The 115,343-nt window shown below is 53.1% G+C and carries 94 protein-coding genes and 2 rRNA genes; 51 read left to right on the forward strand and 45 right to left on the reverse strand.

The window, feature by feature from the left end:
- From K3T82_RS39840 to K3T82_RS39850, 3 genes are all read left to right on the forward strand, one after another.
- Positions 1 to 1,012, forward strand: a 1,012-nt coding sequence (locus K3T82_RS39840) for a cytochrome P450 (protein ID WP_220199052.1), incomplete at its 5' end; no start/stop codon positions are given.
- A gap of 294 nt (positions 1,013 to 1,306) precedes the next feature.
- The gene (locus tag K3T82_RS39845; protein ID WP_220199053.1) at positions 1,307 to 1,960 is read left to right on the forward strand and encodes a GAF domain-containing protein; all 654 of its coding nucleotides are present in this window, start codon (positions 1,307 to 1,309) and stop codon (positions 1,958 to 1,960) included.
- Positions 1,954 to 3,315: a helix-turn-helix domain-containing protein gene (locus K3T82_RS39850; protein WP_220199054.1), complete on the forward strand. Its 1,362-nt coding sequence runs from the start codon at positions 1,954 to 1,956 to the stop codon at positions 3,313 to 3,315. The genes K3T82_RS39845 and K3T82_RS39850 overlap by 7 nt, the downstream gene beginning before the upstream one ends.
- Before the next feature lie 184 nt (positions 3,316 to 3,499).
- Here the strand turns inward: K3T82_RS39850 and K3T82_RS39855 are convergent, their stop codons facing one another.
- Together K3T82_RS39855 and K3T82_RS39860 are read right to left on the reverse strand one after the other, a co-directional pair.
- A complete protein-coding gene (locus K3T82_RS39855; protein ID WP_220199055.1) occupies positions 3,500 to 5,152 on the reverse strand; it encodes an MDR family MFS transporter in 1,653 nt (550 codons plus the stop codon).
- A gap of 17 nt (positions 5,153 to 5,169) precedes the next feature.
- Positions 5,170 to 5,799 (reverse strand): TetR/AcrR family transcriptional regulator, encoded by a 630-nt coding sequence (locus tag K3T82_RS39860; RefSeq protein ID WP_220199056.1) that lies wholly within the window; start codon positions 5,797 to 5,799, stop codon positions 5,170 to 5,172.
- 197 nt (positions 5,800 to 5,996) lie between these two features.
- Here K3T82_RS39860 and K3T82_RS39865 point away from each other — a divergent pair, with 197 nt between their 5' ends.
- Positions 5,997 to 8,066, forward strand: coding sequence for a sensor histidine kinase (locus K3T82_RS39865; protein WP_220199057.1), 2,070 nt, complete (start codon positions 5,997 to 5,999; stop codon positions 8,064 to 8,066).
- A 73-nt stretch (positions 8,067 to 8,139) separates the two neighbouring features.
- The gene (locus K3T82_RS39870) at positions 8,140 to 8,928 is read left to right on the forward strand and encodes a Nif3-like dinuclear metal center hexameric protein (RefSeq protein ID WP_220199058.1); all 789 of its coding nucleotides are present in this window, start codon (positions 8,140 to 8,142) and stop codon (positions 8,926 to 8,928) included.
- Positions 8,929 to 9,026: 98 nt separating this feature from the next.
- On the opposite strand, the gene K3T82_RS39875 is transcribed toward K3T82_RS39870, so the two are convergent.
- Complete coding sequence (locus K3T82_RS39875) at positions 9,027 to 9,809, reverse strand: transcriptional regulator (protein WP_220199059.1); 783 nt, start codon at positions 9,807 to 9,809, stop codon at positions 9,027 to 9,029.
- Between the two features lie 117 nt (positions 9,810 to 9,926).
- Between K3T82_RS39875 and K3T82_RS39880 the strand changes: the two genes are divergently transcribed.
- Positions 9,927 to 10,505: a histidine phosphatase family protein gene (locus K3T82_RS39880; RefSeq protein ID WP_220199060.1), complete on the forward strand. Its 579-nt coding sequence runs from the start codon at positions 9,927 to 9,929 to the stop codon at positions 10,503 to 10,505.
- Positions 10,506 to 10,510: 5 nt separating this feature from the next.
- Here K3T82_RS39880 and K3T82_RS39885 read toward each other — a convergent pair whose 3' ends face one another.
- Both K3T82_RS39885 and K3T82_RS39890 read right to left on the reverse strand, forming a co-directional pair.
- Positions 10,511 to 11,092: a hypothetical protein gene (locus K3T82_RS39885; protein ID WP_220199061.1), complete on the reverse strand. Its 582-nt coding sequence runs from the start codon at positions 11,090 to 11,092 to the stop codon at positions 10,511 to 10,513.
- 165 nt (positions 11,093 to 11,257) lie between these two features.
- A complete protein-coding gene (locus K3T82_RS39890) occupies positions 11,258 to 12,226 on the reverse strand; it encodes an ROK family protein (RefSeq protein ID WP_220199062.1) in 969 nt (322 codons plus the stop codon).
- A 393-nt stretch (positions 12,227 to 12,619) separates the two neighbouring features.
- Between K3T82_RS39890 and K3T82_RS39895 the strand changes: the two genes are divergently transcribed.
- Entirely contained in the window at positions 12,620 to 13,144 is a 525-nt protein-coding gene (locus K3T82_RS39895; protein ID WP_220199063.1) for a hypothetical protein, read from the forward strand.
- Between the two features lie 4 nt (positions 13,145 to 13,148).
- On the forward strand, positions 13,149 to 13,517 hold the full coding sequence (locus K3T82_RS39900) for a hypothetical protein (protein WP_220199064.1): 369 nt from the start codon (positions 13,149 to 13,151) through the stop codon (positions 13,515 to 13,517).
- A gap of 72 nt (positions 13,518 to 13,589) precedes the next feature.
- Here the strand turns inward: K3T82_RS39900 and erpA are convergent, their stop codons facing one another.
- Both erpA and K3T82_RS39910 read right to left on the reverse strand, forming a co-directional pair.
- Positions 13,590 to 13,991 (reverse strand): iron-sulfur cluster insertion protein ErpA, encoded by a 402-nt coding sequence (gene erpA / locus K3T82_RS39905; protein ID WP_268886727.1) that lies wholly within the window; start codon positions 13,989 to 13,991, stop codon positions 13,590 to 13,592.
- A gap of 136 nt (positions 13,992 to 14,127) precedes the next feature.
- Positions 14,128 to 15,762: a S8/S53 family peptidase gene (locus K3T82_RS39910; RefSeq protein WP_220199066.1), complete on the reverse strand. Its 1,635-nt coding sequence runs from the start codon at positions 15,760 to 15,762 to the stop codon at positions 14,128 to 14,130.
- A gap of 463 nt (positions 15,763 to 16,225) precedes the next feature.
- Here K3T82_RS39910 and K3T82_RS39915 point away from each other — a divergent pair, with 463 nt between their 5' ends.
- Positions 16,226 to 17,317 carry a M20/M25/M40 family metallo-hydrolase gene (locus K3T82_RS39915; RefSeq protein WP_220199067.1) on the forward strand — a complete coding sequence of 364 codons (1,092 nt, stop codon included), beginning with the start codon at positions 16,226 to 16,228 and terminating at the stop codon, positions 17,315 to 17,317.
- Positions 17,318 to 17,333: 16 nt separating this feature from the next.
- Positions 17,334 to 17,501, forward strand: coding sequence for a hypothetical protein (locus K3T82_RS39920; RefSeq protein WP_220199068.1), 168 nt, complete (start codon positions 17,334 to 17,336; stop codon positions 17,499 to 17,501).
- Positions 17,502 to 17,546: 45 nt separating this feature from the next.
- Here K3T82_RS39920 and K3T82_RS39925 read toward each other — a convergent pair whose 3' ends face one another.
- Positions 17,547 to 18,047, reverse strand: a complete 501-nt coding sequence (locus K3T82_RS39925; protein ID WP_220199069.1) for a hypothetical protein — start codon at positions 18,045 to 18,047, stop codon at positions 17,547 to 17,549.
- A gap of 426 nt (positions 18,048 to 18,473) precedes the next feature.
- Here K3T82_RS39925 and trxB point away from each other — a divergent pair, with 426 nt between their 5' ends.
- The 3 genes from trxB (at position 18,474) to K3T82_RS39940 (ending at position 22,058) form a co-directional block, all read left to right on the forward strand.
- Entirely contained in the window at positions 18,474 to 19,424 is a 951-nt protein-coding gene (gene trxB, locus K3T82_RS39930; RefSeq protein WP_220199070.1) for a thioredoxin-disulfide reductase, read from the forward strand.
- Positions 19,425 to 19,779: 355 nt separating this feature from the next.
- Complete coding sequence (locus tag K3T82_RS39935) at positions 19,780 to 20,376, forward strand: hypothetical protein (protein ID WP_220199071.1); 597 nt, start codon at positions 19,780 to 19,782, stop codon at positions 20,374 to 20,376.
- A gap of 233 nt (positions 20,377 to 20,609) precedes the next feature.
- A complete protein-coding gene (locus K3T82_RS39940) occupies positions 20,610 to 22,058 on the forward strand; it encodes an AAA family ATPase (RefSeq protein WP_220199072.1) in 1,449 nt (482 codons plus the stop codon).
- Between the two features lie 140 nt (positions 22,059 to 22,198).
- Here K3T82_RS39940 and K3T82_RS39945 read toward each other — a convergent pair whose 3' ends face one another.
- From K3T82_RS39945 to uvrB, 6 genes are all read right to left on the reverse strand, one after another.
- Positions 22,199 to 23,167 (reverse strand): hypothetical protein, encoded by a 969-nt coding sequence (locus K3T82_RS39945; RefSeq protein ID WP_220199073.1) that lies wholly within the window; start codon positions 23,165 to 23,167, stop codon positions 22,199 to 22,201.
- A gap of 75 nt (positions 23,168 to 23,242) precedes the next feature.
- Entirely contained in the window at positions 23,243 to 23,377 is a 135-nt protein-coding gene (locus tag K3T82_RS49455) for a hypothetical protein (protein ID WP_268886728.1), read from the reverse strand.
- Between the two features lie 230 nt (positions 23,378 to 23,607).
- Positions 23,608 to 24,486, reverse strand: a complete 879-nt coding sequence (gene speB, locus K3T82_RS39950; RefSeq protein ID WP_220199074.1) for an agmatinase — start codon at positions 24,484 to 24,486, stop codon at positions 23,608 to 23,610.
- A gap of 423 nt (positions 24,487 to 24,909) precedes the next feature.
- On the reverse strand, positions 24,910 to 25,356 hold the full coding sequence (locus K3T82_RS39955; protein WP_220199075.1) for an S-adenosylmethionine decarboxylase family protein: 447 nt from the start codon (positions 25,354 to 25,356) through the stop codon (positions 24,910 to 24,912).
- Positions 25,357 to 25,693: 337 nt separating this feature from the next.
- On the reverse strand, positions 25,694 to 26,827 hold the full coding sequence (locus K3T82_RS39960) for a homospermidine biosynthesis protein (RefSeq protein ID WP_220199076.1): 1,134 nt from the start codon (positions 26,825 to 26,827) through the stop codon (positions 25,694 to 25,696).
- Positions 26,828 to 26,984: 157 nt separating this feature from the next.
- On the reverse strand, positions 26,985 to 28,982 hold the full coding sequence (uvrB, locus tag K3T82_RS39965) for an excinuclease ABC subunit UvrB (RefSeq protein WP_220199077.1): 1,998 nt from the start codon (positions 28,980 to 28,982) through the stop codon (positions 26,985 to 26,987).
- A 503-nt stretch (positions 28,983 to 29,485) separates the two neighbouring features.
- Between uvrB and K3T82_RS39970 the strand changes: the two genes are divergently transcribed.
- Positions 29,486 to 30,676, forward strand: coding sequence for a zinc ribbon domain-containing protein (locus K3T82_RS39970; protein WP_220199078.1), 1,191 nt, complete (start codon positions 29,486 to 29,488; stop codon positions 30,674 to 30,676).
- A 187-nt stretch (positions 30,677 to 30,863) separates the two neighbouring features.
- Here the strand turns inward: K3T82_RS39970 and K3T82_RS39975 are convergent, their stop codons facing one another.
- Positions 30,864 to 31,370, reverse strand: coding sequence for a hypothetical protein (locus K3T82_RS39975; RefSeq protein WP_220199079.1), 507 nt, complete (start codon positions 31,368 to 31,370; stop codon positions 30,864 to 30,866).
- 683 nt (positions 31,371 to 32,053) lie between these two features.
- Here K3T82_RS39975 and K3T82_RS39980 point away from each other — a divergent pair.
- The 5 genes from K3T82_RS39980 to K3T82_RS40000 all read left to right on the forward strand — a co-directional run bounded on the left by K3T82_RS39980 (position 32,054) and on the right by K3T82_RS40000 (position 40,080).
- Positions 32,054 to 32,977, forward strand: coding sequence for a class I fructose-bisphosphate aldolase (locus tag K3T82_RS39980; protein ID WP_220199080.1), 924 nt, complete (start codon positions 32,054 to 32,056; stop codon positions 32,975 to 32,977).
- 160 nt (positions 32,978 to 33,137) lie between these two features.
- Positions 33,138 to 35,240 carry a S9 family peptidase gene (locus K3T82_RS39985; protein WP_220199081.1) on the forward strand — a complete coding sequence of 701 codons (2,103 nt, stop codon included), beginning with the start codon at positions 33,138 to 33,140 and terminating at the stop codon, positions 35,238 to 35,240.
- Positions 35,241 to 35,269: 29 nt separating this feature from the next.
- A complete protein-coding gene (locus tag K3T82_RS39990; protein WP_220199082.1) occupies positions 35,270 to 37,369 on the forward strand; it encodes a S9 family peptidase in 2,100 nt (699 codons plus the stop codon).
- A gap of 429 nt (positions 37,370 to 37,798) precedes the next feature.
- Positions 37,799 to 38,869, forward strand: a complete 1,071-nt coding sequence (locus K3T82_RS39995; protein WP_220199083.1) for a hypothetical protein — start codon at positions 37,799 to 37,801, stop codon at positions 38,867 to 38,869.
- 266 nt (positions 38,870 to 39,135) lie between these two features.
- Complete coding sequence (locus K3T82_RS40000; protein WP_220199084.1) at positions 39,136 to 40,080, forward strand: radical SAM protein; 945 nt, start codon at positions 39,136 to 39,138, stop codon at positions 40,078 to 40,080.
- Between the two features lie 183 nt (positions 40,081 to 40,263).
- Here K3T82_RS40000 and K3T82_RS40005 read toward each other — a convergent pair whose 3' ends face one another.
- Positions 40,264 to 41,196, reverse strand: a complete 933-nt coding sequence (locus K3T82_RS40005; protein WP_220199085.1) for a LysR family transcriptional regulator — start codon at positions 41,194 to 41,196, stop codon at positions 40,264 to 40,266.
- 231 nt (positions 41,197 to 41,427) lie between these two features.
- Between K3T82_RS40005 and K3T82_RS40010 the strand changes: the two genes are divergently transcribed.
- A complete protein-coding gene (locus K3T82_RS40010) occupies positions 41,428 to 42,120 on the forward strand; it encodes a hypothetical protein (RefSeq protein ID WP_220199086.1) in 693 nt (230 codons plus the stop codon).
- Between the two features lie 86 nt (positions 42,121 to 42,206).
- Here the strand turns inward: K3T82_RS40010 and K3T82_RS40015 are convergent, their stop codons facing one another.
- Positions 42,207 to 44,657 (reverse strand): valine--tRNA ligase, encoded by a 2,451-nt coding sequence (locus K3T82_RS40015; protein WP_220199087.1) that lies wholly within the window; start codon positions 44,655 to 44,657, stop codon positions 42,207 to 42,209.
- 589 nt (positions 44,658 to 45,246) lie between these two features.
- Here K3T82_RS40015 and K3T82_RS40020 point away from each other — a divergent pair.
- The 4 genes from K3T82_RS40020 (at position 45,247) to K3T82_RS40035 (ending at position 51,121) form a co-directional block, all read left to right on the forward strand.
- Positions 45,247 to 45,567, forward strand: coding sequence for a DUF2171 domain-containing protein (locus K3T82_RS40020; RefSeq protein WP_220199088.1), 321 nt, complete (start codon positions 45,247 to 45,249; stop codon positions 45,565 to 45,567).
- Between the two features lie 528 nt (positions 45,568 to 46,095).
- Complete coding sequence (locus K3T82_RS40025; protein ID WP_220199089.1) at positions 46,096 to 47,223, forward strand: sigma-70 family RNA polymerase sigma factor; 1,128 nt, start codon at positions 46,096 to 46,098, stop codon at positions 47,221 to 47,223.
- Positions 47,224 to 47,556: 333 nt separating this feature from the next.
- Positions 47,557 to 49,305: an ArnT family glycosyltransferase gene (locus K3T82_RS40030; RefSeq protein ID WP_220199090.1), complete on the forward strand. Its 1,749-nt coding sequence runs from the start codon at positions 47,557 to 47,559 to the stop codon at positions 49,303 to 49,305.
- Positions 49,306 to 49,369: 64 nt separating this feature from the next.
- Positions 49,370 to 51,121: an MptA/MptB family glycosyltransferase gene (locus K3T82_RS40035; RefSeq protein ID WP_220199091.1), complete on the forward strand. Its 1,752-nt coding sequence runs from the start codon at positions 49,370 to 49,372 to the stop codon at positions 51,119 to 51,121.
- 25 nt (positions 51,122 to 51,146) lie between these two features.
- Here the strand turns inward: K3T82_RS40035 and K3T82_RS40040 are convergent, their stop codons facing one another.
- Positions 51,147 to 52,820, reverse strand: coding sequence for a glycosyltransferase family 87 protein (locus K3T82_RS40040; protein WP_220199092.1), 1,674 nt, complete (start codon positions 52,818 to 52,820; stop codon positions 51,147 to 51,149).
- Positions 52,821 to 53,024: 204 nt separating this feature from the next.
- On the opposite strand from K3T82_RS40040, the gene K3T82_RS40045 reads away from it, so the two are divergent.
- Positions 53,025 to 53,843, forward strand: coding sequence for a serine/threonine-protein kinase (locus K3T82_RS40045; RefSeq protein WP_220199093.1), 819 nt, complete (start codon positions 53,025 to 53,027; stop codon positions 53,841 to 53,843).
- Here K3T82_RS40045 and K3T82_RS40050 read toward each other — a convergent pair.
- On the reverse strand, positions 53,818 to 54,393 hold the full coding sequence (locus K3T82_RS40050) for a hypothetical protein (protein ID WP_220199094.1): 576 nt from the start codon (positions 54,391 to 54,393) through the stop codon (positions 53,818 to 53,820). The two genes, K3T82_RS40045 and K3T82_RS40050, sit on opposite strands and share 26 nt — an antisense overlap.
- Between K3T82_RS40050 and K3T82_RS40055 the strand changes: the two genes are divergently transcribed.
- Complete coding sequence (locus K3T82_RS40055) at positions 54,373 to 54,993, forward strand: FHA domain-containing protein (protein WP_220199095.1); 621 nt, start codon at positions 54,373 to 54,375, stop codon at positions 54,991 to 54,993. The genes K3T82_RS40050 and K3T82_RS40055 overlap by 21 nt on opposite strands.
- 1,122 nt (positions 54,994 to 56,115) lie before the next feature.
- On the opposite strand, the gene K3T82_RS40060 is transcribed toward K3T82_RS40055, so the two are convergent.
- The 4 genes from K3T82_RS40060 to K3T82_RS40075 form a co-directional block, all read right to left on the reverse strand.
- Positions 56,116 to 56,943, reverse strand: coding sequence for a M55 family metallopeptidase (locus tag K3T82_RS40060; protein WP_220199096.1), 828 nt, complete (start codon positions 56,941 to 56,943; stop codon positions 56,116 to 56,118).
- 25 nt (positions 56,944 to 56,968) lie between these two features.
- Positions 56,969 to 58,246, reverse strand: a complete 1,278-nt coding sequence (gene galK / locus K3T82_RS40065; RefSeq protein WP_220199097.1) for a galactokinase — start codon at positions 58,244 to 58,246, stop codon at positions 56,969 to 56,971.
- Between the two features lie 3 nt (positions 58,247 to 58,249).
- Complete coding sequence (gene galT / locus K3T82_RS40070; protein WP_220199098.1) at positions 58,250 to 59,155, reverse strand: galactose-1-phosphate uridylyltransferase; 906 nt, start codon at positions 59,153 to 59,155, stop codon at positions 58,250 to 58,252.
- 158 nt (positions 59,156 to 59,313) lie between these two features.
- Positions 59,314 to 59,871 (reverse strand): hypothetical protein, encoded by a 558-nt coding sequence (locus tag K3T82_RS40075; protein WP_220199099.1) that lies wholly within the window; start codon positions 59,869 to 59,871, stop codon positions 59,314 to 59,316.
- Positions 59,872 to 60,024: 153 nt separating this feature from the next.
- On the opposite strand from K3T82_RS40075, the gene K3T82_RS40080 reads away from it, so the two are divergent.
- From K3T82_RS40080 to K3T82_RS40145, 14 genes are all read left to right on the forward strand, one after another.
- Entirely contained in the window at positions 60,025 to 60,321 is a 297-nt protein-coding gene (locus tag K3T82_RS40080) for a hypothetical protein (protein ID WP_220199100.1), read from the forward strand.
- A gap of 91 nt (positions 60,322 to 60,412) precedes the next feature.
- Positions 60,413 to 61,165, forward strand: coding sequence for a class I SAM-dependent methyltransferase (locus K3T82_RS40085; RefSeq protein WP_220199101.1), 753 nt, complete (start codon positions 60,413 to 60,415; stop codon positions 61,163 to 61,165).
- A 314-nt stretch (positions 61,166 to 61,479) separates the two neighbouring features.
- Complete coding sequence (locus tag K3T82_RS40090; protein WP_220199102.1) at positions 61,480 to 61,752, forward strand: hypothetical protein; 273 nt, start codon at positions 61,480 to 61,482, stop codon at positions 61,750 to 61,752.
- Between the two features lie 11 nt (positions 61,753 to 61,763).
- Complete coding sequence (locus K3T82_RS40095; RefSeq protein ID WP_220199103.1) at positions 61,764 to 62,747, forward strand: A/G-specific adenine glycosylase; 984 nt, start codon at positions 61,764 to 61,766, stop codon at positions 62,745 to 62,747.
- A 133-nt stretch (positions 62,748 to 62,880) separates the two neighbouring features.
- Positions 62,881 to 63,702, forward strand: coding sequence for a PIG-L deacetylase family protein (locus K3T82_RS40100; protein WP_220199104.1), 822 nt, complete (start codon positions 62,881 to 62,883; stop codon positions 63,700 to 63,702).
- Between the two features lie 111 nt (positions 63,703 to 63,813).
- Complete coding sequence (locus K3T82_RS40105) at positions 63,814 to 65,625, forward strand: serine/threonine protein kinase (RefSeq protein WP_220199105.1); 1,812 nt, start codon at positions 63,814 to 63,816, stop codon at positions 65,623 to 65,625.
- Positions 65,626 to 65,689: 64 nt separating this feature from the next.
- Entirely contained in the window at positions 65,690 to 66,238 is a 549-nt protein-coding gene (folK, locus tag K3T82_RS40110) for a 2-amino-4-hydroxy-6-hydroxymethyldihydropteridine diphosphokinase (RefSeq protein WP_220199106.1), read from the forward strand.
- A 253-nt stretch (positions 66,239 to 66,491) separates the two neighbouring features.
- Entirely contained in the window at positions 66,492 to 66,851 is a 360-nt protein-coding gene (gene rsfS, locus K3T82_RS40115) for a ribosome silencing factor (RefSeq protein ID WP_236031851.1), read from the forward strand.
- Positions 66,852 to 66,878: 27 nt separating this feature from the next.
- Entirely contained in the window at positions 66,879 to 67,061 is a 183-nt protein-coding gene (locus K3T82_RS40120; protein ID WP_220199107.1) for a hypothetical protein, read from the forward strand.
- A 365-nt stretch (positions 67,062 to 67,426) separates the two neighbouring features.
- A complete protein-coding gene (locus K3T82_RS40125; protein ID WP_220199108.1) occupies positions 67,427 to 68,359 on the forward strand; it encodes a lamin tail domain-containing protein in 933 nt (310 codons plus the stop codon).
- Positions 68,360 to 68,577: 218 nt separating this feature from the next.
- Positions 68,578 to 70,044, forward strand: coding sequence for an FAD-linked oxidase C-terminal domain-containing protein (locus K3T82_RS40130; protein WP_220199109.1), 1,467 nt, complete (start codon positions 68,578 to 68,580; stop codon positions 70,042 to 70,044).
- Positions 70,045 to 70,122: 78 nt separating this feature from the next.
- A complete protein-coding gene (locus tag K3T82_RS40135; protein WP_220199110.1) occupies positions 70,123 to 71,457 on the forward strand; it encodes an FAD-binding oxidoreductase in 1,335 nt (444 codons plus the stop codon).
- A complete protein-coding gene (locus tag K3T82_RS40140) occupies positions 71,454 to 72,545 on the forward strand; it encodes an SAM-dependent methyltransferase (RefSeq protein WP_220199111.1) in 1,092 nt (363 codons plus the stop codon). The genes K3T82_RS40135 and K3T82_RS40140 overlap by 4 nt, the downstream gene beginning before the upstream one ends.
- A gap of 27 nt (positions 72,546 to 72,572) precedes the next feature.
- Positions 72,573 to 74,138: a (Fe-S)-binding protein gene (locus K3T82_RS40145; protein WP_220199112.1), complete on the forward strand. Its 1,566-nt coding sequence runs from the start codon at positions 72,573 to 72,575 to the stop codon at positions 74,136 to 74,138.
- Between the two features lie 326 nt (positions 74,139 to 74,464).
- Here the strand turns inward: K3T82_RS40145 and K3T82_RS40150 are convergent.
- From K3T82_RS40150 to K3T82_RS40175, 6 genes are all read right to left on the reverse strand, one after another.
- Positions 74,465 to 77,445 (reverse strand): 23S ribosomal RNA (locus K3T82_RS40150).
- Between the two features lie 356 nt (positions 77,446 to 77,801).
- Positions 77,802 to 79,277 (reverse strand): 16S ribosomal RNA (locus K3T82_RS40155).
- Together the 16S and 23S rRNA genes form the textbook arrangement of a ribosomal RNA operon.
- A gap of 978 nt (positions 79,278 to 80,255) precedes the next feature.
- A complete protein-coding gene (locus K3T82_RS40160; RefSeq protein WP_220199113.1) occupies positions 80,256 to 81,248 on the reverse strand; it encodes an NAD(P)/FAD-dependent oxidoreductase in 993 nt (330 codons plus the stop codon).
- Positions 81,245 to 81,514, reverse strand: coding sequence for an FAD-dependent oxidoreductase (locus K3T82_RS40165; protein WP_220199114.1), 270 nt, complete (start codon positions 81,512 to 81,514; stop codon positions 81,245 to 81,247). Before K3T82_RS40165 ends, K3T82_RS40160 begins: the two co-directional genes overlap by 4 nt.
- 383 nt (positions 81,515 to 81,897) lie before the next feature.
- Positions 81,898 to 82,110 carry a hypothetical protein gene (locus tag K3T82_RS40170; protein WP_220199115.1) on the reverse strand — a complete coding sequence of 71 codons (213 nt, stop codon included), beginning with the start codon at positions 82,108 to 82,110 and terminating at the stop codon, positions 81,898 to 81,900.
- A gap of 30 nt (positions 82,111 to 82,140) precedes the next feature.
- Entirely contained in the window at positions 82,141 to 82,416 is a 276-nt protein-coding gene (locus tag K3T82_RS40175; protein ID WP_220199116.1) for a hypothetical protein, read from the reverse strand.
- A gap of 313 nt (positions 82,417 to 82,729) precedes the next feature.
- On the opposite strand from K3T82_RS40175, the gene K3T82_RS40180 reads away from it, so the two are divergent.
- Both K3T82_RS40180 and K3T82_RS40185 read left to right on the forward strand, forming a co-directional pair.
- The gene (locus K3T82_RS40180) at positions 82,730 to 84,037 is read left to right on the forward strand and encodes a general stress protein (RefSeq protein ID WP_220199117.1); all 1,308 of its coding nucleotides are present in this window, start codon (positions 82,730 to 82,732) and stop codon (positions 84,035 to 84,037) included.
- A gap of 307 nt (positions 84,038 to 84,344) precedes the next feature.
- The gene (locus K3T82_RS40185; RefSeq protein ID WP_220199118.1) at positions 84,345 to 84,962 is read left to right on the forward strand and encodes a helix-hairpin-helix domain-containing protein; all 618 of its coding nucleotides are present in this window, start codon (positions 84,345 to 84,347) and stop codon (positions 84,960 to 84,962) included.
- A gap of 52 nt (positions 84,963 to 85,014) precedes the next feature.
- Here the strand turns inward: K3T82_RS40185 and K3T82_RS40190 are convergent, their stop codons facing one another.
- Both K3T82_RS40190 and K3T82_RS40195 read right to left on the reverse strand, forming a co-directional pair.
- The gene (locus K3T82_RS40190) at positions 85,015 to 85,803 is read right to left on the reverse strand and encodes an HAD family hydrolase (RefSeq protein WP_220199119.1); all 789 of its coding nucleotides are present in this window, start codon (positions 85,801 to 85,803) and stop codon (positions 85,015 to 85,017) included.
- Between the two features lie 242 nt (positions 85,804 to 86,045).
- Complete coding sequence (locus K3T82_RS40195) at positions 86,046 to 86,891, reverse strand: aminotransferase class IV (RefSeq protein WP_220199120.1); 846 nt, start codon at positions 86,889 to 86,891, stop codon at positions 86,046 to 86,048.
- A 283-nt stretch (positions 86,892 to 87,174) separates the two neighbouring features.
- Between K3T82_RS40195 and K3T82_RS40200 the strand changes: the two genes are divergently transcribed.
- Positions 87,175 to 87,519: a DUF4342 domain-containing protein gene (locus K3T82_RS40200; protein WP_220199121.1), complete on the forward strand. Its 345-nt coding sequence runs from the start codon at positions 87,175 to 87,177 to the stop codon at positions 87,517 to 87,519.
- A gap of 76 nt (positions 87,520 to 87,595) precedes the next feature.
- Here the strand turns inward: K3T82_RS40200 and K3T82_RS40205 are convergent, their stop codons facing one another.
- Complete coding sequence (locus K3T82_RS40205) at positions 87,596 to 90,121, reverse strand: DNA gyrase/topoisomerase IV subunit A (protein ID WP_220199122.1); 2,526 nt, start codon at positions 90,119 to 90,121, stop codon at positions 87,596 to 87,598.
- A 3-nt stretch (positions 90,122 to 90,124) separates the two neighbouring features.
- A complete protein-coding gene (locus tag K3T82_RS40210; protein ID WP_220199123.1) occupies positions 90,125 to 92,218 on the reverse strand; it encodes a DNA gyrase/topoisomerase IV subunit B in 2,094 nt (697 codons plus the stop codon).
- A 290-nt stretch (positions 92,219 to 92,508) separates the two neighbouring features.
- On the opposite strand from K3T82_RS40210, the gene K3T82_RS40215 reads away from it, so the two are divergent.
- Positions 92,509 to 93,276 (forward strand): zinc ribbon domain-containing protein, encoded by a 768-nt coding sequence (locus K3T82_RS40215; RefSeq protein WP_220199124.1) that lies wholly within the window; start codon positions 92,509 to 92,511, stop codon positions 93,274 to 93,276.
- Positions 93,277 to 93,280: 4 nt separating this feature from the next.
- Here the strand turns inward: K3T82_RS40215 and K3T82_RS40220 are convergent, their stop codons facing one another.
- A complete protein-coding gene (locus K3T82_RS40220) occupies positions 93,281 to 93,568 on the reverse strand; it encodes a J domain-containing protein (protein WP_220199125.1) in 288 nt (95 codons plus the stop codon).
- Between the two features lie 186 nt (positions 93,569 to 93,754).
- Here K3T82_RS40220 and K3T82_RS40225 point away from each other — a divergent pair, with 186 nt between their 5' ends.
- The 3 genes from K3T82_RS40225 to K3T82_RS40235 all read left to right on the forward strand — a co-directional run bounded on the left by K3T82_RS40225 (position 93,755) and on the right by K3T82_RS40235 (position 98,957).
- The gene (locus K3T82_RS40225; RefSeq protein ID WP_220199126.1) at positions 93,755 to 94,996 is read left to right on the forward strand and encodes a YihY/virulence factor BrkB family protein; all 1,242 of its coding nucleotides are present in this window, start codon (positions 93,755 to 93,757) and stop codon (positions 94,994 to 94,996) included.
- Between the two features lie 384 nt (positions 94,997 to 95,380).
- On the forward strand, positions 95,381 to 98,293 hold the full coding sequence (locus tag K3T82_RS40230) for an ATP-binding protein (protein WP_220199127.1): 2,913 nt from the start codon (positions 95,381 to 95,383) through the stop codon (positions 98,291 to 98,293).
- Positions 98,286 to 98,957 (forward strand): HD domain-containing protein, encoded by a 672-nt coding sequence (locus tag K3T82_RS40235; RefSeq protein WP_220199128.1) that lies wholly within the window; start codon positions 98,286 to 98,288, stop codon positions 98,955 to 98,957. Before K3T82_RS40230 ends, K3T82_RS40235 begins: the two co-directional genes overlap by 8 nt.
- A gap of 124 nt (positions 98,958 to 99,081) precedes the next feature.
- On the opposite strand, the gene K3T82_RS40240 is transcribed toward K3T82_RS40235, so the two are convergent.
- Positions 99,082 to 100,287 carry a hypothetical protein gene (locus K3T82_RS40240; RefSeq protein ID WP_220199129.1) on the reverse strand — a complete coding sequence of 402 codons (1,206 nt, stop codon included), beginning with the start codon at positions 100,285 to 100,287 and terminating at the stop codon, positions 99,082 to 99,084.
- Positions 100,288 to 100,752: 465 nt separating this feature from the next.
- Here K3T82_RS40240 and K3T82_RS40245 point away from each other — a divergent pair, with 465 nt between their 5' ends.
- Positions 100,753 to 101,187: an SRPBCC family protein gene (locus K3T82_RS40245; RefSeq protein WP_220199130.1), complete on the forward strand. Its 435-nt coding sequence runs from the start codon at positions 100,753 to 100,755 to the stop codon at positions 101,185 to 101,187.
- A gap of 111 nt (positions 101,188 to 101,298) precedes the next feature.
- On the opposite strand, the gene K3T82_RS40250 is transcribed toward K3T82_RS40245, so the two are convergent.
- Positions 101,299 to 101,763: an SRPBCC family protein gene (locus K3T82_RS40250; protein ID WP_220199131.1), complete on the reverse strand. Its 465-nt coding sequence runs from the start codon at positions 101,761 to 101,763 to the stop codon at positions 101,299 to 101,301.
- 208 nt (positions 101,764 to 101,971) lie between these two features.
- On the opposite strand from K3T82_RS40250, the gene K3T82_RS40255 reads away from it, so the two are divergent.
- Positions 101,972 to 102,691: a histidine phosphatase family protein gene (locus tag K3T82_RS40255; protein WP_220199132.1), complete on the forward strand. Its 720-nt coding sequence runs from the start codon at positions 101,972 to 101,974 to the stop codon at positions 102,689 to 102,691.
- Between the two features lie 54 nt (positions 102,692 to 102,745).
- Here the strand turns inward: K3T82_RS40255 and K3T82_RS40260 are convergent, their stop codons facing one another.
- Both K3T82_RS40260 and K3T82_RS40265 read right to left on the reverse strand, forming a co-directional pair.
- On the reverse strand, positions 102,746 to 103,948 hold the full coding sequence (locus tag K3T82_RS40260) for a class I SAM-dependent rRNA methyltransferase (protein ID WP_220199133.1): 1,203 nt from the start codon (positions 103,946 to 103,948) through the stop codon (positions 102,746 to 102,748).
- A 188-nt stretch (positions 103,949 to 104,136) separates the two neighbouring features.
- Positions 104,137 to 106,119 carry a glycoside hydrolase family 15 protein gene (locus tag K3T82_RS40265; RefSeq protein ID WP_220199134.1) on the reverse strand — a complete coding sequence of 661 codons (1,983 nt, stop codon included), beginning with the start codon at positions 106,117 to 106,119 and terminating at the stop codon, positions 104,137 to 104,139.
- Between the two features lie 451 nt (positions 106,120 to 106,570).
- Between K3T82_RS40265 and K3T82_RS40270 the strand changes: the two genes are divergently transcribed.
- Positions 106,571 to 106,726: a hypothetical protein gene (locus K3T82_RS40270; RefSeq protein ID WP_220199135.1), complete on the forward strand. Its 156-nt coding sequence runs from the start codon at positions 106,571 to 106,573 to the stop codon at positions 106,724 to 106,726.
- A gap of 92 nt (positions 106,727 to 106,818) precedes the next feature.
- On the opposite strand, the gene K3T82_RS40275 is transcribed toward K3T82_RS40270, so the two are convergent.
- The 7 genes from K3T82_RS40275 to hemA all read right to left on the reverse strand — a co-directional run bounded on the left by K3T82_RS40275 (position 106,819) and on the right by hemA (position 114,338).
- Complete coding sequence (locus K3T82_RS40275) at positions 106,819 to 107,967, reverse strand: M20/M25/M40 family metallo-hydrolase (protein ID WP_220199136.1); 1,149 nt, start codon at positions 107,965 to 107,967, stop codon at positions 106,819 to 106,821.
- A 6-nt stretch (positions 107,968 to 107,973) separates the two neighbouring features.
- A complete protein-coding gene (gene hemB / locus K3T82_RS40280) occupies positions 107,974 to 108,954 on the reverse strand; it encodes a porphobilinogen synthase (RefSeq protein ID WP_220199137.1) in 981 nt (326 codons plus the stop codon).
- An 18-nt stretch (positions 108,955 to 108,972) separates the two neighbouring features.
- Entirely contained in the window at positions 108,973 to 110,289 is a 1,317-nt protein-coding gene (gene hemL, locus K3T82_RS40285) for a glutamate-1-semialdehyde 2,1-aminomutase (RefSeq protein ID WP_220199138.1), read from the reverse strand.
- 129 nt (positions 110,290 to 110,418) lie between these two features.
- Entirely contained in the window at positions 110,419 to 111,195 is a 777-nt protein-coding gene (locus tag K3T82_RS40290; protein WP_220199139.1) for a chlorite dismutase family protein, read from the reverse strand.
- A gap of 39 nt (positions 111,196 to 111,234) precedes the next feature.
- Positions 111,235 to 112,086 (reverse strand): uroporphyrinogen-III synthase, encoded by an 852-nt coding sequence (locus tag K3T82_RS40295; RefSeq protein WP_220199140.1) that lies wholly within the window; start codon positions 112,084 to 112,086, stop codon positions 111,235 to 111,237.
- The gene (gene hemC, locus K3T82_RS40300) at positions 112,079 to 113,032 is read right to left on the reverse strand and encodes a hydroxymethylbilane synthase (RefSeq protein ID WP_220199141.1); all 954 of its coding nucleotides are present in this window, start codon (positions 113,030 to 113,032) and stop codon (positions 112,079 to 112,081) included. Before hemC ends, K3T82_RS40295 begins: the two co-directional genes overlap by 8 nt.
- Positions 112,977 to 114,338: a glutamyl-tRNA reductase gene (hemA, locus tag K3T82_RS40305; RefSeq protein ID WP_220199142.1), complete on the reverse strand. Its 1,362-nt coding sequence runs from the start codon at positions 114,336 to 114,338 to the stop codon at positions 112,977 to 112,979. Before hemA ends, hemC begins: the two co-directional genes overlap by 56 nt.
- 369 nt (positions 114,339 to 114,707) lie before the next feature.
- Between hemA and K3T82_RS40310 the strand changes: the two genes are divergently transcribed.
- On the forward strand, positions 114,708 to 115,187 hold the full coding sequence (locus K3T82_RS40310; protein ID WP_220199143.1) for a hypothetical protein: 480 nt from the start codon (positions 114,708 to 114,710) through the stop codon (positions 115,185 to 115,187).
- The last annotated feature ends 156 nt before the right edge of the window (positions 115,188 to 115,343 follow it).

Genomic DNA, 115,343 nt, shown 5'->3' on the forward strand with positions numbered 1-115,343 from the left:
TACGATCCGCTCCTCCCTCAACGACGATAACCCCCTGTTCAGGCAGGCCAATAAGATCATGATGTCACGCGACGATCCCGACCATGCCCGCTTACGGATGCTCGTCAGCCGTGCCTTTACCCCGCGCATGATTGAGCGCCAACGTCCCTTCATTGAGCGCATATCGCATGATCTGCTGGATCAAATGGAGCATCAAGAGCAGCCAGATTTTATCCGAGACTTTGCTATTCCCCTTCCCATTATGGTGATCGCGGCCTTGATCGGCATTCCGTATGAGGCGATGGGACAGCTCAAACAATGGAGTGACGCTGGAGCGGATTTCCTGGGTAAGCCCACGGATACAATGGAAGTCTTTTTCCACATGGCGAGCGCGGCCATCGAGTTTAACGCCTTTATTCGCCCTCACCTGGAGGAGCGCCGTCGCCAACCAAAGGATGATCTCTTAAGCGGGCTTATCAACGCCGAAGCCCGAGGAGATACGCTCACGGAGGATGAACTGATCGCGAACGTCTATCTCCTTCTGGCGGCTGGAAACGAAACCACAACCAATCTGATGAGCAATGGTCTCTGGGCACTCCTTACCCACCCCGATCAGCGAGAACTGCTGTGCCAGCGACCCGAACTCATTACTTCTGCAGTTGAGGAGATCCTGCGCTTTGAAAGCCCTTCGCAGATCACTGGACGCCATACCAAAGAAGCTATTGAGATAGCGGGGCAGTCTATCGGACCAGATCAGAGCATAATGCTGGTCCTTGGCATGGCGAACCGTGACCCACGCCAGTTTACCAATCCCGATCACTTCGATATTCAGCGTCAGGAGAATAAGCATATAGCCTTCGGCTTAGGTGGACACTACTGCCTGGGCGCGCCTCTCGCTCGTCTGGAAACGCAGATTACGCTGCCCATAGTAATCAAACGTTATCCCTATCTAAGCCTCGCCAGCCATAAGGGGCATTGGCGCAAGAATCCAACCTTCCTGGGCTTTGAAACGCTACCCGTCACACTCAAGTAACCAACCACGCACACCTCAGCTCTCTCATCCGATGCCAGGAATCTACTTCGGTAAATTTTCCGGCACCGGATGAACTCCTCACATGCGCTCGATTAAAAAGCATGAGATAATATAACCAGCCGCCACGATGGCTGGACGGTGACACGGAAAAAAGGTACAATACTTCATGCATACGTATGGATATATTCACCATAGGTATTGTTAATGAGTCACAGCACTCGCGCATTGCCCACTAGACGCGAGCACACACTTTCAACCACGATCCACGCACAACCCAGAAATCAGGAGGGAGACATGTCTTCTAAGGCCAATTCGCACCTACAAACAGAGAGCAGCGAGTCGCCGGAGAAAAGCCTTGAGCGCTTACGCCAGGAAAATAGCAGGCTAGAGAAACTCCTTGACATACGCGCTCAGGAGAATGCCCTCCTCAATGAAGTGATTTCAACTATTGGCTCAACCCTCCGCTTGGAAGAGGTTTTGCGTCGCTTGCTTGAGGCCATCAACCGGGCCACGTCCTGCGATATGGGGTCTATCTATCTCTATGATAAAGAGAAGGACCTCCTGGTCCTGGCAAGCGCGACCGGCCCCTTCGAAGCCTATGTTGGTCAAATTCATATGACCCTCGGCGAAGGCATTACCGGTTGGGCGGCGTTGCATCGCAAGCCCATCTTTTTGAAGGAGGCTGCGCTCGCCGACCCGCGCTTCCACTATATCCCTGAATCGCGAGAAGAGAACTTTCAATCTATCTTTAGCGTGCCGATTATTGGCAAGGATGGGAGCCTGACGGGCGTGATTACCCTCCAGGCCGTTGCCCCACATGAATTTAGCAAGCAACAGCGCTCCTTTATCAGCAATATCGCTGCCCTGGTCACAGGGCCATTGAGAACGCGCAGCTCTATGAGAACGCTCAACGCAAGCTTAATATCCTCACCTCGCTCTCGATGCTGAGCCAGACCATTAGTTCCAGCCTCTATCTCGATGATATGCTGCGCACACTGGCGACCCTGACCGTTCAGATTATGGAGGTCGATCTCTGTGTCATTATGCTGATGGATCAGGCTCGCGAGCGCGATAGTGACGCGGCGCGCCAGTTCCGCCGCCTGACGGTGCACGCGACCGCGCCCAATTTGAACGAGCATGCCAACTTCCAGCCCGTTGATGTAGATCAAAATACCCTGGCCCACTTGCGCGATAAGACTGAGCTTCAGGCAATGCGTACCTTCAGCTCGGAAGAATTGGAGGGTGGTGAGGAAAGTGAGACCTTTGAACGCCTGAATCCTCTACGCACCTCTCAATACAAAGCCCTGATCTCCGCGCCTCTGATCGCGGGCACTGAACAGCTTGGCCTCATCAATTGCTATACCAATAAGGCACGGCGCTTCACGGCTGAGAATCAAACGCTTCTTACGACTATCGCCAATCAGGTTGCCATCGCTATCAAAAATAGTCAGCTCGTCAATCAGCTAGCGCAGAAAAATCTGGTCAAAGGCTTCTTTGAGGATCTGATCCAGGGTCTGCCAGAGAACGAAGATTCGCTGCGTCAGCGCGCGCACTTTATTGGCTGCGATCTCTCACGCCCTCACGCAGTGGTACGCATCGAGATCACACGCGTTGACGAGTTAGCAGGCAAAGAGGGAAGCAAAAACGGGGGTGTGCTTCAAAGCGCCTACCGTAGCCTGAACAATCTTGTACGCCGCCGTATGCAGGAAAGCTCGCCCGGAGCGATCTTTTACGAGCATGAAAACCTGCTCAATTGCCTGATTCCGCTGACCAAAGAGGCGGATAGCGCGCGCTTTACCGCGTGGCTACGCGAATTAGCACAGCATGTCTACACGGAATATGATGCACGCCTGGCGGCTGGCATCGGTAATACCTGTACGCAGGTGAGCGATTATCGCCAGGGCTTTGCCGAAGCCACGGAGGCTCTGCAAATGGGACAAACCATGCAGGCTAGCTCGGCACAGCAGCCCGCGATTACGCACTTTAATGATCTGGGCGTCTACCGCTACCTTTATAAGATCGCGCATATGGATGATTTACGCGATATCTATCAGGAGCAGGTCGCCAACATCGATGACTATGATCGGCGCAAGAATACCGAGTTGCTCTCGACGTTGGAGACCTATCTTGAGTGCGCGGGTAATCTGACCCGAACCTCTGAGCGCCTGTACGTCCACCGCAATACGCTCATCCAGCGCCTTGAGCGTATCCAATCCCTGTGCAGCATCGATCTACAGGAGCGTAGCAACTGGCTCACCTTCCAGGTCGCGATCAAGATTTACCGCCTGCGTATGCCCCAGTAGTAGACAAACAATCAGCACACAACGCTAGAGAATCCGCTGTCTGGATGTGGGTACTCACATCACTATAAGAACTCCTTGCCGTTTCGCCTTCTTATTATTAAGAAAGTGAAACGGCAAGGAAAGCTAACCACCCATATGTAGGCGCTCCACTTCAGCGAGCGCCATCCGCTCTCCCCGCGCTATCTCATGCTTCAATAGCAGCGACTGCCGTGGGTCTCGTCTCTCGCAGTGGAATCTCCTTGAGGAAGAGCACAGCCACAAAGCCAGTACACAGCAGGAGCGTACAGAGCAGGAAGACCTGGTGGATTCCCTGTGTCAGTCCAAGCCTGACAGCATGCATAAGCTCCGCATAGAGCACCTGCCCACGCGGTCCCAGAACCGCTAGTTGCCCCTGTACATGGCTTTGCATATCTGGGGAGAGAAGAATCTGGGGATTGTCAAAGGAGTGATAGACGCCCGCCGGAAGCTCTTGCTTAAGTCCAACAGGGAGCACGCGATGGAAGGCGGGAAGGTAAGCCGAGTTCAAGACCGACCCCATCGCTGCCAGGGCAATCGTACCTCCAATTGAGCGGAAGAAGACCAGCGTCGAAGTAGCCTGCCCAATCCGGTGTGGAAAGGCGTTTTGCACGATCAATGTATATAACGACATACTGGTCCCCATACCCAACCCAAGCGCGATCATCGCGAGTAGCACATCATTGCTTGTCGCGTGGACATCCAGGCGCATGAGCAGTCCCGAGCCCACGATGGCGATAAGGATGCCCAGGATGGCGGCCCACTTATAGCGCCCACTACGCCCCACCAGTTGCCCCGAGATGACGCTTCCCACGACGGATGTGAGCATGAGCGGTGTTAGCACCAGTCCGCTATTGGTCGCGCTCTCTCCTACCACTCCTTGCACATACAGCGGGATAAAGAAGGTGCTCCCAAAGAGGGCCATGCTAAAAATGACGGTCACCAGCGTCGAGACGCTAAAGATGCTGTTCTTGAAGAGCGCGGGTTCAATGATAGGTTGTCCACCTTTGCGCTGTAAAAGGCCCTCATACAGAATAAACACCGTCCCGACGCCCAGCGAAAGCGCAAAGAGGCCCAGCGTCATTGGCGAGAGCCAGGCATATTGCGAACCCGCCCAGGAGAAGCCCAGCATCAAGGGGACGGCGCATCCTATCAGTAATGATGCACCTATTGCATCCACCGCTCCACGCTTGCTCTCGGTCTTGAGCGTGGGCATGAGGAAGATGAGTACCAGGAGCGCTAGCAAACCAATGGGGAGGTTGACATAGAAAACCCAGCGCCAGGTAGAATGCTCGGTAATCCCTCCGCCAGCCACCGGACCCACGATAGAAGAGAATCCCCACACAGCGCCAGTCACGCCCTGCCACTTGGCGCGCTCGCGTGGTACAAAGAGATCGCCAACAATGGCGATAGCAATGGGCATTAAAGCCCCTGCGCCAATCCCCTGAAAGGCGCGATAGAGAATGAGCTGATCCATGCTACGCGCTGCGCCGCAGAGGGCCGAGCCCGCGAGAAAGACCACGACGCCAAAGAGGAAGATAGGTTTCCGCCCCAACATATCCGAGAGCTTGCCATAAATGGGAACCGCGACCGTTGAAGCAAGCAAGTACGCGGTCGAAACCCAGGTGTAGCGATCAAATCCCTGTAAGTCGGCGATAATCCTGGGCATGGCGGTTGAGACGATGGTTTGGTCTAGCGAAGCAAGCAGCATAACCATCAGCACGCCAAGCATGGTCAGGAGCGTCTCGCGCCTCGTATAGTGTGGCTGTTCATAGCCATCCGCAAGCTCCTCCTCAGTCACAGATTGGGAGATTGTTGCCATAGGTCAGCACCACCTCTCTATTTCGCATTGGTAACACCATCAAAGTAGATGCGCCCGAGGTAATCAACCAGGGCTTGCACCTCCATATGTTCAGCAATCACCAGGCGCTCATAGCTGGTAGGGGAGAGCAAACAGAAGAATGCGCTCGCCATCACCTTTGTAGGCGTATGTTGATCAAAGTCACCACGCGCCTTCCCCGCCTCCAGAATCGCTATGACACGGCTCACCAGGGCATCCCACGGCGGCGGATGTTGCTGCTTTCGAGCCTGGAAGAGCTTTTTGAGGTCTGCATTATTGTAGAGAAGCTGGATCAGGCGCACATAGTAGCCTTCATACATGCGCGCAAGGATCGTCTCTAGCTGCGCCCGTGGCGTCATTGTCTCAGTAATGACTTCGTCGAGCGCGCGCAGAAAGCGCTCAAAGTTCGCGGTAAAGACGGCTGCGATCAGGTCTTCCTTGCTTGAAAAGTGTAGATACACCGTTCCTTTGGCGACGCCGACGCGTGCCGCGATTTCATCTATAGAGGTATCGTGATACCCATTTTCATAGAGGACCTCCTCAGCGGCGGCAAGGATCAATCGTTCGCGCTCCTGTCGCTGCTTCTCCTTGAGGGTTTGTGTGTGCGTCCGTGTCGTTGAGATTTCCATACGTCACCTCCCATAAAGGGTCGTTTGACCTTGAAGTCACGTTTTCACATCGACGGTCATTGCACAATTTCAGTGTACAAGGGGCACAAACTGTAGCATACGCACGCGGTGACGATGGGATGCCCGCCAGGAATTGACGTTAACCTCTGTAATTCTCGCTTCTTGCACTTTCTCTCGCGGGCGTGCTACACTAAGGCGTGTCAACTTCTTCCCATGATCTCAAAGAGAGCTGGTGGTTACGATGGCGCTTCCGCTTTCGCCTCGCGTACCTGCTCATAGGGGTAGTCCTGCTCGCCATCGGTGGTATCGGCCATGTACGCTTGCTGAACGAAGTGGGAAAAACGTTCGGTGGCTTCTACTGGGCGATTGATACCGATGGACAGGTAGTTGTTGCCTCAACCGTCCCCGAACTTGCCAACTTTGGCGTGAAAGCCGATACGCTCGTCAGCAGTACCCATATCACCGCTGTGAATGGCATCCCCGCGCCCGAAGGTCTGACGCACATCTATGCCAGCGCCCGCCCAGGCATGACCGTGACCTATACCCTTACCACTACCGATCAAAGCGGTGTCCATACAAGTTCTGTCAAAGGGCCACTTATGCCTTTTACGCTGATGATGTGGTGGGAGAATTATGGGCTGGGGCTGCTCGCGGGCTTTATCTGGCTCTTCCTCGGGGGCGTCCTGCTCTTTCGTGCGAGTGACTGGAATGGCGCGGTGGAAGGTATCACCATGCTGCCACCTGCGATGCTCCTGCTGCTCTATAGCCACTGGGGCAATATCCAGGTGGGCTATCCCCCTTCGCCTGTCTTCCAGTTGATGTGGGTGCCCTCCTTCGCGCTGCTGGGAGCCTGCTTTACCCATTTGAGCCTGACCTATCGCCCCACCTCGCTTCATAGTGAACGCGTTCCACGAATTACCACGGATCTTGCTCCCTATCTTCCTCTCCTGGCTCTGCTCGCCTATGAGTGGGGCTCTATGGTACTCACGGGGCGCGTCCCTACGCGCATCAATCTGACCGCGAGTCTAAGCTATGCCGCGCTTGGCGGTCTGATTAGTCTGGTGATTGGTCTGGTCACCCTCGCATACATTCTGCCTGCACGGAAATCTGGTGACCCCATTCCTGCTCGCATTCGTCAGCGTATCTTCGATCTCTTTACCCTCTGGGTCGGCGCGGTAGGTTTAGGCATCTGTTTTGGGGTCGCGCCTATCTTGCTCAGCGGACACACGCTGATACCGTTGACAACCTTCTATATCCTGGTGGCAATCTATTCTCTTGTTCTCTTCTATGCCATCCGCTCGCTACGCTTACGCGACCGCCTGCATATCACGCTTGAGGAGCGCGAGTTAGCGCTGGAGGAGCTTCAGCAAACGTCAGCCGAGCGCGCTCAGGCCCTCTATGAGCAGCAAAAGACGGCACACGAGCTACGCCAGAGCAATGACGAGCTTGAACAGGCGACCTCCCTGCTGTTGCACGCGGACGCGCACCTGCGCTCACTGCTCTCACAGCGTATTCACGATCAGCCCAAGCAGCACGCCCTACGCATTCGCTCTCTACTTGGACACTGGCAGCATAAGCTGAGTGTCGAGACGGACCGCGCGCAAGATGGGCGCGTTGACGCCCGACCTCTCATTGATGCACTGACCAGGGTCCGTAAGATGAGTGAGGAGCTTGAAAGTGATCTGCGTGGGCTGCAGCTGCTGGTTGAGGATGCGTATCAGCGGCGTAGCTTGGGCTTGCGCCTGCACCTGGAAAAGCTGATTCGTGAAGACCTGCCCGCGCTCCACCCAGAGGCCCATGTGCGCATTCAAGCCGACCTCTGGGCCCTGGATACTCTAAGCCTTGATCTGGAAAAGACACCCGAGGGCACACGCATCGCGGAAGCCATCTCATATACGATCACGCAGGCCCTCCTCAACGTCTATAACCATGCGGGAGCACGGTACGCGCGCGTGCTGGCAAACTACACCAACGGCACGCTCACCATCTTCATTGATGATGATGGGCGAGGCTTCGATCCACAGTCGGTCCCTCTGACGCGAACCAGCCTGTTCAAGGCCCGGCTTAAGGCACGCGAGGCCAATGGTATCCTCTCGGTTAATTCTATCCCGCGCCAGGAGAATGCTTTTGACGACATGGCGCACGGTACGACTATCCGTCTCACGCTTCCCCTTCCATCCTCGCTACGGCAATCTCAGGACGAACCAGCCGCCCCGGCGAGCCCAGAACCTGAGCAACCTCTCCATACTCCACCTCCAACCCCATAAGTTCCTGCCGCGATGTGCTATGATAGAGCACATATGAAGCTCAACGTCAGATCGAGAGGAGTCTGCTTCTATCATGAGAACCATCCAGAATGTGATTGACCTGATCATCGCTGAGATACCAGACGCGCCACTTGAAGATACCGTCGATGTATTCAAGTGTGGTGACCCGACGCAAGAAGTGACGGGCATTGTCACAACCTTCACCGCTACGATGGATGTGTTGCGCAAAACGGTGAAGTTAGGGGCCAATCTGATAATTACGCATGAACCAACCTTCTATGAGCATCGCGAGCGGACAGAATGGTTGGCGGATGATCCGGTCTTCCAGGCCAAACGCGCCTTTCTGGAGGAGCACAAACTTACTGTCTGGCGTTTTCACGACTACTGGCATAGACATCAGCCAGATGGTATTATCACGGGGATGCTCAAAGCCTTGGCCTGGGAGAAATATCGGTTGCCGGATACCCGGGCGATGTTAGCCATTCCAGGGATGACACTGGCAAACCTTGTTGCGGCCCTCAAAGAAAAGCTTGCCCTACCTGTGGTTCGCGTAGTAGGTAATCCCCAGCAGAGCAGTGAGCGTATAGCCATGCTCGTCGGCTCACCGGGTGGAGATTTCCAGATCATGGCCTTCCAACAATGGAACGCCGATGTGGTCATTTGCGGCGAAACATCTGAATGGCAGACATGCGAATATGTCCGCGACGCTATTGCCCTGGGTCACAACAAAGCTCTGGTGATTATTGGGCATGCCAAAAGCGAGGAAGAGGGCATGCACTACCTGAGTTCATGGCTTCAGCCCAAAGTGCCAGAGGTTCCCATCACGTATCTCGCCATTGGAGATCCTATCACGACGCTTTAATACATCACGGCTGCTATTTCGTGCCAGAGGTATTTCCTAGTATCTGGCCTCGTCCACCATACTCAATCCACTAAATGGATGTCCATCAACAACAGGAGCTAGTGCTGTATTGTCGATGGCTTCCCACGTAAGCCCGCGTACGCTTCGTAGGCATGGGCCAGGAGCACGCGCCGACCTGGATCACTGGGTGCGCCAAAGATGGTGAAGAAGTTATACAGTTCGCTTACAAGGTTCTCGACGGGGCCAATGTTAGGCAGTCCCTTGGTGTTAAAGAAGCCCATATGCGTCGCGATCTCATCATTACTCAGTCCCCGCGCGATCAGCGAGGCGCACTCCTCCTGTCGGGGCGTCAATCTCTCACCACGCAGGCGCTCCAACAGGAAGCTCAGTACTTCTTCATCAATATAGGTCTCGTTGTGCGTTACGACCTTCTCAGCAATATGCTCAAGGTATTCAGGCAGCATATTGCCGAAGAGAACATACCCATGCAAGCCCCTGGTTTTGCCATGCCGCCTACTACTCCGTGGGACGCCCCGGCGCGTATACTCCTGCCGGAAGACTTCAGCGGCTAGCGCCCAACTCGGGTCCTGGGTATAGATAACGACCCGCAATCCAGGTGCCATCTCAAGCAGGGTGCGTCCAAGTTCCACCCCATTGTCCGCACCCAGGCGCAGATCAGAGAAGACTAGCCAGCCTTCCAGTATCGGGTTATCCACCTGCTCTTTGAGCATCGCCTCGACCAGTTGCAGAGCCTCCCCCGCGTCCGCCCCCTGGCCTTGCAGGTTCAGAGTCTCCGTTTCTTTGACGAATTCACAGACTCCCCGCCGCTTAATGGGCGTATCATCAATGACCAAAACTGGAATACGTTGCTCGTTCGTCATGTCTTCGCCCACCGCTCTCTCTTTCGATACCAGGCTTTCGAAAGCCCCCACAGGCTCGCTTGACAGACACCCAACCTATGCGATAATAGCATCTAATCTCTTCATGGAGGATTCACTATGCCCAATCAGACCCATTCATACATCCCCCTACCACAATTGTATCTCATTCGCCATTGTCAGGCCAGTGGTCAAGCGCCAGAGGCTCCCTTAACCGCGCGAGGCTATCAACAGGCGGAGGCACTCTCCGACCTCCTCTCCTCCTTCCCCATCGAATACATATTGAGCAGCCCCTACCGCCGTGCTCGCGAGACCGCCCTACCTCTGGCACACGCTCGCCAGCTTGAGCTCGCTACTGATGAGCGCCTCGTCGAACGCACGCTCAGCGCGACTCCACGCGAGGACTGGTTGGACTGCCTACGCCAAACCTTCGACGATCCCGATCTCTGTTTTGAAGGGGGCGAGTCAAGCCGTGCGGCCACCACGCGAGCTATCGCGGCTCTCCGGGACCTCCAACAGCGCCAGCACATGACCAGCGCCCTCGTTACCCACGGCAATCTGGCGGCTCTGTTACTCAAGCACTTCGATCCCTCCATCAACTTCGCGAGCTGGCAGGCAATGCGCACACCGGACATCTATCGCCTGACCTTCTCTGAGGATTCCCTCGCCACTATCGAGCACATCGAGCACACAGTATAGGCACCTCAGCGAGCGGGAAGATAGCGCCGCACAGCGGAAAGCAATTCTTTTTCCATCAGGTGCTCAGCGGCAAGTTCTATCATCGCCAGAAAAAATCCCATCTGCTCAGGCTCCATCGAACCTCCGGTCTGGAGATCAAAGCGGTGCACACGCTGCCCATACGCGAGCAGACCGCGCGCGCTCATTCCATCTCTCACTTCCGCGTCCAGCGAAGCGTCCTTCAAGCCCCAGGGATGGATAGCCTTCATCTGCCGCTGAAAACTTACTAGTGCCTCGCGAGGCACATGCTCTATCGCGAGCAGTTGCATCCATCGCGCGGCATCAGGAGGCAAATCATGCTCCAGAGTAGATCCGCGCCGCGTCGCGAGCGCCCACTCCCAGGGAATATCCCCTCGCCCCAACACAATGTCCCCACCATTTTCTGTCAGCAACAACGAAAGTATGACACTCCCATGAAAAGCAGTTGAAAAGAGCGCGTGATAGACCTCTTTCATGTTATCGGAGGGGTCATCTTCTGGCAAAGCGAGATATCCCAATCGCCTCAACGTATGCTCGAATAAATCCTGAAAAAAACGCACTCTCTCCATCACAGTCTCTTCCCTCTCTCAGAGGAATATATCGCGCGACCCATACTCCAACCAATAAAGCCCATCCACCTCTTAGAGCATATACCGATATCTTGAGCTCATTCTATGTAGGCACTCAGCTTCAGCGAGCGCGGAACCCCACCACTCGATCATTCTGCCTATCACCTAGAATAAGGGAACAACGGAGCCCAGAAGCGCGGCGTCTCGTCCTAACAACCCCGGCACGACCTTGACCATACTCTGCACGCGCGCGCCGCTACCCATATCGGCATTGGCGGCACCTCTGACACTCGCCATCAGCGCGGGACTGGTGCAGAGGATGTCCCCGCCTAGAATAAATATGTGTGGATCGAACAGTTCAACATAACGCGTGACGGCATTGCTAAGCCAGCGCCCCATCTCATTATAAATCTGCAATGCCACGCTATCCCCGTTCTCAGCCTCTTCAGCCAGCAAACGCGGGCTAAACGCCTCCCGGTTGAGCAGGCGGGTGATAAGCTTCCCTTCGTCTCCACGCCTAATGGCCCGCTGCACCATCTTCTGCATCGCGTCTAGCGAGACCATCGTATTAATACATCCCCGCTTGCCACAACTACATCGTGGTCCACCGGCGGAGACCGAAATATGGCAGATGTGTCCCATATACTGGCTGCAACCATGCTCCGTGATCTGCCCATCAACAATAAGCGAGGCTCCTACTACCGCGTTCACGCTCAGATACAGCAGGCGTTGCGCATCCCGTCCCGAGCCAAAGCGCTGCTCGCCTAAAAGGGCCGCCTCCATATCATCAAACAGGCACACAGGCATATCATAACGCTGGCGAAAGAGTTCCAGCAAGGGGAAATCATTGAGGGAGGGGAGAGAGGGAATGAGAAGTGGTCGATGCCTTGTGCAGTCAAGCGTACCCGGCAGGCTCACGCCAATGCCCTGCACCACCCAACCTTCTGAGCGAGCATACGTTAACGCCTCCTCTAGCGCACGCTCACAGGGTTCGAGCGTCGCCATCGCCGGGCGTCCGCGCAATGTCTTCGCCTCGCCACGCATACGCACCTTACCACGCTCATCAATAAGCGCGACCGTTGTCCTGCTTCCACGAATCTCAAGTCCGACCGCGACATTCCTGCTTGCGCGCATTGGGCTGGACCGCCATTCTGCATCGTTCCAGCATCCACATATCGCTCATGCTAGAACATATTTACAAACTACAGCAGACCTACAATAACAGATAGGAGATTCAAGACGACATAGTATAGAATCAGTATATACGGTACATAGAACATATGTCAATACAACATAACATATAGAACGAATATTCCAAACTCGCTCCAGGCCTATATGTAGGCGTTGCACTTTAGCCAGCGCGCCTCATCCCCCAAAGCCTATATGTAGGCGCTCAGCTTCAGCGAGCGCTGAGCACACATCTCCCTAACCCCATATACACCTCTCTGGTATTCTCATTACCAACGTGGTACAGTAGACCATAGCAAATGGTCTTCGTACTGCTGAGAAGAGACAAGGAGAGATAGTATGCCCGCTGTGCCCGAACAGTATAACGATAATGAACAGCCCCAGAAGGACCCCATTATCGGGCAGGGACACGGCCTCTCAGAGAATGAGGGGTACATGATTCAGCAAATGATCCGTGAGGAACAACATACACGCCGCCAGCTCCACATTCCAAAGGAGGACCTCTCCACCGAGGCCACCACCAGTATGCGACCCGAGGTCGCGCGTGTCGTTGGGATCAGCAAGGTCCGCAAGGTCCTTGAAATGTTTAATCGCGACTTCCTGTATGGTCAGGGACGCTTTGATGAGTATAAGGATGGCCTGATCTTTAAATGGGGCGATGGCTATTCGCGCAAGCACATCTGGATCACGACGGAGGGTGACAATCTCGTACTGGAGACCAGTCACTTTAAGAAATGTGACAAGCCCTACTGCAATGGCACGCACCATATCCTTACCCCTGAGCTCTACACCAATCTCGATATCGTAAATCAAGAACTGGGTGACCGCTTCCGCCGCCCGGTCTACGAGCGCTCGGAGGACTAAGATCGTGACGACACGTGTTGTAGCACTGGAGAAGGACCTGTTCTTCTCGGTCAAGATTCAGGATACCCTACGCCATCACGCTATGGAGGCAAACATCGCGCGTACGCTCACTGCCTGGGAACAACATTTGCATGCCAGTGGTGAGCAGCGTCCGGCACTGGCAATCGTGAATATCGCCAGTCGCGGCATCGATTGGGAGCAGGCAATTCGCGTCGCTCACGAACAGGGCTATCCCGTTCTGGCCTTCGGCTCACATATGGACCTCGACGCGCGCGCCAAAGCTCTGCAAGCCGGTGCGCAACGCGTCGTCGCGAACTCAAAATTCGCCACCGATATGCCCGGCATCATTCAAAGCATGCTCATTCCAAAGTAAACACAGACAAAACAGAGGCGAGGCGTCAAATTTGACGCCTCGCCTCTGTTTTGTCTGTGTTTCTATAAATTCTTAGTGGCCGCAACCGCAGCTACGGGCTTCGCCACCGCCATCGGCGGTTTTGAAGGAATGACCGCAGCCACATGACGACACGGCATTAGGATTGTTTACCGCGAAGCCGGCACCCATCAGGCTGTCAACATAGTCGACTTCACTGCCAGTGATGTAGCTAATGCTCATCTCGTCAACGAAGACACTGAAGTCGCCCAGCGTAATCACGGTGTCGCCTTCCTGCTCTTCGTCCAGGGTCATACCATACTGGAGACCAGAACAACCGCCACCAGCGACGAAGATGCGCAGACCAAGACTAGGATCATTCTCCTGCTTCAACAGTTCGCGAACCTTCTCGGTTGCAGTCGGGGTCATGTTGATGACCTGTGTCTCTGTCGCTGCTTGCTGGTTCTGCTCAATCATATGTTCACCTCTTCAAGGGGGCCTTCCCGGCCCCTGGCAATTCCTTATAGATAAACTAAAACATGTTTTCCGGCTTCGTTCGTGCGTATTATATACTACACAAATTGAAGCGTCAAGGCAGCTTTGCCACCCTGTCCTATAAGCCAAAACGCTGTTGGACCCTGATCATATTCCCTAATAAGCTAGGAATTTCCGGCTCATTGCTCAGCGCAGCCTCCCCACGTCGCTCCCTCCTGGCTGCCAGTCGGATCATCGAGTTGGATGCGGACCAGCCCTGTGCCATAAGATGAGCCCCTAGCCCACTTACAATCGCCGTTGAGAATGATGTACCACTCCAATCAGCCCAGCCCGAATCGTTTGGTTCGCCATTGGAAAAGGTGGGTGCGATATAGACCCCACGTACCGCGTCCGGTAGCGTGTTAGCATCGGTCGCCCCATAGCCATCCCCTCCAAATGTCACAACGCCCGTGTCGGCGGGGGCAATGTTCGCCGCATTGGCGAATGCCGATGCCTGATACCTGCTGTTGACCGATGAGACACTCAACACAGAGTCATAGCGCGCAGGGGAGCGTGGTGGACGCGGCGCGAAGTTCTGCGAGGTCGCTGCCGCCGAGTCGTTACCCGCCGCTGCAACTATCAGCGCTCCATGCGCATGCAGCCCCTCAAAGAGCAGTTTCAGGCCAGCCTCGATATGCTCCATGATACGCATGACACCATACAACTGCGACGTAGGCCACTGCCTCTGGTCCAACCAGACATAAGGCAAGCGCCGCACGTCAGGCATAATCGTCAGGCTCAGGTTAATCACCAGGCGACGGATTGAGCCCGCTACCATTTCGCGCTCCAGGTCACATAAAGCCGCGAAGAGCGCGTAGAGATCTCCACCACCATAGTCATTGAGCACGCGTACCAGGCGCATACGCGCGCGCGGCGCGATATCGCGAATCAACCCCGCGACCGCCAATCCATGATCCGCCATGGCATAGTAGCGCGCTTCGTTGTAATAATCACGCCCGGTTCGTACCTCGTTCGTCAGTGGATAACGATCATACTCAATGGAGAATGATCCATCCTCGTTGCGAACATCGTTCGCGAGCTTCTGCAAGAGCCAGTTACGACGTAGCTCTAGACGTGTAGCGGCGCTCAAGATGCGGTCAGGATGCGGCGAGGTATCCAAAACAGCCACCAACACATCTTCGGCATCTCTGGTATCCAGCGGTATATCCTGCTCCAACAGGCGCGTGCGCCAACCAACCAGGGCATTTGTGGGCGCGGGTGAAGCCAATATCGGCGCGGGACGCGGTGGGAGAGCAGGCCCCCCCTCACCAAAATAGAGCGGAGCCGCCATAACCAGCCAGTTCGGCATCGCGGAGACGATTGGCAATCCCTGCTGTGTCAGGTAATCCAGCCGCGCTTGCAGATAGGAAAGCACCATAGGCGTTGCATCCGCCACGCTCGGGTCCATATGACGCGCATGAAAGCAAAGAGCAATTAGCGGCTGCTTCCGATGCAGGCCAAAAATAAATGAGCGACGACGCACCGGCGGCATCGTCGGGCTCCCCTTCCATCTTCCCCCCGTTCCATAGGGCTCTAGCGCCAGTTGATATTGAGCCAGGAACGCGTTAAGTCGCTCCCTCACCTGCTCATAGAAGATATCCAGGGTATCCTCCGCAGGCAATCTCGGCAAGCGCATAACAATGATCAGTTCACCAGGGATCCAGTGATACAGCTCATTTGGCGCTCCCATAACCTCCGAATAACTACGAGACATGCACGATTGCTCCCCCTTAGTATGGTGTGAGCTTGAACGCGTGCCCTCTCGGGCAAAATGCGAGTATGAATATCGTTCAATCAACATCAACGCATGTTAGCTATAACCATGCGCAAAAAAAATCAACCCCCTCTACTGGGTACAGACCTCTCTATGTAAGCGCAACGCTTTCACCTGCGCTTTTGCTCCCCCCCCGCGCCATCCCCACAACCCATATGTAGCCGCGTCGCTTCAGCAGCGGCAATCTATATTCGTTAGCGTCAATTATAGCGGAACCAGCATAAGGACACAATGAGCAACTACCAAATTCCCCCTACAACGTGGCATAATAGAGGTGCATACGCCTTGCGAAATCTAGAGCACGCTTGCCGTGATAGCGGCGCCGTGCCCTCGTATGAGGGTTGGTTTTCGCATAAGACCATAAGGCCATATTGTTGTACATACATCGTGAAAGGCTCGCTCCATGTACGCGGATCAACTCTACCAGACGCTTCGCTCGCTTATACGCATCCCTAGCACTTCTGGACATGAGGAACAGGTGCGCGCCTACCTCACCCAGGCCCTCGCGGACCTCGGACTCGAAAGCAATGTAGACGCGCAGGGCAACCTGATCGCCCTTCTGCCCGGCACAGGTCGTCCACTTTTGCTCAACGCGCATATGGACCGCGTGCCGCCCGGTCTGGGTCATGAGCCCATCCTACGCGATGGCGTCCTGTACAGCGATGGCACAACCAACCTTGGCGCGGACGACTGCGCGGGCCTGACTGTCATCTTAGAGGTGCTATGCCGCACGCTTGAGCAGAACCTACCTCACCCTCCCCTGGTATTAGTCTTCACAGTTATGGAGGAGACGGGGCTTTGTGGTGCCTCGCGCTTCGACGCGAGCCCCTGGCAGGTTACAGAGGGCCTGGTTTTCGATAACGCCTTCGAGGCAGGGGTCGTCGTTTCACATGGCGCAGCCTATGAAGCCTTTGACGTGCAAATTCAAGGTCGCACAGGCCATCCCGGCAAGGATCTCGATGCCACGATCAACGCGCTCGACATCTTCCGGGCCGCGCGCTATCCCCACGGATCACTCAATAACGATCAGACACGCGTCAATATTGGTCGTCTCGAAGCCGGCACCGCGCGCAACGCGGTCCCCGCCGCGCTCACTCTTCAAGGCGAGCTACGTAGCTTCGAAAGCGTGGAGGCCATTCGCGATTACCAGCAAGCCATCGAGGAGGCCTTTGTTAAGGCGGCACGCGAGGCGGGCGGAGCCGCGAATCTCCATTTCGAGACCCACTCGCACAGCTATCGTGTCGATCCCGCCGAACCCTTGCTTCAGGTCTACCATGAGGCATTACGTCAGCGTGGAGCGCCCCTTGTCGCGCGCCCAACTTTCATTGGCAGTGATACCAGCGGCTTCCGCGCCTCTGGCATTCGTGCCATCACCATCTCAACCGGGGTTGTGAACGAGCATTCCTTCGCGGAATGCGTTCCCCTGGAGCCACTAGAACAGCTCGTTCAGGACACACTTACGCTCCTGAAGCTCTGGCAAGAACAGGAACAATGAAATTGGAATCGCGCTCGTGCTCAAGATGCTCCCTCCCGAAGTCATGAAAAACGCACGCGAGCAGGTCCGCCAGGCGGCACCAGGTACACACAATCTGGGCCGCTATGCGGCCCTTTTCATCGTCTGCACCTGGCTACTCCTGACGCTTCTGCTCGCGCTCTTCGCCTACCGTCTTTTCTTCTAGCTCCAAAACCTTCCCCTCTTCACACAGCCTCACTCGCAGAGAGTTCTACGACTCCATATCACGGTCGCGCCGTTGGTGATGGGCTGTATGTCTGCCTCTCTCTACCTGCTGCGCATCCTTCTGCCGCGAGCCATAAATGTGCCTGCTCATTTCAATGCTCGCCCAGTTAAAGTACGCATTCACGGCAAAAAGCACCGCGCAGGCTGCGACAAAACCCCAGCCCAGACCCATCGCGGCACCCGGATTATCTCCCAGCGACAGAGTTACCGCCAGCGTGATAAACATAGGAATCAACGCGATCACGGAGATAATTCCCACCCACATGCGCATAACGTTCGTCTTCGCCACCTCCGCCCGCATCTGAGCATCGTTCGCTTGTCCTTCCTGGCGTATTCGCTTCATAAGCATGTCAGCAAACATTTCGTCGCCATCAACATCCAGCTTCTGTCCTCGTCCTCTCTCCGCGTACTCATCGTTACTTCGGTAGCCTCCATACCCTTCGTTCCAGGAGTCCTCTACGCTCTCTTGTTCCTGCATGCCAGACATCGTATCTCTCCTTGCGCAACATCTCTTATTTGCAATGCTTACACTCAATAGGCGTGTTTTCTCCTACATGTACGCTTACACGCGCCCGAAGTTTCATCCCTGCATGGGAATACGTCCGTGTTATAATAAGTGGCGGATTATTGAAAGGAGCCTTTTCGTATGCCCCCTCGCCGCTGTTCACTCATCAGAGGAGTAAGGTCTTACAAGAGGTACGAATGTGCCCCCGCGCGACCCTTCCCACTCCTCTGCGAAGCGCCCACGGCAGAAAGAAGCTATCGGCAAGTATAGCTGGGCATAAAACGGGCTCACGCGCTGTTCTCATATGCGAAAGCAAAATATATAAGCGCATCTCAACAATGATTCCTTATTAAGCAAACCTGAGCTCGCTCAGGTTTCACATAAGATTTAAAGTGAGGATATAGATCTATGGCGAAGGTTTACGGCACTATCATTATCGGCTCGGGTCCTTCCGGCTACACAGCGGCAATCTATGCCGCGCGCTCCAATCTCTCCGTCCTGGTACTCCAGGGCTATCAGACCGGCGGTCAGCTCATGCAGACCAGCGAGGTCGAGAACTATCCCGGCTTTGAAGACGGTATCATGGGTCCGGATATGATGGAGAAATTTGAGAAGCAGGCTCAGCGCTTCGGAGCGGAACTGATCCCTGAAGACGTTATCGAGATCGATACCAGCAAGCGCCCCTTTACGGTCAAGACCGATACAGCCGAATACCAGGGCCAAAGTATTATTATCGCGACTGGTGCTAGCGCGCGCTGGCTGGGCTTGCCCCATGAGCAGCAATTGCAGGGTCGGGGCGTCTCCGCCTGCGCGACCTGTGACGGCTTCTTCTTCCGGGGTAAGGATGTGGTCGTTGTAGGTGGTGGCGATACAGCGATGGAGGAGGCGACCTTCCTGACACGCTACGCGAACCATGTGACTCTGGTTCACCGCCGCGATTCCTTCCGCGCCAGCAAGATCATGCAGGAGCGCGCGCGCAAAAACCCGAAGATCAGCATTGTGCTCGACTCCGAAGTCGCCGACGTCCTGGGCGACGAAAAGGTCACAGGCGTACGCCTGCGCAACCTCAAGACCAACGAGGAGAGCACGCTCAAGACGGATGGCCTCTTTATCGCCATCGGTCATAAGCCAAATACCGATCTCTTTAAGGGCCACATCGATATGGACGAGGTAGGCTACATTACCCCTGTCAAGCATACGATGACCAACATCCCTGGCATCTTCGCCGCTGGCGATGTCACTGACCATCGCTATCGCCAGGCAGTAACCGCCGCTGGTGATGGCTGCCGCGCCGCCATCGACGTTGAGCGCTGGCTCGAAGAGCAGGGTATCGAGGTAGGTGTCGAGAACTGGGAATAAAATACCTTCCCTGCCGAGATATCCTCACCCCATCGCCGTACCGCGTTCTCCATCTCTGTAGAGAGCGCGGTACGGTTTTTCATTCCAATTTGCCCCCAGGGATATAATAAAAAGAGAGATCTATTGAGACATATCCTCCTCAGAATGAGTATACACATACAAGTACATTGTTAATCACGTCTTGACACGGGAAGGCTTACCAGGCTTGCTCAAACACCTCGGTAAGCCTTCCTTTTGCCCTCCCATACCTCACCTCCTCATCTTGCTTAGGCCAGAATAGATGGGTATAATTGCACGTGGAAATCCTCTCAGCCCTTCAAGATAGAATTTAAACAAAGAAAGCTGGAATCCCCCCATGCACACCGATGCCTCTCCCGACCAGCGAATATTCCGCATAACACCTGGCTGGCGGCGCTTCTTCTGGCTCTTTCCATTCGTCTTATCCGCCAGCTCTCTCATGCTAGCAGTACTTGCTATCCTCCTCGCGTTTAGCATAGGCAAACCATTTCGTTCGTTTTTGAGCTCTATCTTCTCTTTCTCCACAGCTCTTGCTTTTACATTTCTTCTTCAAATCCCGATAAACTACCCAAGAACAAAATATATCTATCATATCGTCTCGCAAGCTGGCATTGAATACCACTCCCGCGACTTCCACCTCTTCACTCCCTGGCACAATATCACTGGCATCGAACGGCGATGGTTCGGCATTCGCAAGCCACCGTCCCTACTCCTCAAAGAGCCTGCCATCCGAGGCGATCTCAAAGAAGGCAAACGATACGGCATCGCCACGGCTCAATATGGCAAGTACGCTTTAATAGACAAACAGACGCTCAGCGCGCTTCCGCTCATCTTTACCGTACCACGCCGTGACTGGCGCTCTTCCGAACTTGCCGCCGCCATCAAGCACTACGCCCCCACCTCATCAAGAACACCAATTAAAGCAAGGCTATAGAGCATTGGGGTGTTGTCCCCTCAACAATACGCCAATGCACTCTTGCACTACATACCATACATCTCTATTCATGATTTGTTCTATATAACCTCAAATACTTGACAAATTACATCGATATCATTTATACTTTACACATATACCTTATGCCATTTCACATGTATAGTGTTTGATCTACTTCTCTGATCGTTTCGACGCTCGCTATTGTGGTCTTGATCTACGTTGAGGAGGATGATATGGCACTCTCTCTTGATGAAATCTTCTCTCGCTCACCACTTCCCTTCCACACTTCCATCTCTCATTTCCGCTCACCTAACCGCAACCCGGTCCCCTTCTCCATCTCCAATCTGCTTCCTATCGGTCTCACCTTGCTCTCCGGCGCGAGTCGCCAGGGCAAAACCTCCCTCGCCCTGCATCTGGCGTACGATGTCTTTCGGGGCATCCCCGCCCTCAACTCACATGTCCCCACTATCCCTGACAGCGAACAGCCCTATGCCACCATGCGCGGGCGCGTTCACTACCTCGCCCTCGATAGCTCAACGGACACTATCCAACAACTTACTGACCGCCTCTTCGCACCAACTGAAAATCTGGACCTGCGTCATTTCTACCTGACCAATACCCTGGAACCTCTCACCCTCGAAGGGGGATTACTCAACCTGTGTGCCAATCTCGCTTCCCCCGATGTCCGCCTGTTGGTCATTGACAATCTGGCATGCGTGCGCAAGCTCTTTGAAGGAACTGACCATGAATTGCTCGACCTCCTGCGCCAGATCGCAGAACAGACTCAGACTAGCATTCTCCTCTTGCACACCTGCAAACGTTCTTCCCCTCTGGCGACCCATGTTGATCACCAGTTGCACCTCACCCGCCTGCCCATCGCCAGCTACTATCAACTCGAAAGCCTCACTCGTAAGCACCAGCCCTCGACGCTGCTGCTGCACTGCCCTCCCGAAGCCAACTACTTCCGCATCGTGACTCTCGCGGAGGAAACAAGTCTCTGCATCCTCAATGCCCGCAAGGTTCTCTCTCCCGAGCGCATCACTATCCTTGACCTGCTCCAAAGCAGTCAGCGCGACCTCACACCGCGTCAGATTGCCGCGACCCTCAACCTGGACTATGATTGCGTGCGTCAAATTCTCTCCAAAATGGTCTCCGCTAATCTGCTCACCACTAGCGAACGAGGACACTATATAATCCATCCCTTCATCCATAAACTACTACCAGCCCTGCTTGCGCACACCTCCCTCATCCCTCGCTTCTCACTCAGCGCCATCCCTCCCGATGAGGAGCCCGCTTTCACCATCCCTCACAATCTTCCACCAGCGATCACTCACAGCCCACCGCCTTCAGCTACCTCTCACAAGAAGACCCAGGCCATTTCTTCTACCTCTCATCCCACGCCAGATAAGCCCATTTCCGCTATCGCTCACAACGAGCATACCCGGTTACCCTTACTGTCCGCCTCACCAGAAATTGTCACTCACAATCCAACCCACTTACCAGATCAAGCCGATTCCCCAATCTCTCACAATCCGCCACTCAATACCACAGCGGATCAAACATCATCCGAAACCTCTCACAATTCACCTGTGAACAATGAACCAGATAAACCCTCTTCCATTCTCTCTCACCTCATCCCCCCTTCCAGAGGGGAAGCGGAGGCTCATCGTCAGGTAGCATAACCACCAGTGGCCTCTCAAACCTCTTCGGGAGCGGTGACGTTATACCCGATTCCCCAATCTCTCACAATTCGTCAGGCACAAATTGAGCGCCCACCTCAACAGTAAGCGCTCTCAAAAAGTACCTTAACAATAAAGCATTCTTACTCGGGTCCGCCTTCTCGCAAGGGGATTGCCATATAGCTACTCTGCTGGCTTCCCAGCATAGAGAGCTTTCCGCTACTGATCTCGTCGGGGAGCAGGGGACGCAAGGTGACATTATAATACAAGCCACCCTCACCCATGATGCCCTGACCGCTGCTCAGGATTGCCTTAATACTCTGGTATTGCTCATCTTTCAGGCGAATGGCATGCTCTGGGATCGTGAACTTGAGGCAAGGAGTTTCCAGGTTAGGCGTGTTCTCATTCTCGGGAATCTTGCCACATTCATATGTTGCGGCCTGCTCTAGCGTAAAATCGCTCAAAGGCCAGAGAGGATAGGTATCGTTCGCGTTGGCGCTAAAAGTTCGGCGTGCCAGAAGTGCATAGGCTGAGGCCCCATACGGATTGTTGCTCGTCGCGTTCACCGCGTCATTAATAGCAGTCAAGGCCTTACCCAGCCGTCCATACTCGTCCAGACTAGAGGACTTCGGCTGATAGTGTCCATAGGAACCGTAAGCATACTCCATGCTCTTGTTGTTCAGCGCCAATTGCAGGTACGTCGCGTTCATATCCTGAATATCGACAAACTGCCGCTCACCAAAATCTGGCAGGTCATATGTGTTCACCAGGGAGTCAAGAAGCTTTTCTAGGGCGTCGGAGGAGAGCTTTCCCTTACGCTCACTCCCCAAAATATAGGTTCCATCACCATAGATGCTAACCTCGGGAGCGAACGAGAGCGATCCCTTGAGCCCCCCACCGTATAGCGTCCGTATCACCACATCTTTTCCATCTCCGCTATACGTCACCGGCGGTTTATCATTCTTGGTATTGATCGTCTTTACTGACTTCTGGTTTGGCGTGCCCGAGTCACAAGCTGTCAGGCTGGAAGCAAACAAAGCAAGCAACAGGCACCCACAGAGGGCGAGAAATATGCGACGTGTCTTCGTCATATATGGGGCAGGCTGACCCATGTTTTTTCTCCCTGTATTCATTTACTACATATCTATTTGGCATCCATGCATATGCGGTCATTCAATTATAGCTATTTAATATGCCGCTTCGGCAAAATACCGTAAAGCACGCTCAATCCCTCTGATTAAGCCCCGAAGACCAAAATGGTTCTCTTGTGCGGCATTGACAATACGCATCAGCCAACCATCCTGAGAATTCGGATTTGCCATCTTCCATCCTAGCAAAAATAGAAAAGCCACATCAACACTTATACGAAAAGGATGGCCCTAATGGAACCAGGCAACCACAATACATGTGTAGCCGCGCCGCTTCCGCTGCGGGCCCCTTCCCTCCGACTCATATATAAACCATATTACTTTAAAAGAGGCACTATATGGAACCTCATCACCTTAGGTATGGTATATACTCTAGTCCATATAGTGCCACATCGCTTCTCTTCCTACCCCTTAGAGCAGAAGCGATACCCTAGCATCTTGTACACCAGCTTGGCAGCCAGAAAGTCAGCACGCGTCTGCCCTTCCATCGGGCATAGCTCGACAACATCCATCCCAACCACCTCGCTCCGCTGACAAATCTCGCGAATCAGGTCAAGCACCTGATACCAGGAGAGTCCCCCCGGCTCAGGAGTGCCCACCGCAGGCATCTCGCTCGGATCAATAGCGTCCAGGTCAACTGTAATATAGGTATGCTTACTCAGGCGCTCCCAGGGGATGCGCGCCAGGCCCTTCGCCATCTGGTACGCCCAGACAACAGCTACATTCGGCTGCTCCTTCTTCAGGAACTCAGCCTCCTCCGGGCTAAAGCTACGAATACCAATTTCCAGCACAGGGATACCCATATCCACGACGCGACGCTCAATACTCGCGTGCGAGAGTGGCGTTCCCTCGTACGTATCACGCAGGTCGCCATGCGCGTCAATATGCACCACCGTTAGATCAGGATACTTCTCATGCACGGCGGCAATACAGGGAGCAGAGAGCGAATGCTCGCCTCCCAGGATAAAGGGAAATTGCCCCTGGGCCAGGGTCTTACGTACAGCAGCGCCTGTCGCCTGAAGTGCGGCAGCATGATCCATGCCGGTGTAATCGACCGCCGTGTGTGTGTATACACCAACCTCAATAGGGCAGGTATCAAGCTCCTCGTCATACAACTCCATCTGGCTTGAAGCATCCAGAATCGCCTGGGGACCGTTGTGCGTCCCCTCCATATAACAGACGCTATATTCCAGCGGTGCGGGAATGATACCAACCCGTGCCGTCTCAGGATCACAATGGGGGGCGTCGGGTGCGCCAAATTGTGTAATGGGTGTGGAATCCATCAAGAGAGACTCTTTCTGTCGTTTTTCAACACATGCCTATCAAACACATGCCTTGCAGCCACCTGAGTGCATCAGCGCTAGCCGCCGCACAGGCGGCGTTGGTGACTGTCTTCCAAACACATGCCTTGCAGCCACCTGAGTGCGTCAGCGCTAGCCATCCAGAAGGTGGCGTTGGTGACTGCGTTTTTCAACACATGTTATGCAGCAAGCGAGGGGTTGTCAAGAGGGGGTGAGAAGCGGGTTGAATTAGTAGAGATACACTAGGAGAAATTTGTATAAGCTCTTCAAGAAGATTCCATAAATAAAGTAGAGAGTAAGAACGCTGAGACTGCGATGTAACTGCACCTTACTCTCTACTATCAGTAGAAGTCTAAGCAAAGAGGCGCGTTGGCGCGAATACTCTTTGCCTTACTCTTCTTGCCCTTAGCCCACCTCCGCGACGGCGTGGCCTTTACGAGCGCGGCGCAGTTCCATCGCAGCTTGCAGACGGGCAGGATCTGGCTCGTCGGGGCGCAGGGAGCGAGTCGCGCGCACAATGAAGTGAGCCTCTACATCATCGGTCTTGAAAACTTCCTTGGCGAAGGCAATCGCATCTTCCTGACTGAACTCTTTGCAGGAGCAGATGTCGATATCTACTTCACCATACTCAGGCCACGCGTGCAGGCTGATATGGCTCTGCGCGATAACCACGAAACCAGACATACCGGCATCTAGTGGGTTGGATGTGTCAATATCGTAAAGATGAACTGGGCTAACTTTCTCCATACCAACACGATCAGGGTACTCGTCGAGAACACGACGCAGCACGGGCTCACTGCTGAGGCTCTCGGGAGCGCAATTGTAGAGTTCCAGCATCAGGTGTACAAGCATTTGTTAACGTCCTCCAGGTGTTTTGATGTGGCGTTCTCCCTCCACTTTCAGGAGCCACGCTGCCGATAATTCGGATGTAGCAATGGTTCTTTGGAAAGAACACACGATTGATATTATATATTAGGTTGTCAAGAAAATGCAAAGAATCAGAGGCCAAATTGTATCTAATTTCAAGCGGACTTCCACCTAAACACCAGCGGACTTCCACCTAAACACCAGCAAAGGTCCATCTAAACGCAAATCGAGGTCCATCTCTCACTCGGTTGCTCTCTCAACCTAAATGCGAGATGGACCTCAATCTAATGGGAACCTGACTTGCGATTAGATAGAATGTAATCTAAGGTCGAACCGGCTTCTGCGTCTCAAATGCGTCTTTGAGCTCCTTCAGCATCGCATCGCGTTTCGCGTATAGCTCACGGCGGGGGCGCGCCTGCGCCTTGCTGACCGCGTAGGCGGTCAAGAGGGGTAGAGCGATGGTAGAATCACCATACACGACGGCGGTATCATGCAATTGGTCCGGCTTGATCTTTCCCCAGGAGACGGCTTCAGAAGGGGTTGCGCCTGAGAGTCCACCCCAGTGTGGCGCGTCCGCAGTAATCTGAATGAAGTAGTCATGACCACCCTTTTCGATACCCAGGACTTCCCAGAGTTGCGGCTGCGTCTGTAAGTAGAAGTTCTTCGGGCTTCCTCCGCCCAGGATGATGACGCCGTTATGCTCCGCGTGATGCACAATAGCTGTGGTCTCATTGACGTCCGCGAGCGGGTCCAGGGTCAACTGGCTACCCTCTAGCGCGTGGCGTGCGACATTCATGCCAATCGAGGAATCGCCAGGAGAAGAGGTGTAGATCGGCACATTCCAGGCTGCCGCCTGAGCCAGCACCGAGTATTCCGGGTTAACACCAGCCCTGAGCAACTGCTGTCCCAGGTGATAGTGAAGCTCCGAAGTCGAGATGGGGCGATTGGGGAGGGTCTTAAGGGCCTCGCGCACAAAGGCATCCGTATCAAGCAGCACCTTATCCTCGAAGAGGATATCGTAAATACGCACCACATGCTCTTCCTGCAACTTCGTGTCATCAAGGCGGAAATCACCCCGGTGCATGGAGAGGGCCAGGGCGTGGTGCATGTCATGATACAGGTTCGCGCCCGTGCTAACAATGAAGTCGATAAAACCATACTCCATCAAGGTGATGAGGCAGCCACCCAGGCCAGCAGGCGTCAGCGCTCCCGCCATGGTCAGACCAATGGTCGTGTTCTGTTCGGGATCAAGCATCTTCTCGGTGAAGAGACGCGCGGCTTCATGCAGGCGCGCGGAATTGTACGCCTGGAACTGCTCATCCAGCAACTCGGTGACTGTCATACCGGGGCGCACCCGATTGGGTAGGATGCGCGGCCCACTCAGATACTCCTGCTGTGTGGGTTGATGTTCTTCTCTATGTTCATGCTCCGCATGGTGAGCATCATGATGTGGCATGCTAAATATGTGTCCTTTCGTGGGGAAATCAAAATGCTAACGGCATATAGGATATGACAGATTAGAGCCTGTGGCAAGGGGCATCACAGTGGAAAGATACAAGAGAAGGCGTTCGCGGGCTCGCGAACGCCTTCTCTTGTATCTTTCTTCTTACTCCTTAGTCGAGCATGGCACGGCGGACCTCGATAACCTGATCACGCAACTGGGCTGCTTTCTCAAATTCGAGTTGCTTGGCAGCGGTACGCATCTGGGATTCCAGGTCCTTAATCAGGCGCAGCGCCTCGTTCTTGGGGATACCTGCTGTTGTGGCAACCTTCTTACCATCGCTACTGGCGGCCTCCTCTGCGGTACCAGACATGGCCTTCAGGCGCTCCGAAAGCGTCTTGACCTCTTTCTTGATGCCGCGCGGGGTGATATGATGCCGTTCATTATACTGCGTCTGGATCTCACGACGGCGATTCGTCTCGTCGATGGCATTACGCATTGAGCGCGTGACGTTATCAGCATACATGATGACCTGCCCCTCAACGTGGCGAGCCGCACGCCCTATAGTCTGGATAAGCGAGCCTTCCGAGCGCAGGAAGCCTTCTTTATCAGCGTCCAGAATGGCGACCAGGGAGACTTCCGGCAGGTCCAGGCCCTCACGCAGCAGGTTGATACCAACCACCACATCATATATACCCAGGCGCAGATCGCGCAGAATCTCAATACGCTCAATGGTGTCGATCTCCGAGTGCAAGTAGTGAACCTTGATATTCAATTCCTGCATATAATCGGCTAGATCCTCGGACATCTTCTTGGTGAGCGTGGTTACCAGCACACGCTGCCCCTTCTCAACGCGTACGCGCACCTCAGCCAATAGATCATCAATCTGTCCACGCGTCGGACGAACGCTGATCTCCGGGTCAATCAAACCGGTTGGGCGAATAATCTGCTCCACAATGGCCTGACTATGTTCTTGTTCAAAGGGACCCGGCGTTGCCGAGACAAAGAGGGCCTGACTCAACTCCCGCTCAAATTCGGGGAAGGTGAGTGGACGATTATCCAGGGCGGAGGGCAGGCGGAAGCCATAATCTACCAGGACCTGTTTACGCGAGCGGTCACCCGCGAACATGCCGCGCACCTGCGGCAGCGCGATATGCGACTCATCTACAACCAGCAGGAAATCTTCGGGCATATAATCGAGCAGTGTCCAGGGCTGCTCACCCGCCCCCCGACCCGCGAGGTGGCGTGAGTAGTTCTCAACACCCGAGCAGATACCTGTTTCGCGTAACATCTCCAGGTCGAAGTTTGTGCGCTGCTTCAAGCGCGCATGCTCCAACAACTTTCCCTCTGTCTCCAACTCATCCAGGCGCTGCTCTAGCTCCCCTTCGATAGCCTTGATCGCCTCATTCATACGCTCTTGCGTCGTAACCCAGTGCTTGGCGGGGTAGATGTCGAGGCGCTGACGCCGTCCCAGGACCTCACCCGTCAGAGGATCAATCTCGGTCATGCGCTCAATCTCGTCGCCAAAGAACTCGATGCGTACCGCGACATCCTCATACGCCGGGAAGATCTCAAGCACGTCTCCGCGCACCCTGAAGCGTCCACGTATAAAGTTGGCATCGTTACGCTCATACTGGATCGAGATCAGGTGGCGCAGAATTTTATCACGGCGCCGCTCCTCACCTGCCTTCAGCGTCAGGACAACCTCGCCATACTCCTCGGGACTGCCCAGACCATAGATACAGGAGACTGAAGCGACAATCAAAACATCCTTGCGCTCAAAGAGGCTACGCGTAGCCGAGAGACGCAGTTTCTCAATCTCCTCGTTGAGCATACTCTCTTTCTCAACATAGGTATCGGTACGCGCGATATACGCCTCTGGCTGGTAGTAGTCATAATAGGAAACAAAATACTCAACGGCATTATTAGGGAAGAATTCTTTATATTCACTATAGAGCTGGGCCGCCAGTGTTTTATTGGGGGCAAGGACCAGGGTTGGTTTCTGCACCTGCTCAACAACCTTGGCGACGGTATATGTCTTGCCACTACCAGTTACACCTAGCAAGGTCTGGTAACGATAGTTATTCCGAATACCTTCTACAAGTTGCGCAACCGCTGTTGGCTGATCGCCTGTAGGCTCAAAGGGTGACTCCACTTTAAAATCTGGCATAAGCGCTGCAACCCCACGATCTCTTTGCGAAAACCTAAGCACGTCAGCGACGTTGGTTTTCGAAGATGACCTCTATCTTCTCATGACACTATAGAATATTATTTCAAAATCCCGCCCATTATATCATGATTCCGCCTCCGCGTACATGCATGAGCCCTCCATAAATCACCTGCTCACCTTGAGCTCATCTTCCCTTCTTTGAAGAGCAGACACCACACACCACTCTGGAATTGTCGACCAGTTCACAGCATTTTAGCAGGAATATGGTACACTAGAGGACAGAATGCTGAGCAGACCGCTCCTGGTGTTGAGGGGGGAGCGCGCAAAGGATAATTCCTGAGATCGAGAGGCGGGGCAACCAGGAAACGTGCGATACAACAACTACTCCTTATTCGGAAACCTGAATGCGCCGTGTCCCCATATGGGGGTCGCGGCTAGTGCTGACCCCCATATGGGGACACGGCAGCGGCGTTGGTTTTCGGATAAGACTAAGGAGAAAACACGTGCAACCCCTCTACTGTCCCAACTGTGGAGCCGGAACCTCGACGGCGAGCCGCTACTGTCCCCGCTGTGGCGAAGATCTCCTTGCACGTCAGAGCGCGCTCGACTCGAATGTCCAGACGCAAGATCGGGCCACGCCACTCCCGGTCGCGCCATTCTCACCCATGACCCCACCTGCCTCCCCTCGCCCCACCAGTGAACCCGGCTTCGCGCCTGCACATCCCCCACAAGGCGGGATGCCTGGCTATCAACCAGTCCAGCCCGCGACCCCTCCTCCACCCTCACGGCGCGCGCGAGGAGGCTTAGGCAAGATCTTCCTCATCATCGTGTTAGTACTCGCCTTCCTGAGCTCTGGCGGCTATATCGCATACGCTCTGCTGTCGGGTAATGCCACACAGCCCCAGATTACCTCGCGGACGCTCAACACCACGGTCAAGTATGCTGGTATTGACGTCACTATCACGCAACTTGAACAGGCCACAAGCTTCACAGATGATCCACACTCTAGCAGCGATGGCATGTTACGTATCCACCTTCAGGCCGAAAATAAGACCTCCGTCCCAACGAACATGGTTTATAGTGAGATCACGCGGCTGGTCCTCCCAGGCGGAAAAATCGTTACGCCCACATACGTCAATGGGAATGCCGGTCTGGCAGCAGGGAAGAGCCATAGTGACTACGTGGACTTCGCCGTCGCCAGTAACACCAACCTCGACAAGCTTGCTCTCCGCCTGGGAGGCCCAAAAGATGCTCAGATGGATCTTCCATTGAGCACACGGGCTGACCTGAGCGAGTATCAGCCACACAGCACCAAGATTGGGAAACCCCTTGAGTCTAAGACATCCTTCTATGGCTTGAACTGGACCCTGGACAGCGCGAATACCCAATGGTGCATCGATGGAAAGCAGGCCGAGAAGGGAATGCGCTTTGTGGTCGTCAATCTCACAGTGGCTAGTACCCTGGAACAGACCGCTATCCCCGGCTCTCCCTTCGACTACGCACGCCTCAAGGCCGGAGGAACAACTGCTACTCCCAGCCAGAGCACACTCCCAGTTTCCTTCGAGAAGGGGAAAAGCACACAGGGTACCATCACATTCCAGGTGCCCCAGAACCAGACCAGCCTGACTCTGAGCCTCGAACCAGGGGCCAATAGCGGCTTCGATAGCGCGCAGGTGACCTTCACCCTCCCCTGAGCTCTTATAGCGACACATATGCAGGCACCAAGTCTCAGCCAACACTGCGGCAATAATGAAGAAGAGAGGTGGGGTGAGTCAAGCGACTCACCCCACCTCTCTTCTTCGTATGCAGTGACTGTGCGTGGAGAGATCTAGATGCGGTCCATGATCCTCTTAACACAGGTAGATCACATGTTGCTACGACCTACTCCAGGATATAGCTACCGGAGAGCTCACGGCGAAGTGTCGCCTTCTGCTCTTCATCGATAGGCTCTTGCGCCTTCTCTTTGGTTGGCCCATTCCAGACCGATAACGGGCTGGTTGTTTGGGCCTCAAACTCCTTCAGCATAATCTCTTCGAGGAAAGGCGTCTTCTGTGGATCGACTGACTGTGCCACCTTCTCCTCTTCACCCTTCGTCTCTTTCTCAGCCTTCTCCATTTCGGGGACCGGCTGATACTCGGCCAGAGGGGTTGCGGGCACATCAACAAGCGGCTCAATGGCTACTACTGGCATTGGCGACGAATCGCTTGAAGCGGCAAGCAACTCGTCGACATTGAGCGCGAAACGCTGCCCATTGATATCGAGATACATACCACGCCCTTCTCGCAATTCAGCGAGTTGGCGCTTGAGTTCGCGATTCTGCTCTTCCAATTCTGCCATCGCCTGCTGCTGTTGCTTCACTGCCTGCAAAAGAGGCTCAAAACCACCCATAACAAACTCCTTCTAACATGCTCCAAATAGCAGATAGGCAAACCTGGGTTTCTACTTCTCCCTGGGCTCCATCCTAAAAAACGGTACACGCCTGCTAATTTGGCGTAAATAGTCCCATTGTTCCTGTACATAAGATAACGTATGGATACTCCTTGCGGTTGAAGTATCCACCCAAATGTCATAGGGGCATAGGACATGCGTCACAGTATTTCTTCTTGCCTTGTTTTCTACCAGGATGCAACGCGAGCTCATCCCTTTAGTCAGCTATAGAGACGACTCAATGCTGGTATGAGTAACAATTCTTATTGCCTACCTAAAAACAGGCACCGGCAAATATATCCACATATGGGCCCAAACATTATAGAATTATTACCCTTTCAGCAACGCGTAAGTTGCTGTACAATGTGTATGTGATACCAGCCCATAGCACCTTGTCACAGGCGCAAAAGGGCCACGCCTAGCGACACCTGAGCGCGCATTGGGGGCGTGAGATGTGGTAGCATAAACATAAACCATATACACTGTTCTACTCTGCCCGGTCGATCTTCTCGGCGGAGCCCTTGGCATGAGCAATCATGCTTCACCCAGCATAAGAGGCGGTTCTACGATGATCCTCCTGGGGCAGCGCAATGCATGTGGATACATTCTCATCTCAGCGTCGAGTGAAAAAGGAAATAGTAAACATGAACGACCGTATTCGAGAAATTTTAAGCTGGTATGCCAGCGAGAATCCTGGTGTACGCACAAATCTGGCCCGTATGCTTAATCATGGGCGCCTTGCTGGCACAGGTAAAATGGTTATTCTGCCCGTAGACCAGGGCTTCGAGCATGGACCCGCGCGCAGTTTCGCGCCCAATCCCGCTGGTTACGATCCCCGTTATCATTTCCAACTGGCAATTGAGGCCGGTTGTAATGCATATGCCGCCCCCCTGGGCTTCCTGGAGGCAGGCGCGTCGGAGTTCGCAGGCGACATTCCGCTGATCCTCAAATGCAACAACCATGATATCCTCAACGACGAGCGTGATCCGATTTCAGCGGTCACCGCTGGCGTCGAGGATGCCCTGCGCCTGGGTTGTGTCGCTATCGGCTTCACGATCTATCCAGGATCTTCCGAGCGCACCATCATGTATGAGCAGTTGCGAGAACTGGCACGCGAGGCAAAGGACGCAGGCCTGGCCGTTGTGGTCTGGTCCTACCCACGCGGTAGCGCCCTGAGCAAAGAGGGTGAGACGGCCCTCGATGTCGTGACCTACGCCGCGCAGATTGCGGCTCAGCTTGGCGCGGACATCATCAAGGTAAAACTGCCTAGCGCGAAGATCGAGTTGCCAGAGGCTCAGAAGGTCTACCAGAAGTATGAGATCCCGACCGAGACGCTGGCCGAGCGCGTACAGCATGTTATCCAGAGCTCGTTCGATGGTCGCCGCATCGTGATCTTCTCCGGTGGCGCAGCCGCTAGCGATGAACAGGTCTTCAACGAAGTGCGCGGCATCCGCGATGGCGGCGGCTTCGGCTCGATCATGGGCCGCAACTCATTCCAGCGCAAGAAGGAAGACGCGCTCAAGTTCCTGGGCACCATCATGGGTATCTACGAAGGCTCTGTAAAGTAACGCCTTCCAGGTAGTATCCAACACAGATACGTAGGCGTTCTCGCGATGTGGAGGCGTGGCGAATAATTCATCGGCACGCCCCTGGCGGGAACGCTTCTTTCACATCAGCGTCCCTTTCTCTCCCCTTTGCCCTCACGCCTGGTATAGAAAGGACTGGCCTATGAGCACTCCCCGCGTCTTCACGCTTGATGATATTTGGGCACTACGCGACCTGACTTCGCTCGCGGTTTCCCCCGATGGCAGGCGCGTCGTCTTTGAACTCCAGGGCTTTGTGCGCGAACAGGATACCAACCGCAGCACGCTCCATCTTCTCCATCTCGACGAATACGGTCACGCGCAAGGCGGGCCACGCAGCCTGACTTTGAGCACCAAAAGCGCGACCGCGCCTGTCTGGGCACCCGATAATCGTCGCCTGCTCTTCCTCTCCGACCGCGAGGGTGAGTATCCTCAACTCTGGCTTATCGATACTGATGGCGGCGAGGCCTGCCAGCTTACGAATATGCTCTATGGCGTGCAGGAGGCGGCCTGGTCGCCCGATGGCGGATGGATTACCTTCGCAGCATACGCCGATCCTGAGCGCAACGACGATGAACTGCTCACCGGGCGCGCAAGCCTGGATGACGAGGCACGCCAGAAGCGCAGGGAGCAACAGCGCTACCGCTTGCATACCACTACCGACCTTGATTACCGCCGCGATGGTCGAGGCTACTTCGATACCTTTTCCCACCTCTTTCTTCTGTCGGCTCCCAGCGGAACTGAACCCGCGCCGGATGCTTCTGTACGCCGCCTGACGAGTGGGCGCTATGAACACACTCAGCCCGCCTGGACGCCTGATAGCCTGGAGATTAGCTTCCTGAGCAATCGACACGAAGATCGATTCGCAGGCAACTGCGCCACGGATCTGTGGGTGCTTAACATCGAGACAGGTGAGGAACGCTGTCTGACCGAAGGCGATCTGGAGATTACCTGCTACTCCTGGTCCCCTGATGGACAAGCGGCTCTGGCGGTTGGGGAACAGCGCAAAAAACTGGAGCACAGCCTGGCTCGCCTCTATCTCATCACACGCCAGGGCAATTCTGGAGATCATCCTCTCTGCCTGACCCCTGACCTGGATCTGACGACCGCACCCTTAGTTGGTAACTACTTTGGGACACCCGGCCCCTACCGGCCCCAATGGAGTACCGATAGCCAGCAGGTCTACTTTCTCGCCGCTGAGCGCGGGCACGTCAATCTCTATCACCTGGACATTGTCTGGCGCACCCTGACCCAATTGTCGCAGGCAAGCGCCATCACCTTCCTTGCCCTTCTGTCCGGCGAACGTGGGCTGATCCTAACACGCGAGGATGCCACCCGTCCCTTCGAGCTCTACCATCTGCCGCTCACTGAACAGGGCGCGGGTGAGCCTACACGCCTGACCTCGCTCTACGAGAACATCGTACGCGACTATCATTGGCCTGTGAAGGAAAAGTTTAGCTTTGAGGGCGCGAACGGCGATGAGATCGATGGCTGGCTAGTCTATCCATTGGGAGCACGCGAAGGCGTACGCTATCCCCTGGCTGTCGAAGTGCATGGAGGCCCCCACTGGGCTTATGGCGACGGGCTCGATCCCTTCGATGCCTATCTCGCAGGTCGGGGCTTCGCTGTTTTCTACTGCAACCCACATGGCAGCACTGGGCATGGTGAGGCATTCCTGCGTAGCGTCCTGGGTGACTGGGGTGGCAAAGACTTCGAAGACATTATGCGCGGCGTGGATGCCTGTATCGCGCGCGGTGTAGCTGATCCAGAACGACTCGCGATCACAGGCTACAGTTATGGTGGCTATATGAGTATGTATGCTATTGGACATACCGAGCGCTTCAAAGCGGCGGTCCCATGCGCGGGCGTCTCTAATCTTACCACCTTTATCGGAACCTCAGATATTGGCTACAGGCAGATATATGAGATTCAGGGCTATCCCTGGGATGAGGAGCGGCAAGACTATTATCGTGAGCGCTCACCCCTCAACGCAGCCGCTCGCGTTACGGCCCCCACTCGCTTCATTCATCCCGAAAACGACCGGCGATGCCCCATCGGGCAGTCTGAGGAGTTCTATACAGCGCTCAAGCTCATGGGCAACATCCCGGTCGAACTGGTGCGCATGCCCGGTGCCTGGCATGGTGGCACGCCGAAACCCAGTCAGGCGCTCGCCATGTGGGCCTCCACCCTGGAGTGGTTCGAGCGCTATATCGATATTCGTCCCGAAGAGTACGATCATCATCTCTAGAGTATAGCTGAGAAAGGACTCTTTTTAAGATGAACGACACACCGCATCCATTAACCCATGACGACCTGTGGACCTTCCCCGAGATGGGGCGTGTAGCCCTCTCGCCCAATGGTCGCCAGATCGTTTATGTCCTCTCACACAAAGACAAGACCAGTGATACGGTCCTGAGTAATCTGTATCTTCTGCGTCTGGATGAGCAGGGGCAGGCTGATGGAGAATCCAAGCGCCTGACGCGGAGTGGCAAACAAAACCACACCCCGGTCTGGTCGCCCGATGGTGGACGCCTGATCTTTCTCTCCGACCGCGAAGGAGGCAAGACCCAGATCTGGCTGCTGGACCTCGATGGAGGAGAGGCACGCAAACTTACCAACCTCGCGCACGGCGTGAGCGATATTGCCTGGTCGCCCGATGGGCGCTGGATTGCCTTGAGCTCAAGCGCGCAATCCTCAGATGAAGACAATGTGCTCACAGGGAGCAAGACGCTGGACGAGGCAACGAAGAAGCGCCAGGAGGAAGAGGAGCACTACCGCCTGCGGACGATCACTAGCGTCTGGTATCGTCTTGATGGACGCGGGTCACTAGAGAAACGGACCCATGCCTTTCTTATGCCAGCGCCCCAACCCGGCGAAGCAAGCGATCAGACAGTAGATCCACAACAGATCAAGCGCCTAACAACTGGGGACTACGACCATCTCGGCCTGCGCTGGACGCCCGATAGCCGCGAAATCAGCCTGATCGCCAATCGCAACGAGAACTATGATCGCACCTGGGTCACAGACCTGTGGAATATCGATATCGAAAGCGGAGAGATGCGCCGCCTGACCGATGGTACGCTTCAGATATCTAGCTGGTCCTGGTCGCCTGATGGTACACAGGCGTTAGTGCTGGGCGCGCGCGACATGTCCATGGAGGGGGTCGGGATCGTGCGCCCGCTCCTGATCGCGCGCTCTGGTGGCGAGACGCGTACATTGCTCGCCGACCTGGATTATGATGTCGCGCCGGTGATTGGTGTGCGCCTGGGGGCTCCCGTCCCCTATCAACCACGCTGGAGTGAGGATGGGAAGCACGTCTATCTCTCCATCTCAGAGCATGGACGCATTAACCTGCACCGCGTCGATATTGAGCAGGACACCCACACCCCCCTTACCATCGGAGAACAGGTATGCTACTATTTTGAGCTCTTCCCCGGTGAACAGAGCCTGCTCTACGCGAAGAGCCAGCCCACACACCCATGGGAACTCTACAGTCTCGCGCTGCGCGATGGGCAACCTGACAAGGAGCGCAGGCTGACCCACACCTATGATGATCTTTTGGCCTCTTTCACACTCACCGAGCCTGAGCGCATCGTCTATGAGGGTGCGGGCGGTGAGCAGGTCGAGGGCTGGCTCCTACGCCCGAGCGGCTATCAAGAGGGGACACGCTACCCACTCTTCCTGCACATTCATGGTGGACCGCAGTCAGCCTTTGGCGTGGGCATGGACCCCTTCCTACAGTATTGCGCCGCCCAGGGTTTCGCCGTCTTCTACTGCAACCCACATGGCAGCACATCCTATGGTGAGGCCTTTGTGCGCCAGGTTGAGGGCGACTGGGGCGGCTGGGACTATCAGGACATCATGCGTGGGGTAGACGAGTGCATCGCACGCGGCGTAGCCGATCCAGAACGCCTCGTTGTATCAGGCTATAGTTATGGCGGCTATATGACAATGCGTATCATTGGTCAGACTGGGCGTTTTAAAGCAGCGGTTCCTATGGCAGGCGTCTCGAACCTCGCCAGCTTTATTGGAACTTCAGATATTGGCTTCTGGATGGCCTTCCAGTCCAAAGGCTATCCCTGGGATGAAGAGCGCGCGGATTACTATCGCGACCGTTCGCCTGTGACCCACGCTGGCAATGTCACCACGCCCACACGCATCTACCATCCTGAGAGCGACTTGCGCTGCCCTATTAGTCAGTCAGAGGAGTTCTACATGGCACTGAAACTCAGGGGCAACGTCCCGGTTGAATTCGTGCGTGTTCCCGGTCACTGGCATGTTGGAGCGGAGAAGCCATCACTCATGCTTGAACGCTGGAATGTCATGCTCGACTGGTTCCGCCAACACATCGAGATGCGTCCCGAAGAGTACTGTTAAACGTCCTTTTTTCGGAATCAGGTGGAGCAGCGATACGTCGTGGTCGCACTCCACCTGAAATCATGCTGTTTTATGATTGCCCATCTTCCCTTATGACAGAAAGTCAAACCTCATGGGAATAGATAGGGAATCTGGGTATGTTTCACAATATGAATAGTCTTCCGATACTGAATATGGTATACTATCAGAGACGCGTCCCCCCAGTAATAACACAGAACCGCAAAGGCATTTCATGAGTGCCTCATCGAGAACCTGAGCAGGCCGGCGCTCGCTACGACAGTAGCATTGGTTTTCGCATAAGTAGTTAACGCGTCAACAAGGATTGTTTTCAAGTTGGTGTGGCATTGACCGACGGGAGGCATAAACGATCTTGCCGCAACCCACCACATTAAAATCTTATCCCCAGCAGACACAGCTTTGAAAGGAACTATGACCAAGAACTTCGATCCGCAGAAAAGGGCTGGCGCGCGTCCACCTTTTCGCGATGCACCCTCATCTAACACATCACATGGTCAACAGGGCTTCTCACAACGCCCAGGAGGACGCCCACGCGTAAACCGAGCCAGCATCGACCGGGCCTGGCAGGATGGAGCACAGCGCACTCACGCGGACTATCGTCCTCGTACAACCGGCAACAATGGGCCTTCGTATGGGCAAAACTCCCGGCCGAACCGTAATGGCGCACCCACCAATAACCGCTCCAATTCTCATACCGGTTCTTACTCCGGGTCAGCACCTCAGCGGCAGACCCCTTATCAGGAGCAGCGACCCCCTTATCAGGAGCAACGGCCCTCTTATCAAGAGCAGCGCCGCCCCGCTGGCAATCCCTCGAATTTCAAGTCGAATTTTTCGCGTCAGCGGAACGAACAGCAGGATTGGGAGCCCAGGCAGGAGCGGTATCCATCGCATGGCGGTCCACGCGCACACCACGCCGCGCCACGACGCCCCTTCACGGGTTCGGGTCGCTTCGAGCGAGGTCAGGCACCACAAGCACGCCGTACAGGTCAGTTTGAGGGCGACTATGAGTCCTATAGCGATCAGGAGCGCCCACGCCGCCCAGGGGGCTTTGGCCCAGGCCCACGCGCAGGCTTTCAGCCCCGCTACCAGACTCAGGAGAACTACGCTCCACGTCCAGGTTTTCAGCCTCGACACCAGCAGCGCCAGCAGCCAGAAGAGACCTTCGAGAAGCCAGAGCGTCATGTAACGCGCATGCCTGATGGTCGTGTTATCAAGGGACCACGACCGGTCCAACGCCGCAACGCGCAGTTCTGGAATGAGATCACCGAGGGAACGGACGGCCTGCTCGCACCGGTAAAACCAAAACAGAAAGAAGAGACACGCCTGGAGAGGAAGCGCAAGTCTGGCGCGACGACAGGCAGGCAACGCAGGGCGATTCAGGGAGGCAAGCCCAAAGGTGAAAAGAAGCCACGCACACGGAATAAGGGTCCCAAACCTTCCCAGCGTGGCTACCAGTGGCCTACCGCCGAAAGCGGCGAATAGCCCTACAAAGTCGGGCTACATAAGCTTGTATCCATTCATGTATAACATGGTATATGCTATTAACAACATGACCGCTAAGGTCAGAGCAACGTATATACCTTCCAGGGAGAGTGTTCGGTTTCTTAGCTGGACACTCTTTCTTGAGTCTGCTACGAAAACCAACGTCACAACCGTGACTGGCGCCTCAGCGCTCAGGTTTTCAAGAGCGAAAGCGGCCCTGGCCTTACCAGCATGTTTCTCGTTTACTACTAGCACGGAGTTTGCAGATGCCTTATCCTAGTTATCTTACTCTCTATGAAACAGGGGAACTCGCTGAACGCGCCACCGCAGCCTGGGAAATCCTGCGAAGTTGCACCATCTGTCCACAGAACTGCCGCTGTAACCGCATCGCGGGCAAGACTGGCGTCTGCCACTCGGGCACGGAAGCCATAGTCGCCTCCTGGAACATTCATCGACGCGAAGAACCACCAATTAGCGGGACGCGAGGCGCAGGCACCATCTTCTTTGGTTACTGCCAGGCACGCTGTACCTATTGCCAGAACTTCTCACTCAGCCAGGGTGGATTGGGGCATCGTGTCACCCCTGAACGGCTCGCGGACATGATGATGTACCTGCAAAAGAAGCGCTGCCATAACCTGGACCTGGTCACTCCAACCCATTTCGTCCCACAGATACTTGCGGCCCTGGTCATCGCCTGTGAGAAGGGGCTACGCCTGCCGCTTGTCTATAACTGCGCCGGATATGAGAATATGGAGACGCTCAAACTCCTGGATGGCGTTGTTGACATCTACCTGCCTGATGCCAAGTATTCCGATAACAAGAACGCGCTACGCACCTCAAAGATGCCGCGCTATGTGGACTATAATCAGGCCGCACTCCGCGAGATGTATCGTCAGGTTGGCCCGCTCCAACTCGACGATGAGGGTATTGGACATCGTGGCTTGCTTATCCGCCACCTTGTTATGCCAGAAGATATCTCGGGCACACGCGAGGTCTTGCGCTGGATCGCCGAAGAACTGGGACCAGACACGCCCATCAGCCTGATGGACCAGTACTTCCCTGCCTGGAAAGCCGTCAATGACCCAATCCTTAATCGTCGCCTGAAGTGGAGCGAGTATCGTACCGCCCTGGACGCTCTCGACGAATTCAACTTCACCGCTGGCTTCGTGCAGGAAGATCTGGTACAGATCGATACTACCGCAGATGTCTAGTTAAACATCTATTACATTTTTCTACTCCATTACAGCTTGTTAAAAAGAAATAGATCAGGATGTGCAAGGAGAGAAGGTCATGGGCTCTTGAGTGACTACGAGAGCCCATGACCTCCTCTCCTTGTGTAGGACTCATTTATCGTTTATTGGAGAATCTGAACCATAATAAAACGATATCGCGCACTACTCTCCCTCTAATGCCAAGCCGCGTATAGTTTCCAGACCATGCTCTAAAATAGGGGAGAGCACCGAGCAGAAGGCACGTGCGGCAGGGGAGAGCAACTTATCCTCGCGCCGCATCAGGCTGAGACGCGGACGCAGATCCAGGTTGCTCACAGGGACATGCACCAGTTCTCCCCGCATCAATTCCCGCTGCACCGAGAACGCAGAGATAATCGCGGCGCCAACCCCACTCATAACCATCTGCTTCACCGCCTCATTATCAGTCAGTGTGAAGAGCGAATGCATCCGAACCCCATGGCGGTCAAGCGCTTGCTCAATCATGCCCCTGATAACGCTCTCCTCCTCGCGCATAATCAGTTCGCCCTGGCCCAAAGCCGCGATAGGTAGCACCTGCACCTTACTCCACTTGTGGGTCGGAGACACCACCAGGATCAGCTCATCACGCGTTGTCATCTCAACATACAGTTCCGCCGGGCAGAGAGAGGACTCGCTTTCGACCAAACCAAAATCCAGTTGCCAGTTTAAAAGCGCCTGCACAATCTCAGGTGAATTCAGGATCGAGATATGCAGGGTGACTTGAGGGTAACGAGCGCGAAAGCGCGAGACGACAAGCGGGAGCAAATAGACACCTGCAGTCCGATTAAAGGCCAGCCTGACCTCGCCCCCTTCGACATCACGCAGGGCCGTTAACTCATCCTCCATCTCGCGTTCAAGCGCAAAGATCTGAAACGCATACTCTTTGAGCACACGTCCTGCATGCGTCAGGACGATACGCCGCCCCTGACGCTCAAGGAGTTTTAAATGGATCTCCTGCTCCAGACTTTGAATAGTTTTGGTCACGGCGGGCTGACTGAGATGCAGTTCTTCTGAGGCACGCGTGACATGTTCCAGCTCCGCAACCTTCAAAAAGATGCGCAAATTTTGCAAGTTCATAACGATGTAGCATTTCAGGGCTTTCCAATTCTCTCACTGCCAGAATTGGAAGGCCAGGGGATCTTCTGAATCCGCTGGGCAAAGCGCCCAATTTCTTGTACAATGGTCTCTAAACATTGTATGCTATGCCTGCACAACTAGACCACCCTCCCAACACGATTATGACCAAACGAGGAGGAGAGTGGCAACAATCCCGACATCACATGGTGGGAAGGAGCCACACAACACCCTATGAAAACATGTCCTCATTGTGGTAAGGCCAACGATCCTCAGGCAATCTACTGTGAGCTCTGTGGCAAAGTTCTCCAGTCATCAGAAGCAGCCAACCGCTACACAGTAGCGCAATCTCACGGGCAGAGCCTCTATCAGGAAATGACACCACCAGCGGCAGGGTTCAACACTCCTATCTATAGCGAAACGCCCATAGTAGAGGGACGAGACCCCTACTCTAACCCATATAATCTGGAGAGACCCTATGAGCAAGGTTTCAGCAGCAATATTCCCTATACTCCAGCACCACTTTACTATGCGCAACCAACTATATCACAAGGGCGCTCTGTAGGCGGTATTATTTTTGGCATTATCTTCTACCTTATTGGACTTACCTCGGCCTCAATTGGCGCAGGCGGCTTCACCCAAGCGTTCGGTAGTAATGATTCGATCCTAACGATTGCGTTCCTTCTTGTTGGACTTGTTGGCCTGGTTGCACTTGTCGTCGTCACCATTCTGCATAAGAAGCCTTTTCTCAAGTGGTGGATGCGCTTACTGATTGTGATTGGCCTGATTATCGTGGGTTTTGTTGTGCTTATTATCGCCGCTGTCGCAAGTGATTTCACCCACAATCCAGATAGAACCCTTGATCTCTACTTAGGCGGCATCATGTTCGTATTTGGTGCGCTTATCGCGGTCTTTGCGGTTCTCTAAGAAGAGCAGCAACGACAACGATTATAGTAAGAGGCATTAGATACTTCTGGAAGTATCTAATGCCTCTTACTATAAAAAAACAGCTTCTAGCGGACAATAGTAATATCGAATGAGAGATCCGATAACTCCTCGCTCGGCGCGACGCGTGGTTCGCGCGCACGCGTCGCGCTCTTCAGGTCAATCAACGCACATTGGAGGATGGGGGCCAACATGGTAGACGCTCGAATTGTGAGGCCCTCGAATTCAGCCCCGACGGAGAGTCCCTGCTCCGCCTTATAGCGCCGAACCTGGCGCAAAATCTCCAACAACGCCATCCCCTCCTCTTCGGCCCGCGCGTCATGCCACCACGCGGGAGCCTGGGGCCAGCGCGTGAGATGAAGCGACGACGCGCCATCCGTAGCCTGAAAGAGCCCCTGATAGATCTCCTCGGTAATGAACGGGAGATAGGGGGCCAGCAGCTTTAGTGTCGCTAACAGCGCCTGATAGAGTGTCCAGCGAGCCGCCTGGGTGCTAGCTCCATCATCGTTATAGAGTCGAGCCTTGACCAGTTCGAGGTAGTTATCGCAGAGGTCAGACCAGAAGAAACGCTCGACTTCCTGGCGGGCCGAGGCATAATCGTTGCGCGTCAGTTCGCTGGTCGCGTACTCAATGGTATGCGCGAGACGAGCCAGGAGCCAGCGATCTGTTGGCAACAGCCCTTCGGGCGCATTGGCAATCTCCTCCGGTGAAAGGGCCTGGATATGGCGAGCAACAAAGCGCGAAGCGTTCCAGAGCTTGGTGACCAGCCGCCGCCCATTGGCAAACAGTTCGAGATTGAAGGCCGTATCCAACCCAGGCTTAAACGATGTGGACCAGTAGCGCATCGCGTCAGCAGACTCGCGCTCGATAAGCTGCCAGGGCTGATTCTCCTGGTCAACGCTTCGCGATTTCGAGATTTTGGTTCGGGTGCGCGAAAGGGCATGCCCCGAGACCAGGACCTCGCGCCAGGGGATATCACCTGTATGATAGAGAGCCTTGACGATACTATAGAAGGCCCAGGTACGGATAATATCATGCCCCTGTGGGCGCAGGCTGGCTGGAAAATGACGCGCGAACCGTTCGGGATCATCGAACCAGTGCCCAATAAGTAAGGGCGAGCAAGATGATGTAGCCCAGGTATCTAGAACATCGCGCTGTGGCTCAAACTCAGTCGAACCACAGGAGCAAGGTCGTCCAGGTTCGGTTATGCGCGGGTCAATCGGCAATTGCTCCTTCGTCGCGAGCAACATCTGACCGCAAGCGCGACAGGTCCAGGCTGGAATAGGAACACCCAGGAAGCGCTGGCGGGAAATGCACCAATCCCATTGCAAATTCTCAACCCAGTGCTCATAGCGCGCCTGCATATGCTCAGGCGTCCAGCGTATCTTACGCCCCGCCTCGATCAAACGCTCCTTCTGATCCAGAACGCGGATAAACCATTGACGCGTATGTTGATACTCGACAGGCGTATCACAGCGCTCATGGACATTGACCGCATGCTCAATGCTCTCCTGTCTTAGAAGTTGGTTGCTCTCTGCGAGCAATTCCAGCATGCGCTGACGGGCCTTCGGAACAGACAAACCGGCAAGGGGGCCAGCCAATTCCGTCATGCGTCCATCACGACCAATCGCGGAGAGCAGCGGCAGCTGATGTGTACGCCACCAGAAAACATCGGTCGAATCACCGAAGGTACAACACATGACCGCGCCACTCCCCTTGTCTGGGTCAGCCGCCTCATCGCCCAGAATGGGAACTTCAATGCGCTCACGTGAGGAGAAAGTGGCGCTCTCCATAATCGCGTTAGTGCCGATCAGCGAAGCGTATCGCTCATCCCTGGGATGGACAAAGATGGCAACGCAGGCAGGGAGCAGTTCAGGTCTGGTCGTCGCAATGGGAAGCGTCTCGCCATTTTCCAGCTTGAAAGCCAGGGTAGAGAAATGCGTCGAGAGGGGCCGATCATACGTCTCAGCCTGCGCGATAGCGGTCTGGCACTCGGGGCACCAGAGCGTCGGAGCCTGGTGCGAGTAGACCTTACCCCCCTTGTACAACTCAATGAACGACCACTGCGAGGTACGCTGAGCCTGTGGCGAAATGGTCGAGTAGCGCTGCCGCCAATCGATACTCAGGCTAAGTCGGCGCCACAAGGCTTCAAAACGCTCCTCAGTCTGTTCAATCAACGTATGGCATTGCGCGAGGAACTCGGGTAGAGGCATCTCCGTCGCTTTACGCCCGATAGTCTTCTCGACGTAGCGTTCGGTTGGCAGGCCATTATCATCAAAGCCCATAGGATAGAAGACACGCTCACCCAGCATCCGATGAAAGCGCGCGATAACGTCGGCCTGAATGTAGGAGTAGCAACTGCCGGTGTGAAGTTGACCAGAAACGGTCGGAGGTGGGGTATCAATTGTGTAGATGGGCGCGGACCCCTCAGCATTGAACGCATAGGTGTCGGCATCGCGCCAAAACTGTGCCAAACGGGGTTCGGCGGCACGAAAATCATAACGGTCGGGCAAAGTCATCGTGGTACTCCTTGTACTCTTGAAAGCACTCGCTGCCGTCAAGCAAGGACGAGGGCAGCGCTCGCGGTACCACCTTGGTTTGATAGCTGGCCCGCCCAACCAATTTGGGGCCATGCTATCCTCATTAGCGGCGTTAACGGGCCACACCCGGAATATCCTACCACGTGTGCCAGGGCACAGCGCCTCACATATTCGACTTCCGAGCCACGTTCAGGGAGCGCAATTGAAAGAGGCTTTCACCCGATGACCTCTCATCTCTGGCAATTCGTCTGGCCCTTACTCCGCTCGTTCCAGGTCTTTTCGCACTATACTGTTGTACAGTTATTCTACTCCAGTTTAAAAAATGCGTCAAGTGCGTAATGCGCAGACTCAAGCTCTGTGCCTACATATAGAGAAGTTGCGGCACTGGCCCTTGAATTTTGAGAAGTGGGGCGCTTCTATAATCAGAAGAGAGATATCTTGTTGAGCATCTCAGGCCTGGCGACGTCGCCAGGGGAGTAAGCATCATGAAACTCTCACGGAATGTAAATCGTGAATATGAAGAGATAAATCGAAGGAAAAGCGAGTAAAAGGAAGGAGAAAGAAAGTTATGACACAATGGACTCCAGACATGATTCACAAAGGCATGGAAGTGTATTCGTCAGAGAATGAAGACCTTGGGCATGTAGAAGAGGTCTATGAAGATTCCTTCCTGGTCCAAAAAGGGCTGATCTTCCACAAAGATCGCTATGTTCCCTATGGCACGATCTCCAGCATCAATGATGAGCGCGTCACCCTCATGATCAGCAAGGCTGAGGCGAAGGAGATGCACTGGGAAGAACGACCAGCCAAGCTTGAAAGTGATCCAACCCAAATCTTCTATGACCGTGGGCATGAATCACCACGTCCACTCAATACCCCACACATTTAAACGCACGCACCTGCCCCTTCCAGCAGGCAGTTACCAGCACCGACAGATAGTATACTGCTCAGTACTGGTAGCTGCCTGCTCTATTTTTTCTTCAGAGTAGCCGATTATCATATGCATGAAACCTGTCTGCCGAACCAAACACCTTAGTCTCTATTAAGAAGGCCTGAACGTGTCAGCGCTTACCATGTCTGGTGGTGTTGGTTTTCAGATTAGACCTTAGGAGCAGACGAGATAAGAATCCACACAGGGCCAGAAGTGACGCGGCTCCTCAAGCCACGCGACGATTTTATGGAGAGCGATCCCGCAAAAAGGGAACGTTTGATACCTTACAAGATACGGTCAGGACCTTAGTTTATTTAGGGTAATTACCTGATGTAATAACAAGCGGTATTCTTCTAAAATTAGAGCGTGAAGAAAGATAAAAAGAAGACCTCATGAGTAGTCCAATACGCTTGACCGCTTGTAAGCAAAACAGGCCATGGAGCCGACGCTGTTTAGTCGGTAGATTTCCTGAAGGGAGCGTGGAGCATGGCAATTGCCAATCCTATCAGTGACGAGCGTCGATCTCGCCTTCATAGGCGCACCGACGTACTAGAGGAGTTGACAGCCTCCCCGACATCGAACCTTGACTTCGAGCTTGATGAAGTGCTCGCCAAACACCAGCGAACAGAAACACTACCACCACTGGGAGCACTGGAAGAAGAGATTGCTTCCTTGTTGAGTGGTGAAAGCGAAGAGGAGGAAGAGGAGGAAGGAGACGAGGTTGAGGCGTCAATGCGGACACCGGCTCCATCTCGTCGCATCGGTGTAACCAGTATTAAGCAAGGGAATGGCTCTGAAGACGCTTTCCAGAGCTATCTGCGCGATATTCGTGGATTGGGATTGCTCTCTCATGCAGAAGAGATTGAGCTGGCGCAGAAAGCGGCGGCAGGTGATATTCAAGCACGCCGTAAACTCATAGAATCGAATCTTCGTCTGGTGATCTCTATCGCTCGTCGCTATACCAGTACAGGTGTTCCTCTGATTGATCTGATTCAAGAAGGAAATCTGGGCTTGATGCGGGCCGCTGAGAAGTTTGATTATCAGCGTGGTTGTCACTTTGGGACCTATGCAACCTGGTGGATTCGCCAGGCAGTGAGCCGCGCGGCAGGCGAACAATCTCGCATGATTCACCTACCGGAGCATGTCGCGACACGCCTGCGGAAAGTTCGCCGTATTAGCGCACAGCTCTCGCAGGAAAATGGTCTTGATCCGCTTCCCGAGCAGATCGCGGAAGCTTGCCATTTCGAAGTTGACGAAGTCAATAACCTGCTCGGCGTCATTGAGCAACCAGTTTCACTTGATGCGCCAGTTGATGATGAGACTCGCTACTCACTCGGTGATACCCTGGAAGATAACACGACCCCTCCTCCATCTGAGACAGCTTCGCGCCACCTCCTTGGTGAGGAGTTGCATCGCGCGCTTACCGTCTTGACGCCTCGCGAACGCTCCGTCGTGGTTTTACGCTACGGTATTGGCGACGGTCGTAGCCGCACGCTGCTTGAAGTGGGAAAAGAGCTTGGGATTTCAAGGGAGCGTGTACGCCAGCTTGAAGTGGTTGCGTTAATGAAATTACGTGGAGCAACAAATGCTCACGCCCTTCAAGAATGCGTTTAAGCTGGGCGAGAGAAAATGAACGAAGGCACTCACCGCCACATGGCGGTGAGTGCCTTCGTTCATTTTCTCTCGCCCAATTTGACTCCATACCAGATGGTCGACAATGTTACCAGCATATGCTATATATCGTCTTAGCTCTTATGCGAAAACCAACGCCGCTTTCGCGGCTAGCTCGCTCAGGTTTCCTCATAAGGAGCAGCTCTTATGCGAAAACCAACGCCGCTCTCGCGGCTAGCATGCTCAGGTTTTCGTTAAGACGTGCGCATAGAAATCGCACTGGGACACACACTCACTTCCTCCCGCAACAAAAACTATTTGGCGAAGGAACTTTTCATGGCAAAAATACTTACAAATCGCCAGAGTGAGGCTACGACACAAGCTGACGGGACCTCACGAAGGGGCATTCTTCGCCTGGCGATAGTCGATATATGTGTCGCGCTCATCGTATTTATAGTGGCACTTATTCCGCGCATTCAGCTTGGCAGGCAGCTTGATCTTGTCACAGATGAGATCATCTATATTCGGGGTGGTGAGGTCTATTTTCCTCTCCTGACACAGTGGCAAATCTTTGCTAGCAACTGGCAATACAATTATGAGCATCCCCCGCTGGCAAAACTGCTTATGGGCTTCGCGCTCTCTTGTAACGACTTCTTTGGGCATGTGCTGACAACGCTTCAAGCGGCACGAGTTCCCAGCATCTTGCTAGGAACCTTGTTGTGCGCGGCGATCTACTGGCTTGGACGCCGTCCCTTCGGGCGCACGGTAGCAGCCCTGGCGGCCCTGGCGCTCGCGGTTAGCCCCTGGATGTCCTATTTTAGCGCCCTCGCCTACCTGGACATGACGATGACCACCCTCGCCACTATCGCGTTCTTGCTCCTCTGGTACGCGGTACAGCGCCCGAAGCTCTATCTGGCGGTGGGCATTGTTCTGGCCCTGGCGATGGACAGCAAATATACAGCCGTCCTTATATTGCCTGGCATGCTGCTCTATATATTTTATTACTCACGCTTTATTCGTCCGCGCCTGGGCATCACAGAGAAGAATCCACGCAAATGGTGGATCTGGGGGGCAGTCAGTATCCCTATCGCGTTTTACATCGCGAACCCCTCTCTCTGGGTAAATCCTTTTGTAAGGCTATTCCAGAGCTTCGCCTTTGAGTGGATTCACTCATCTGAAGGACACCTGACCTTTATGGCAGGGACGATCTACATGCATATGCCACGCTGGACGATTCTCTATATGCTCTTCGCGAAGATAAGTATTTTCATCACAATTCCAGCTCTTATCTTTATCGTCTATGCGATTAGTAAACTAGTACGCTATCATCGCTCTCAGACAGCTGTATCGCCAATGGAGGCGGCAAGTATTGCCTTCTTGCTGTTCTGGCTCCTGAGTACATTGGGGATGTATAGCCTGCTCAATATCGTCGTCGGCACTCACTATTATCTGCCTGTCGCGCCTTCGATAGCGGTCAGCGGAGTCTTTGGCCTGGCAATCATTCTGCGCTATCGCCGCTCGCTCTCATGGCGCACAGCCATAAACGGACAGATGACCACCAGCGAGAGCAAGCCTTTCGCCATACGATCCTATGCACCTTTTAATGTGCGCTCTATACTCACCCTTGTAGTAATGGCAGGCATCCTTGTCACGCCTCCTTTGATTGGGATGCTCACTGTTCGCGATGCCGAGGGATACACGAATGAGATTTTCCAGGGGGAAAACAACTCGCTACAGGTAGCGTATCCGGGGTATCGCGACGCCGTTTTGTGGATCGCGGATCACGACGCGCACCCGGCTACGGTAAGCCTGGTCGCGTTTCATGACACACTGGGAACACCACAAGATTCCCATAGCTGGTTTTACTATAACAAGGACCTACCAAGTCGCCTGACGCTTTCATCAGCGACCCCAATTCAAGGCACCTATACGGCGGATTTCCTGATCTGGCCAATGCATTTACTACAGCGGGGCTACCCAATCCCGGAACCCTGGCGCTCACATGTGGTAGGGAAGATTATGGGTGGAAATACAATTTACTGCTATATTCTCGCGCGCGAGCCGCTTCCCTCCTCAAAAGGGTGAGGCTAGCTCTCGCGGATGGAGCAGGCAGATAACATACATTCGAGCCTGGAGTTTTGGTATTGATATGCGTTCTACGACTCTTAAACGCCCACAGTTACCCACTGTGGCACACGATGTCCAACTGACGACGCCCCCTCTCTCTAGCTGGGATATTGGCCTCTGCGCTCTGGCACTGTTGCTCTGCACGTTGCTGGTGCTCTCGCCACTTACACGCCTGGTAGGAGTTGATCACTTCGCGGCAATAGCCCCTTTTGTCAACGTGCTTTTGAGCTTTAGTTCCTGGCTACCCGTCGACTTGCATCTCATTGCCGATCCGGCAGGCTCAGCGCGTAATACCAGCCTGCTCCTCTCGATGGGGGTGGCAGTACTCGCGTTCATCATTTATGGCATAAGCCTCTGGCTGATCGCGCGCAAGCCCGCCAACGCAGACTATCGCATCGTTCAACGCTGGATCTGGGCAATCGCGCTCCTGGGCGGGCTCTGCTTTGTGTTTACGCCAGCCATGCTCTCCAATGATGTATTCGTCTATGCTGGATACGGTCGCCTCGTCGCAGCCTACCACGCCAGCCCATACTTTGATTTACTCACCAATTATCCCGATACCCTGAACCTCTATGATGACTGGCGCGGGGCGACCTGCGCCTATGGCCCTTTCTGGCTGGTCATCTGCATGATTGTCTCCGCCGTGGCGGGACCACATGTGCTCCCCTATATTCTGATCTACCGCTTACTCGCGCTGGCATCCAATCTATGCAATATCTTCCTGGTCGCCCTGATTTTGCGCAAGATGGGGCGCTCCAATCGCACAGTAACAATGGGTATGCTCTTATATGCCTGGAACCCTCTGATGCTTCAGGAGAATGGATTAGGTGGGCATAATGACACAGTTATGGTAACCTTCTTGCTCCTTGGCATCTATCTCTGGATGGCACAAGAGCTACGCGCCCTGGAGGAACGCCTCACAGCTCGCGATTACCTACCCGCGCTCGTCTGTCTGACAATCTCGGTCCTCATCAAATATTCATCCGCTCCGCTTGTCATCCTCTTCTTCGTGCTTCTGGGCCGCCGAGCGATGCTGGCAGCGGCACACAATGGAGAGAAACTGCTTGGGCAGCTGCGCGAGGCGGGACGGGATATAGCTATCGGAGGACTCGCCTGCGCCGGGCTGGTCCTGTTCTGCTATCTTCCTTTCTGGCTAGGACACGGACCCGCTGAGATCATACAGAGCTTCTCGTCGCCGCCATCCTCCTACCTCTCCTATAATTCAATTCAGCAAGCTTTGGGGCGCTGGCTCGATGTAAATAGGAACATTGAGGGAACGATGGGTTTTAACTTCGTGGCATCATTTACACAGCGCTTTCTCTGGCAGGTCCTCAATGTTGCCAGCGTGGGCCTGATGCTACTAATAGGACTGGTCGCCCTCTGGTTTAGACCTACGCTCCGTGTCTGGGCATTGAGCTCTATCGCGCTCCTATCACTTCTCTACCTGGTCACGACCTGGATTTTTCCCTGGTATATTACCTGGATCATCGGCCTGGCTTGTATCTGCTTGCCAATGCAGGGACGACTCCCGCGAGCCCTGGTCGGAACCGCGTTTCAATTTACGGTCACCATCCACTTTCTGTACCTATTCTTCTTTAACGTTCCGCCCTTTGGACGCTGGATTGGCCTGGATTTCCTGACCACCCTCCTACCTCCAATTGTGACATTCATGGTGCTTTGCTTCTGGCGCATACGCCGCGTGAAACCTGTATCGCTGGCGATGTTCGTTCAAATGAGCATCAACAAACGCATGCCCACAACGGCAAAGCGCTAACAGGAACCGAGCAGCCGCTATACGCTCAGACAAGTGCGGTAGGCGTTACGGGATACGTCGGCTCGCGTATAGCGAGCCGACCACGTGCGCCAGCGATCAAGAGAGCAAGCGTAAAGCCAAGGAGCAGGAAGTCACGAATTGTAACCACTGGAAAGAACAAGGGGTGAGAGGGCACAGCCGCGAGCGACACCGAGATATAAATATAGGGATAGATCAGGGTAGTAAGCGCGCCAAGAAGGCCCCAGGAAAGGAGCCATCTCCACCTGCCACCACCAATATAGGCGACCAGTGGCGCTAGCCAGATGAGATATTGGGGGCTGAAGACTTTGCTGGTACACACAATCACAAGCAGGGTCAGCAGGCTACTCATCGCCAGATCAATCTTGCCTTGCCACTGTAACCAGTAGGTATAGCCTAGACCAACCAGCAGAAGCACCGTAGTCAAATTACCAAGCACCTGTTCGGGCGCGCCGAATACATTGAGCGAACCATAGGTAAACTTAAAACTCAGTGGGATACCCGCAAGCAGGCTCGTCAGCCACATCAGAGAGGCAGGAAACGATTCGACCTGAATGGGGCGCGCGCCAAAGTAGGTCAATGGCTTTAAGGTTCCTTCGACGCTCAACAGCATTGAGCAGGCGACAATCCCCACACAGACACCAACAAAGACCAGGAGTGGCGTCCAACGCCTGCGCGCATACCAGCGCCCTTCGACCTGTAACTGTTGCTGAAGAAGGAAAGGAAACAGGAGAATGACCGGATAAAATTTGCAGAGGGTCGCAAGAGCCAGGTGAGCGAAGGCCCACTTCCAACGTCCACGCGCGGCAGCCATGACAGCCAGGAGCGTGAAGAGCGCAGGCAACAAGTCGAAGCGTCCCGCCGCCGTGGCCCAGCACCCGGTCACAAAATACAGCGCACAAGCAATAGCCGCGTCCCTGGAGCGATAGCGGTCGAGTAGATAGAAGATCAGGCAAGCCAGCAACACCATCCAGAGCGCGAACCCGACCTGATACCAGCCCTGTGGCGAAAGCAAGCCCAGAGAGAAGGGAAGCAGAACCGGTAAAGGGTACTCATTTGGGAGCATATGCCCTGGTTCACTGGTGGACTGCCAGGATTGGAGTTGCTGTACCCATGAGGCCGGTAAGCCAAAACGCTCGGCTTGCTCTAATAGCGATGGTGATGGCGTGAGCTGTTGCTGTTCCTGTGGAGATGCCACCTGGTCAAACGTGACTGGGAGGAAGATAAAGCGGCATTGTTCCGGCGGCAGGTCTTTTACCGCGCCCGATCCCTGCCAGAAGGCCTGCGCGTAACAGTTATATTTCGCCGCGTCCGTATAGGTCTTAAATAGCTGCCATGAGGCCCCATAGAAAAGCAGCGCCCCCATCAGCACACAAACGCAGAGATCCAGCAAAAGGCGTGACGTTCCACGCCCCTGCCCCCAACGCACAACGAGAATAGCTTTGTACAGTAGTAGCGCCCCAACAAGCACCAGCACCCCCATATCCAGGCAGGCATGCCAGATGCCCATCCCAGGAAGTAAGCGCGCGAAGGCCGCTGCAACGTACAGGAGAACAACAATAAGCGCGATTATGACAGGATCAAGAAATAACCAATTGGTATGTGGTCCAGGATCAGCAGACCGACTCTTTGCTCCGGGTATACTTGATGATATATCGCTATGTGAAGTACTAGTATCCATCAATAGTCATCCTCAAAAAGATCTCGTAATCCTACGACGTACCAGTTCTGGACTGGTCACATACAAGGCTCAACCCTCACTGCAATAAAGCAAGCAACCTATACGGAAACTATACCTATCTCATATGTTATGCTACAATAACGACTTGAGAAGGCTAGATACCTATTTATCCCTGCTCATATACACACAACGAGGTTAGAGAGTATGCAAGAATTGGCAGAAGGTCAGATGTTTGCACGTTATCGCATTCTGCGCGCCCTGGGTAGTAGCCTGGTTGGTGAGAGCTATGCGGCTGAAGATACACTTCTTGATCACACGGTCACACTGAAAGTCACGCATCCGTGGCCTTCTCTCCCCAATTCCGCGCGGTACCAATTCTTTCAAGAGATGCAAGGGATCAGCTTGATTGTGCATCCTCAACTGACAGCCATTCTAGACTGCGGAGATGCTCAAGGCCGATTGTACATCACACGCACCCACACCGAAGCAGGGTCACTACTAAGTGACGTTGGGCGCACGCACTTCCCTTCGCCACTGACTCCAGCCACAGCTATTGGCTATGCCTCCCAGCTAGCGGAGGCACTCCAATACCTTCATAACAAAGGTTATATTCATGGAGCGTTGACTTTCTCAAACATCCTTATCAACTCCATACCCAATGCGTCAGCTAGCCTGGAGACTACCCCTTTTCTCATCGCCGACGCGGGCTATACCTACTTCGCGCAGCATATGGGACAGCTTCAAACCATCATGCTTCCCGCGACCGCCGCGCCTGAGCAATGGCAGCATCACTATAGTCCCGCTTGCGATCAGTACGCGCTCGGTGTCATACTCTACTTCTGGTTGGCAGGGCGTCTCCCCTTCCAGGGTCGTCCACAGGAGGTCCTCCGCCAAAAGCAATACGGGCTACCTCCCTCGCTTATAGCACTCAATCCATACGTCACAATGGAGCAAGAGGCGATACTTCTGCGAGCACTCCATCCTACCCCCAGGGACGCTATCCCTCCGTGCTCGCATTTATAGAGGCACTGCAAGAAACCTTAGTTGCTAAAGAGCCGAAGAAGCGCTCGCGCAACAATACAGAAATGTCAGAGACGACTGTGCTCTCACTCGACATGCTCAAAGAGATGTTTGCCCTAGAACGAACGCTGAGTGAAATCGAACAGAATGAAGTAGAGGTCGAAGAGGTTGTGCAGCCTCCGCCACCCCAGGAGCCACAGGTTTCTAGATTTGAGAGCTTGCTTGCCTCTATTATGGAGCCGTCACCGGAGCCATTGCCGCCTCCTCCAGCCCCAGACCCCATACCATCCATCGAACCACAACCAGCAGCAGAAAGCGACGCCTGGTCACAACTGGCCTCGCTCGCCGCCTCTAGCAAGCACCGAGCGATCTCACTTGAGCAGGAAGAGAAACCAGCACCCGTCGAACCACAACCACGCATTGAGCCCGATATCGCGCAACCCCTTCCGCCAGCGTCACCGGAGCCGATGCCACAGGAACCATTCGCGCCACCAGCGCCCGAACCAATACAGCCACAGAAGCCCCCATCCCGGTGGAGCCTGAACCTGCGCATCCGCAGGAGCCGTCTATCCCCATTCAGCCTGAGACACCACGCCCACATCCGCAGGAGCCAGAGGTTCCAGCGAAACCACAGATTGAGCCAATTGAACAGCCCATGCCAGGGACGCTGCCACGTCCTGAGCCCGATATCGTCCAGCCTATTCCCACTACGCCATTTACGCCGCAGCCCGATATCAGGCCAAACGAGGAGCCACAGCAGTCACTGGATACAGGACACCAGACCTATGAAGAACATGAGCTCGCGTACCTGGTGATCACATCCCCATACCAGGAGACCCCTCAACAGGTACTTCTAGAGACAGGAAGCACACTCAACATCGGGCGGGCAGGCTCCAGCGATATCCTACTAGAGCAGGATAATCTGACGTCACGGCATCACGCGCTCCTCAAGCATGAGAATAACCAATTTTACATCTTGGATCAGAGAAGCGCGAAAGGAGTCTTTGTCAATGGGCGAAAACTCATCAGCGGTGTGGGGTGCGCGCTTCACGACGGCGACAACATTAATATTGGTCGATACACACTCACATTCCACTATAAACCCGCTAAGAATGCGACACCGCCATCCTACGCTGTCCCAGAGTCGGCATAGCACGAGAAGGGGAAGCGAACTTGCTTTGCTTTCTCCACGCTTATGTGTTTGCGCGATAGCATATATGTAATATGTGCTCTGTATCCGGTTGCAGGTTCTGGTCAAGTGTATTGTTGTACCTTGAAGCATTCTTGTCAAGGAGCAGTGCTATGTTTTTGAGATACAAAAGCGTTGCTCTCCTCTTCCTGAGCGGGGTATTCAGCATATTGCTCGTCGCTGGTGCTCCTCTATCGGCTTCTGCTATCAGTAGCATGCCCACAAAGGAGCACCAGCGGACCCAAGGAGGCCCCTTCGGTGATCAGCCATATGGTACATCCTTTGGGCCATATGAAGGCAGCTACGGAGCGAGTAACGCAGGAAATCTCTTTGGTGGTCAGTCGTATGGTATGCCCTTTGGTTCGAGCAGATACACCAGTTCAGACACACCTGTCAATCAGGTAATGGGGCAAAACTCGGCAAAAGATGTACTTGTAGGCGGCTATGTAAGAAGCAGGGTTAAAACAAGTTTCTTGAAGAGTAGACAAATATCTCTTTCCTTTGGCATTTGTTGCTCTTGCGTTCGTCCTTCGTTTCTGCTATAATTACTCCTCGTACGGTGAGTTACACCGGAATTCACGCCTGTGGAGATCCTGTAAGACCCGGTATATCCAGGCACGTTGTTCGTTGAAGCAGGAACCGAACGCGAAATATGGCTTGTCCATATTTGGGTAAGTTTCGGATAACGGTTATGCGCGCCTATCTCTGGTACGCAGCCAGAGGGGGAAGATTCGTAGGCTTTAGGGGGATAGTTATATGCCTCGCTGCGCATATACCTACCCTGGATAATCCCTCCGTGATGAATAGAGTAGAAATGAAACTGGCCCTTATAGTACCTGTAATAAGGGCCAGTTTCATTTCTACTCTATTTATGCTACTTCACGTGTAGGATTGTAGGGCAATATGGTACACAATGAGATGATACATGTTTTTGTCGTACCTGTTTGTCAACGCCTCGTAATGGCATGCTCAACAGAACGTTCGACATTGTAGGCCTGAAGGTACCTAACAAAACAGAGAAGGCTGGTAAACCACGGCGCCTGTTGACACACTTATGGACTATGCCAGGCAAAGAAAGGCTGCACACTAGCGATCTACCAGAGCTCGCGTCAATGTCACCAATGTTACAAAGGTGCGATAGAGATCAAGTAGATTCTCCTCAACAACTCGTACAGTGCGTGAATTGACACGCTCCACACCACGAATCCAGAGAGCCATATCCGCCATGTCCGCAACCAGGAAAGTCACCTCCATAGTAACAGGCAGGGTAAATTTTGGCGGCTCCATGCGTCCTAGCTGCTCCACAGCGCGCTTCGCGCCAGCGTGCAGCAATTCACAGGCAACCTCGGGATGCAGATTGGAGGCTGCGAAACGCCCAAGCGACTCTTTCACCACGACCATCTCAGCATGCGGCGCAAGAGGCTGTGCCTCCTGGGCCGTGGCAGTGTCTCCACTGACCAGGATAATAGGCACGCCGTAATGCGCGGCAACCAGGGCATTGAGGCCCGACTCACCGACAATTGCACCGTTTAGCCGTACCTCCCAGATAGCACCCGGATTATAGGTGTGCGAGAGGATGGCGCGCTCGGCTCCAATCGAGCCATGATAGCTGACAAAGCAGACGCCATCAAAGGAGGCATCTAAACCTTGCATCATATAGAGCGGCTTGTGGCGACCAGTAATTAGGGTCGCACGCCCCAGGAGATCCTGGGGGTGCAGATTACGCATGGCATGGTGCGCATCGTTCACAACGAACTCACTCGCGCCCGCCTCTAGCGCTCCCGCAATCACGGCGTTCACTTCATTGGTCAGCAAGTGGCGTCCCTGAGCGTACTCATGATTGCCTTCGATGATCTGCTCCCAGGCTACGATGCCACTGGTGCCCTCAAAATCGGTCGAAAGAAAGAGTTTCATGGGCTCACCTTTCTCGATGAGAGTCCTATTCAGCCTCCCAAACGGCCATACCTGGCCCACCTGCCGCGCGACAGATATCAATGCTAGCATGACGCCCTGTGCGTGGGAAGTATTGTTGCTCTACAGCCTGCGTGAGCGCGTCAACGGCCTCACGACGTACTAGATTGACCGTGCAGCCACCAAAGCCACCACCCATCATACGCCCACCAAGGACGCCGGGCACCTGCTGAGCAATATCGACCAGCACATCCAGTTCAGGACAACTGACCTCATACTCATCGCGTAACCCCGCATGCCCATCCCAAAGAATCGCGCCCACGATCCCGAAATCATTCTGTTTGAGCGCTTCCACGACACGCAGAACACGTGCGTCCTCAGCGACAACATACCCGGCACGCTTGCGCAACACCTCAGAGAGCACATACTGATAACGCTCAAACTGCTCTGGTGTGATATCACGCAATGCCTTGATTTCACTTGCCGAGCTATTCTCTGGCTCAGCATTCAGGATAGCCTCACGCAGCAGGCACGTCGCCTCTTCACATTGTTCCCGGCGCTCATTATAGGCCGTCTCGGCCAGATCGTGACGTACGCTAGTATCAATCACGACAATGGTTACTTCAGGGTCCTCAAAAGGATAGTAGTGATACGCGAGCGAGCGGCAATCCAGAAGCGCGGTTTTCCCAGGCTCACCCAGGCAGGAAGCGGCCTGATCCAAGATTCCACACATTACGCCGGAGGCAATCTGCTCTGCTCGCTGGCAGAGCGCGGCAACTTCCATCTTCGTCAGGCGTCCACCATCACCAATCGAATGTTGCCCATCAGCGAATTGAAGGCAGGCATACGCGGTCGCAACCTCTAGCGAGGCGGACGAACTCATGCCGCCCCCCAGTGGCACATCTCCGGTCAGGGTCGCATCAAAACCGCTCAAGGCAATTCCCACGCGCGTCAATTCAGTCGCCACGCCCAGGACATAGCGGGCCCAACCCGGTAGCGTCTGACGCTGCGCCTCAAAAGAGGCTGGCAGGTCCTCCAGGGTAAACTGGGCGTAGGCCTGAAAGTGGGCAGACCAGAGGCGCACCGTTTTATCCTGGCGCTTGCGCCCGGCAAAGGCCGATACCCTATCTACTGCCAGAGGCAAAACATAGCCATCGTTATAGTCTGTATGCTCACCAATAATATTGACACGCCCAGGAGCCCAGGCAACAGCAAGTGGACCCGCGTATGCAATCTCTTCTTGAAAGGCTTCGGGGAACTGGCGCGCCGCCTCAACCACTGGTTGGGGATATCTGCCATTGATCATCTTTTACGCCCCTTTCTCTATCGCCTGACGCAATTCGGCGGCCTTTTGCTGTGGGGCGGAATCATTGGTCCACATCCCCCAGATCGACTCTGAAGATGCGGCAAACTTGAGCTTGCCTGGAGCGCGACCAATCGCCAGAATCTCTACATGGAAGTGGAAACGCTCATCCTCTAACTGGTGAAGCCCAAGCAGGTAAGGCATAGGAGCCATAGCTCCGTCAAAGAGCGCGTTATAGCCACGAATAACCTTCAGCAGCATCGCAGCCAGATCATGTAACTCGGCATCAGTCGCTTGCGCGATGTTCGGAATGTGACGCTTCAGATAGAGATGTGTCTCATAGGGATAGCGCACATAGGGAGGCAAGAATGCCTGCCAGGTTTCATTGTTCGCCACCTCAAAATCGGAATTCGTCAATTCATCGCGTACCCGGCAGAAAGGACAACCGCGCCCAGCTTCATGTTCTAGCACTGTTGTCTCTAGCTTGCGTTCTAAGACGGGCGGAAGAACAGAGACGCCGTACGCCTGCCCATGAGGATGATGCTGTGTCTGACCGATAGCTTCGCCACTATTCTCAAAGATCATCACGGCTGGATAGCGTGATGACAGATCGCGGTAGAGATCACGCCAGATTTTGGTGACCGCGAAGACTTCATCAACTGTGAGTTGCGTAAAGCTCTTCTCATGTTCGCGATTATAAATAACGACATAGGCTTCGCCTACCGGTGGCTGCAAGGGTGGAAAGTCATTGGGATGGAGCCAGACCTGCGTTCCCTCTGGCACACGGCCCTCGGTAATATCAGCACAAAAAGGGCATTGCGTGGTACCTTCGCGGCGGCTCATGCGGTGAGGCGCATTGACAAGATACTGGCGTAGAATCGGATTCCATATCAGGGGAGTACTCTGTTCCATATATTGCTTCCTAAAATAAGGTTCTAAAGTTTTCTGCGAAAACCCGAGCGTGGGCAGCGGTGTTGGTTTTCGCAGAAGGAATAAAGTTTGATCTTATACGGAATGTGTGAGCACATCGGCGCTCATCACGACAGCGACATGCATTTTCGTATGATTCCTTATAGGTGATGAGGATGAAACGAACTGGCCTGATTGCCCATAAGCACACAGCGGCCCTCATGCATCAAGGCATCCAGCACCGCTTTTTTATCACATGGGCCACCATCTTCGCTCGTTGCCAGGAGCCAGGCATCCCAGGTGTGCTTATCAGTAAACAAGGCCCAGGCAACGGGCGCGACCTGTGTTTTCGCCACACGCATAATCTCGCGTGCATGCTCAAATCCTGGTTCCAACGCCTGCACAGGTGGTAGCGCCTTGTCATGGAGCGCTTCAAAGGTCCTGAGTGAGGAAATCTTCCCTTCACGCACTTCGCACACTACTCCAAAGACCAGTACCTCGCGCTCTCCGTGTTCATCGTTGAGCGTATCCCACACCCCGCCTATTAACGCGCAATGCGCCGGAAGAGTGCGCAAAAAGAGCTCAATCGACTCTTTGCTCCACCCTCGCCAGGAGGGGAGATGCTCTTGGTCCAGGCGTAGAGCCGCCGTTAATAAAGGCTTGACCGTTTCCCACAATGCCGAGTCGGTATCGAGCACCGACAAATCTTCTGCAAACACGCTTACCATCTGCCTTTCGCAATACGAGTTCCCAATCAGGCCAAATAGCTTCCAGTTCTCAGGCCGTCTCAATTATATAATATATTATCGTAGTGGTTGCGTGTTATACTATGCGAATAGGATTTCAGAAACTGGCACTTTCAAGAGGCAGCTATGTCCTACATTACAGTACTCTTGTCTGGCCTAGCGCTGCTAGGTCCCGCTGGTATGATAGTACTACTCTTCCTCGCTGGAAGAGTAACCTGGAGCTTCCGCGATTGCCCCTCTGGCAGCTTTCGTTGGCATATGCGTACCCTTCATCTCAAGCAAATCGCGGCTATCGCCAGCCTCTTCTGTCTTGCTATGGCAGCCAGTTATGCTCTTCTTGGAGAAATGTGGAGCATCCTCTATCTGCTCTTCGCGCTCAAAGCCAGCACATTCTGGCTCCGCCTCGTTCTCTGCCCTCTCTAGTACCTCCAATTCTGGTATAAGATGCGTTTATTTTCAGTAGAAGATATAGTATAAGACATCTATAGCCAGCCCAATGTCACTGGAGGTTTCTATGAGTGCCGCACCATGGTATCAGACATTCTTTGGCGAAGACTACCTGCGTATCTATGCCCCTTTTTTACCCACGGACCGTACAGAGCATGAGACGGATGCCATCATAGAGCTACTGCAACTTAGCCCTGGTATGCGCTTACTAGACCTGTGCTGTGGTGATGGGCGACATGCCCTTCCGCTCTCGCGACGCGGATACCACGTCACCGGGCTTGACCTGAGTGAAACCTTACTCGCCAGAGCCCGCCAGAAGGCCACGCGTGAAGGTCTTGCCATCGAGTGGTGCCAACAAGATATGCGCGCCATCCCCTATGAAGAGACGTTTGATGCTATCTTCAATATCTTCACCTCCTTTGGCTATTTCGAGAGTGACGAAGACGACTTCCTCGCCCTACAACAGGTGTACAAGGCACTGCTTCCAGGTGGAACCTTTTTACTTGAGACCGTCTATCAGCCGCGCGTCCTGCGCGCATTCTCGCCACATGGGATTATCCGCTACGACAATGGCTTGATCGTCATGGAGGAACGCAAGATCGACCTGCTCACCAGCCGAAATGAGGTTCGCATCACTCTGCTCCCGCCCACTGGCGAACGCATCGAATATCGTCAATCCATTCGGATCTATACCCTAACAGAACTCGCCAATATGCTCACCCAGGCAGGTCTGGAGGTACACGGATACTATGGAGACCTCGATGGAAATCCCCTGACCCTGGACAGCCGCCTGGTCATTATCAGCCGCAAGCCAGCCTGATAGACCACGTTACACGCTCCTCTAGACGCTTTCTCATAGAATGCGCTATAATTGGCAGTGCTATCAATGTATAATAATGAGAACATTATTAGTCATCGTTATACATTGGTATAGCGAGACATGACATAGTCAAGGTCATTATTATGGTCTTATGCGAAAACCAACGCCGCTACTCGCGGCTAGTGCTTACGCGCTCAGGTTTTCGATTTGAAGTAGGTCTTATGCGAAAACCAACGCCGCTACTCGCGGCTAGCGCTTACGCGCTCAGGTTTTCGATTTGAAGTATCAATCAAATATAAGGAAGGTACCTAGCCGTGCCGTGGTGTAAATTTTTTATTCCCAAAATTGCTGCAACCAACATCAAGCCGGGAGATCCCGACCTGAACGAGCATATTATGTATGCCAAGTGCATCAAAGGGCACGTGCTCAAAGATGCCAATGACTGGATCTTGTGCGAGAATCTCCCCGCGCCCGACGCCACATGCTGGAAAGAGGGAGGCGAGACGCTCTTCAATATCACGCCCCGCAAGCGTAATGCAGATCAAGCGTCCACGCCAGAAGCCAAAGTTCAGAAGAGCAAAGCTTAGAACTGTTATATATGGACACAGATTCGCAGGACGCACCCATTTCTTCTCAGCTTGAACCCGAGCAGATTGCGCAGGCTCAGACACAATTATTGGGCTGGTATGCAGCCGAACAGCGCGATCTACCCTGGCGTCGTACCAGTGATCCATACGCTATCCTGGTCTCAGAGATTATGCTTCAGCAGACCCAGGTAGATCGTGTGTTGCCTAAATATCAACAATTTCTGACAGCGTTTCCTACCCTTGCCAGTCTCGCAGAGGCTCCAACCGCCGATGTCATAAATGTCTGGGTACCATTAGGATATAACATGCGCGCGGTACGCCTGCAATCCATAGCGCGCCAGGTCATGACCGAATATAGTGGACGCATTCCTGATACCATTGAGGAGTTACTCAAACTCAAGGGGGTTGGGCGCTATACGGCTGGTGCAATCGCATGCTTTGCCTATCGAAGGCAGGTCGCGACCGTAGATACAAATATTCGGCGCGTGCTCCAACGGATATTTATCGGTGTAGAGCAGCCAGACACGGCCCTGACCGATGGAGAGATGCTAGCGTTTGCAGAACAGGTCCTTCCTTCTGGTGAAGCCTATAACTGGAACCAGGCCCTGATGGATATGGGAGCGACCATCTGTCCTAGCAACAATCCAAAATGTGGTACCTGTCCATTACAAACATCTTGCAAAGCCTATCAGGAAATGAGCCAGCATAGCCTCTTTCCATCAGGCATTGTTTTGCGGCAGATACGCAAGGTAGCGGAAAAGAAAACCAGGTATCAGAGCCAGCCTTTTACAAGCACGAATCGCTACTTCCGTGGCCGTATCGTCGATCTGCTTCGTTCACTATCGGCAGAGCAACGTATGACACTCGACCTTCTAGGGCCAAGGATCAAGCCTGAGTATAGCGATGCAGACCGTCCCTGGCTACAACGTCTGGTAAGTGGCCTGGCAAAAGATGGTTTGATCGACGCGACAGAAGAGGGAGTCCGCTTGCCCTGACATTAACGTACAGTGCAAAAAACTTATCCGAAATTTCAACGCCACTCTCGACAGAGCTAGCGCTGAGTATCAGGATTTCGCATAAGATGCATGTGTTATTTGACTGAAGCATTTATTTTGGAGGAACGAGCAGTTGCGATTAACAAGCTTGAATGATATACAGAAACATCATCGCCACATTTTTCTCGCGCCACACTATGACGATGTGGTCTATGCCTGTGGCGGAACACTCAGCGTTCAGGTAAGTAGCGGGTTGCGCCCTCTGGTCGTGACCGTCTTTGGTGGCGCGCCCACCACTGACACCCTGAGCCCATTCGCCCAGCAGGTGCAGCAGCAGACTGGCTTCGGGGGCCCAAACAGTGCTCAGGCTGCTATTGAGGCTCGACGCCAGGAGGACACCCAGGCGCTTGATCTGCTTCAATGTGACAATCTCTGGCTTGACTATCAAGACGCGATCTATCGCGGCACACCAGCATACTACAACAGCAACGCAGAGCTGATTGGTGGAGATGTGAATCCCGCCGATGCTGAGATTGAGCGCCAGCTGGTCAATGGCCTGTTGGAGTTGCACAATCGCTTGCCAGACACAGTCTGGTACGCACCTCTCGGTATCGGTCGCCATGTCGATCACCAGATCCTCACCTCAGTCGCCGATACCCTGGCCCAGCATGGCGCAAAGGTCTACTTCTACGAGGACTTCCCCTATGTTGTACGCGAGCAGGGCTCACTCGAAGCTCGCCTACAGGAGCTAGACCTCAACCTTGAGCCAACGCTGGTAGAAATGTCAGAGATGCTGGAACTACGCATTGAAGCCAGCGAGATCTACAAGTCACAGATCCAATCAAACTTTGGTAGCACGGAGCAGCTACAAAATATGACACGTCAGTATACTCACAATATCCGACCAGTGGAGACAATCTACCTGGAGCGTTACTGGACATACCGCCGCCACTAGTGATCAGGCATATGTGCTATTGACAGGCGTTTTCTAACGCCTGTCCTGCACTGGCGTGGTATCCTGGAGAGAAACAAGTTGTTGGTGTGGGAAAGGTAGGAGTGTGGATTCATGAAGGGGATCGAAGGAACAACTCTCGGCAGGTATGAATTGCATCGCCGTGTCGCCCAGGGTGCAACCTCTGAAGTGTATCTCGGCTTTGATCGCCGTGTGCAGCGTGGCGTCGCCGTCAAAGTCCTCTATGGCAGCACAGAGCCATTTGTGCAGCGTTTCGAACATGAAGCCCAGGCCATCGGAGCTCTCTCGCATAATCATATTCTTCCCCTCTACGATTTTGGAGCCCAACGACCCTGGTATTATCTCGTCATGCCTTTTATTGAAGGTGGAACACTCCGCGATTATCTGTACTACCGCGAACGCCTCACCCTGGATGAAGCTGGCAGTTTCCTACATCAAATCGCCTCTGCGCTCCAACACGCCCATGATCATGATGTCTTACATCGCGATGTCAAGCCCTCCAATATTCTGCTCAGACCAGATGGGTATGCGTATCTTGCTGACTTTGGCCTGGCAAAGGCCAAAATCGATGCCGATACAAGCAGTAATGTCAACACAACCGTTGGGACCCCCGAATATATGGCTCCAGAACAATCTAACGGCATCAGCGATTACCGGAGCGACATCTATTCGCTTGGGATCATACTCTATCAGATGCTCACCGGGCGCGTCCCATTCAGCGCAGAGACGCCTGTCGCCATTACACTCAAGCATATCCAGACTCAGCCCGCCCCTCCCAGCCAGTTGAACGCGGATATCCCCACATCAATAGAGGAAGTCATTCTACGCGCACTCGCAAAAGACCCAGACCAACGCTTTCAGAGCGCTCGGGCTTTTTCCAGCGCCTATAGGCAGGCTCTTCAGGAAGAGGCTCCTGACCTGCCTCTCGATCAAACGATGGCACTGACGTTAAAAGAGAAAGTCGTGACGCTACAAAAGGTCTCCCTGGAAGAGAAGCCTGGTCGAGCGAAGAAAACTACCAAACTGCAACCAATGCCAGAGCAAGACTTCGCGTTCTCCGACGCGCCGACGCCCCTTTTCCCTCTACAAATCGAACTGCCAACCTGGCCCACAGTCGCCGAGCTACGCCGTCCCAAGCGCCCAAGCAGCCCCCTGGTAGTGACGCTCATCAGCCTCTCACTGCTCATCATAGCGCTCCCACTGCTCATGCTGTGGTACAGCGTCCGCTGGCAAGCAGCCCCAGGCTCATTCTTCGCGCGCTCAGGGCTAACCACGACTACAAAGCCAGCAACTCAAGCAACTTTAGTCGCGCAAGCCAGAGTACAAGCCACAGCAGGCATTACCTCCGAGATAGGCGCGGGGCCCGTATTATACGCCCATGACCTGACACAACCCAGTGGTGGCTGGCTCAACGACGGACAACAATGCTACTTCACCTCTGAAGGCTATCATGTCACCGCCGCCAGCCATGCGCTTGCCTGGTGCTATACAAGCTCACCCTCATTTGACAACATGGCGATTACGGCCCAGGCCCGCCTTCTCCGTGGAGATGTCTATGGCATTGTCTTTCGTTTACAGCCGCAGAGCCAATCGTTCTACGTCCTAGAACTTAATAACGCTGGCTCATATCGCTTCGTGCGTGCCCACGGCAGCGATCCCGCAAACTGGCTTCCCCTTATTGACTGGACGCACTCTGATGCTATTATAAGTGGGTATGGACAACTCAACACGCTTCTTGTAATCATGCAAGGATCACAGTTCACACTGTATATCAATAAACAACTCATCTTTGCAAAGGCCATAGACGATACCTACCTCTCCGGTCTGGTTGGCTTCTTAACGGGGACTGATCAGGAAAATGAGAGCGAGGCAGTCTTCCGCAACCTATGGATCTTTCAAAAGTAGGATCACCACAAGAGCCAAATCGCTGTACAACAACACAGAAAGGACCTTCAAAGGATAGCCTTATATGCCTTTTTCCCACGACCAGATACCTCCTATGGAGAATGACACACCGAAGGCTCACCAGGTCTTCCTGGCGCTTGGCACCAACCTGGGCGAACGCAAGCAGAATCTTGAAGCAGCCCTTCATCAACTGAGTAAAAATATTGAGATAAAGCAGGTTTCATCCATTTATGAGACGGAACCAGTTGGATACGCAGATCAGCCCAACTTCTTTAACCTGGTCTGCTCTGGACAGACCATGCTCCCCGTTGACAAGCTTCACCAAGAAACGCAAAAGATAGAGCAACAACTTGGGCGACAGCCAAGCTTCAGGAATGGCCCTCGCCTCATAGATATAGATATCCTCTTCTACGATCAGGCATATATCGAGCGTGCAACGCTGATCATTCCTCATCCAAGGCTACATGAGAGGGCTTTTGTTCTGGCTCCTCTGGCAGAAATAGCGCCCGACTATCTTCATCCCACACTCGGCAAAAGTGCCCGTGAATTGCTGGACACAGTCAATGTACAGGGATTCTTCGTATCCATCCCCAACCATAGAGCGGCATGCTAGCCCTACTTAACAAGCATGGCCCATCATGCTATAATGCGGTTACAAGATAGAATGTAAGCTTTGCAGCGACGGGCGAGCGGGAATAAGCACATCATACGAAGGCATGCGAGGATTTTGGCACTAGAAGATAAGCCTTTTGTCCTACACCGTGAACCAAACGGCACAGCAATACGTATAAAAAGTTACATAGTAAAGAAACCAATACGCTACCCTCCTCCTGGTTGGTAACGTATCAGCGAACAAGGGAGCGCTTGTGGAGGGAGTTCTGCTAGATCCAGCACAATTAGCGAAAGCCGCGGTTGACATCGCGTCTGACAAAAAAGCATCCGATATACTCTTACTCGACATTCGAGAGGTCACAGTCTTTGCCGATTACTTTGTCATCTGTAGTGGCACTAATCCCAGGCTAATTCAGACCATCGCTGAAACCATTGATGAGGAACTGGGTAAACAAGGGGCAAGATTGCTTCACCGCGAAGGAACAGCAGATACAGGGTGGATCTTGATGGATTTTGGAGATGTCGTTATACACATCTTTGCGCCTAAAGAGCGTGAATATTATCGATTGGAGCGGCTCTGGAGTGATGCAAAAACAGTTGTGTACCTACAATAAAATACAACAATAGAAAAGGTGACGACGATGACATTTTTTCGCAACCGCATGTTTATTGAGGGCATCGCCCTTGGTGGTATCTGTGGTATTATTATTGGTTCTATCATTGCCTTCACCATTGGAGAAAGCAGCATAGTAGCCATTCGCAAGGGCCTCGATTCCAGGTTTTCTAGCCGGAATAAGGTTCCCTTCAAATACCTCTCACAATAATCATCAGGCTCATCAACGCTATAACCTGGAAGCGGTCAGGCATGTATTCTACACATCTGTCTGGCCGCTTGTGTTTTTTTCATCCTCATCCTATACACCCGAAAGTTTCACATCATCATCTATTAACGTGAATACTCCCATTTCTTCAATCTTACCAGTATACCAACATTTTTGCCAACATAAGTAATACTTTAAAATCGGCTACTATCACCCTCTGCTTGTTGCGCACTCTACTCTTTTCTGCTATACTCATCCACACTTTCAGATGGTTATATGCAAATAAAGCAGCATATAACCTATAAAACCACAATACAATAATAAGGGTATATGTTTTAGGAGGTGGCAAAGTGAGGTTTTTGTTGGTGATGTTTCTACTATGTGTCTCCATCCTTAGTCTCAGCCTCGCATTCCTGGTTCCATCATCGCTCTACGCTGCTGATCCCCCCACATGTGTCCCGAAGAATCCCGCACCAGTTCCAACTGGCATCACAGCACAAGATCTTCCAGAACAGCCAGGGGTCATTTATATTAATGAGGTTATGACAAAACCGGGAAAGATACTATGGAATTGCGATAGCCAGGACCCTAAAAATCAGGATAACATCTGGGTCGAACTTTATAACCCTTCAGATCAGGCATACAATCTCTCTACTAACGCGATCAGTCTTGATGAGGGTCTAGGTACCACATCGTTTACCTTCCCTCAGGAAGCAGTTATCGCGCCACATGGCTACTTTACCTTCTTCCCTTATACAACCATATCCCAGGCTCCGACGGAAACCATTTCCGCATTCCGCCTCATCAATAACGGTACGATCATTAGCACGATAGACTTCCCTGAATTGGCGACAGACACCTCCTACGCCTACTTTACAGAAGGAGTGGCGACTCCGGAATGGAAGGTCGCCACGGCCCCTACTATAGGAAAACAAAATACGCTCGTTACAATTACCATGACACCTACAAAAGGAAGTACCTCAAAGGAAAGTACCAAGGAGGCGTCGAGTAAATCCAAAAGCAGTTCAAGTGGCAGTAGCAGCACAACATCGAAGGAAAGCGGAACCACCAAGCCAGTCGTCAATGGGACACAACCGGTATGGGACAAGCTCAATCCTCCTGGGAATACTACCGAGCAGGAGCAAGATCAGCCAGTAGAGCTTTCACACATCACAGCTACAGAGAATAGCATGCCACGCCAGATCGTCATAAGCACGCTTGTCATTTTCCTGGCTATTGGGCTTTATGGAGGGATGCGCTTTCTTGCGCGACGGAGATCTCCCACATCAAAAAAAGTGTAATAGCTCAGTTTATAAGAACACGATTATTAGCGTTTTATTCAGCTTGTAAAAAGTTCAACTTCACAAGCTGAATTTCTCATGGTATCATTTACTTCTAGAGTATGTCAGAGCAGACACTCAAGTTCAAGGCAGAGATGAGCAAAAGCGCTCCAAGAGATGGCGCATACTCCATACATCTTGGAGAAGCAAAGTAGCATCATATCAGGGAGGCGAGAGTCATGAGCATTGCTGAACAACGAACAGATAGCGTATCTCCTGGCTCTACATCTATGACCGCGACCGCGAAAAGGCAACTGGTACAGGACCTCACCACACTACTTGGAGAGCAGCATGTCCTGCACACGCCCTATGACCTGGCATTGTACGAATATGACGCATCCATTGAGCGTGGTCGTCCAGACGTGGTTGTCTTCCCTTCCACAACACAAGAAGTAGCCCTTATCGTCAAACTCGCAAATCGCTATCAGATACCAGTTGTGCCGCGCGGGGCTGGAACTGGCTTGAGCGGCGGAGCGATTGCTCGCTCTGGTGGCATCATCATTGTCTTTACGCGTATGAATCGCATCTTAGACATTGATTACGAGAACCTGCGGGCCGTAGTACAACCCGGATTAGTCAATCTCCACCTCAGCAATGCTCTCACCCCTCAAGGCTTCTATTACGTCCCAGACCCCAGTAGCCAACGATCCTGTACGCTGGGTGGCAATGTCGGCGAAAACGCTGGTGGACCACACACATTGCTCTACGGCGTCACTACGAATCATGTCCTGGGGCTTGAAATAGTCACCACAGAGGGCGAAATTGTTGATGTTGGCGGATGGACCTACGATTCACCTGGTTATGACCTCACAGGGCTTCTCATTGGCTCTGAGGGCACACTGTGCATCATTACCAAAATCATAGTGCGTATTGTACATCTTCCTGAGACAATCAAGACGCTGGTCGCTATCTTTGACAACCTTGATGCCGCCTCTAATACGGTTTCGGAGATCATCGCCAGTGGTGTTATACCATCCGCGATAGAGATGATGGATCAGATGATCTTGCAGGCAGTCGAAGCCGATACCCAGGCGGGCTACCCCATGGACGCAGCAGCAGTACTCCTCATCGAGGCTGAGGGGCTATACGAAGCCGTAGAGGTGCAGGTGCGCCAAGTCGTCTCTATTTGTGAAAAGCATGGGGCTCGCCTGGTACGTATCGCGGCAGACGAAGCGGAACGCCAACTTTTATGGGCAGGGCGTAAAAACGCTTTTGGCGCGGTTGGACGTATCAGCCCTGAATTCTATGTCCAGGATGGTGTCGTACCACGTACCCAGCTTCCCTACGTCTTGCGTCGCGTGAGCGAAATCTGTCAACACTACGGCCTGCGCGTGGGAAACGTCTTTCACGCTGGTGATGGCAATCTTCATCCACTCATCCTCTTTGACTCCCAAATACCCGGAGAAATCGAGCGCGTGCGTTTAGCAGGGCATGAAATCTTACAGGTTTGCGCCGAGGTGGGTGGCTCGATTACAGGCGAGCATGGTGTGGGACTTGAAAAACAAGCCGAGATGGCTCTCATTTTTTCGGAAGCCGACCTACGTGTCATGAAGCAAGTACGTCAGGCATGCAATCCCCACCAACTCTTCAACCCAGGCAAACTCTTTCCGTTACCCGGCAGGTGCGCCGAAGTCAGGCCAGCATAACACCACTATGGTGCCATATTTTCAAAGGAGGGCGGCATTTTCTCTGCTAGAGGAAACAGAGCACTTGCCGTATATAGCATGGGAGATACTACCTTACTCGCGCAGGCGATACGAGAACATCTGCCACATACACCATTCTCGGACGAGCCAGGACTCTTTCACACATATACAGATGAGATGACAATGCCTCATCTCATCTGTGCCCCCACAACCATCAACGAGGCCGCTCGTATCGTCGAACTGGCCCATCGACACCATTGCACGATCCAGGCACGTGGCGGAGGAACATCCAATGATCTTGGCTCCCTTTCACAAGCCCCTGACATAGAGCTACTCACAACTGGACTCAATCAACTCTTAGAACATGAAGCTCCCGACCTGACCTGCCATATTGAGGCTGGTATGACCCTGAGCACGCTTCAAAACCATTTAGCACGCAAAGGGCAAAAGCTTGCTCTAGACCCTCCTGACGCCAAGCACGCCACGATTGGAGGCATCATAGCGTCAAATGCCAGTGGTCCCAAACGATTACGCTATGGAACAGCTCGTGATCAGGTAATCGGACTACGAGTGATACAGGCTGATGGCACCGTAACGCGCAGTGGAGGACGCGTGGTGAAAAACGTAGCAGGCTATGACCTGAATAAACTCTATATTGGCTCACTCGGTACACTCGGCATTATCGTCGAAGCCAACTTTAAGCTTCAGCCATTACCAGCCACCGAACAAACGCTTCTTCTCACCTACACCAACGCGGATGACGCGATGCACACAGTTCTCAGCCTCCTCGGTTCAGCAATCACGCCCACAGCTCTGGAACTTATTGATAGTGGAGCAGCCAACAGCATGAATGACGGTTATGGGCTACACCTACCCACCAACGGATATACCCTGGCAGTAAACTTTGAGGGCAATCATACGGCTCTGGAGCGGCAGATCAATGAAACGCGTTTGCAGGCACGAAGGTTAAATGCTTTGCTCGGAGAAGAGCTCACGAACCAGGATCAAGAACACTTCTGGCACATCATTCGTCAGCAGCAGCGAGGCACATTAACCTGTAAGATCTCCCTACTCCCTTCACAAATAGCCCCCTATTTGCGTATACTGTCTTCAACCTGTAGGCAACACACATTGGAGGCTGCCAGCATAGCACACGCGGGAAATGGTATTGTATATACAGAGTTACGGCCTGCTGATGCCTTGCCGCGTCTGACAGCAACAATTACGGCGCTTCGCCATTATGTCAACTCGCACCATGGTACCCTGGTCATCGAGCGTTGTCCAACGCAATTGAAGCGGCAGATAGATGTCTGGGGCGACCCCGGAAGCTCCTTTTTCATGATGCAGCGCCTCAAAGAACAGTTTGACCCACAGGGAACTTTCACTAAAGGACGGTTTTTGGGAGGATTGTGAGTAGTAGAGATTTAATACTTGTTACAGCTCAGCCAGAGTTTATGCCCGCAGCAATTGAAGAGCTAATCACCCTGGAGAAACAGCTAACAATTCAAAAAGAAATCATGCCTGATATCTGGCTTTGTGACGTGCCAGATGGAGCCGCGCTCTTGAGGCGCGCCAGCCAGGCTCAGCTTATATTTGTACGCCACCTGGCTCCTGTTCAAGAACAGATAGAATTACACAATACCGAACATGATCTAGGAAATATCGCAGCGGCCATTGCCGGGCTATCAAATTTTGCCCAGATTGGGCGCGGCATTCACTTCGCGGTACAAACGCGCTTCGTACAAACAGACAAGCAACAGGGCAAGCGTCCATATAGCAGTGGCATTCTAAACCGAGAGCTAGCACTTGCCTTCGCAGAAGAGACAGGTGCCATTGAAGATATCAAAAAGCCTGAGGTTATCATATCATTGCTCTGCGACTCGCACATTTGCTATATTGGTATCTCTACGAGTGAAGAGAATTTGAGCGCCTGGCCGGGTGGGGCGCGGCATTATGCTCAGACAAAAGAGCAAATTAGTCGCGCAGAATTTAAATTGCTGGAAGCCTTAGAGACATTTCACATCACGCTTCCTGAGCGAGGACGCGTACTTGATCTGGGAGCGGCACCTGGCGGCTGGTCGCGCCTCCTACTCGATAGCGGACTCCAGGTCGTCGCGGTAGATCCTGCAAACCTTGATGCAAGGCTGCGCGGTCAAAAGCGCCTGGAACACTATCAGGGCTATGCCGAGCGCTATCTCGATATGCAACTAAGCTTGTCGAATCCCGCGAAATTTGACCTCATTGTCAATGATATGAAAATGGATGCGAGAGAGGCGGCACGGCTCCTGGTCCAAGCATCACGCCAGTTGCGCCCGGATGGATTTATTATCAGTGTGTTTAAGCTTCCACATACAACAGATACTATCAATCCGTTAAAGACACTCAAGGCAGCCTTAAAAACACTGCACAACCATTTTGACATTGTACAGGCGCGCCAGCTTTTTCATAATCGACAGGAAGTAACTGTTGCGGCGGCGCAACCACTACCGGCCCGTAAATAGCAATTTCTTAGATTTGGAGGTATTCTTATGGCTCTAGAGCAGACATCAGCCCATGATGCCTATCCAGAAATCAAGCCCCCCAATAGCGGGCCATTGCGCCGCAACACGCATACATACGAACTCATTCGCCAGTGCATACACTGTGGCTTTTGCCTTCCAACCTGCCCCACATATTCCGTGTTAGGTGTAGAGATGGATTCACCACGCGGACGCATCTATCAGATGCAGGCTGTCGCGGAGGGCAGGCTTGAGATAGGGGAAGATTTTGTTGAGCATATGAACTGCTGCGTGGGGTGTCGAGCCTGTGAAACGGCCTGCCCTTCTGGCGTGCAGTTTGGTAAACTCATTGAGGCCGCGAGGGAGCAAATTCAGCTAGCGGAGGAAGACCCCAACGCCAGCACCCAGATAACCGGCCCCTCTGAGCATATGCAGGTTCCAGCCCAGAAGACACTCGCGGGAAAGCTTCTCCACCGCATCTTCTTTGACTATATGCTTCCATCGCACCTGAACACGATGCTCGTCTTCTCAGGGCTGAAGGTCTATCAACGCAGCGGTCTACAAACCCTCGTTCATCGTACAGGGCTTCTTGATCTCGTTAATAACCTTCCGACTCCTTTCAAAGGAAAACTCAAGCTCCCTGAAGAACTGATGGCCTCAGCGTCAGGAGACATCTTCCCAGCGCAATTGCCAGAGATCACACACGCCATTGGAGCCAGAAAATACCGTGTTGGCTTCATCAGCGGTTGCATCATGGATCAGGTCTTCCGTGACATTAACGAAGCGAGTATTCGCGTGCTCGCGGCTAATGGCTGTGAGGTTATCACTCCAGTCCAGCAAGGCTGTTGTGGAGCGCTTCATGTACACGGTGGCGAAGCGGAACGCGGGCGTGATTTAGCCCGGCACAATATTGACATCTTTGAGCAATATAATTGCGATGTCATTATCATCAACTCGGCGGGATGCGGCTCAACGCTCAAAGAATACGACCACCTGCTACGGGATGATCCCGCTTATGCAGAGCGAGCCAAAGCCTTCAGTGGCAAGGTCAAAGATATCAGTGAGTTTCTAGTCAGTATCAAGCTGAATCAGCAAATGGGAGAGGTCACACGCACAGTCGCCTATCATGATGCTTGCCACCTGGCTCATGGGCAAAAGATCAAACAGCAACCACGGCAGTTACTCCAAACCATTCCTGGCATACAACTGACAGAGTTAAAGGAAGCGGACTGGTGCTGTGGGAGCGCTGGTGTGTATAACATCGTCAATCAGAAGATGGGCAACGAATTGCTGGAACGCAAGATGGAGAATGTTGCCGCAACCGAGGCGGATATTGTTGCAACTGGCAATCCAGGCTGCATGATGCAGATCGCGATGGGAGTGCGCCAGCGAAATCTTGACATGCAAGTGGTACATCCCATTCAGCTTCTTGACGAAGCCTATCGTGTGGGAGGTCTCTACCGCAACGCGCAACGTCCAGATCTTAACAATTTAACAGCCAGTACAAAGCACCAGCAGAAGCAGCGCTTCCTCTTCGTCGGTATTGTTCTTGGTCTGCTATTAGGGCTATTCTTCCTGGGTCGCCGTAAGAAGTAGCCAGCCACACGACACTGTAGGTATCCCCTACAGTCCAACCAACCGAAAGAATCAGGTCACACAGAGAAGTGAGAAAGGAATAGCTTGATATATTTCTCTGTGTGACCTGATTCTGCTGAATTATTTCTTTTCACACACAAAAAAGAGTTCGCGATGTCGCACTGCGACCTCGGAACCCTCTTGTCTCCTCGAACCAACTCAATCATGTTTCCCTCAATTTTGCTGAGCCACGCTCCTGCCTGCCTCCCACACGTGCGCTTCTCCCTTCACAGCAGCCCATGAGAACCACTCCCAACAGGATCATACACACACATACACACGTTGGTGGCAACAAGCCGTACGATCATTAGTACTGCTCCGCTTCGCCTGTTACCAGTCGTCCACGCGCAGCCTATCTACCAGGTCTTCTTCCTGGGATCTTGACCTACTCCGAAGAATAGGTGGGACAAGTCGTCTTGGGGTCGGCTTCGCGCTTAGATGCTTTCAGCGCTTCTCCTTTCTTGACGTAGCTACCCAGCTCTGGGGGAGGCCCCCAACTGGCACACCAGCGGTCAAGCCATCTCGGTCCTCTCGTACTGAAGATGACTCCCCTCACTTCTCCTACGCCCACGACGGATAGAGACCGAACTGTCTCGCGACGTTCTGAACCCAGCTCGCGTGCCGCTTTCATGGGCGAACAGCCCAACCCTTGGGACCTACTCCAGCCCCAGGATGCGACGAGCCGACATCGAGGTGCCAAACCTTGCCGTCGATGTGAACTCTTGGGCAAGATAAGCCTGTTATCCCCGGGGTAGCTTTTATCCGTTGAGCCACACTCCTTCCACTCGGGAATGTGGGATCACTAAGCCCGACTTTCGTCCCTGCTCGGCGCGTCTGCCTCGCAGTCAAGCTCCCTTGTGCCTTTACACTCTTGAGAGGGTGATGTCCATCCACCCTGAGGGAACCTTTGGGCGCCTCCGTTACTCTTTGGGAGGCGACCGCCCCAGTCAAACTACCCATCTGGCCCTGTTCACGCTCCGGATCACGGATGCGTGTGAGACACAAACCATGGTGAGAGTGGTATTTCACTGCTGCCTCCTCCGCCCCCACAAGGGCGGACTCTCCGGCTCCCACCTATCCTACGCACACCATACTTCGTTTCCAGGCCAAACTGTAGTAAAGCTCCACGGGGTCTTTTTGTCCTGTCGTGGGTAACCCGTATCTTCACGGGTACTTCAATTTCGCCGAGTCCTCTGTCGAGACAGTGCCCAAGTCGTTTCTCCTTTCGTGCGGGTCGGAACTTACCCGACAAGGAATTTCGCTACCTTAGGACCGTTATAGTTACGGCCGCCGTTCACCGGGGCTTAGATTCGTGGCTACGCTCACCACTCCTCGTAACCTTCCGGCACTGGGCAGGAGTCAGCCCCTATACTTCCGCTCTCGCGTTCGCAGAGACCTGTGTTTTTGGTAAACAGTCGCTTGGGCCTCGTTTTTGCAGCCTTCTCACCACCTCTTGTCTTACCAAGAGACAGCTACTCAGGCCCCCCTTCTTCCGAAGGTACGGGGTCAATTTGCCGAGTTCCTTAACAGAGGGTCGCTCGATCACCTGGGGAGAGTTCCCCCTGCCTACCTGTGTCGGTTTGCGGTACGGGCGCACAGTCTTCTGGCGAGAGGCTTTTCTTGGCGGCCTGGGCTCCGATGACTTCCGCACCCTCGCGGGCGCTCGGCCCAGCAGTCACGCTTTCGCAACCGGGATTTGCCTCGGTCACGCGCTTCTGGCTGGGCACCGGTCCTGTCCATTCGACCGGCTCACCTTCCCTACCGCGTCCCCCCATTGCTCCATCACGAAGCTGTGCGGTGCAGGAATCTCTGACCTGCTTTCCATCGCCTACGGCTTAACGCCCTCGGCTTAGGTCCCGACTCACCCTGGGACGATTGACGTTGCCCAGGAACCCTCAGGCATTCGGTGTATCTGGTTCTCGCAGATATTGCGCTACTCATTCCGGCATTCTCACTTCCTGCCGCTCCACCAGTCCTTGCGATCTGGCTTCTCTGCCACAGGAACGCTCCCCTACCAACCTCCTCGTAAAGAGAAGGTTCCATGGCTTCGGGACGATGCTTGAGCCTCGGTACGTTGTCGGTGCCATTGCACTCGACCAGTGAGCTATTACGCACTCTTTAAATGATGGCTGCTTCTAAGCCAACATCCTGGCTGTTTGGGCGCATTGACCCCCTTTGACACTGAGCATCGATTTTGAGCCCTTAGCCGATGGTCTGGGCTGTTTCCCTTTTGACGACGAAGCTTAGCCCCCGCCGTCTCACTCACCCGCATCCTGTCCTGGCATTCGGAGTTTGGTTAGGGTTGGTAACCCGCACAGGGCCCCTAGCCTACTCAGTGCTCTACCTCCAGGATAGTTCTCTCGGGTGGCTGTACCTCAATACATTTCGGGGAGAACCAGCTATCTCCGTGTTCGATTAGCATTTCACCCCTATCCACAAGTCATCCCCCAGTTTTGCAACACTGGTGGGTTCGAGCCTCGACGGACTGTTACATCCGCTTCACTCTGCTCATGGATAGCTCACACGGTTTCGGGTCGCATCGCCGCTACGCGCACGCCTTATTCAGACTCGGTTGCCCTCTGGCTCCCCAGCTTTAACGCTGGTTAACCCGCAACGTGCGATGCACTCGCCGGATCATTCTACAAAAGGCACGCCATCAGCCCTTACTTCCTCATGGAAGAGTGGCCTCTGACTGCTGGTGAGTACGTGGTTTCAGGGTCTCTTTCATCCCCCTCTCGGGGTCCTTTTCACCTTTCCCTCACGGTACTTGTTCGCTATCGGTCGCTGAAGCTCTTTAGCCTTGGAGGGTGGTCCCCCCAGCTTCCCACAAGATTGCACGTGTCTCGTGGTACTCAGGATCCTTCCCACCGTACTGCCCCCGACCTCTACGGGACTCTCACCCCCTCTGGTGGCACGTTCCAATGCCTTCAAGTAAGGTCAGTATGGTGTTGATGGAAGTCCTACAACCCCGCCACGTCCGAGGACGTGATGGTTTGGGCTAGGTCCCGGTTCGCTCGCCACTACTACGGGAATCTCGGTTGATTTCTCTTGCGCAGGCTACTGAGATGTTTCAGTTCGCCCACGATCCTCCACACCGTCTATGTGTTCAACGGTGGGTCTCCAGACATAACTCTGGAGGGGTTGCCCCATTGGGAATCTCAGGGATCATAGCTTGGATGCAGCTCCCCCTGAACGTTTCGCCGGTCTCCGCGTCCTTCATCGGACTTCAGCGCCAAGGCATCCACCTCGTACTCTCTGTCGCTTGTTCTGCCTTGCCGTTTTCTTCGCCGAATGTGAAGAATTGTTGTTAGTGTGTATCTACCCTTTGTTGTTGGGATTCGGTCTTCATGTTCACTGTCAGCGATCAGCGCTCGCGCGGGATGCTCCCCGTCGTGTGAAAACACACTCTAGAAAGCAGCAGGCACAGCGTGCTCGCTCAGCAAAATTGAAGGAAACATGTTCGGTTGTTCAAGGTGCTCGGGTGAGACTCGCATGTCCCTCACGAAGAGGGACGACGAAGCGCTCAACCGCTCAAGAGTGGAAGCAGCTTTCAACATCAGCACCACAGGTTCCTGTTCGACCTGGAAGTTGAGGTGACCTCATGGGTCCCTCGTGACTCCCTAGAAAGGAGGTGATCCAGCCGCACCTTCCGGTACAGCTACCTTGTTACGACTTCACCCCAATCACCGACCCCACCCTCGACGCCTGCCTCCCAAAGGGTTAGCCTGGCGGCTTCAGGTGTTGCCGACTTTCGTGGTGTGACGGGCGGTGTGTACAAGACCCGGGAACGTATTCACCGTAGTGTGCTGACCTACGGTTACTAGCAACTCCTCCTTCATGCAGGCGAGTTTCAGCCTGCAATCTGAACTGAGACCGGCTTTCTGAGCTTGGCTCCCCCTCGCGGGTTCGCTTCCCTTTGTCTCCGGCCATTGTAGCGTGTGTGTCGCCCAGGTCGTAAGGGCCGTGCTGACTTGACGTCATCCCCGCCTTCCTCCCTTTCGGGCAGTCCCACCTGAAACCTGTAACAGGCAGTAGGGGTTGCGCTCGTTGCGGGACTTAACCCAACATCTCACGACACGAGCTGACGACAGCCATGCAGCACCTGTGTGAACGCTCCGAAGAGCACAGTGCATTACCACTGCTTCGTCCACATGTCAAGACCTGGTAAGGTTCTTCGCGTTGCATCGAATTAAACCACACGCTCCGCTGCTTGTGCGGGTCCCCGTCAATTCCTTTGAGTTTTAATCTTGCGACCGTACTCCCCAGGCGGACCACTTATTGTGTTTACTTCGACACGGAGGGGGTCGATACCCCCCACATCTAGTGGTCATCGTTTACGGCCAGGACTACCGGGGTATCTAATCCCGTTCGCTCCCCTGGCTTTCGCACCTGAGCGTCAGGTACTTCCCAGGACACTGCCTTCGCCTTTGGTGTTCCTCCGGATCTCTACGCATTTCACCACTCCACCCGGAATTCCGTGTCCCTCTGAAGTCCTCAAGTCCTACAGTTTCCGTTCGCCTCTCCCGGTTGAGCCAGGAGCTGTCAGAACAGACTTACAGGACCGCCTGCGTGCCCTTTACGCCCAGTAACTCCGGACAACGCTCGCCCCCTACGTATTACCGCGGCTGCTGGCACGTAGTTAGCCGGGGCTTCTTCCTGAGGTACCGTCCGTTCTCGTCCCTCAGAAAAGCAGTTTACACTCCGAAAAGCGTCTTCCTGCACGCGGCGTTGCTCGTTCAGGGTTGCCCCCATTGACGAAAATTCCTCACTGCTGCCCCCCGTAGGAGTCTGGGCCGTTCTCAATCCCAGTGTGGCTGACCATCCTCTCAGACCAGCTACTGATCGTCGCCTTGGTGAGCTTTTACCTCACCAACCAGCTAATCAGGCGCAGGCCCATCCTCAGGCGTCCCGAAGGACTTTCCTTCTTGCGAAGGCTATGCGGTATTGTCGGCGATTTCTCGCCGGTATTCCTCACCTGGGGGTAGGTACCCACGTGTTCCTCACCCGTCCGCCACTCCCTTGTTGCCAAGGGCGTTCGACTTGCATGTGTTAGGCACGCCGCCAGCGTTTATCCTGAGCCAGGATCAAACTCGCCATTCAAGTTGTGAATGTATCTCGACTCACCTCACGCGGAGATGAGCGAAGGTGTAAATGAGTTTGCGTCCAGGCTGAAAGAAGTGCTTGGCTTCTTTGTTTGCTTGTTCGCAGAATTGACAGGATTGTGTACCTTCCTCTCATGGCTCCCTTGCGAGAGCGCTGGAAGAAGGGCCAATGTCCATCTGCATTCCACTCTTGAGTTGTTCAGGTACGTCTGAGTCCTCGACGCCGCATGGGCGTCGTCCCCGCCGACCTCGGTGGGCCAGCGTTTTTTTCTCTGTATCGGGCAGAACCAACAAGAGTAGCGTTTCCGCTATTTTCGTTCGTTCGCCGTCGACTCCGGTAGTATCGCATATCGCTTGGGGTTTGTCAACCCCTTTTTCGTGACTTTTTCGAAGCTCATTCAGATTCGTTGTTGTACCCCCTACCTTGCGGGCTGCCGGAAAATGGCAACACAAAGCTGACGACCTCATCAGTCGTACAGCGCGGGAGGGGAGATGATCTGAACGATCCCGTGTCGAGCCACCTTAGCGTGGCGCAATACTGGCTACATCCGACAGGAGCACCGTAATAATGGTGATTGTCGTTATGTGCCTTTCTCTTGGAGCGAGGGTCATTATCGCACAACCACCTATCCCTGTCAATATGCAGATTCTATGTAGGACTATTAGCAGGTAGGCAAACAGAAGGAGCGTTGTTACGGTATGAACGATAAAGCACTTCAACGCCCATACTGCCACAACGCTCCCACAAGAGGTAACGTGTATTACCGTTATCCGAAACTTACCCAAATAGGGACAAGCCATATCCGGTGTTCGGTTCCTGCTTCAACGAACAACCTGCCTGGATCTACCAGGTCTTACAGGATCTCCGCAGGCGTGAATTCCGGTGTAACTCACCGTACGAGGGGCAATTATAGCAGAAACGGGATACGAATGCAAGAGCAACAGATGTCAACAGAAAGAACTATTTGTCCACTCTTCAAGAAACTTGTTTTGACCCTTCAGCAACAGCCAGCGATGGTTTATTAATGCGCTCCAAGAGTACATCCAAAAACTTCTTACCACCTGTCGCGACAAGCATAGGGTTACGCGCTAAAATACCCATAAACAAACTCGCGCTATAATCGCACCGTACAGCCTGGGCAATCTGAGAGGCGGTCAGGCGCTTTAAGAGGTCAAAGGCACCATCCCATTGCTCATCTGTGTAAGCAGCGATATGCTTGTTGATCAGATAAGAAATCTCCATATCCCGACCAAAACGTGTACGCCACTGGCGATCAAAACGATTTAAGAAAGTGCCTGAAGTATCGCCACTCTTCACCGCATCAGCAGCCACATCACCAGCCATTTGACCGGCATACATCGCGAATCGGATGCCCTCACCGACTAGCGTTGATCCCTGACCACCAGAGTCGCCAGCCAGCATAAGACCATCCCGGCAGAATCTATCCACAGGTCTGACGGCAGGGAAGAGCCCAGTATGGTATTCAACAGGGCTCGCGCCGCGCAGTTTCTCTTTCAATTGAGGCATCTGCATAATACTATTCAGATAGGGGCGCGCGTCATTGTCACAATCGGGATGGATAACGCCAACACCGATGCGGACACGTCCATTGCCTCGTGGGAAGACCCAGGCATATCCTTGAGGAGCAAAAGCGCTTCCCATGATGAGATAGACGGTATCCTGTGGATAATGGGGGGCATACAGGTCATATTCCGCGCCGAAGCCATAGCGATGGAAAGCCTCACCCATATCACTGCGCACGCCTATATGGCGAGAGAAGCCGCTCGCATCAATCGTCACATCCGCATGCACTTCGCGCCGCTCGCTCACATGGTTCTTATATGTCACACCAACGATGCGCTCGCCCTCTCTCAACACTTTATCTACGGTATGACGGACGCGAATCTCTGCACCTGCCGCAATCGCGCGCCCAGCGAGATGCTGATACAGACCGCGAATATCAATCACACAGGCAACAGCAGGATTATAATCATGGATAAATTCGCGATTGGGTGAGACAAAAGCAATTTTTGTGACGGGATGATAGAGATGTTCGGGACCTTTAGCGCTTTCATATCACTAATCCAGCTTCCGCCGCTGGTATGAATGGGATAACCAATTTCATTCTGGCGCTCCAGGACAAGCGTACGAGCGCCCCTGGATGCAGCAGTCTCGGCGGCCATCAGGCCAGCAGGGCCGCCTCCAACAATAAGTACTTGATACTCGTCTGGCATGAGATTCCTTCTACACAATTAGGAGAGTGCGACATCAATTCATGGTACCAGAAACGGCACCGTCGAGCGAAAAATATAACTCTTCTCTGCGCTCTATTTGTGGCATAGTATAGAACACCTACCAGTCACTGTCTATACTTCGCACTGAGACGAAAGGCTTTCGACTACGGAGCTAGCATATTGAATGGAGCAAGAGGATTCGTACCATCCCAAGTTCCCGTTGCCTCGAAAGGGCGAAAACGAGCAAAGAATTCCTCTCAATACCACTGTTCCTGACGAGTACGGCGGATAACCTCGCGATGGGGAGACTGTCCATAGGCAAATGACGTCACATCGGGCAACGTCTGCCAGATGCTAAACGTGGCCTGGTACAGCAAGGGGATTTAACCAACGCCTACAGAATTTAGCAGAGTTGGTTGAGAACGCAACCGGGCCGCGACTGCTGGTACCGCATCCAAAAACGCCTTGACACAGCCCAGACGAAGAGTCGCACGAGTTAGAATAACCCAGGGTCCCGATTGAGGTGCAACGACCGCTGACATGTCACTCAAGGGGTCCCGCCCACCCCAGGCGCCATGCCAGCGCACAGGTCGCATATAGACAGTCCAGAGTTCTTCAGCCTCACATCATACGCGCTTCATAAGTGAGGACTCCTCTTCAAAACGGCGCGCATCGGCATAGGAGCGCCAGACGCTAAAGATCGCCGAACGCTGGAGATCAGCATGTGGACTAAAGACTTTGCCACGACCAACTCCCATTAAGCGCCAGAAGCACACACCAGGAACACGATGCATCTTCCAATGGTCCAACCCCAGATAAGTCAGTGTACGCAAACCTGGCTTATGATAACGGATTAAGCTAAACGTGACCACAGGCTCATTGGTATCTTTCATATGTTCCATGTTACAACGTTCTACTCTCATCATAATCTTACGTATATGTTACTACAGGCTAGACGCGCATGTGAAGCGATGTGAGCCATATGCAAAACGGCCACTATAACAAGAGGCAAGACCCATTTTGCCCTCACCATCATTTCATCGATTGTTACATTTCTATATTTAAGTTCGTGTATCTGAGTGTTCATGCTCAGCTGACATACAGAATCACGAGAGAATCAAGTACAAGAAAAAATGCCATAGGTCTTGACACAAAGCGAAGCATTAGAGCTCTTTTTTGTGAAATATTCTGTAGTGAAAGTCAGGAGGAAAGCACATGTCTACACGATCACAAACGACAGCCGTTGGTGTTTTCACTGATAGGATACAAGTTGATAGAGCGCTTGAAGCCCTTCATAACGCAGGCTTCAGTGATGACCAAATTGGCTTCATTCAACGAGATCTACGTGATGCGGCATCAGAGCGAGCGGCTACCGACGCCACAGCAGTCGAAGCAACCACCGAAGAAAAATCGGATGCCGCCGCGACTGGCGCTGTCGGTGGAGGGATTCTAGGTGGATTACTGGGAGCGGCGGCGGCGCTGGTCATTCCAGGGATTGGTCCTGCTTTGGCAGGTGGAATCCTGGTCACAACGTTAGGTGGCGTAGCCATTGGTGCGGTTGCGGGTGGTCTGATTGGCGCGCTCACCAATATGGGTATTCCAGAAGAAGAGGCCCAATATTATCAGCAAGAGCTCTCAGCGGGACGCATGCTCCTTACGGTGAATGCTGGCGCTCGTTACGAGGAGGCAATGACCCTCCTACGCAGCCAGGGTGCTTATGACGTCTATACCCAACCGGGAAGACAGGAACCAATAACCAACACCTATGAGCGACGTCCAGAAGAAGAGGCACGCTATGCACCTCCAACACGACCAGGCTATGACATGACCTATCCCGACAATACTATCGAGCAGCCTGCGCAGGCTGTGGGAGCAGGTCAGGAGAGCTATAACATGCCTCCCACCTATACGCGTGAAAACGGTGGCTTCCGGCAGGATATGCCACAAAACTATCGCGAGAACCAATATCGCCGCTCAGAGGACCCGACAGGCGAACCAGTAGCCTCTCAGGAGGGTGTGAGAGCAAATAATCAACCATATGCTGATGATGTGAATCAGAGAGTATTCAATAATGCCAATGGCACGCCCCAGCAGCCAGGACAACAATATGCACCAACCTATTCCTCTGAAGCGCCACAGCCCAACCAAGCAGGAGCTACCGCTGATGCTCCCGAGTACACCAATCCGTCATCTCAAACGACCTATCGCGAGGGTGAGCAGCGACAAACGCCAAACTTCCAAGAGCCGAATCGAACGTTCCAGAGCTCAGAAATGAGGCAAGAGGGATATCGAACAGATGCCGCCCCCGGTACGGGGACTAACAACGCATCTCAAACTTATAACGAGAGCGGTATGGCACATCGTGAGAGCGATCCATATCAGAAGCAGCAACGGGTCAAAGATGTCGATACACAGTCTATGAGAGAGAATCAGGCTGGCACGAACCAGCAGCCTCAACGCAATCTCAGACCAGATGAGCGAGACACAGATAACACACCACCTCCACCCAACTATCGCCAGTAAGCTACATGAACATTATAAGAAGCGAGGAGGAGAACGATTGAAATGTTCTCCTCCTCGCTTCTTTATCTTACCCCAACAGACACACACCACAAACCCACGTGAAAGCGCTTGATAAGCGCTTTCACGTGGGTTTAAAATCATTGACTTTTGACCAATATCATGCTATAATTAGAACATGATTTCAATGTGCTTTGTACACTAATTGAGATACGCATTCAGATGTGCTCGTTTATTTCTATCCTTGTATTGACTTATTCTTTTTCTATGTTCCATTTATGCCTTCCAGGGCAAAGGGGTGGAGTACCTAATGAGCAGCATCTTTCAGCTTACACAAACAATTCAAATAATGCCCTCGCTACCTCGCCGTACAGGGAAGCGCTCTACACAACAGATGCTCCCCGGACTTGAGCCAGAGGCCGAGGCACAACCTCAAATCACCAATCGACAAATAGCCGAAGTGCTATCGAGCATCGCAGACATGCTGGAGGCCCAGGCAAGTAATCCGTACCGCATTCAGGCCTATCGCAATGCCGCACGTGGTGTCCTCAACCTGAAGGAGCCTGTAAAAAACTTTCTGGAACGAGGAGAATCTCTTCCCATTGCAGGGCTAGGGGACCGCCTGCGCTCACGTATCCGCGAACTGGCGCAAAATGGTAGCATGACCTTTCAGAATGGCCTTTGCCTGCCTGCTCTGCCCACAGGAGTACGAGCTCTCATGAGTGTTGAACACGTGGGGCCATATACCGCTATTCGCCTCTACGAAGAGCTAGAGATTGATTCGGCGGAGAAGCTCTTTAGGGCTGCTCAGCAACAGCGTATTCGCCCGCTCTCAGGCTTTGGCATTCGTAGCGAGGAGCGCTTAAAAGAGGCAGCGCGTCGCATACTCGACAAACAAACCTCACAGCCGCTCGGTGGCGCTGCCTAAGAAGAAAAGCCAGTCTTGCGTATGTATGGACGCAAGGCTGGCTTTTATGGTGCTATGCGGAAATGACCGCATCGAGTTCATCCAACAGACAAATTTGCGCGCCTATCATGGGGCGGCACGCGTCAATGCAGTCATCACCAAAACGATTCAGCCAGATACCTCGCATTCCCGAACGATACGCCCCCACAATATCACGTGGCAAGCTATCTCCAACCATAATTGTCTCGTCAGGAACGCCTTGCACCTGTTCAAGTACATGTGAAAAAACTTCGGGCCTGGGTTTACCAATCCCAAACTCACCTGAAACAACAATCGCATCAAAGTAGCTTTCCAGACCTGAAGCCCGTATCTTCTCGCGTTGCAAGTCCGGCGCGCCATTAGTCAGGAGAGCCAGGGTATACTGCTGTTTCAAGCGACTGAGTGCCACCTCAACATCGGCAAAGACACGATAGCTTCTACGCCGTTCTTTGCGGAAGATAGCGGCTAACTGCTTGACCAAGCTCTCGTCTTCAATTCCCTGTTCTGCCAGGGCATATTCCCACAATCGCTCCTGATACACAGGAGCCCATTCATAGAGTGCCTGGAGATCGGAGCCATCACCCTCAAACCGGCCCCACATACCTTCCGAAGCACTAATACCAATCTCGCGACAGTAATCATATGTTGGTGCCTCAGCCCAAAGGCGTCTGGCATGTCTGTAAGCTGACCCTTTTAAGCGCTCGCAGTCAACCTGAGCATATTCATAGGCAAATGCGCAGGCATTTTCAAAGGCGCTATGTGTCGCGTCGCGGTCCTCAATCAACGTCTCATCAAGATCAAATATTATCGTTTTGATCTGCATACAGTCTTCAATTCCCTATAGTTTTTATTAGCAATAGAGTAATAGTATTTTCGCGACTCACGGGCTATTCTTCTCGCCTATGAGTTCCCTTCAGTCGCGGGGAGTTATCAGCAGCATTTCAAGCTTGCCTGGATCCCCACAATGGAATCTACAACCAAGCCATCTCCTGGTAACACTCATACTACCAGACGAAATACTATGGGAACGAAGAACACAATAAGCCAAATGCACTATGCCAGGCGTCAAAAGTCGCCGCGCGAGATCATCTCAATAAAGCGCTGCTCCAGTTCAGCAGCGCGTGGACCCACCTTCCCAGTTCCGATAGGGGATTCATCGATATGCGTGACTGGCGTAATCTCGCGCGAAGATGATGAAATAAACGCCTCGTCGACTGTAGAGAGTTCCTCATAGAGAATAGGACGTTCCTCGATATGGAAACGATTCTTCGCCAGTTCAAGGATTACCTGGCGCGTAATACCCAGTAAAACGCCCGCGCGTGGAGTAATCAAAGTATCGCCTCGAAAGACAAAGAAGTTGCTGCGTGTCCCCTCCAATACCTGTCCAGCGGAATTCAGGTATAGCGCATCGCTTGCACCGCGACGCTGAGCCTCCTTGAGCGCACGCATAGCCGCCAGGTAGCTCGACGTTTTGGCCTCGGGCATATCACGCTCCATACGACTCGTAATGACCTTGATACCACGCTCAAAGCGCTCCATATCGCGCTCTGGCAGAGGTGTAACGAGTACAGCGAGTACGGGCTTGCCACCTGGTAACACACCATCTTCACTCACCCCGCCTGTCACCAGAAGACGCAGAGAGGCATGGGTATATGCATTGCGCTCTATAGCCTGATGAACGACGCTGGCAATCTCCTCACGTGTATAGGGGATATCCAGTTCAATCAGTTCAGCCGAGCGATAGAGTCGCTGAAGATGCTCATTGAGATGAAAGGGACGACGCTCATAGGTCCGTAAACTCTCAAAGACGCAATAGCTTCTCAATACAGCGACATCATTAATGGAGATGGTCGCTTCGCCTGGATGCACCCAGCGCCCATCAACGTACCAGAAGGCATTATTATCCATCATTCAACCTCGTTCCTCCAGCTTGCAGGGCCAGTCATTACCAGAAGATATGCCATATCATACCGTTGCTCTCTGCAAGATTTCAAACTGGCCTCAAATTTCTCCAACCATATCCTGCTTGCCTGCGTATTATAAATAGAGCGGTGAGAGAAGAACACAGCTACATACAGCATATAACAGTATTGGACGGCTTACACGTAAATACGATCGTTTCAACACCGTTCAGTTAACCAATACTATAAACTTAGAAAAAGTTTACAAAAGCACACTATAAGGAGAAAGCGCAATGACACAGGACCCCCGTGAAAATTATACCAATGTGGAACAGAAATCGTATGGTGTCGAAGAGCTTCAGGTCGTTGGCGAACAATTGCTCGCCAAGGTAAAGGAACTCATTCACGAAGGCAATGTACGCCGCATCATCATCAAGCAAGACGGCAACTCCATTCTGGAACTGCCACTTACCATTGGTGTCGCTGGCGTAATTCTTGCTCCTGCTCTGGCCGCCGTTGGCGTTCTGGGCGCGTTGCTCACACAATGCTCCATCGAAGTTGTCCGATCCGAGTCTCCCGCCGAGTATGTGGCAAATAAGGTTGAAGAGGTAAGTGACGAAGTTCCGCCCACTGCTTAAACGACTGAAGATAGAGCAAGAGCCGGGGTCCTCCATGGGGCCTCGGCTCTTTCTTACTGTGTCTGTTAACGACAACTTATCCAAGCTTCGCCGCGCTCAAGATGCGGCCATTCACAACCTGCACGCCTCGCTTCACGCGAGGGAAAGCAATGACCTCGCTGGCTTTCAGAGGCAATGAGTGCTCACCTTTCTCACCATTCGCCCCTTTCCAGGTCAGGAGCAGATAGTCATGCTCATTGATGAGCATCGTAAAGAGCACACGATCACTGTCCACCAGTTCCGTAGTGACCACACCAACAGTCGCGCGTCCCTTCTGGGGATACTGGCTCACAGGAACTTTTTTCAGGGTCCCCGCTTCCGTTGCCACCAGGACACTCACCATATCCTGAATGACCTCACCTGTCTCCACATCAATACTCGTCGTCGTGTTTATGTCATAGTAGGAAGCACTCACGACAACGCCACCATGTGTCAGAGATATAGCAGCCACACCCTGACCAACGCGCCCCTGAGCGCGTAAAGCCTCATCGCTAAAGCGAAGAGTTTGCGCGTAGTCCGTGGTCACAAAGTATTCACCCTGACCATGAGAGAGTACAGCAGTTACAATACTATCGCCGTCAGCGAGCTTCATATCTTGCGCACCATCGACATCGATTGTTTTGTACTCACTTAACGGAGACTTCTTGACCTTCCCCAGGCGACTAAATGTCACCAGGTAGCGATCTTCATCGTAGGCATCAATCGGCACAATCGCGACGATTTCCTCCTCTGGATTCAGTTCTAGCAAGGACTGAATCGGCTCTCCCTTTGCGGAGCGTGTAGCCAGTGGAATACGATGGCTGGCAATCTGGAAGACACGTCCGGAAGAGGCCATACAGAGCAGATAATCCTGCGATGTAGTAGCAATTACCTCGCGCAACTGTTCATCACCACGCACCGGAGTATAGATGAGCTCGCCATTCTTCTCTTTCGGGCGGAAAGTATCCTGAGCAAGTGTTTTCAGGGCACCAGAACGAGTAAAGGCAATAGTTAGCGGTTCGCGCTCATAGAGGCTGGCAACACGCGTAATGGGTTTCTCTACCGAACCTTCAACATCGATAATGGTACGCCGCTCATCACCAAACTGGCGCACAAGCTGCTGCATCTCTTTCTTCAGAAGAGTGATAAGCGCGCGACGATTGGAGAGCAAACGCTCTAACTCCTCAATACGAGTCTGAAGGTCCCCATGCTCACGCCGGTACTTCCCGCTATCCATTTTCGTTACCTGAGCGAGCGTCATTGAGGCAATGACATCCGACTGGATCTCACTTAATTGATAGCGTTCTTCGATGGTTCGGCGGGCGCTGGCGCGATCATCGGCCTGCTGGAAGATCTTCACAATCTCTTCCGCATGCTCGGCGCCAATCATCAAGCCTTCCACGATATGCAAGCGCTCTCGCGCCTTGCGTAGATCATAGCCGGCTCGACGAGTCAAGAGGTCAAGCTGGTGCGCATTCCAGTAATTCAGCAGTTCAAGCAACCCAACTTGCTTCGGCTGACGCGCAGCCTGCAGGGGGGAACCAAAGAGAAAGACCATCTGGAACGAGAGCGCAATTTGCAGATCGGTCTCGCGGTATAACTGTTCTAACGTATGAGCGGCGTCGGCATCCTTCCGTAGCTCAAGTACGATACGTGTGCCCTTTTCGGTATCGCTTTCATCACGCAGATCAGGCATCAGGCCATCCAGCTTATGCGCGTTAAAGGCTTTGATGATCGAGGCCTTGACCTTATCGCGCCCGGTTGGCGGTATCTGCGTCACGACCAGCGCGCGCCTACGTGGTGTCTCTTCCAGGCGCACCTCAGCACGCACGATAATGCGCCCTTTGCCAGTAGTAAAATAATCACGGATGCCATCAACACCAACAATATGCCCACCCTGACTGAAATCTGGCCCCTGAATAAAGCCCATGAGCTCATCTACTGTCATGTCAGGCCGATCTAGGAGGGCAATACAAGCACGTATCACTTCTCCCAAGTTGTGGGGCGGAATATTTGTCGAGAGACCAACCGCGATTCCACTGGACGGGTTGACGATGGGAGGGATGCGACCTGGCAAATAGTCTGGTTCTACCACCTTGGGATCTTGCTTATACGTTGGATGCAAGGGTACCGTCTCGCGCTCCATATCGGCCATCAAGGCTTCAGCCAGAGGTGAGAGGCGCATCTCGGTATAACGATAAGCAGCGGGCGCATCACCATCTTCGCTACCCATATTCCCCTGTCCCTCAATCAGTGGATACCGCATGGTAAAAGGCTGAGCCATGCGCGCTGCGGCCTCATAGACTGAGGTATCACCATGCGGATGATAGTTGCCCAGAATCAGACCAACCACCTCTGCGCTCTTCACAGTAGGACGGCTGGAGAAATAGCGCGCCTCGCGCATACCCGCCAGAATGCGACGCTGCACGGGTTTAAGGCCATCACGCGCATCCGGTAGGGCTCTGTCTGTGACAACCGAGAGCCCATAGGTCGCGAAGGCTTGCGCCATGATAACGGAGAAATCTTCCTGTACGATACCTGTTTCGACAGTATTTCCCGTAGTATTTTCGCTTACACTCGCCATGGTTTACACATCCAGTTCCTTGATCTTACGGGAATGCTCCGCCAGAAAGACACGACGGCGTTCCGCATTTTTATCTTCCATCAGCTCAACAACAAGTTTCGCAGCCAGGACCGCATCCTCCATCGTGACACGCTTTAACGTGCGCCTCGCCGGATCAAAGGTGGTATCGCGCAGTTCTTTAGGATTCATCTCACCCAGGCCCTTAAAGCGCTTGAACTCAAGGTTCTGCGCATCGGGATGTGAACTAACGAACTTCTCGCGCACCTCATCATTCAAGAGCCAGTGAACCTTCCCTTTGTACTTGACAGAGTAAAGCGGCGGGCAAGCAATGTACACATGGCCTTGTTCAATCAGATTGCTAAATTCCTGGTGGAAAAGCGTTAGTAGAAGGCACTGAATATGCAAGCCATCAACGTCAGCGTCAGTCGCGATAATGATACGATTGAACTTGAGGCGACTGATATCAAATATATCGCGCGTCCCAGTTCCAAGGACATTGATGATGGTCCGAATCTCCTCATTCTCAACGATGCTCTTAAGATTAGCCTTCGCCACATTCAAAGGTTTTCCTTTGAGCTTGAGTACGGCCTGGAAATCGGAGAAGCGTCCCTGTCCCGCGCTTCCACCAGCCGAATCGCCCTCAACAATAAAGAGTTCAGCACGCGATGCATCATTGGTATTGCAACGCAAGAACTTCTTTGAGAGTGAGGTATCGATCATCTCATTATTTTTCTTCGTGCCCGCACGCGCCAATTCCTCGACAAGTTGAGCCTCATTGCGCGCCTTCTGCATCTGCTGAATCTTCTTCAGCCATTCTTTGCCAGAGGCAGCATTCTTCTCAAACCAGTCTTTCAGTCCCTCATCAACAACCGAGCGTACAATGCCCTCTACAGGAGCGTTATTTAAACGATCCTTGGTTTGACCCTGGAACTGTGGGTTCGTCAGCTTGACCGAGATGACCACATTCAAGCCCTGTTGAATGACCTCTGGCTTAAATCCATCACGCTCGCGATTCCTGATTACACTGAGCTTGATAGCATAGTCATTGACGACCTTGGTCAGAGCCGCTTTAAAGCCGCTCTCATGCACGCCACCATCGCGTGTACGCACGGCGTTAGCATAGCTATACACCGCCGCCTTGTATCCCGTTGTAGGCTGAAGGGCGACCTCGACCGAGACATCATCCTTCTCCTTGGCAATGCCGATCACCTGCTTGAAGAGTGGCGTATTGACACTTGAGCCCAATTCTCGAACATAGTCTGGCAGGCCCTCACGCGAATAGAACAGGCGCTTCACCTGCTCACCCAGGCTTTCATCCCAGGCATCGAGATGGAACGTGACACCACGATTAAGGTACGCGGCGGCATTCATACGACTCTCAATTGCTTCTAGAGAGTAGTAGGCATCGGGATCAAAAATCGAACGATCGTAGAGCCAGCGAAGCTGCGTCCCATGTAGTTTGGGGTCGCAGGGCTCAATCTGGTGAGGCATCGCGGTACCGCGACTAAACACCTGGGAAAACTGCTCTCCATCATGCCAGATCGTCAACTCCAATCGCTCTGAAAGCGCATTGATAACAGTTGAGCCAACACCATGCAGGCCGCCCGCTGTCTTGTATGCCCCTTCGGCGAACTTGCCACCTGAATGTGGAACCGTAAGAATAATTGTTGCCGCTGGCTGGTACTCGCCCTGGTACAACATTAGGTCAAAAGGCATGCCACGCGCCTCATCACGCACCGTCACCCACCCCTCACGGTCAATTGTGACCCAGATCTGCTTCCCGTATCCGGCTACCGCCTCATCAACAGCATTATCAAGCGCTTCCCAAATAAGATGCACAAGTCCAGAGGTAGACGTTGAGCCAATATACATTCCCGGCCGATGTCGAATAGCCGGAATACCCTCAAGCACCTGAATATCAGCCGATGAATATGCTGTCTTTGATGTCGCTTTATTCGTTTTATCTTCTCTTGTTGTTGTTGTTTGTGGTATTGCTATATCTTCACCTGCACTCCGCACAGCTAAGAATGAGAACTCCTGCTGTTTAAGGTCAGACTCATCCTGTGCGGAAGGAAGTGCTTTGGGGGAACGAGACATCTAACCCTATACCTCTTTCAATGCTTTAATTGCCTAACCAGCATACAGCCTTATATCTGGAAAGTCAAGACAATCTCCCATATTTTTGGATCAAAAGTTCTATCAGCTATTCTTTTTGCTCTGTTTCTTTATGGTAATACGCACAAAACCCTATGCTGGCACACAGCTACAACACGTTAGTGTACGCATACGTATTGGCTAGAGAGAGAACCCGCGAAGTGATATACTCAACTATCCTCGCTGAGAGTTTCTACATAGAAATAGCATTTACCATTTTTTGCGGAGGCTCCATGAAGCCATTAACAGGCCAATACGAATGCCAGCATCGTTCAGGAGTCGGTTTCGACTACTTTACCTCATTGCTTGATCGTTTGATACTTCAACCAAATGGACGCTTTACTTTAGCCATACAAGATCGCAGTCGGATTGCCAAAGCCGCGCAATCATTCATCAAGGGTGAGCAGGCTAATACTGTCACACCAGCATCCGAGATCAAGCGTGAGGGAGGTTATGTCCAACAGGGACAACTCCTGCTCCTCCACTTCGACGACGGATCGCAAGAGCAAGCCCAGATCGCACCCGATGGCGATGGCATTCAATTGGGTAAGAACTTCTTCACGAAGGTCTCTGACTCAACGTCACTTCCATCCATGCAGCGCATGAAAAAGGATATGGACGATATCGCCAAGGGAATCAAAATCGCGACCACACTTGGCGGCCTAGCAATGAAAGCAGCAAAAACCATCAATGAGACAGTACAGAATTCGCAGAAACCAGACCCAGACGCGCAACAGCAGATAGCTCCACCGGCCTCGCAGCCCCAAAACCAGCCAGGGCAGCCGCAGCAGCCAGTACCTGGAGGGATACAGCAGGCCCCAATGGCCTCACAACCGCAGCAGGTGCCTCCCACGCCTCCAGCTCCCCCCTCGATGCCACCAGTGGGGATGGCTACCCCTCAGACGTCTTCTGAAGCGCAAGCCATCTATTGTGAACAATGCGGAAACCGCTGCCGCCCTGGCAAGCGCTTCTGCAACCGTTGTGGAGCGCCCCTATTCTAGGCATTCATGAGTGCTTCCGCTCCTTCGTCAGCAGGTCATAGGCTGCTATGATCTGCTGCATCTGGCGCGGATCGCCGCCACGGTCGGGATGAAACCGTTTCGCGAGTACGCGATAACGCTGCTTGATTTGCTGCTGGCTTGCGTTCGGCGGCAAGCCCAGCACCGCCAGGGCCTGCTGACGCTGTACCAGTGTACGCGCGGGATTAGCACTACTTCGCCAGAACGTCTGTACGCTGACACGCAACACATCCCACAAGATTGCACCTAACGATTTTGGTGGTCGTGTGCTCATTGCTCTCTCACATCTAGAATCTTACCGCTGAATCCCAATCATAACATACCCACGCTGAAACGTCTCTCTATGCTCGACCGTGAATGATATACAGGACAGAAGATCTGTTTTCTGGTTTATCCTTCAGTGAAGATAGCTGGTGCAGAAGACCGAATCACTTGATAGTATCTAACGGGAGATGTACTTATGGCAAGCGGTACACGTGGAGCAGGCTACACACGTGCCAAAGACCAGCACTCAACTCGTCGTTTCATCCGGCGCGCGAGCAAAGAAACCAAGACACTCCGCGAATTTCTGAACAAATTCAATAACGATTGGTCATCCGGACTGGCAGGCTTACTCGCTTATAATATTCTGATGTCAATGGTTCCTATCGCGATTGCCCTCATCGCGATTCTGGGTTTCTTGCTGGGAGGAATTACAGACACCAAACAGCTTATTGAGCGAGCCACAGCCTTTTTTCCCACGGTCGCCCAGAATCAAGATGCCGTACAACTGGCGATTACACAGCTACAAAAGAACGCGGGATGGTTGACTATTATCGCGGTCGCGCTCGCGCTCTTCAGCGGCTCCAACCTCTTCATCAATATGGAAGGCTGTCTCAACATCGTCTATCGCGTTCGCACACGGCCCTTCGTGCGCCAGCGTCTTATCGCGATTACCATGGTACTCATCTTTATCTTGCTTGTGCCGATTATGGTTCTGATCTCCTCGCTCCCAACTTTTGCGCTTGGCTTACTTGCCACGAATCCAGCACTTCAGAAGATCCCCTTTATCTCAACCATCGCGACCAATCCAATCATCTCCTACATGGCTAGCTTTCTCGGCAGCGTGCTTGTTGGCTTTATCCTCTTCGAGGCCATCTTTATCATCGTTCCCAATCAGCGTATCAGTTTGAGCAATAGCTGGCTTGGCGCGCTTTCATCGGCGCTTGGGCTGGCGCTTTTCTTGCTGCTCTTCCCGCTCTACGCACGTTTTGGCCTGAGCAGCTATACCGGGCAGGTTGGCTTCGCAGTCATTCTGCTCATCTTCTTCTATTACTTCGCGCTAATCCTGATGATTGGGGCCGAGATTAATGCCTTCTTTAGCGAGGGAGTACATCCTATCCCGAATAACCTGGTCACGTTCATCAGTACTATGGCCCACGCCTTGAATGAGGATCGACCAGCAAGCGAGGGACATGCGCATATCGATTCTCAACCAACAGAGCGGGCCGACGAACAGCATATCGAGAAAGTGCGCCTGGAGGAGGCCGACAATCAACGACGGAATCTGGAGAAAGCACAGCAGACCCCTGGTCAAAAACGACGGCATAAACTACAGCTAGAAAAACCACAATCGCCCAAGCGAATGATGCTTTTGGAAGTAGCGGTAGGCTCCGCGCTCGCTGTGTTGTTAGAGTGGTTACATCTACGCCGAAAATTGTAGACGCTCCCCTTATGCCACCTGCCCCTGATTGTTCATCTCCCATCGGGCAGGAAGGCAAACCCTTTCATGGCACTAATTGTAGATGCTCATCATGAGCTTTTACGCTTCTCCCCTGGAGCCCATATTACACTAATTTCATCATTTCACTCTTTTTATTCCGCCAAAACAAAAGAACATACGTATATGCTGCAATGATAATCTCAATTTTCTTGACGTGCCTGTACTAATCTGCTACACTTTCACACAATCAGACGAGACACCCCATACACTAGATCTAGCCTGTCAAAACCTGGATATGCCCTGATCCTGCGTAAGATAGTGCGTTCAGATATACCAACCCATTCGAACTTCGAGGTTTGTGTATCTTCGGAAGAGGTCGTACGTATGCCTGGTGAGCAATCTATTTCAATTAATAATGAAGAGCACACTCGACTGAGAAACGCATTACGCGAGAGTGAGCTTCTACGCGAATTGTCAGAACTTCTGGCATCATCACTCGATCCTACCCACATCTTGCAAGTGCTTGTACGACGAACCACAGAGGTTTGCGAGGTGCAACGCTGCGCAGTCTGGCTCCTGGACGAATCTCAGGCTTTTTTCCACCCCTCTGCCTACCACTTCAATGCCTCACATCTCACACCAAAGGCGCTCCAGGTCGCCGATCATGTCTGGCATCGTAGTCGCTTCCCATTTGATGATCATATCATCCAACATCTGGTTCGCAATCAATTTTGCCTCACCGTTACAGATCTTCCCAACACCCCCAGCCCACATATGCGCCTGCTCGCCGACAAGTTCCTGGTTCGCTCTATCCTCTTAATCGCACTCATGCGCGAAGGTAAGCCAGTTGGTATCATGTCTCTGGACAATCCAGAGCAGGATACCATCTTTAGCACAGAGCAACAACAATTGGCACGCGCTATCGGGCAGCAGGCAGCCTTAACGATACACAATGCCCGACTCTACCAACAGGCTCAGAATGAGCGCAAACGTGCCGAACGCCTTATTCATCGCGCCCAATCCATCAATCAGGTCGCGACAGCGGTCAATTCAGGAGAAGAACTCCCCGTTGTCTTACGCATCGCAGCTCAACAGCTCAAGCAAGGTTCGGAACCCATGGAAGCGGCTATCACAATACTTGATCAGGGCACACTGACCTTACAGGCCCTAACCTATCATGACCAAACGATTACCCCCCATGAGCAGGCTGCTTTTCTCTTACCCACTTTGCCACATTGTCAGCAAGTAGCAGACACCGGAAATATCTTATTTGTTTCACGTGGACAGGCTGATCCAGATGAACAGAGCTGGTTTCATAATCTGGGCCTGGAACAAGTGCTTATCGTGCCCCTTATGGGTGGCACCCGCTCCCAAAGTAGCCGTCACACAGAGCGCGGGCAAACCCGTTGCCTCGGGCTGGCGTTTGTGGGTTTCCCTCGCCAGGCGCGCCCGCCATCAAGGGGATTTCGGGCGTACACACTCGACATCGCGGCCCAATGCGCCCTGGCTATCGAACGATCTCAGATTCTTGAGGAGGTACGGCAGACTGCGTCCCTGGCAACTGAACGAGCGAATACCCTCGATGCCATATTTAATGCGATGAGTGAAGGGGTCCTGGTTCTGGATATGCAGGGTAAAGCCATCCTCAGCAATAATACAGCCCGTCGCATACTCGAATTCCCCTTTGGAACTCCCATTCACCTCTCATCACTGACCCGGAACAGGCATATTTCAAACCTGCGCGGCAAACCCATCCCACCTGATCGATTTCCCATTGCGCGAGCATTGAAGGGAGAGTATATCCGTGGAGAGCGCTATATCACCAACACCCTTGAAGGTAGCGAGCGCATTATAGAGGTCAATGTCGCACCACTGCAAGATGCGTCGCAGCAACAAATAGGCATTGTCAGTGCGTTTCGCGATGTAAGCGAGCAGGCTCGCGGCGAACGGCGCGTTCGGCGAGCCCTCGATACCATGCTCCATGCAGCAGAGGCCATCTCAGGAATTACTGACCTGCATCCCATGCTACATAGCCTGCTCACCAAAATGCTTATCACATTGCACTGTGACCGAGGTATGGTACAACTTTACAATCAAGAGCAACAGCGTTTTGAGCCTTTCATCTCCATTGGCTTTGCCCCTGAAGAAATCGAGCCATGGCACCAGGAGCAGCAAATCTGGCTTACACCAGGCGAAGGCCAATATACAGGTTTTAGCGAACAGCTATTAACTGGGCACGCGCTTCAGATCAGCGGAGAGCAATGCCCTGACAACCCCAATCCCTTTCTACAGACGATGCTACTTGCCGCTCCCATCATGCACAACACCAATCTACAAGGCGTCGTACTCCTGGATCGCTCCACCACACTCCGCAAAGAGCAGGATACAAAAGAGGAGACGACACGTCCTTTACGCAACCCAATCTTTAATGTCTGGGATCTCGCGACCGCCGAAGGCATCGCGCGCTTCGCTGGTCTGGCGATGGAACAGATGCGCTGGCAAGAAGAGGCTGCCAACGCGCGTGCCAATGAAGAGTTGATGCGCCAGTCAAATAATCTCAAAGATGAATTTTTGGATATCACAGCTCACGAATTTCGCACCCCTCTGACCATCATCGTAGCGCATAGTCAGATGATGGAGCGCGCCCTCCGCAAACACCCTCAACTCGATGCAGTCTTACAGCGCAAGCTTGATGAAAGCATTGCAATCATAGATCACCAGGCGCACCAGCTCACAAACATTGTGAACACCTTCCTGGAGGTAACACGCCTCAATCGCGGACAGATCGAACTGCATACTGAAGAACTCGATCTTGAGCGTATCATCGAGCAGGCCGTGAACACGCAGGCAGCTACGACAAGCAAGCATACTATTAGTTGCCACATACAGCACACCTCACTCCCCTATCAACTTCTTGGCGATGAGGCACGCCTCTCTCAGGTCTTTGCGAACCTGCTCCAAAATGCGATAAAATACAGTCCGTTCGGAGGACCGATTACAATTACGCTAGAACAACAACGCAACGAGAGAGGTGACCCCCTGGTACTGGCACGTATACAGGATAAGGGCATTGGTATCCCTCCCGACGCGCTAGCTCACCTGTTTGAACGCTTCTACCGTGCCCCCAATAGCGACAGCGGAAATAGAGGGGTTGGGCTGGGATTGTATGTCGTAGCACAGTTTCTTCACCTGCATGGCGGCACTATCCACGTTGAGAGTAGTGGTGTTCCAGGCGAGGGCAGTTCCTTTATCCTCACATTACCATTGTTAGAAAGATCAGACGCTATTCATGAATGAGCTTCGCTCCTGGCTAGAGAAACAGATGTATGAAGCGCTTGCCCAAGAGGATTTCAAAGACGCTTCCCATGATTATGACCATCTTCAGCGCGTTATGTCGCTTGCGGAGACTATTCAATCTCACGAAGGAGGCGACCTACCAACCATATGGGCGGCGGTGGCTTTTCACGATATAGGGCAGGAGCGCGAACGCCTGCATGGTGGAGACCATGCCCAGATTGGGGCAGAGATGGCCGCCGACCTGCTTGCCAATACAATCTTTCCCCAAGACCGCATCAGCGCAGTCCAAGATGCTATTCAAGATCACCGTATGACTGGTGGGAAACTGCCTCGCTCACTTGAAGGACGCATTCTCTATGATGCGGACAAAATTGATTGCCTGGGAGCCATTGGCATCGCGCGCCTCTTTTGTATTACCGGACGCTACAATCAGAAGATCTACTCTATCGTACCACCTGAGATCAGCCAACCAGTTGATCCCTTGCTGGTACGCCAACTCCGTCGCCGTCCTGACTACTCGCCAAGTGTTGAGTTCGAATTGCTGTTTGGGGACATGCCACAGCGCATGACAACAGCAACTGGTCGAAATCTAGCCCAGGAGCGTTATGACTACATGAGTGACTTCTTTACGCGCCTGCGTCAGGAGGTAGGTGGGGAACTCTAAATAGTGATGAGCGCTGCAACCGTTTCTCTCATACCAACAAATGACAATGAGAGGGCAGAGGTATAATATCTCTGCCCTCTCATTGCCACGTTTTCTGAAAAATGTATGGCTGACCAGATAAGTGTTAGAGGATAATATAGTTAAAGGTCGTCTGTTTCAGGGTTGGAGCGGTCAGATGCACAGTAAAACCTACATGGGGCTGAATCGAGACGAAATGCACTACGACGGGTCCAGGGTCAGAGGTTAGCGTCACAAGCACAACACTTGTCGCACTGATGTTGGAGTTCGCAACAGTTGCATCACGCTGGGTACATTCAAACACCGCGGTCCCCGCCTTAGCACCAGTCACAGAAGGTTGTTTTCCTGTTTTCGCTTTCACTGCGGTCAGAGGCGCGCTCGCATAAAGCATGTTAGGCGTATCAGGAAGGAAACCAGGTGTCGCAGAGGAAACCACACTCCGCCCTTCACTCTTCGCAATGACAGGCATAGGTGTACTAGCGCCTATGGCCTCTCTCTGCCGCCTGGTCCCTGCAACTGGCACCCGCGCTCCCGTATGCGATTGAGTCACAGGCATCGCGCCTGTATCTGAATCGGAACGGGCAGACTCCAGACGAATCTTCGTCACACGTCCAGCCAGGCGCGATCTCGTCTCCCCCAGATGCGATATCGCGATATTTCCCATCGATGAGGAAATACGCCCCATTGATGTAGAAAGAGGTTTAAAAGCCTCTTGCCATGGCGTATCCAGCATATTTGCCAGTGGTGGCAATGTGATATGCTCAGCTACGTCTTTCACGGCTCTCCTTTTCCCAGTACTGCTTGATGTGGATTGTACCGAATCCAGCTTTGAGGTCGGCATCTCGGGAAGGTTGTGTCTCCGAAGCGCAGGTAATGGGGTAGAAGGCGTATCTGAAGCCTGCCCCTCCTCCGAGCGCGTGCCTGATCGCTTATGCAAACGGATCGCCGCCAGGGACGATGTTACACGCCGAGCAAAGCGAGAGAGCATATTTGTATCAGAGGGGTCCTTTAACTCCCCATCCTCGCCAATCGTCATGACTGGCACATTTGTACGTACAAATTCTGGCTCCAGCCCCAGATTACTGCGGTAAATTGCCGGAGCCACGCGAGATTGCAGGCTGATACGAGGTGGAATCAGCGTTTTGCCATAGATGGTATGACCAGAGTTTTTTCCCATTTCATCCTCCTCATCCCACCACAGGGTATCGCTGAGAGTCTTCTCGACAGATACCGAGAGGTTATGCCGCTCTCTCGCCACACGCGCAAGCCACTCTTGCTGCGTCTTTTCTACATGTTCTCTATGCAAAGCCATCGCTGCTCCCAAAAAATTTTTAGGACTGTACGACACGTATTGAAACGTATATGTGAAGTATAGCATGGTTTTCACAAAAGAATCGAAAACACTGATGATATAGCACATTTGGATGATCTACTTACAATATATTCCCAAACATTAAATTTACATATCCATCACACCAAATAACCATATATAGTGCTATTGCATCTATCAATTTTGCGCAGTACTGTCTATTCTGCTTCCTGTATCTATGCCGGCTAGAAAAGAAAGAATGCAAATGAGGAACGAACGCCAGGGGTAACTAGATTATAACTAAACGATATAGGAAATTCAGGGAAAAAGCCCTTTGCGTCTTGAAAGTCGGCGCAGAAGTCGGTACAATAGGGCCTGATCTTCACAGATCATATATGCAAACACATGCATTTCGCGAAAGCGCAACAGGACGCTGCAAAATATTTGCTCTAAGGAAGGGTTTTTCGAATGAAACTTAATGGCACACACAAATTCAAAGCTGCCAGCTCACAGGTTTTCAAAGGCATTCTCAATCCCGCTGTTCTCCAGTCTAGCATCCCTGGTTGCCAGTCCATTGAATTTCTTGACGCCAACCGCATCCAGGCATATGTGACCACACCTATTCCTGGTCTGAAGGGACCCTACGGGATTGTCATCAACATCACGCGCGTTCAGGAGCCAAACTTCATTGAGCTTCAGATTCAGCGCAAAGGCACTGGCGGCTCCGTCAATGGTCTGTGCCAGATCAATATCACCGACGAGGCCGGTGGCGCCGTACTGGCGTACGATGCCAACGCCGAGCTTGAGGGACCTGTCGCCCTGGCGAACAATCCTATCGGGCAGGGCGCGGTAAAAAATACCCTCGCCACCATCTTCAAGAATCTCGATAACGCAATCGCGTAATCATCTCACCATAAGAAGAGACCTCCCCGCTACTTGATGTGTAGCAGGGAGGCCTCTTCTTGGTGCCAGATCCTCTTCAGAAGGTGAGGTTTAGCAAGGGGCCAGAATCCATCATTCGCTCGCTGGCGTTGTCTCTGGCTCTTGCAGTTTCGTTTTGAGACAGGTAAAGAACTGGTTTGTCATCTTCTCGGCTGTACCATTGATGAGCCGTCCCCCCACACTCGCAATCGTGCCGCTGATCGTGACCTGGGCACTCCAATCCATCTTTGTCTGCTCCTCACCATCCTTGCTCAGATGCATCTCACCTGAGAGGTCTGCCGCGCTGCCAGGAGCCTTACCACGCGCCTTCACGGCCATAAATTCTGGCTCGCGCATCTCAGGCCGCGTGACGTCCAGATTGAATTTCGCCTTGACAGGTCCCACGCCCACGGAAATAATGGCCTTCCAATGCTCATCACCTAACACCTCCAAACTCTGAAAGCCTGGAGCACATCCCGCGACATTATTTACATCAGAGAGAAAAGACCACACTTTCTCGATGGGGGCAGCGATAATTTGTGATCCTGAAAATTGCATAGCAAATCGTCCTTTCCGTAAATAGCTCTCTTCGTTGTGCCTTGACCTCATTGTCATTTTTCATCATATCACACCTCTGACACATGACCTCTGCAACGCTCATATCTATCCGCATTCGCCAAAGCTGGGCAATTTCTTGTATAGTATGGGTAGAAGGCAACTTATCTACCTTGCCTCTTACAATCATCAGCCTAAAACATTGGAGCTTATGAATACTAGCACAGTTAATACCATCTACCTGATTCGTCACGGCGAGAACGTCGCCAATGTCACTGGAGAATTTTCGTATAAGCGCGTCGACTACTCATTAACCTCTAAAGGGGTTTTACAGGCCGCACAAACGGCGACCTACTTGTGTGAGCGCCACATCGATGCTATTTACTCTTCACCACTCAAACGCGCACGTGAAACGGCTGAGGCAATCGCGCACCCCCATAACCTATCGGTGGATATCCTTGAAGAGTTCCGGGAAGTGAATGTCGGAGACCTGGAGCAGGCGGAACCAACGGCAGCGAACTGGGATATCCATAACGCGATCATTGCCCAATGGTATCACGGGAAACTTGATGTACGCTTCCCTAATGGAGAGAATTTTCTGGAATTGATAGAACGCTCGAAGAATGGTTTGCGTACAGCCACTCAGGGCAGGCAAGGGCAGGTAATCGTAATTGCAGGTCATGCCGGTATCTTCACCGCCATCGTCTCAGCCATCTGCGGACCCGAAAGCCTCCCGATTATTCGCCAGACACGCAAGCATAACTGCTCTATCACTGAAATAGAAGTGACCACAAGTGACCAGGATGTCACAGGCAAACTCGTAGAATGGGCGGCATGTGCCCACCTATCAGGCGAGGCTGCATCCTTTATCGCTCCCGTCCCGGAATTCACCTCTGAGAAAAATGAAGGAAAAACGGCGACAGCGCACTAGCGCTGCGCCTTTTCCCTCGGAGGGAAACGGATTCTCTCCTCAATCTGATACAGCCTAGAGCACGCGACAGAAGATTGTTTTGAGATAGTTGGTCTCAGGCATAGCAAGGTTCGTGGGATGGTCAACGCCATGCGTGTAGGACTCCAGCAATTGCACCGAACGCTTCTGACGCTGCGCGCTGTTCGAGACTACCCCTAACAGATCATCCATACCAATCACACCCGAACAAGAACAGGTCAACAAAATGCCACCCGGACGCAAGACTTGCATCCCCAGAGTGTTCAGGCGGCGATAGGCCTTGAGGGCCTGTGTACGCGCCCCTTGATTCTTGGCGAAGGCAGGCGGATCAAGCACAACCACGTCAAATTGCTCTCCGCGCTCAACAGCCTGTTCCAGGTACGCGAAGACGTCATCTGTCTGAAATTCATGCTGCTTAGGATCAAGGCCATTCAGCGAAAAATGCTGACGTGCCGCCTCAATCGCGGGCGCAGAGACATCTACGCTCACTGTACGAGTACGCTCATCGCTCAGGGCCGCATAGACCGAGAAACCGCCACTATAGCAGAAGCAATTGAGCACACGCCCATCACGTGCATACTTCCGAAGAGCCTCGCGTTTATCGCGTTGATCCAGAAAGAAGCCTGTCTTCTGTCCCCGCCAGGGGTCAACAATGAACCGCACGCCGTTCTCTACAATCTCGACCTGCTGCGGGACTTCGCCAGCGATAACGCGAGGCTCTTCCACTTCTAAACCCTCACGTCGACGCGACTGACTCTCATTACGCAACAGGAGGCCGCGCGCGCCCGTCTCCTCCATCAGCGGCTCTATAAGCAGAGGTAGAAGACGCTCCATCCCCAGGGTATGTACCTGGGCCACCAGCACATCCGCGTAACAATCAATCACCAGGCCAGGCAAGCCATCTCCTTCAGAATGAATCAGGCGATAGGCATTGGTGCTTTGAGGCTCAAAGACCTCGCGCAGACGCATGGCATCACGAACACGCTTGCGAAAGAAATCACTATCAATAATCTCGGCACTCTCATGCGTCAGAATACGAATGGCAATATCGGTTCGGGGATTATAATAGCCACGTGCCACAAATTGCCCTGTAGCCGACTTCACATCCACTAATCCACCAGGCTCGATCCAACGAGGGGGTTGCTGTAGAGCACCCGAGAAGATCCAGAGGTGCCTACTAAGCAGGCTCTCTTCTCTATGGGGCTTTAAACTCGCGGTAGGGTATTGCACAGATGACACAATTAGTACACTCGCTCTCTCAGTAATTGATTTGCCTTCGCTATTATCACACACCTGTAAAGGGGAGGCGTCATATGTCGCCTTTGGGAGTTCACTCAAAACAAGAGAGATGAGCAGGCTTACTAATAGCAAACCCGCCCATCTCTCGATCTTGTGAAGCGCTTATAGCGCTAAGAAATTGCCCTTGATTATTGTTTCTGCAAGCGAATCGCCGCAATAACCGGGTCGGTATGGTGCTCCGACATCCGAATTTCGGCTTTACGCAGGTTAAAGGCGCTATTGATGAGCGCAATATGCGTAAACGCCTGGGGATAATTACCAAGAGCCCCTCGGGAATCCGTGTCAACTTCTTCTGAGAAGAGGCCCAGGCGCCCCGCGTAGCTGAGCAAACGCTCAAAGAGCGAGCGAGCTTCATCAACGCGTCCCTGCATCGCGAGATTATCAACCAGCCAGAAAGTGCAGATAGTAAATGTGCCCTCATGTCCTTCGAGCCCATCCTCAGAAATGTATCGATAGACAAAGCCATTTTCATCTGTCAACTGTTCCATCATGCGATCAATGGTTGAGCGCATACGTGGATCATCTGGCGGAATAAAGCCAACCAGGGGTAGGAGGAGGTTCGCGCCATCCAGAGCGGTATCTCCATAGGACTGTGTAAATGCTCCGATATTTGTATCGTATCCATTCGCCAGAATATCCGCTCGGATTTGATCACGTACCAGGAGCCAGCGCGGCAGATCAGCCTCAAGGTTAAGCTGTTGCGCGGCGCGAATACCACGATCCAGCGCCACCCAGCACATTACCTTGGAGTAGACATAGTGGCGATCCTCGCCTCGGACCTCCCAGATGCCACTATCGGGATCTTGCCAATGGGCGCAGACATGTTCAACCAGTTCACACATCAGCGTCCACAATGGGCCATCCAGCGTCTCGCCATAGCGCTCAAAGCCTCCCTGGCGACGATAGAGATGGATACAGTCGAGCACTTCACCAAAGACATCCATCTGCTTCTGCTTGGCGGCACCATTGCCAACGCGCACCGGGCGCGAACCACAATAACCGTCAAGATGCGACAATTCCATTTCCGTCAGGTCGCGTTCGCCGCGAATCCCATACATGATTTGGATCGACTCACCATCAGCATGTGTCAGGCGGTGCAACCAATGAGTAAAGGCGCGCGCCTCATCAGTAAAGCCGAGGACATTAAGCGCATAGAGGGTGAAGGTTGCATCACGTAGCCAGGTAAAACGATAATCCCAGTTACGGACCCCACCAATATGCTCAGGCAGCGACGTTGTCGGAGCGGCAACTATCGCACCAGTTGGCGCATAGGTCATCATCTTCAGCGCCAGAGCACTCCGCTCAACCCATTCCTGGTAGGGACCACGATAATTACAGATAGAGACCCACTCTCTCCAGCAATGAAGCGTATGTGCCAGTTCAGCGTCAAAGTTGCGCCGATGCAACTCGCCTTCAACTAGACGGCGTGTCGCCTGAGCATTCCGTCCCATACCTAAAGCAAAGAGCAACCGCTCACCCTCATACAGCGTCACGGTAAGCGTGACAGAGGGATGACGAGCCTCTTGATCCTGCACCACATTCACAGTGACCGAAGGTAGGATATCGGCGCCAATGATCGCGAGGCCCACATGCTGATCCCCACCCGAAACGAGAATGCCTTTATTCCCGGGAACCAGACTTACCTCACTAGGAGACGCCGCATAATTTGGGCTTACTTTCAAGGTCATACTGATTGACATTTCGCCATGTGTGCATTCCACAATGCGAACCAGACAATGACAGGAACCATCCTCGCGTGTCCAGCTATTATTATTCATTCCCTGATACGGCCAGGCGCGCAAGGTCTCCACTGGCATAAAATCTGTCAGCACCATTTCGCCAGAGGTGCTGGTAAAGCGTGTCTGTAGCACATTACTACCACGTAAGTAGCGCTGTGTACCTGGAATGGGCTCCGTAGGAGAAATTTGAAAGTAGCCGCCATGCTCATGATCAAGCAAACGACAAAAGATGGCTGGACTATCGAAGTCAGGTAGGCATCCCCAGTCGACCGACCCATCAGGGGCGACTAACAAGGCTGAATGACAATCGCCAATGACTCCGTAAGAATTAATAGGTAGATAATTGCGATTAATATCGGTCATCCCAACCATTAGACTATACTTCCTAGAACTGTTCGGCAGTGAACCGTTCGGACAACATCCTTAAAATTTGCTAAATTTTTATTAGAATTCCCTTAAAGCTCTATAAATAGAGGCTTATATCAGGGTTAGACGCAGAACCCCGGAGAATAGTAACAGTTTCTCCCATTAGTTTTTGAAAGATCTCACTATCCCCCTGTAGCAAGCTCCTGAGCTTGTTCGCACCTATATACAAGAGCTTAAAATCGCCAGGAATTAACCTGCTACAATACCCCTTTTTTAGGAACAGGCATGTATACTACTCTTATCTGTAGTAAGGATATCCCGATCCATTTCTTTCCATATCGCATGTCCATAAGGCTGCCATTTTTAAGAAGCGGAATACTTTTACACACACAGATAGAGGCTTGTTCTTCAGGGAGATTATGGAAAAGATAGCATATTATGAGGAGTTTGTATGCATATGCTCACACACATGATCAAGCATCCAGCAGGGCGCGTCGGCCTGACCATAGGGCTGGCATTCGGTTTCCTGGCGACATTACGTGGTAAAACAGGTAAAGCATTACTTCTGGTGGGGCTCTGTGGGATGCTCGCAAGCCGCATGGCACGTTCATAGCAGCAAAAGAGGCAATTTTTTTCAGTGATTGCAAGCTGAAAAATTGCCTCTTTTGGATAACCCATATGTCCTAATGATCAGCTAATACGGCCTTACTCCTGCGTTGAAAGGTGCTCACAGGTATGTAAAATGAGATGTAATAGCTGAGAGATACCATCCGCTACGGGAGCCAGTGGGACCCATTCGTTCAAGGTATGGGCCTGTTTCCCCTGCGAGACTCCAACACAAATAGCTGGAATGTTTAAACTCAGTGGAACATTGGCATCGGTGCTGGAAGAGACAAATTGTGGCTCTAGCCCAACCCAGCGTAGTGCCTTAGCCGCCAGAAGTACCAGCGGGGCATCCTGGGCAATCTGACCCGCTGGGCGCTCACCCAACACTGTAATCTCACTCCGCAATCCTTCGCCAGCCCCAGTCTCTATTATATTGCGCACATGTGTGGCGAGATCCTCTAACGCCCTCACATCGGTCGAGCGCAAGTCAAGCAGAGCTGAAGCAGTCGCCGCAATCGTGTTAACCGAGGTCCCCCCCTCGACGACACCAACATTAAAAGTCGTGCGTGGCTCTTTGGGGACCTTCACGTCCGCGATAGCCGCAATGATGCGCGCCAGCCCATGAATGGCGCTTGGCTTGCCAAAAGAGCCGTAGGAGTGCCCTCCTGGCCCACTTACTGTAATTCGCCAGCGCAACGACCCAACCGCTTCATTGACAATATAACCCAGGTTACCATCAATGGCGATGACAGCCCCAAGCTGGCTTTGGTAGCGCTCTACTGCCGCCCTGGCTCCTCGCAGGTTCCCTAACCCTTCCTCTCCCACATTCGCGACGGCGATAATGTCTATTGGCACTTCACGCTGCATCTGATCAAGGATCTTGAGCAGCGTTATCATGGTCGCCACGCTCATGCTATTATCGCCAATGCCCGGCCCATAGAGAATATCCCCCTCACGACGCACATTGAGCGGGGTTTCCTCTGGAAATACTGTGTCCAGGTGCGCCAGAAGCATTAAAACGGGACCAGCGCCTCGCTTGCCACGGCGCACATAGACATTGCCAACCTCGTCGCTCTCACAGTGGTAGCCGCGCTCACTGAGCAGGTTCGCGACAAAGGCGGCCCGCCTCTGCTCACTTCCAGTAGGCGCTGGCACAGCGCACACACGTTGCGTCAGTTCCGCAACTTCTTCTACATGCTCGCCAGCCAGGGATCGAATCTGGTTCAGTTCATCCTGAGAGAGAGCCATGCACAATTATCCTTCCTTCAGCCATTGCGAGACTTCAGGCGCAAAGTAAGTAATGAGCATGTCAGCGCCCGCGCGTCTCAATCCTGTCAGGACTTCCATGACCACGCGGCGCTCTTCAATCCAACCATTCTGTGCCGCCGCCTTGATCATGGAATATTCTCCACTCACATTATAGACAGCAAGCGGTAAGTCACAATGCTCACGCACTCGGTGAATGATATCCATATACGCCATAGCAGGCTTAACCATAACTATATCCGCGCCTTCGCTAATATCAAGGTCGACTTCGCGCAGAGCCTCGCGAGCGTTAGCCGGGTCCATCTGATAGGAGCGACGGTCACCAAACTGAGGCGCGGAACCAGCCGCCTCGCGGAAGGGGCCATAGAAACCAGAGGCAAACTTGGCGGAATAGGCCATGATTGGGATTTGCTTGTGCCCCTGCTCATCCAATGTGTGGCGTAGGACGCCTACACGACCATCCATCATATCCGAGGGAGCAACGATATCAGCACCCGCCTCAACATGCGAGCTAGCCATACGCGCGAGCAGGTCGAGCGATTCATCATTGAGCACATCACCGTTATGAATGACACCGCAGTGTCCATGGCTCGTATATTCGCAGAGGCACACATCAGTTATGACCAGCATCTCAGGCACTTCGGCTTTGATACGGCGAATAGCCTGCTGAATGATCCCTTGCTCCGCGTAGGCCTGCGACCCCACTTCATCTTTCTCCGTGGGAATACCAAAGAGAAAGACACCTGGAATGCCAAGCTTCGCCAAGCGCTCTACTTCGCGCCCAACCAGTTCAAGCGGCCATTGCACAATGCCAGGCATGGAAGCAATGGCGCGTGGTTCATTGATGTCTTCAGCGATGAACATGGGATAGATAAGTTGACTCGCCTGCAAATGGGTCTCACGTACCAGTGAACGTAGCACCTCGTTCTGGCGAGTACGCCTCATTCGTACTATAGGAAAACCTGTCATGGTTGTCATGCCCCCTTTCTAAGCTTGCTGACGTAATATTGACTCTACAGCCTTTACGGTCTCTTCCAGTTGCGCATCTTCCTGAGCCAGGGAGAGGAAACAGGATTCATACTGCGAAGGTGGCAGGTAATACCCACGCTCTAGCATAGACCAGAAATAGCTGGCGAAGCGCGCCGTATCGGCCTGTTTCACATCCGCGTAATTGTGAATGGGTTCCCTGGTAAAGTAGAGGCAGAACATCGCGCCAAGGCGGACAAATTGGGCATCCGCTCCCGTGTCGTGCAAGACGCGTGTAATACCGTCGCCAAGCAACTGACTCTTATGCTCCAGACGCTCATACTGGCCAGGCTTACGCAGTTCTTTGAGCGTCGCGACACCTGCTGCCATCGCCAGTGGATTACCGGAGAGGGTGCCAGCCTGATACATGGGTCCCAGGGGCGCAACGACCTGCATGATCTCACGTCGTCCGCCATAGGCACCAACAGGCAATCCACCTCCAATAATCTTGCCAAAGCAGGTCAGGTCAGGAGTAATCCCTACGCGCTCTTGCATGCCGCCCAACGCGACGCGGAAGCCAGTCATCACCTCGTCAAAGATCAGCAAGGAGCCATAGCTCGCAGTCACTTCGCGTAGCCCTTCCAGGAAACCAGGAACGGGCAGAACAAGGCCCATGTTCGCGGCTATCGGTTCGACGATGACGGCGGCGATCTCATCAGGGTAGGTGCTAAATACCTGCTTAATAGCTTCAATATCGTTATAAGGAACTGTCAACGTATTCACCGTTGTCTCGCGTGGCACGCCCGGGCTGTCTGGTAATCCAAGCGTGGCAACGCCTGAGCCAGCCTGCACCAGCAACATATCGGCATGCCCGTGATAGCAACCGCTAAATTTCACAATCTTGCTGCGTCCGGTATAGGCACGTGCCACGCGCAGGGCGCTCATGGTCGCCTCGGTACCAGAGTTGACGAAGCGGATCATCTCAACCGAAGGCACGCTGTCAATAACCAGGCGTGCCAGTTCGCTTTCGGCCTGGGTGGGCGCACCAAAGGTAAATCCTCGCTTGCTGGCATCCATCACGGCGTCCAGAACGTCAGGGAAGCCAAAGCCCAGGATCATCGGACCCCAGGATTGCACAAAGTCGAGATAACGGTTACCGTCGACATCATAGAGATAGGGACCCTCCGCCCTCTCAAGAAAGACGGGGTCGCCGCCCACTCCACGAAAGGCCCGCACCGGACTGTTGACACCACCCGGCATCAGTTGTTGCGCCTCCTGATAGAGCGCGTGTGAGCGTGATAGATTCAGCTTTTGCTCTCCTGTTGGCAGTTGACTCATAAACAATAGCCCCTCTCCTTGAACAGAACACTTCTCAGCCAGAATATTCTATGATCTTCTATCGGCAAAAGGATGCAGAGGGGCAACCAGCACCCTCTGCATTTCATGACCTGAATCAAACCACTTACATTACGCACCAATGGCGTCAAGAATCTCGTCCAATGATTCCAGGACACAGAGGAACATAGGTGTATCACGCAGCGTATACTGGCTGGCCTCTGTCTCGCGCAACTCTTGAACAAGGTCGAGGAAGTCTGGAATACTATCTGATTCAAAGGCCACGACAAACTCCTGATCATCAATACCAAAGGAGTAGGTGGTATTCAGCTTGATCTGGGGATACTTCAGACCGATGCGAATGTGCTCGTTCATCATGCGCTTGCGCTCTTCAAGCGAGAGCTTATACCAGGGGCGTGTCTTGACGAAGGGATAGACAAAGAGATATTTGCTATCTTCGGGAGAGATCACCAGACGAGGATCATGCGCACCGCGCGCGTTCTTACCGACATAGACCGAACGCTTGGTCATCGCCAAGAAGGCTTGCGCCTCGCTCAGATATGGTCCCATCAGGCTGCGCCGAATCTGACTACTCAACCAGCGCAGGTCTTCAATATCATATGTCGCGGTCCACAGCATGAAATCGCAGTCGGAGCGCACGCCATAGAGGCTATAGCTACGGATCAACGCACGCTCAGAATACTCATCAAAAATGCGCTTAAGCTGGCGCTTGCCCTCGGCGCGTACATCTTCGGGCAAAAGTTGCCACTTCTGATCCAGCTTGTAGAATGTGAAGCGTACCAACTGGCGTGGCTGCTTCGGCTTTGGCTGCTGAGCAGCCGGAGCGGGCTGGGTCTCCTGCGTACCGCCGGGTGCGGTTGCAGTGATCTCGGTTGTCTGTTCTGCCATGACGTTATCCCCTATCATTCTTTAAAGAAATAGCTTGTATTAAGCGCTCGCGATTGCCGCGAGTAAGCCATCAATGGTATATTCTCTGGCTTCAATAGCCACTTGTAAACCTAAATCGTGAGCCGTTTGGGACGTTATGGGACCAATACTGGCAATCTTCGTCTGCCCCAGAATGGCCTGTATGTTCTCATCCGGAACACATTGGCGTAACCAGTGAACGAAGTTGCGCACTGTTGAAGAGCTGGTGAAGGTCAGAATGTCAATTTCACCTTGCTGTAGCTGACGTAACACCACTCGCCCCTGCACGTCATCACGTGCGACCGGCAAAGTATAGTAAGCGGCAACCTCATCGACGTGCGCGCCTGCACCTTCCAGTTCAGTGACCAGGACCTTGCGCGCCTCGGCGGCGCGGGCCAGCAAGATATGCTGACTTGCGATATTATGTCCTTGCTGATGCACAAAGGCCAGCAGTGCCGTAATAACGCCTTCCGCGATGTATTCATCGGGCACAAGGTCAGAGCTCAGGCCATATTCACATAAGCTCTCAGCCGTCGCGGGACCAATGGTCGCGATGCGTAGGGCTGGCTGCCTGGTACGCAGACTCGCAGGCTCAATGCCTAAATCGCGTAACCGTCGCATGCAGATATTGACACCATTCACACTGGTCAGGATCAACCAATCATAGAATGTCTCGCTGCCCGCGAGACGAAGTAGAGCAGTATCCAGAGCGCTCCAATCCTGCGGCGGCTCGATACGAATGGTAGGGAACTCCAGGGGGAACGCCCCCAGAGCACGCAGACGCTGGCTAAAGGTCGAAGCCTGCTCTCGCGTGCGTGTTACCAGAATGCGCTTCCCTTGAAGTACCCCTGGTGAGGTCTGAGTATCAGGCATGCTGGTGCTCCTGGGCGCGGCTGCCGTCCACTTCGGCAATGATCGTTTGAGCCCCCTGTGCCAGAGCCTCCTCTGCGACCTCAATACCCAGGCGCTCGGCGCTCTCAATCAAAGAATGCCCATCCCAAATGATATTCTGGCGCACCAGGATGCGGCGCTGCCCATCCAGGCTCGTTACCAGTCCGCTCAATTCCATACGCTCGGCGTGAATCCATGCATGAGCCGCCACGGGCAGATAACAACCCGCGCCCAGGCGACGCATAAACATACGCTCAGCACTCGTCGTCGCCTGTACGTTTTTATCTTGAAGCGCTGTCAGCAGATCACGCAGTTCAGGTTCCTCGCGCGTCTCTAAGCCAAGAGCACCTTGTCCAGGCGCGGGGAGCATATGGGTCAGCGGGAAATAGCTGATTTGCCCCTCTAATGTGGTGTGCAGATTCATGCGGTGAAGCCCGGCTGCCGCCAGCACAATCGCATCATACTCACCCGCTTGCAGCTTGCGCAAACGCGTATCGACATTGCCGCGCAAGGAGAGAATCTCCGCCTCAGGGCATATATGGCGTATCTGTGCCGTTCGCCTCAGGCTACAGGTGCCGATACGTGGAGCACGCTCGATGCTTCCGCCTTCCAGAATCCCCTGCTCTGTAATGCGTAGATTACCATTTGAGACCAGTACATCACGTACATCTTCACGGGGTCCCGGTGAGATGACACACAGCCCCTCTGGCTGCGCGGTCGGCAGATCTTTCAAGCTGTGGACTGCCAAATCGATGCGCCTCTGCTGGAGAGCGCGCTCAATCTCAGCCACAAAAACACCATCGCCGCCAATACGTGAGAGCGGCATATTCGTTACGCGGTCGCCCGTGGTACGAATTTGCTCAACGACGACCTCAAGTGCGGGCCACCGCTGATGTATCCGCTCGACGATCCACTGGGTCTGTATCATGGCGAGCTTGCTGGCTCGCGTTCCTATCGTAATCTTTTTCATGTCCATTTTCCAAAGCAAAGAGATAGCGTGCCGCTTCAGCGTAGACATGCCCCTGTCCAACCGCCGCCGCGTCCTTCAAACGTAATGTTGGAACGTGTAAAAGTTTATTAACTAAACGATGTGTTAATTCTTGAATCGCGGCTGCCTCTCGCTCAGAGAGTGTCGACGAGAGTTGGCGGAGTGTGCGAGCAAGCTCTTGCTCGCGTAAGAGATCCGCATGCCTGCGCAAATCACTGATAGTACCCACGACGCCAAGCGAAGCGAGCCAGTTCTCAAATTGTGTGGACTCTTGCGCGATGATCGTGCGTACATGTTCTGCCTCTTGCCAGCGCAGATCAATGCCTCGATTCACCTCAGACTGTAGATCATCTATATTATACAGATGGACTCCCGTTAACTCACTTACCGACGGTTCAACGTCACGCGGCAAAGCGAGATCAATCAGCAGCAATGGTCGCCCATCGCGTTTGACCATCACCTCATCCATCATCTCTCTGGTGACTAGTGCAACCGGAGCTTTGGTTGAGCTAATCGCCACATCAGCATGTACCAGTGTCTCCGCGAGTTCATTAAAAGTACGATGCTGAGCCCCTAGAACGGAGACCAGATCAGTAGCATGTTCATAGGTGCGATTAACCACTGTCAGGTTACGAGCGCCATTATCATACAGATTGCGCGCGGCGAGCTCGCTCATTTGCCCCGAACCAATTAACAGGACTGCCGCATCCTGCAAGCTCGGAAAGAGGTGGCGGGCCAGTTGTACCGCGACATGACTGAGAGATGCAGCATTACGGCTGATTCCTGTCTCACTTCGCGCACGCTTACCAGTCGTGACTGCCGCTCGAAAGAGGGCGGAGAGAATAGGACCACAGAAACCCGCACCCTGGGCAATTTCTAGAGCATCGACGACCTGACCTTGAATCTGAGGTTCACCGGGAACAAGTGAGAGGAGGCCGCAGGCCACACTCAAAATGTGGTTGATGGCATCCTGACCAGTGAGAAAATAACAATGCTCGCTCAATTCCTCACTTGCAACGTCGCGCGACTCACTTAATACGCGCAAGAGATCGGCGCGTCCCTGCTCCTCATCCTCACAGACAGCATACAGTTCGATACGATTACAAGTTGATAATAAAACGCTTTCCTGCGAAGTCTGCCGCGCAGCGCTCAACACCTGCGAAATCTGCCGTGCGGAACATGAGAGGCGCTCCCGCAAAGCAATAGGTGCTGTAGTGTGATCGGCACCAACAACTACAATTTTCATTGGAAACCTCAGAATTCTCAAAAAATTCAAGTGTCTATAGAGATTTTAGCGATTTTCACCAAAACGTCAAGGGTTTCTAGCACTATGTTTTATCGGTAGAACTCCTGATTTTTTCTCAGGTGCGCGCCAGTAACGCGCTTTGAACGGCAGGGTACTCCGCCTCATCAGTTCTAATGAGAAAACAGAGCGAGCAGATATCTACATTCCAGAAGAGGATGTTTGGGTAGGAGAGTCGTGCCATAAAATTGAGAGTAAGTTGACAGAATGTACCATTATGCGCTAAATCATAACATACAATTACATAGTGCATGCATACGTTTTGATATGCTTGATTGATTCTTAAAGGTATTGGTAAAGGATGGATGATGTATGTCTGAGAAAGATGGTTCACAACAGAGAATCTATCACGATAGCCAATCTCGGGGTATAGATTTATCACAAGCTTTCGAGGAACGAATGGACCCAATCCCTGTACGAACCAGCACGCCCCCACCGCCGCATATCAAATGGCCGATCATTTACCCTGAACAGCTAGAACTGGTGCAAACGGCAATCATGCCAGCCCTGCCTCCGAGCACGCCAAATCCTCTTCTAACAGAAACAGGCAGGCAAAGAGGTAAAAAGCTCCTCGATTACGCGCTAGCAACAGCCTCCCCCCCCAATGAACCTACCAGGCTCGCGTTTCCCCAACTCCCCAACACCCCCATTCCAGCACTTGATCTCATGGATCTTGAGGCTTCCCCCCACCAATGGCGGCAGTTACTGCTCAGGAGGAGGTACAGCAACAAACCTCGCTCTCTCAAAGCGAAAGCTCTAGCCGCTTGCGTGCCATTCGTCTATCTCGCATAAAGGAAGCGTAATTACAGTTGGTGCGAAAGGTTGTCGAGCGCGCCCCTTCACAATCTCACAATGCGAGAAATTATTTAGCATCCGAGGGCCTAGAAGGCTCCATCGAGCCAATGACATACGGGTATTACAGGCTTCTGGCATACTAACTATAGTAGA

Origin of the sequence: Ktedonospora formicarum (assembly GCF_016587355.1) — a bacterium.
Classification (GTDB): domain Bacteria; phylum Chloroflexota; class Ktedonobacteria; order Ktedonobacterales; family Ktedonobacteraceae; genus Ktedonobacter; species Ktedonobacter formicarum.

What these genes read in the sequence shown, in the direction of transcription:
- K3T82_RS39845 (WP_220199053.1), top strand. Translation starts at nt 1,307, where the DNA reads ATGTCTTCTAAGGCCAATTCGCACCTACAAACAGAGAGCAGCGAGTCG.
- K3T82_RS39850 (WP_220199054.1), top strand. Translation starts at nt 1,954, where the DNA reads ATGCTGAGCCAGACCATTAGTTCCAGCCTCTATCTCGATGATATGCTG.
- K3T82_RS39855 (WP_220199055.1), bottom strand. Translation starts at nt 5,152, where the DNA reads ATGGCAACAATCTCCCAATCTGTGACTGAGGAGGAGCTTGCGGATGGC.
- K3T82_RS39860 (WP_220199056.1), bottom strand. Translation starts at nt 5,799, where the DNA reads ATGGAAATCTCAACGACACGGACGCACACACAAACCCTCAAGGAGAAG.
- K3T82_RS39870 (WP_220199058.1), top strand. Translation starts at nt 8,140, where the DNA reads ATGAGAACCATCCAGAATGTGATTGACCTGATCATCGCTGAGATACCA.
- K3T82_RS39875 (WP_220199059.1), bottom strand. Translation starts at nt 9,809, where the DNA reads ATGACGAACGAGCAACGTATTCCAGTTTTGGTCATTGATGATACGCCC.
- K3T82_RS39880 (WP_220199060.1), top strand. Translation starts at nt 9,927, where the DNA reads ATGCCCAATCAGACCCATTCATACATCCCCCTACCACAATTGTATCTC.
- K3T82_RS39885 (WP_220199061.1), bottom strand. Translation starts at nt 11,092, where the DNA reads ATGGAGAGAGTGCGTTTTTTTCAGGATTTATTCGAGCATACGTTGAGG.
- K3T82_RS39890 (WP_220199062.1), bottom strand. Translation starts at nt 12,226, where the DNA reads ATGCGCGCAAGCAGGAATGTCGCGGTCGGACTTGAGATTCGTGGAAGC.
- K3T82_RS39895 (WP_220199063.1), top strand. Translation starts at nt 12,620, where the DNA reads ATGCCCGCTGTGCCCGAACAGTATAACGATAATGAACAGCCCCAGAAG.
- erpA (WP_268886727.1), bottom strand. Translation starts at nt 13,991, where the DNA reads ATGATTGAGCAGAACCAGCAAGCAGCGACAGAGACACAGGTCATCAAC.
- K3T82_RS39910 (WP_220199066.1), bottom strand. Translation starts at nt 15,762, where the DNA reads ATGTCTCGTAGTTATTCGGAGGTTATGGGAGCGCCAAATGAGCTGTAT.
- K3T82_RS39915 (WP_220199067.1), top strand. Translation starts at nt 16,226, where the DNA reads ATGTACGCGGATCAACTCTACCAGACGCTTCGCTCGCTTATACGCATC.
- K3T82_RS39925 (WP_220199069.1), bottom strand. Translation starts at nt 18,047, where the DNA reads ATGTCTGGCATGCAGGAACAAGAGAGCGTAGAGGACTCCTGGAACGAA.
- trxB (WP_220199070.1), top strand. Translation starts at nt 18,474, where the DNA reads ATGGCGAAGGTTTACGGCACTATCATTATCGGCTCGGGTCCTTCCGGC.
- K3T82_RS39935 (WP_220199071.1), top strand. Translation starts at nt 19,780, where the DNA reads ATGCACACCGATGCCTCTCCCGACCAGCGAATATTCCGCATAACACCT.
- K3T82_RS39940 (WP_220199072.1), top strand. Translation starts at nt 20,610, where the DNA reads ATGGCACTCTCTCTTGATGAAATCTTCTCTCGCTCACCACTTCCCTTC.
- K3T82_RS39945 (WP_220199073.1), bottom strand. Translation starts at nt 23,167, where the DNA reads ATGGGTCAGCCTGCCCCATATATGACGAAGACACGTCGCATATTTCTC.
- K3T82_RS49455 (WP_268886728.1), bottom strand. Translation starts at nt 23,377, where the DNA reads ATGGCAAATCCGAATTCTCAGGATGGTTGGCTGATGCGTATTGTCAAT.
- speB (WP_220199074.1), bottom strand. Translation starts at nt 24,486, where the DNA reads ATGGATTCCACACCCATTACACAATTTGGCGCACCCGACGCCCCCCAT.
- K3T82_RS39955 (WP_220199075.1), bottom strand. Translation starts at nt 25,356, where the DNA reads ATGCTTGTACACCTGATGCTGGAACTCTACAATTGCGCTCCCGAGAGC.
- K3T82_RS39960 (WP_220199076.1), bottom strand. Translation starts at nt 26,827, where the DNA reads ATGCCACATCATGATGCTCACCATGCGGAGCATGAACATAGAGAAGAA.
- uvrB (WP_220199077.1), bottom strand. Translation starts at nt 28,982, where the DNA reads ATGCCAGATTTTAAAGTGGAGTCACCCTTTGAGCCTACAGGCGATCAG.
- K3T82_RS39975 (WP_220199079.1), bottom strand. Translation starts at nt 31,370, where the DNA reads ATGGGTGGTTTTGAGCCTCTTTTGCAGGCAGTGAAGCAACAGCAGCAG.
- K3T82_RS39980 (WP_220199080.1), top strand. Translation starts at nt 32,054, where the DNA reads ATGAACGACCGTATTCGAGAAATTTTAAGCTGGTATGCCAGCGAGAAT.
- K3T82_RS39985 (WP_220199081.1), top strand. Translation starts at nt 33,138, where the DNA reads ATGAGCACTCCCCGCGTCTTCACGCTTGATGATATTTGGGCACTACGC.
- K3T82_RS39990 (WP_220199082.1), top strand. Translation starts at nt 35,270, where the DNA reads ATGAACGACACACCGCATCCATTAACCCATGACGACCTGTGGACCTTC.
- K3T82_RS39995 (WP_220199083.1), top strand. Translation starts at nt 37,799, where the DNA reads ATGACCAAGAACTTCGATCCGCAGAAAAGGGCTGGCGCGCGTCCACCT.
- K3T82_RS40000 (WP_220199084.1), top strand. Translation starts at nt 39,136, where the DNA reads ATGCCTTATCCTAGTTATCTTACTCTCTATGAAACAGGGGAACTCGCT.
- K3T82_RS40005 (WP_220199085.1), bottom strand. Translation starts at nt 41,196, where the DNA reads ATGAACTTGCAAAATTTGCGCATCTTTTTGAAGGTTGCGGAGCTGGAA.
- K3T82_RS40010 (WP_220199086.1), top strand. Translation starts at nt 41,428, where the DNA reads ATGAAAACATGTCCTCATTGTGGTAAGGCCAACGATCCTCAGGCAATC.
- K3T82_RS40015 (WP_220199087.1), bottom strand. Translation starts at nt 44,657, where the DNA reads ATGACTTTGCCCGACCGTTATGATTTTCGTGCCGCCGAACCCCGTTTG.
- K3T82_RS40020 (WP_220199088.1), top strand. Translation starts at nt 45,247, where the DNA reads ATGACACAATGGACTCCAGACATGATTCACAAAGGCATGGAAGTGTAT.
- K3T82_RS40025 (WP_220199089.1), top strand. Translation starts at nt 46,096, where the DNA reads ATGGCAATTGCCAATCCTATCAGTGACGAGCGTCGATCTCGCCTTCAT.
- K3T82_RS40030 (WP_220199090.1), top strand. Translation starts at nt 47,557, where the DNA reads ATGGCAAAAATACTTACAAATCGCCAGAGTGAGGCTACGACACAAGCT.
- K3T82_RS40035 (WP_220199091.1), top strand. Translation starts at nt 49,370, where the DNA reads ATGCGTTCTACGACTCTTAAACGCCCACAGTTACCCACTGTGGCACAC.
- K3T82_RS40040 (WP_220199092.1), bottom strand. Translation starts at nt 52,820, where the DNA reads ATGGATACTAGTACTTCACATAGCGATATATCATCAAGTATACCCGGA.
- K3T82_RS40045 (WP_220199093.1), top strand. Translation starts at nt 53,025, where the DNA reads ATGCAAGAATTGGCAGAAGGTCAGATGTTTGCACGTTATCGCATTCTG.
- K3T82_RS40050 (WP_220199094.1), bottom strand. Translation starts at nt 54,393, where the DNA reads ATGCGCAGGTTCAGGCTCCACCGGGATGGGGGCTTCTGTGGCTGTATT.
- K3T82_RS40060 (WP_220199096.1), bottom strand. Translation starts at nt 56,943, where the DNA reads ATGAAACTCTTTCTTTCGACCGATTTTGAGGGCACCAGTGGCATCGTA.
- galK (WP_220199097.1), bottom strand. Translation starts at nt 58,246, where the DNA reads ATGATCAATGGCAGATATCCCCAACCAGTGGTTGAGGCGGCGCGCCAG.
- galT (WP_220199098.1), bottom strand. Translation starts at nt 59,155, where the DNA reads ATGGAACAGAGTACTCCCCTGATATGGAATCCGATTCTACGCCAGTAT.
- K3T82_RS40080 (WP_220199100.1), top strand. Translation starts at nt 60,025, where the DNA reads ATGTCCTACATTACAGTACTCTTGTCTGGCCTAGCGCTGCTAGGTCCC.
- K3T82_RS40085 (WP_220199101.1), top strand. Translation starts at nt 60,413, where the DNA reads ATGAGTGCCGCACCATGGTATCAGACATTCTTTGGCGAAGACTACCTG.
- K3T82_RS40095 (WP_220199103.1), top strand. Translation starts at nt 61,764, where the DNA reads ATGGACACAGATTCGCAGGACGCACCCATTTCTTCTCAGCTTGAACCC.
- K3T82_RS40105 (WP_220199105.1), top strand. Translation starts at nt 63,814, where the DNA reads ATGAAGGGGATCGAAGGAACAACTCTCGGCAGGTATGAATTGCATCGC.
- folK (WP_220199106.1), top strand. Translation starts at nt 65,690, where the DNA reads ATGCCTTTTTCCCACGACCAGATACCTCCTATGGAGAATGACACACCG.
- K3T82_RS40120 (WP_220199107.1), top strand. Translation starts at nt 66,879, where the DNA reads ATGACATTTTTTCGCAACCGCATGTTTATTGAGGGCATCGCCCTTGGT.
- K3T82_RS40125 (WP_220199108.1), top strand. Translation starts at nt 67,427, where the DNA reads ATGTTTCTACTATGTGTCTCCATCCTTAGTCTCAGCCTCGCATTCCTG.
- K3T82_RS40130 (WP_220199109.1), top strand. Translation starts at nt 68,578, where the DNA reads ATGAGCATTGCTGAACAACGAACAGATAGCGTATCTCCTGGCTCTACA.
- K3T82_RS40135 (WP_220199110.1), top strand. Translation starts at nt 70,123, where the DNA reads ATGGGAGATACTACCTTACTCGCGCAGGCGATACGAGAACATCTGCCA.
- K3T82_RS40145 (WP_220199112.1), top strand. Translation starts at nt 72,573, where the DNA reads ATGGCTCTAGAGCAGACATCAGCCCATGATGCCTATCCAGAAATCAAG.
- K3T82_RS40165 (WP_220199114.1), bottom strand. Translation starts at nt 81,514, where the DNA reads ATGCCAGACGAGTATCAAGTACTTATTGTTGGAGGCGGCCCTGCTGGC.
- K3T82_RS40170 (WP_220199115.1), bottom strand. Translation starts at nt 82,110, where the DNA reads ATGCGACCTGTGCGCTGGCATGGCGCCTGGGGTGGGCGGGACCCCTTG.
- K3T82_RS40175 (WP_220199116.1), bottom strand. Translation starts at nt 82,416, where the DNA reads ATGGAACATATGAAAGATACCAATGAGCCTGTGGTCACGTTTAGCTTA.
- K3T82_RS40180 (WP_220199117.1), top strand. Translation starts at nt 82,730, where the DNA reads ATGTCTACACGATCACAAACGACAGCCGTTGGTGTTTTCACTGATAGG.
- K3T82_RS40185 (WP_220199118.1), top strand. Translation starts at nt 84,345, where the DNA reads ATGAGCAGCATCTTTCAGCTTACACAAACAATTCAAATAATGCCCTCG.
- K3T82_RS40190 (WP_220199119.1), bottom strand. Translation starts at nt 85,803, where the DNA reads ATGCAGATCAAAACGATAATATTTGATCTTGATGAGACGTTGATTGAG.
- K3T82_RS40195 (WP_220199120.1), bottom strand. Translation starts at nt 86,891, where the DNA reads ATGATGGATAATAATGCCTTCTGGTACGTTGATGGGCGCTGGGTGCAT.
- K3T82_RS40200 (WP_220199121.1), top strand. Translation starts at nt 87,175, where the DNA reads ATGACACAGGACCCCCGTGAAAATTATACCAATGTGGAACAGAAATCG.
- K3T82_RS40205 (WP_220199122.1), bottom strand. Translation starts at nt 90,121, where the DNA reads ATGGCGAGTGTAAGCGAAAATACTACGGGAAATACTGTCGAAACAGGT.
- K3T82_RS40210 (WP_220199123.1), bottom strand. Translation starts at nt 92,218, where the DNA reads ATGTCTCGTTCCCCCAAAGCACTTCCTTCCGCACAGGATGAGTCTGAC.
- K3T82_RS40215 (WP_220199124.1), top strand. Translation starts at nt 92,509, where the DNA reads ATGAAGCCATTAACAGGCCAATACGAATGCCAGCATCGTTCAGGAGTC.
- K3T82_RS40220 (WP_220199125.1), bottom strand. Translation starts at nt 93,568, where the DNA reads ATGAGCACACGACCACCAAAATCGTTAGGTGCAATCTTGTGGGATGTG.
- K3T82_RS40225 (WP_220199126.1), top strand. Translation starts at nt 93,755, where the DNA reads ATGGCAAGCGGTACACGTGGAGCAGGCTACACACGTGCCAAAGACCAG.
- K3T82_RS40230 (WP_220199127.1), top strand. Translation starts at nt 95,381, where the DNA reads ATGCCTGGTGAGCAATCTATTTCAATTAATAATGAAGAGCACACTCGA.
- K3T82_RS40235 (WP_220199128.1), top strand. Translation starts at nt 98,286, where the DNA reads ATGAATGAGCTTCGCTCCTGGCTAGAGAAACAGATGTATGAAGCGCTT.
- K3T82_RS40240 (WP_220199129.1), bottom strand. Translation starts at nt 100,287, where the DNA reads ATGGCTTTGCATAGAGAACATGTAGAAAAGACGCAGCAAGAGTGGCTT.
- K3T82_RS40245 (WP_220199130.1), top strand. Translation starts at nt 100,753, where the DNA reads ATGAAACTTAATGGCACACACAAATTCAAAGCTGCCAGCTCACAGGTT.
- K3T82_RS40250 (WP_220199131.1), bottom strand. Translation starts at nt 101,763, where the DNA reads ATGCAATTTTCAGGATCACAAATTATCGCTGCCCCCATCGAGAAAGTG.
- K3T82_RS40255 (WP_220199132.1), top strand. Translation starts at nt 101,972, where the DNA reads ATGAATACTAGCACAGTTAATACCATCTACCTGATTCGTCACGGCGAG.
- K3T82_RS40265 (WP_220199134.1), bottom strand. Translation starts at nt 106,119, where the DNA reads ATGGTTGGGATGACCGATATTAATCGCAATTATCTACCTATTAATTCT.
- K3T82_RS40270 (WP_220199135.1), top strand. Translation starts at nt 106,571, where the DNA reads ATGCTCACACACATGATCAAGCATCCAGCAGGGCGCGTCGGCCTGACC.
- K3T82_RS40275 (WP_220199136.1), bottom strand. Translation starts at nt 107,967, where the DNA reads ATGGCTCTCTCTCAGGATGAACTGAACCAGATTCGATCCCTGGCTGGC.
- hemB (WP_220199137.1), bottom strand. Translation starts at nt 108,954, where the DNA reads ATGACAGGTTTTCCTATAGTACGAATGAGGCGTACTCGCCAGAACGAG.
- hemL (WP_220199138.1), bottom strand. Translation starts at nt 110,289, where the DNA reads ATGAGTCAACTGCCAACAGGAGAGCAAAAGCTGAATCTATCACGCTCA.
- K3T82_RS40290 (WP_220199139.1), bottom strand. Translation starts at nt 111,195, where the DNA reads ATGGCAGAACAGACAACCGAGATCACTGCAACCGCACCCGGCGGTACG.
- K3T82_RS40295 (WP_220199140.1), bottom strand. Translation starts at nt 112,086, where the DNA reads ATGCCTGATACTCAGACCTCACCAGGGGTACTTCAAGGGAAGCGCATT.
- hemC (WP_220199141.1), bottom strand. Translation starts at nt 113,032, where the DNA reads ATGATACAGACCCAGTGGATCGTCGAGCGGATACATCAGCGGTGGCCC.
- hemA (WP_220199142.1), bottom strand. Translation starts at nt 114,338, where the DNA reads ATGAAAATTGTAGTTGTTGGTGCCGATCACACTACAGCACCTATTGCT.
- K3T82_RS40310 (WP_220199143.1), top strand. Translation starts at nt 114,708, where the DNA reads ATGTCTGAGAAAGATGGTTCACAACAGAGAATCTATCACGATAGCCAA.